Origin of the sequence: Methylomonas albis (genome assembly GCF_014850955.1) — a bacterium.
Taxonomy (GTDB): domain Bacteria; phylum Pseudomonadota; class Gammaproteobacteria; order Methylococcales; family Methylomonadaceae; genus Methylomonas; species Methylomonas albis.
In genome coordinates this window covers 806,285-921,627 of the sequence record NZ_JACXSS010000001.1, presented here as the reverse complement: position 1 = coordinate 921,627, position 115,343 = coordinate 806,285, and the positions used below count along the sequence as shown (strand labels likewise).

At 49.9% G+C, this 115,343-nt stretch carries 108 protein-coding genes, 1 tRNA gene and 1 pseudogene (2 of these 110 running past the window's edge); 21 read left to right on the top strand and 89 right to left on the bottom strand.

Translation table 11 applies throughout. The annotated features are described in order from the left end of the window. A tRNA-Gly gene (locus tag EBA_RS04420) sits at positions 1-42 on the top strand (it extends 34 nt beyond the left edge of the window). A 122-nt stretch (positions 43-164) separates the two neighbouring features. Here EBA_RS04420 and EBA_RS04415 read toward each other — a convergent pair. Both EBA_RS04415 and EBA_RS04410 read right to left on the bottom strand, forming a co-directional pair. Beyond that, complete coding sequence (locus EBA_RS04415; RefSeq protein WP_192373536.1) at positions 165-4,076, bottom strand: FAD/FMN-binding oxidoreductase; 3,912 nt, start codon at positions 4,074-4,076, stop codon at positions 165-167. Positions 4,077-4,189: 113 nt separating this feature from the next. Beyond that, positions 4,190-5,857: a serine/threonine-protein kinase gene (locus tag EBA_RS04410; protein ID WP_192373535.1), complete on the bottom strand. Its 1,668-nt coding sequence runs from the start codon at positions 5,855-5,857 to the stop codon at positions 4,190-4,192. Between the two features lie 307 nt (positions 5,858-6,164). On the opposite strand from EBA_RS04410, the gene EBA_RS04405 reads away from it, so the two are divergent. From EBA_RS04405 to EBA_RS04390, 5 genes are all read left to right on the top strand, one after another. Beyond that, positions 6,165-7,913 carry a DVUA0089 family protein gene (locus EBA_RS04405; RefSeq protein WP_192373534.1) on the top strand — a complete coding sequence of 583 codons (1,749 nt, stop codon included), beginning with the start codon at positions 6,165-6,167 and terminating at the stop codon, positions 7,911-7,913. 278 nt (positions 7,914-8,191) lie between these two features. Further along, positions 8,192-9,004 carry an alpha/beta fold hydrolase gene (locus tag EBA_RS04400; protein WP_192373533.1) on the top strand — a complete coding sequence of 271 codons (813 nt, stop codon included), beginning with the start codon at positions 8,192-8,194 and terminating at the stop codon, positions 9,002-9,004. 67 nt (positions 9,005-9,071) lie between these two features. Next, on the top strand, positions 9,072-11,333 hold the full coding sequence (locus EBA_RS04395) for a caspase family protein (protein ID WP_192373532.1): 2,262 nt from the start codon (positions 9,072-9,074) through the stop codon (positions 11,331-11,333). A gap of 18 nt (positions 11,334-11,351) precedes the next feature. Next, complete coding sequence (locus EBA_RS24525; protein ID WP_267873565.1) at positions 11,352-11,483, top strand: hypothetical protein; 132 nt, start codon at positions 11,352-11,354, stop codon at positions 11,481-11,483. 161 nt (positions 11,484-11,644) lie between these two features. Further along, positions 11,645-12,688: a GIY-YIG nuclease family protein gene (locus tag EBA_RS04390; protein ID WP_192373531.1), complete on the top strand. Its 1,044-nt coding sequence runs from the start codon at positions 11,645-11,647 to the stop codon at positions 12,686-12,688. Between the two features lie 393 nt (positions 12,689-13,081). Here the strand turns inward: EBA_RS04390 and EBA_RS04385 are convergent, their stop codons facing one another. The 18 genes from EBA_RS04385 to EBA_RS04300 form a co-directional block, all read right to left on the bottom strand. Beyond that, positions 13,082-14,467 carry a hypothetical protein gene (locus EBA_RS04385; RefSeq protein ID WP_192373530.1) on the bottom strand — a complete coding sequence of 462 codons (1,386 nt, stop codon included), beginning with the start codon at positions 14,465-14,467 and terminating at the stop codon, positions 13,082-13,084. A gap of 385 nt (positions 14,468-14,852) precedes the next feature. Next, the gene (locus tag EBA_RS04380; RefSeq protein WP_192373529.1) at positions 14,853-15,608 is read right to left on the bottom strand and encodes a PEP-CTERM/exosortase system-associated acyltransferase; all 756 of its coding nucleotides are present in this window, start codon (positions 15,606-15,608) and stop codon (positions 14,853-14,855) included. A gap of 146 nt (positions 15,609-15,754) precedes the next feature. Further along, on the bottom strand, positions 15,755-16,033 hold the full coding sequence (locus EBA_RS04375; protein ID WP_192373528.1) for a hypothetical protein: 279 nt from the start codon (positions 16,031-16,033) through the stop codon (positions 15,755-15,757). Positions 16,034-16,112: 79 nt separating this feature from the next. Next, positions 16,113-17,063, bottom strand: a complete 951-nt coding sequence (locus EBA_RS04370; RefSeq protein WP_192373527.1) for a glycosyltransferase family 2 protein — start codon at positions 17,061-17,063, stop codon at positions 16,113-16,115. Further along, positions 17,056-18,258, bottom strand: a complete 1,203-nt coding sequence (locus tag EBA_RS04365; protein ID WP_192373526.1) for a glycosyltransferase family 4 protein — start codon at positions 18,256-18,258, stop codon at positions 17,056-17,058. The genes EBA_RS04370 and EBA_RS04365 overlap by 8 nt, the downstream gene beginning before the upstream one ends. A gap of 22 nt (positions 18,259-18,280) precedes the next feature. Beyond that, positions 18,281-19,150 carry a glycosyltransferase family A protein gene (locus EBA_RS04360; protein WP_192373525.1) on the bottom strand — a complete coding sequence of 290 codons (870 nt, stop codon included), beginning with the start codon at positions 19,148-19,150 and terminating at the stop codon, positions 18,281-18,283. After that, on the bottom strand, positions 19,147-19,938 hold the full coding sequence (locus tag EBA_RS04355) for a glycosyltransferase family 2 protein (RefSeq protein ID WP_192373524.1): 792 nt from the start codon (positions 19,936-19,938) through the stop codon (positions 19,147-19,149). The genes EBA_RS04360 and EBA_RS04355 overlap by 4 nt, the downstream gene beginning before the upstream one ends. A 3-nt stretch (positions 19,939-19,941) precedes the next feature. Continuing rightward, positions 19,942-20,886, bottom strand: coding sequence for a class I SAM-dependent methyltransferase (locus EBA_RS04350; protein WP_192373523.1), 945 nt, complete (start codon positions 20,884-20,886; stop codon positions 19,942-19,944). A 19-nt stretch (positions 20,887-20,905) separates the two neighbouring features. After that, positions 20,906-22,216, bottom strand: coding sequence for a lipopolysaccharide biosynthesis protein (locus tag EBA_RS04345; protein WP_229427869.1), 1,311 nt, complete (start codon positions 22,214-22,216; stop codon positions 20,906-20,908). Between the two features lie 26 nt (positions 22,217-22,242). After that, positions 22,243-23,496: an O-antigen ligase family protein gene (locus EBA_RS04340; RefSeq protein WP_192373521.1), complete on the bottom strand. Its 1,254-nt coding sequence runs from the start codon at positions 23,494-23,496 to the stop codon at positions 22,243-22,245. Between the two features lie 8 nt (positions 23,497-23,504). Continuing rightward, entirely contained in the window at positions 23,505-25,859 is a 2,355-nt protein-coding gene (locus EBA_RS04335; protein ID WP_192373520.1) for a polysaccharide biosynthesis tyrosine autokinase, read from the bottom strand. Between the two features lie 3 nt (positions 25,860-25,862). Beyond that, entirely contained in the window at positions 25,863-26,963 is a 1,101-nt protein-coding gene (locus tag EBA_RS04330; RefSeq protein WP_192373519.1) for a polysaccharide biosynthesis/export family protein, read from the bottom strand. A gap of 12 nt (positions 26,964-26,975) precedes the next feature. After that, positions 26,976-28,397 carry an undecaprenyl-phosphate glucose phosphotransferase gene (locus tag EBA_RS04325; protein WP_192373518.1) on the bottom strand — a complete coding sequence of 474 codons (1,422 nt, stop codon included), beginning with the start codon at positions 28,395-28,397 and terminating at the stop codon, positions 26,976-26,978. 554 nt (positions 28,398-28,951) lie between these two features. Further along, positions 28,952-29,140 (bottom strand): hypothetical protein, encoded by a 189-nt coding sequence (locus tag EBA_RS04320; protein WP_192373517.1) that lies wholly within the window; start codon positions 29,138-29,140, stop codon positions 28,952-28,954. Beyond that, positions 29,127-29,723, bottom strand: coding sequence for an AAA family ATPase (locus EBA_RS04315; protein ID WP_229427824.1), 597 nt, complete (start codon positions 29,721-29,723; stop codon positions 29,127-29,129). Before EBA_RS04315 ends, EBA_RS04320 begins: the two co-directional genes overlap by 14 nt. Before the next feature lie 6 nt (positions 29,724-29,729). Further along, positions 29,730-30,404: a hypothetical protein gene (locus EBA_RS04310; RefSeq protein ID WP_192373516.1), complete on the bottom strand. Its 675-nt coding sequence runs from the start codon at positions 30,402-30,404 to the stop codon at positions 29,730-29,732. A gap of 85 nt (positions 30,405-30,489) precedes the next feature. Next, positions 30,490-31,239, bottom strand: coding sequence for an IS5 family transposase (locus EBA_RS04305; protein ID WP_192372303.1), 750 nt, complete (start codon positions 31,237-31,239; stop codon positions 30,490-30,492). 44 nt (positions 31,240-31,283) lie between these two features. Continuing rightward, complete coding sequence (locus EBA_RS04300; protein WP_192373515.1) at positions 31,284-34,487, bottom strand: NACHT domain-containing protein; 3,204 nt, start codon at positions 34,485-34,487, stop codon at positions 31,284-31,286. Between the two features lie 139 nt (positions 34,488-34,626). Between EBA_RS04300 and EBA_RS04295 the strand changes: the two genes are divergently transcribed. Beyond that, positions 34,627-34,992 (top strand): hypothetical protein, encoded by a 366-nt coding sequence (locus EBA_RS04295; protein ID WP_192373514.1) that lies wholly within the window; start codon positions 34,627-34,629, stop codon positions 34,990-34,992. Positions 34,993-35,949: 957 nt separating this feature from the next. On the opposite strand, the gene EBA_RS04290 is transcribed toward EBA_RS04295, so the two are convergent. The 13 genes from EBA_RS04290 to EBA_RS04230 all read right to left on the bottom strand — a co-directional run bounded on the left by EBA_RS04290 (position 35,950) and on the right by EBA_RS04230 (position 44,875). Further along, positions 35,950-37,224, bottom strand: coding sequence for a (Fe-S)-binding protein (locus EBA_RS04290; protein WP_192373513.1), 1,275 nt, complete (start codon positions 37,222-37,224; stop codon positions 35,950-35,952). 1 nt (position 37,225) lies between these two features. After that, positions 37,226-37,678 (bottom strand): hypothetical protein, encoded by a 453-nt coding sequence (locus EBA_RS04285; protein ID WP_192373512.1) that lies wholly within the window; start codon positions 37,676-37,678, stop codon positions 37,226-37,228. Positions 37,679-37,681: 3 nt separating this feature from the next. After that, complete coding sequence (locus tag EBA_RS04280) at positions 37,682-38,644, bottom strand: DUF364 domain-containing protein (RefSeq protein ID WP_192373511.1); 963 nt, start codon at positions 38,642-38,644, stop codon at positions 37,682-37,684. Positions 38,645-38,653: 9 nt separating this feature from the next. Then, complete coding sequence (locus EBA_RS04275; protein WP_192373510.1) at positions 38,654-39,034, bottom strand: hypothetical protein; 381 nt, start codon at positions 39,032-39,034, stop codon at positions 38,654-38,656. Next, on the bottom strand, positions 39,031-39,537 hold the full coding sequence (locus EBA_RS04270; protein WP_192373509.1) for a hypothetical protein: 507 nt from the start codon (positions 39,535-39,537) through the stop codon (positions 39,031-39,033). The genes EBA_RS04275 and EBA_RS04270 overlap by 4 nt, the downstream gene beginning before the upstream one ends. Positions 39,538-39,540: 3 nt before the next feature. Further along, positions 39,541-39,864: a (2Fe-2S) ferredoxin domain-containing protein gene (locus tag EBA_RS04265; RefSeq protein WP_192373508.1), complete on the bottom strand. Its 324-nt coding sequence runs from the start codon at positions 39,862-39,864 to the stop codon at positions 39,541-39,543. 218 nt (positions 39,865-40,082) lie between these two features. After that, on the bottom strand, positions 40,083-40,394 hold the full coding sequence (fdxB, locus tag EBA_RS04260) for a ferredoxin III, nif-specific (RefSeq protein ID WP_192373507.1): 312 nt from the start codon (positions 40,392-40,394) through the stop codon (positions 40,083-40,085). Positions 40,395-40,403: 9 nt separating this feature from the next. Beyond that, positions 40,404-40,619, bottom strand: coding sequence for a CCE_0567 family metalloprotein (locus tag EBA_RS04255; RefSeq protein ID WP_192373506.1), 216 nt, complete (start codon positions 40,617-40,619; stop codon positions 40,404-40,406). Between the two features lie 8 nt (positions 40,620-40,627). After that, complete coding sequence (locus EBA_RS04250; RefSeq protein WP_192373505.1) at positions 40,628-41,101, bottom strand: NifX-associated nitrogen fixation protein; 474 nt, start codon at positions 41,099-41,101, stop codon at positions 40,628-40,630. Positions 41,102-41,205: 104 nt separating this feature from the next. Next, the gene (gene nifX / locus EBA_RS04245; RefSeq protein WP_223146641.1) at positions 41,206-41,637 is read right to left on the bottom strand and encodes a nitrogen fixation protein NifX; all 432 of its coding nucleotides are present in this window, start codon (positions 41,635-41,637) and stop codon (positions 41,206-41,208) included. Between the two features lie 44 nt (positions 41,638-41,681). Next, the gene (nifN, locus tag EBA_RS04240; protein WP_192373503.1) at positions 41,682-43,079 is read right to left on the bottom strand and encodes a nitrogenase iron-molybdenum cofactor biosynthesis protein NifN; all 1,398 of its coding nucleotides are present in this window, start codon (positions 43,077-43,079) and stop codon (positions 41,682-41,684) included. A 1-nt stretch (position 43,080) separates the two neighbouring features. Then, complete coding sequence (gene nifE, locus EBA_RS04235; protein ID WP_192373502.1) at positions 43,081-44,535, bottom strand: nitrogenase iron-molybdenum cofactor biosynthesis protein NifE; 1,455 nt, start codon at positions 44,533-44,535, stop codon at positions 43,081-43,083. Positions 44,536-44,620: 85 nt separating this feature from the next. Continuing rightward, on the bottom strand, positions 44,621-44,875 hold the full coding sequence (locus EBA_RS04230; RefSeq protein WP_192373501.1) for a hypothetical protein: 255 nt from the start codon (positions 44,873-44,875) through the stop codon (positions 44,621-44,623). A 576-nt stretch (positions 44,876-45,451) separates the two neighbouring features. Between EBA_RS04230 and EBA_RS04225 the strand changes: the two genes are divergently transcribed. Beyond that, positions 45,452-47,119, top strand: a complete 1,668-nt coding sequence (locus EBA_RS04225; RefSeq protein WP_192373500.1) for a methyl-accepting chemotaxis protein — start codon at positions 45,452-45,454, stop codon at positions 47,117-47,119. An 81-nt stretch (positions 47,120-47,200) separates the two neighbouring features. Here the strand turns inward: EBA_RS04225 and EBA_RS04220 are convergent. Beyond that, a pseudogene (locus tag EBA_RS04220) lies at positions 47,201-47,401 on the bottom strand (YgaP family membrane protein). Between the two features lie 9 nt (positions 47,402-47,410). Further along, positions 47,411-48,688, bottom strand: coding sequence for an NAD(P)/FAD-dependent oxidoreductase (locus tag EBA_RS04215; protein ID WP_192373499.1), 1,278 nt, complete (start codon positions 48,686-48,688; stop codon positions 47,411-47,413). A gap of 205 nt (positions 48,689-48,893) precedes the next feature. On the opposite strand from EBA_RS04215, the gene msrB reads away from it, so the two are divergent. Genes msrB through EBA_RS04190 form a run of 5 tightly spaced genes read left to right on the top strand, consistent with a single transcriptional unit; the run spans position 48,894 to position 55,737 of the window. After that, positions 48,894-49,289 (top strand): peptide-methionine (R)-S-oxide reductase MsrB, encoded by a 396-nt coding sequence (gene msrB / locus EBA_RS04210; protein WP_192373498.1) that lies wholly within the window; start codon positions 48,894-48,896, stop codon positions 49,287-49,289. Further along, complete coding sequence (locus EBA_RS04205; RefSeq protein ID WP_192373497.1) at positions 49,286-50,590, top strand: M18 family aminopeptidase; 1,305 nt, start codon at positions 49,286-49,288, stop codon at positions 50,588-50,590. Before msrB ends, EBA_RS04205 begins: the two co-directional genes overlap by 4 nt. Positions 50,591-50,637: 47 nt before the next feature. Continuing rightward, a complete protein-coding gene (locus tag EBA_RS04200) occupies positions 50,638-51,219 on the top strand; it encodes a YfiR family protein (RefSeq protein WP_192373496.1) in 582 nt (193 codons plus the stop codon). Further along, on the top strand, positions 51,212-53,572 hold the full coding sequence (locus tag EBA_RS04195) for an EAL domain-containing protein (RefSeq protein ID WP_192373495.1): 2,361 nt from the start codon (positions 51,212-51,214) through the stop codon (positions 53,570-53,572). Before EBA_RS04200 ends, EBA_RS04195 begins: the two co-directional genes overlap by 8 nt. 8 nt (positions 53,573-53,580) lie before the next feature. Further along, positions 53,581-55,737, top strand: coding sequence for a TonB-dependent receptor plug domain-containing protein (locus EBA_RS04190; protein ID WP_192373494.1), 2,157 nt, complete (start codon positions 53,581-53,583; stop codon positions 55,735-55,737). Here the strand turns inward: EBA_RS04190 and EBA_RS04185 are convergent. The 9 genes from EBA_RS04185 to ffh form a co-directional block, all read right to left on the bottom strand. After that, positions 55,734-56,156 (bottom strand): response regulator transcription factor, encoded by a 423-nt coding sequence (locus EBA_RS04185; protein ID WP_192373493.1) that lies wholly within the window; start codon positions 56,154-56,156, stop codon positions 55,734-55,736. The genes EBA_RS04190 and EBA_RS04185 overlap by 4 nt on opposite strands. 97 nt (positions 56,157-56,253) lie before the next feature. Beyond that, positions 56,254-57,027, bottom strand: a complete 774-nt coding sequence (gene lpxA / locus EBA_RS04180) for an acyl-ACP--UDP-N-acetylglucosamine O-acyltransferase (protein WP_192373492.1) — start codon at positions 57,025-57,027, stop codon at positions 56,254-56,256. Between the two features lie 2 nt (positions 57,028-57,029). Next, positions 57,030-57,914, bottom strand: coding sequence for a site-specific tyrosine recombinase XerD (gene xerD, locus EBA_RS04175; RefSeq protein ID WP_192373491.1), 885 nt, complete (start codon positions 57,912-57,914; stop codon positions 57,030-57,032). Next, the gene (locus EBA_RS04170) at positions 57,911-58,417 is read right to left on the bottom strand and encodes a methylated-DNA--[protein]-cysteine S-methyltransferase (protein WP_192373490.1); all 507 of its coding nucleotides are present in this window, start codon (positions 58,415-58,417) and stop codon (positions 57,911-57,913) included. Before EBA_RS04170 ends, xerD begins: the two co-directional genes overlap by 4 nt. Positions 58,418-58,512: 95 nt before the next feature. Continuing rightward, on the bottom strand, positions 58,513-58,860 hold the full coding sequence (gene rplS / locus EBA_RS04165) for a 50S ribosomal protein L19 (protein WP_192373489.1): 348 nt from the start codon (positions 58,858-58,860) through the stop codon (positions 58,513-58,515). Between the two features lie 14 nt (positions 58,861-58,874). Continuing rightward, positions 58,875-59,615: a tRNA (guanosine(37)-N1)-methyltransferase TrmD gene (trmD, locus tag EBA_RS04160; RefSeq protein WP_192373488.1), complete on the bottom strand. Its 741-nt coding sequence runs from the start codon at positions 59,613-59,615 to the stop codon at positions 58,875-58,877. Between the two features lie 8 nt (positions 59,616-59,623). Next, entirely contained in the window at positions 59,624-60,115 is a 492-nt protein-coding gene (gene rimM / locus EBA_RS04155) for a ribosome maturation factor RimM (RefSeq protein ID WP_225615900.1), read from the bottom strand. Between the two features lie 25 nt (positions 60,116-60,140). Continuing rightward, complete coding sequence (gene rpsP / locus EBA_RS04150) at positions 60,141-60,392, bottom strand: 30S ribosomal protein S16 (protein ID WP_192373486.1); 252 nt, start codon at positions 60,390-60,392, stop codon at positions 60,141-60,143. 88 nt (positions 60,393-60,480) lie between these two features. Further along, a complete protein-coding gene (gene ffh / locus EBA_RS04145; RefSeq protein WP_192373485.1) occupies positions 60,481-61,836 on the bottom strand; it encodes a signal recognition particle protein in 1,356 nt (451 codons plus the stop codon). Between the two features lie 126 nt (positions 61,837-61,962). On the opposite strand from ffh, the gene EBA_RS04140 reads away from it, so the two are divergent. Then, positions 61,963-62,760, top strand: a complete 798-nt coding sequence (locus EBA_RS04140) for a cytochrome C assembly family protein (protein WP_192373484.1) — start codon at positions 61,963-61,965, stop codon at positions 62,758-62,760. A gap of 43 nt (positions 62,761-62,803) precedes the next feature. On the opposite strand, the gene EBA_RS04135 is transcribed toward EBA_RS04140, so the two are convergent. The 14 genes from EBA_RS04135 to EBA_RS04070 form a co-directional block, all read right to left on the bottom strand. Then, a complete protein-coding gene (locus tag EBA_RS04135) occupies positions 62,804-65,299 on the bottom strand; it encodes a motility associated factor glycosyltransferase family protein (RefSeq protein ID WP_192373483.1) in 2,496 nt (831 codons plus the stop codon). Between the two features lie 112 nt (positions 65,300-65,411). Continuing rightward, positions 65,412-66,269: a flagellin N-terminal helical domain-containing protein gene (locus EBA_RS04130; RefSeq protein ID WP_192373482.1), complete on the bottom strand. Its 858-nt coding sequence runs from the start codon at positions 66,267-66,269 to the stop codon at positions 65,412-65,414. Positions 66,270-66,817: 548 nt separating this feature from the next. After that, the gene (locus tag EBA_RS04125; protein WP_192373481.1) at positions 66,818-67,153 is read right to left on the bottom strand and encodes a hypothetical protein; all 336 of its coding nucleotides are present in this window, start codon (positions 67,151-67,153) and stop codon (positions 66,818-66,820) included. Next, positions 67,153-67,539: a flagellar export chaperone FliS gene (fliS, locus tag EBA_RS04120; RefSeq protein ID WP_192373480.1), complete on the bottom strand. Its 387-nt coding sequence runs from the start codon at positions 67,537-67,539 to the stop codon at positions 67,153-67,155. The genes EBA_RS04125 and fliS overlap by 1 nt, the downstream gene beginning before the upstream one ends. A gap of 15 nt (positions 67,540-67,554) precedes the next feature. Then, positions 67,555-68,952, bottom strand: coding sequence for a flagellar filament capping protein FliD (gene fliD / locus EBA_RS04115; RefSeq protein WP_192373479.1), 1,398 nt, complete (start codon positions 68,950-68,952; stop codon positions 67,555-67,557). 27 nt (positions 68,953-68,979) lie between these two features. Then, a complete protein-coding gene (locus EBA_RS04110) occupies positions 68,980-69,417 on the bottom strand; it encodes a flagellar protein FlaG (RefSeq protein WP_192373478.1) in 438 nt (145 codons plus the stop codon). Positions 69,418-69,480: 63 nt separating this feature from the next. Beyond that, positions 69,481-70,329 (bottom strand): flagellin domain-containing protein, encoded by an 849-nt coding sequence (locus EBA_RS04105; RefSeq protein WP_192373477.1) that lies wholly within the window; start codon positions 70,327-70,329, stop codon positions 69,481-69,483. Positions 70,330-70,457: 128 nt separating this feature from the next. Continuing rightward, the gene (locus tag EBA_RS04100) at positions 70,458-71,510 is read right to left on the bottom strand and encodes a nucleotidyltransferase family protein (RefSeq protein ID WP_192373476.1); all 1,053 of its coding nucleotides are present in this window, start codon (positions 71,508-71,510) and stop codon (positions 70,458-70,460) included. Between the two features lie 3 nt (positions 71,511-71,513). Then, positions 71,514-72,161, bottom strand: a complete 648-nt coding sequence (locus EBA_RS04095; protein ID WP_192373475.1) for an acetyltransferase — start codon at positions 72,159-72,161, stop codon at positions 71,514-71,516. Beyond that, positions 72,158-73,225 carry an N-acetylneuraminate synthase gene (gene neuB, locus EBA_RS04090; RefSeq protein ID WP_192373474.1) on the bottom strand — a complete coding sequence of 356 codons (1,068 nt, stop codon included), beginning with the start codon at positions 73,223-73,225 and terminating at the stop codon, positions 72,158-72,160. The genes EBA_RS04095 and neuB overlap by 4 nt, the downstream gene beginning before the upstream one ends. Next, the gene (neuC, locus tag EBA_RS04085; protein WP_225615897.1) at positions 73,222-74,403 is read right to left on the bottom strand and encodes a UDP-N-acetylglucosamine 2-epimerase; all 1,182 of its coding nucleotides are present in this window, start codon (positions 74,401-74,403) and stop codon (positions 73,222-73,224) included. The genes neuB and neuC overlap by 4 nt, the downstream gene beginning before the upstream one ends. Further along, positions 74,400-75,539 carry a LegC family aminotransferase gene (locus EBA_RS04080; protein ID WP_192373473.1) on the bottom strand — a complete coding sequence of 380 codons (1,140 nt, stop codon included), beginning with the start codon at positions 75,537-75,539 and terminating at the stop codon, positions 74,400-74,402. The genes neuC and EBA_RS04080 overlap by 4 nt, the downstream gene beginning before the upstream one ends. Continuing rightward, complete coding sequence (locus EBA_RS04075; RefSeq protein ID WP_192373472.1) at positions 75,532-76,512, bottom strand: NAD-dependent 4,6-dehydratase LegB; 981 nt, start codon at positions 76,510-76,512, stop codon at positions 75,532-75,534. Before EBA_RS04075 ends, EBA_RS04080 begins: the two co-directional genes overlap by 8 nt. After that, positions 76,509-77,210, bottom strand: a complete 702-nt coding sequence (locus EBA_RS04070; RefSeq protein ID WP_192373471.1) for an acylneuraminate cytidylyltransferase family protein — start codon at positions 77,208-77,210, stop codon at positions 76,509-76,511. The genes EBA_RS04075 and EBA_RS04070 overlap by 4 nt, the downstream gene beginning before the upstream one ends. A 116-nt stretch (positions 77,211-77,326) precedes the next feature. Between EBA_RS04070 and EBA_RS04065 the strand changes: the two genes are divergently transcribed. From EBA_RS04065 to EBA_RS04050, 4 genes are read left to right on the top strand one after another with little or no spacing between them, the layout of a single operon-like run. After that, positions 77,327-78,478, top strand: a complete 1,152-nt coding sequence (locus EBA_RS04065; RefSeq protein WP_192373470.1) for a glycosyltransferase family protein — start codon at positions 77,327-77,329, stop codon at positions 78,476-78,478. After that, a complete protein-coding gene (locus tag EBA_RS04060; protein WP_192373469.1) occupies positions 78,468-79,556 on the top strand; it encodes a class I SAM-dependent methyltransferase in 1,089 nt (362 codons plus the stop codon). The genes EBA_RS04065 and EBA_RS04060 overlap by 11 nt, the downstream gene beginning before the upstream one ends. Beyond that, positions 79,553-81,241: a carbamoyltransferase C-terminal domain-containing protein gene (locus EBA_RS04055; RefSeq protein ID WP_192373468.1), complete on the top strand. Its 1,689-nt coding sequence runs from the start codon at positions 79,553-79,555 to the stop codon at positions 81,239-81,241. Before EBA_RS04060 ends, EBA_RS04055 begins: the two co-directional genes overlap by 4 nt. An 8-nt stretch (positions 81,242-81,249) precedes the next feature. Next, on the top strand, positions 81,250-82,383 hold the full coding sequence (locus tag EBA_RS04050) for an SPASM domain-containing protein (protein WP_192373467.1): 1,134 nt from the start codon (positions 81,250-81,252) through the stop codon (positions 82,381-82,383). Between the two features lie 59 nt (positions 82,384-82,442). Here EBA_RS04050 and EBA_RS04045 read toward each other — a convergent pair whose 3' ends face one another. The 14 genes from EBA_RS04045 to EBA_RS03980 all read right to left on the bottom strand — a co-directional run bounded on the left by EBA_RS04045 (position 82,443) and on the right by EBA_RS03980 (position 102,591). Continuing rightward, a complete protein-coding gene (locus tag EBA_RS04045) occupies positions 82,443-83,360 on the bottom strand; it encodes an NAD-dependent epimerase/dehydratase family protein (RefSeq protein WP_192373466.1) in 918 nt (305 codons plus the stop codon). Next, entirely contained in the window at positions 83,350-84,471 is a 1,122-nt protein-coding gene (locus EBA_RS04040; protein WP_192373465.1) for a DegT/DnrJ/EryC1/StrS family aminotransferase, read from the bottom strand. Before EBA_RS04040 ends, EBA_RS04045 begins: the two co-directional genes overlap by 11 nt. A 39-nt stretch (positions 84,472-84,510) precedes the next feature. Next, the gene (locus EBA_RS04035) at positions 84,511-85,677 is read right to left on the bottom strand and encodes a hypothetical protein (RefSeq protein WP_192373464.1); all 1,167 of its coding nucleotides are present in this window, start codon (positions 85,675-85,677) and stop codon (positions 84,511-84,513) included. A gap of 135 nt (positions 85,678-85,812) precedes the next feature. Next, the gene (locus tag EBA_RS04030; protein ID WP_192373463.1) at positions 85,813-86,976 is read right to left on the bottom strand and encodes a CgeB family protein; all 1,164 of its coding nucleotides are present in this window, start codon (positions 86,974-86,976) and stop codon (positions 85,813-85,815) included. 62 nt (positions 86,977-87,038) lie between these two features. After that, on the bottom strand, positions 87,039-88,139 hold the full coding sequence (locus tag EBA_RS04025) for a radical SAM protein (protein ID WP_192373462.1): 1,101 nt from the start codon (positions 88,137-88,139) through the stop codon (positions 87,039-87,041). A gap of 15 nt (positions 88,140-88,154) precedes the next feature. Then, positions 88,155-92,033 carry a glycosyltransferase family protein gene (locus EBA_RS04020; RefSeq protein ID WP_229427823.1) on the bottom strand — a complete coding sequence of 1,293 codons (3,879 nt, stop codon included), beginning with the start codon at positions 92,031-92,033 and terminating at the stop codon, positions 88,155-88,157. Continuing rightward, positions 91,991-93,382 (bottom strand): radical SAM protein, encoded by a 1,392-nt coding sequence (locus EBA_RS04015; protein WP_192373461.1) that lies wholly within the window; start codon positions 93,380-93,382, stop codon positions 91,991-91,993. Before EBA_RS04015 ends, EBA_RS04020 begins: the two co-directional genes overlap by 43 nt. 23 nt (positions 93,383-93,405) lie before the next feature. Then, positions 93,406-94,479 carry an alpha-ketoacid dehydrogenase subunit beta gene (locus EBA_RS04010; RefSeq protein WP_192373460.1) on the bottom strand — a complete coding sequence of 358 codons (1,074 nt, stop codon included), beginning with the start codon at positions 94,477-94,479 and terminating at the stop codon, positions 93,406-93,408. Then, positions 94,472-95,491: a thiamine pyrophosphate-dependent dehydrogenase E1 component subunit alpha gene (locus EBA_RS04005; RefSeq protein WP_225615895.1), complete on the bottom strand. Its 1,020-nt coding sequence runs from the start codon at positions 95,489-95,491 to the stop codon at positions 94,472-94,474. The genes EBA_RS04010 and EBA_RS04005 overlap by 8 nt, the downstream gene beginning before the upstream one ends. Before the next feature lie 5 nt (positions 95,492-95,496). Beyond that, positions 95,497-97,017, bottom strand: coding sequence for a PfkB family carbohydrate kinase (locus EBA_RS04000; protein WP_192373458.1), 1,521 nt, complete (start codon positions 97,015-97,017; stop codon positions 95,497-95,499). Between the two features lie 4 nt (positions 97,018-97,021). Further along, on the bottom strand, positions 97,022-97,585 hold the full coding sequence (locus EBA_RS03995; RefSeq protein WP_192373457.1) for an SIS domain-containing protein: 564 nt from the start codon (positions 97,583-97,585) through the stop codon (positions 97,022-97,024). 10 nt (positions 97,586-97,595) lie between these two features. After that, entirely contained in the window at positions 97,596-98,582 is a 987-nt protein-coding gene (locus tag EBA_RS03990) for an SDR family oxidoreductase (RefSeq protein WP_192373456.1), read from the bottom strand. A gap of 9 nt (positions 98,583-98,591) precedes the next feature. Continuing rightward, positions 98,592-99,692, bottom strand: a complete 1,101-nt coding sequence (locus tag EBA_RS03985) for a radical SAM protein (RefSeq protein ID WP_192373455.1) — start codon at positions 99,690-99,692, stop codon at positions 98,592-98,594. 130 nt (positions 99,693-99,822) lie between these two features. Beyond that, a complete protein-coding gene (locus EBA_RS03980) occupies positions 99,823-102,591 on the bottom strand; it encodes an Hsp70 family protein (protein ID WP_192373454.1) in 2,769 nt (922 codons plus the stop codon). Positions 102,592-102,957: 366 nt separating this feature from the next. Between EBA_RS03980 and EBA_RS03975 the strand changes: the two genes are divergently transcribed. Further along, entirely contained in the window at positions 102,958-103,884 is a 927-nt protein-coding gene (locus EBA_RS03975; RefSeq protein ID WP_192373453.1) for a matrixin family metalloprotease, read from the top strand. 69 nt (positions 103,885-103,953) lie between these two features. On the opposite strand, the gene EBA_RS03970 is transcribed toward EBA_RS03975, so the two are convergent. Together EBA_RS03970 and surE are read right to left on the bottom strand one after the other, a co-directional pair. Next, on the bottom strand, positions 103,954-104,616 hold the full coding sequence (locus EBA_RS03970; RefSeq protein ID WP_192373452.1) for a protein-L-isoaspartate(D-aspartate) O-methyltransferase: 663 nt from the start codon (positions 104,614-104,616) through the stop codon (positions 103,954-103,956). Beyond that, a complete protein-coding gene (gene surE / locus EBA_RS03965; RefSeq protein WP_192373451.1) occupies positions 104,613-105,368 on the bottom strand; it encodes a 5'/3'-nucleotidase SurE in 756 nt (251 codons plus the stop codon). The genes EBA_RS03970 and surE overlap by 4 nt, the downstream gene beginning before the upstream one ends. Positions 105,369-105,432: 64 nt before the next feature. On the opposite strand from surE, the gene EBA_RS03960 reads away from it, so the two are divergent. Both EBA_RS03960 and EBA_RS03955 read left to right on the top strand, forming a co-directional pair. Further along, positions 105,433-105,999, top strand: coding sequence for a Smr/MutS family protein (locus EBA_RS03960; RefSeq protein ID WP_192373450.1), 567 nt, complete (start codon positions 105,433-105,435; stop codon positions 105,997-105,999). 272 nt (positions 106,000-106,271) lie between these two features. Further along, positions 106,272-107,318, top strand: coding sequence for a type I glyceraldehyde-3-phosphate dehydrogenase (locus tag EBA_RS03955; protein WP_192373449.1), 1,047 nt, complete (start codon positions 106,272-106,274; stop codon positions 107,316-107,318). A 618-nt stretch (positions 107,319-107,936) separates the two neighbouring features. Here EBA_RS03955 and rplQ read toward each other — a convergent pair. The 15 genes from rplQ to rplE all read right to left on the bottom strand — a co-directional run. Next, positions 107,937-108,317, bottom strand: coding sequence for a 50S ribosomal protein L17 (rplQ, locus tag EBA_RS03950; protein WP_192373448.1), 381 nt, complete (start codon positions 108,315-108,317; stop codon positions 107,937-107,939). A gap of 18 nt (positions 108,318-108,335) precedes the next feature. Next, complete coding sequence (locus EBA_RS03945) at positions 108,336-109,346, bottom strand: DNA-directed RNA polymerase subunit alpha (RefSeq protein WP_192373447.1); 1,011 nt, start codon at positions 109,344-109,346, stop codon at positions 108,336-108,338. A gap of 23 nt (positions 109,347-109,369) precedes the next feature. Further along, the gene (rpsD, locus tag EBA_RS03940; protein ID WP_192373446.1) at positions 109,370-109,990 is read right to left on the bottom strand and encodes a 30S ribosomal protein S4; all 621 of its coding nucleotides are present in this window, start codon (positions 109,988-109,990) and stop codon (positions 109,370-109,372) included. Positions 109,991-110,008: 18 nt separating this feature from the next. Further along, positions 110,009-110,395, bottom strand: coding sequence for a 30S ribosomal protein S11 (gene rpsK, locus EBA_RS03935; protein ID WP_192373445.1), 387 nt, complete (start codon positions 110,393-110,395; stop codon positions 110,009-110,011). Between the two features lie 23 nt (positions 110,396-110,418). Beyond that, the gene (gene rpsM, locus EBA_RS03930) at positions 110,419-110,775 is read right to left on the bottom strand and encodes a 30S ribosomal protein S13 (protein ID WP_192373444.1); all 357 of its coding nucleotides are present in this window, start codon (positions 110,773-110,775) and stop codon (positions 110,419-110,421) included. A 76-nt stretch (positions 110,776-110,851) separates the two neighbouring features. Then, positions 110,852-110,965: a 50S ribosomal protein L36 gene (gene rpmJ / locus EBA_RS03925; protein WP_082885534.1), complete on the bottom strand. Its 114-nt coding sequence runs from the start codon at positions 110,963-110,965 to the stop codon at positions 110,852-110,854. A gap of 18 nt (positions 110,966-110,983) precedes the next feature. Beyond that, on the bottom strand, positions 110,984-112,309 hold the full coding sequence (gene secY, locus EBA_RS03920; protein ID WP_192373443.1) for a preprotein translocase subunit SecY: 1,326 nt from the start codon (positions 112,307-112,309) through the stop codon (positions 110,984-110,986). After that, entirely contained in the window at positions 112,310-112,744 is a 435-nt protein-coding gene (rplO, locus tag EBA_RS03915) for a 50S ribosomal protein L15 (RefSeq protein ID WP_192373442.1), read from the bottom strand. After that, a complete protein-coding gene (rpmD, locus tag EBA_RS03910) occupies positions 112,744-112,929 on the bottom strand; it encodes a 50S ribosomal protein L30 (protein WP_192373441.1) in 186 nt (61 codons plus the stop codon). The genes rplO and rpmD overlap by 1 nt, the downstream gene beginning before the upstream one ends. A gap of 6 nt (positions 112,930-112,935) precedes the next feature. Further along, complete coding sequence (rpsE, locus tag EBA_RS03905) at positions 112,936-113,442, bottom strand: 30S ribosomal protein S5 (protein ID WP_192373440.1); 507 nt, start codon at positions 113,440-113,442, stop codon at positions 112,936-112,938. A gap of 9 nt (positions 113,443-113,451) precedes the next feature. Then, positions 113,452-113,805, bottom strand: a complete 354-nt coding sequence (rplR, locus tag EBA_RS03900) for a 50S ribosomal protein L18 (protein ID WP_192373439.1) — start codon at positions 113,803-113,805, stop codon at positions 113,452-113,454. An 8-nt stretch (positions 113,806-113,813) separates the two neighbouring features. Further along, positions 113,814-114,347 carry a 50S ribosomal protein L6 gene (gene rplF, locus EBA_RS03895; protein ID WP_192373438.1) on the bottom strand — a complete coding sequence of 178 codons (534 nt, stop codon included), beginning with the start codon at positions 114,345-114,347 and terminating at the stop codon, positions 113,814-113,816. A 15-nt stretch (positions 114,348-114,362) separates the two neighbouring features. Then, the gene (gene rpsH, locus EBA_RS03890) at positions 114,363-114,758 is read right to left on the bottom strand and encodes a 30S ribosomal protein S8 (protein WP_192373437.1); all 396 of its coding nucleotides are present in this window, start codon (positions 114,756-114,758) and stop codon (positions 114,363-114,365) included. A gap of 27 nt (positions 114,759-114,785) precedes the next feature. Next, positions 114,786-115,091: a 30S ribosomal protein S14 gene (gene rpsN, locus EBA_RS03885; RefSeq protein WP_082769249.1), complete on the bottom strand. Its 306-nt coding sequence runs from the start codon at positions 115,089-115,091 to the stop codon at positions 114,786-114,788. A gap of 11 nt (positions 115,092-115,102) precedes the next feature. Continuing rightward, on the bottom strand, positions 115,103-115,343 hold the end of the coding sequence (gene rplE, locus EBA_RS03880) for a 50S ribosomal protein L5 (RefSeq protein ID WP_192373435.1). Its footprint extends 299 nt past the window's final position; only the last 241 of its 540 coding nucleotides appear in the window; the start codon falls outside the window, past its right edge; it ends in the stop codon at positions 115,103-115,105.

Sequence of the window (115,343 nt, the reverse complement as noted above, 5' to 3'; positions counted from 1 at the left end):
CCAAGGTCGGGGTCGCGAGTTCGAGTCTCGTTTCCCGCTCCAAATTTAAAAAGCCGCGATTTATCGCGGCTTTTTTATTGCCCAAAGATAAGTAAATTCCGCCATCATCACCAAAGGGCAAAGCCGACTGAAAAATCGCCGGCCCGCCCATAGACAACCTTAGCTCATACCAAAACCCGCTCAATACCGCCTTTGTTGACCCGATCCAGATAGCCGGTCATCCAGTTATCGCCCAACACATGCTTGGCAATTTCCACAACGATGTAATCGACTTCCATTTGCTCGACTTCGTCCTCAAACCGTTGCAAACCTTGCATGCACGACGGACAGGAAGTCAACATTTTTACCGCGCCGTCGTAACCGTCCGCTCGCAATTTAGCGGCATCTTTCTGTAATTCCTCAGCCTTGCGAAAACGAATCTGCGTGGAAATGTCCGGCCTCGCCACCGCCAAAGTACCCGACTCGCCGCAACAACGCTCGGATTTCGCGACCGGCGCGCCAATCAACTGATTGACCACTTTCATCGGATCTTGCTGCTTGAACGGGCTGTGGCACGGATCATGGTAAAGATAACGAGCGCCATCCACACCTTCCAGCCGTACGCCTTTTTCCAGCAGATATTCGTGAATATCGATCAAGCGGCAGCCCGGAAAAATTTTCTCGAATTCGTAATCCTGCAATTGATCCTGACAGGTGCCGCAACTGACCACCACGGTTTTAATATCCAGATAATTCAGCGTATTAGCCACTCGATGAAATAGAACCCGGTTGTCAGTGGTAATTTTCTGCGCTTTATCGAACTGTCCGCCCGCACGCTGTGGATAGCCGCAGCACAAATAGCCGGGCGGCAGCACGGTTTGTACGCCTATCTCGTACAACATCGCTTGCGTCGCCAAACCGACTTGCGAGAACAAGCGCTCGGAACCGCAGCCGGGGAAATAAAACACCGCCTCGGAATCGGCCCGGGTTTTCGCATGATCGCGAATGATGGGCACGATTTGCCCGTCTTCGATGTCCAGCAGCGCCCGCGCTGTTTTCGTCGGTAAATTGCCGGGCATTTTTCGATTCATAAAATGAATCACCTGCTCGCGCACCGGCGGCTTGCCGACCGTAGCCGGCGGCTGCGTGATCTGGGCTTTGCTCCAAGGCTTAAGCAACGTATTGCCGATGCGTTGGACTTTATAAGTCCAATCTATCATCGCCGTGCGCATTGCCTTGACCGTGTTCGGACTGGAAGCGGTCAAAAATGCGATAGCCAGGGTTTTCGCCGGATTGAAACTTTGTTTACCCATCTTGCGCAGCAAATTGCGCATATTCATCGACACATCACCGAAATCGATATCCACCGGACAAGGATTGAAACATTTGTGGCAAACCGTGCAATGATCGGCGACGTCTTCGAATTCCTTCCAATGAGTAATCGAAATCCCGCGCCGGGTTTGCTCTTCGTACAAAAACGCTTCAATCAACAAGGAAGTCGCCAAAATTTTATTGCGCGGCGAATACAGCAAATTGGCCGGCGGCACATGCGTCGAGCAAACCGGCTTGCACTTTCCGCAGCGCAGGCAATCCTTCACCGAATCGGAAATCGCGCCAATATCGCTTTGCTGCATGATCAGCGATTCAAAGCCCATCAGACTGAACGAGGTGGTGTAAGCCGAACGCAAATCGGCACCGGGCATCAATTTACCGCGATTGAAACGGCCTTCCGGATCGATGCGGTTTTTATAGGCATGAAAGTCCGCTAATTCGTCTTCAGTCAAGAACTCGTACTTGGTGATACCGATGCCGTGCTCGCCGGAAATCGCTCCACCCAATGAACGCGCTAAGGCCATGATCCGCGCCACGGCGGCATTGGCTTCTTGCAACATTTCATAATGATCGGAATTGACCGGCAGATTGGTATGCACGTTGCCGTCGCCGGCATGCATATGTAAGGCCACGAATACTCGGCCGCGCAGGACTTCCTTGTGCACCGCCTCCACACGCTCGACGATAGGCTTAAAGTTATCGCCCTCAAAAATCTCCCGTAGTCGCGGTAACAACTCTTGCTTCCAGGACACCCGCAAGGAATAATCCTGCAAGCGATGAAACAAAATCGGCTCGGCGGCGCGATTGCTCAGTTCGCTTGCCTGGATACCTTGTGACTCGAAGACTTTTTCGGCCTCGGCCAACGGCAAATCGAGGTTGTCGTAAATCCATTGCCAACGCTCGCGTACCGCCGTCAGCGCATCCAACGCCAGCGCACGGCGCTCGTCCAGTAATTCGGACTTGTTTACGCCTTCTTCATAAGCCCGTAATGGCAAATTGCCGGCCAGTAATTCACTTAAGGCCTTGCACAAGCGCAATTTGTTGTTTAACGACAATTCGATATTGATACGCTCGATGCCGTCGCAATAATCGCCCATGCGCGGCAGCGGAATCACCACGTCTTCATTAATTTTAAAGGCATTGGTATGCCGGGCAATCGCCGCCGTGCGACCACGATCCAGCCAGAATTTTTTCCGAGTTTCCGGATTGACCGCGATAAAGCCTTCGGCGCCGCGCGCATTGCACAAGCGCACCACTTCCGAAGCTGCCATTGCCACCTGGTTTTCATCGTCGCCGACGATGTCGCCGATCAATACCATCTTCGGCCGGCCGTGGCGCTTGGCTTTGGTCGCATAACCGACCGCCTTCACATAGCGTTCGTCCAGATGTTCCAAACCCGCCAACATCACCCGATTGACGCCCTCTTTAGGCAAGTCGGCCAGAAAATCGCGAATCTCGACTATCGACGGCACGGCTTCCCGCACCTGCCCGAAAAACTCCAGGCAAAAAGTACGGCTAACCGGCGGCATTTCGTGCAGAATCCAGCGCGCAGAGGTGATGATGCCGTCGCAACCCTCTTTTTGAATCCCCGGCAAACCGCCAAGAAACTTGTCGGTAACATCCTTGCCCAGCCCGGTCTTGCGGAAAAAGCTGCCGGAAATTTCCAACGTTTCTTCACCCAGCAATTGCTTGCCACTGGCGTCGAAGCGTTTCAACAAAAACCCGGCTTTGTCTTGCTCGTGAATTTTGCCGAGATTATGATTCAGGCGCTCGACTTCCAGCCAGTTGCCGTCCGGCATCACCATCCGCCAGGAGGCCAGATTGTCCAACGCAGTTCCCCACAACACGGCTTTTTTTCCACCGGCGTTCATCGCGATATTGCCGCCGATGCAAGAGGCATCGGCGGAAGTCGGATCGCAGGCGAACACCAAACCGGCCTGTTCGGCGGTTTCCATCACCCGCCGGGTCACTACGCCCGCACCGGTGTGGATCGTCGCATAAGAGCTCTCCACTCCCGGCAATAGGGTATGTCGTTCCACCGCTCCCACTACCAACAGCTTTTCGGTGTTGATCACGGCGGAATAAGCATTGAGAGGCACTGCACCGCCGGTGTAACCTGTGCCGCCACCGCGCGGGATGATAGTCAGGCCAAGTTCGATACAACCGCGCACCAAATGTCCGACTTCGTCTTCAGAGGTTGGGTACAGCACCACAAACGGATACTCCACCCGCCAGTCGGTCGCGTCGGTCACATGACTAACCCGCGCGAAGCCGTCAAAGCTGATGTTATCTTTACGAGTGTATCGCGAAAGCAAGGTCAGGACACTCCGGCGCAATTGCGCGGTGCGTTCGAAATGCGCTTCGAATTCATTCACCGCCTGATGGGCGGCGGCTATCAATTGCGCTACTCGGTCCGCACGCTCGGCGTGTTGGCGTTCCAACTCGGTTTGCCGACCTTCCATCTGCCCTAAACGATGCCGTAAGGCTTGCAATAGGGCTCGGCGCCGTTTGGCGTTATCTAGCAAATCGTCTTCGAGGTAGGGATTGCGCTGCACGGCCCATATATCGCCCAGCACTTCGTACAACATCCGAGCGGAGCGTCCGGTAATGCGCTCGTCGCGTAACGAATCAAGCACCCACCACATATCTTCGCCCAACAGGCGAATCACGATCTCGCGGTCGGAAAACGAGGTGTAGTTGTAAGGAATTTCCCGCAGTCGCGCGGGGGTTGCATCATCGGATACTGGGAGTAATTGGGAAGCCACTGGGAATCGGCGAATAGGAAGTCATAATGCCCCGAATTCTAGCATGGCAACGGCCCGCGCATTATCGAAAAATCGACGCACAAACCGCGAAATATCTGAGGTTAATCGATTCGCTAGTTGAATCTAAGCTTATCACGCAAACTCTGTAAGCCCTTATGCGCAGGATTGACTTCTAAACCTTCCTGCACTTTTTTCAATGCCTCCGAGCGGTCGTTCTTTTCATAAAATTCCCAAGCCTGCTGCTCCAGCGTATCGGCAATTTTATTGATACCGTCTATAGCCCCTTTGTTGTAAGGATCGATTTTCAAAACCTCCTGATAAGCCCAGAACGCATTGCTGCCGGTCGGCGCCGTCAGATAGCCCACATCAAAATGAATATCCGCCAACTCCAGCAAGTCTTTGATTTTTTGATTTTGCTCAGGATTCAATTCCACGGCAACCGGCACAGCCTCGGTATTGGTCTGTTTTTCGCTTAAGGTCCAATAGATGTTCAATCCAATCAAGCAAGCAAGCAAAACGCCTGTCGACCATAATCCATAATAGACGGACGAATGCGGTCCGATGGCCGCTAAAAATTCGTTGACATTGGCACTGCGATCTTCCTGCTTAAAGGCCAAACCCTTTTGCAAACCTTTCCACTGCCGGCGCTTAAGCTGAGCGATGGGCTTGGGCTGCAGATTGACCTCCATGGCTTTTTCCGCAGACAAACGACCGAACGGATGCTTGCCGCTCAATAATTCGTAAGTGATGCACGCCAAGGCATAAATATCGTCACGCGCATCGGGGTCGCTATTTTGCAGCTGTTCCAAACTAGCATAGGCCGGAGTCATGGCGCCTAGCGACCGGGCATTAAAAATGGTGGCATCGTGACCGTCTTTTTCGCTGCGACCAATCGCGCAGGCGATCCCAAAATCCAGCACCCTGATTTCACCGTCGTCGCCGACAAAGACGTTGCCGGGCTTAAAGTCGGAGTGAACGATATTTTTTTTATGCGCGTGCGCCAAGGCTTCAGCCATCGCGCTGATGATAGGCCAAGCTTTTTTGAAGGGTAATCCGCTGTCGACATGCTCGCGGATCAAATGACTAAGCGGCTTGCCCTGCAAGTACTCCATCGACATAAACACGTGCGAGCCGTCCCGATCAAAGTCATAGACTTTGATGATATTGGGATGAGACAGAGTTTGCGCACGCTTAGTCTCCCGCTGCAAGGCCACCAGCGCCATCGGATTGAACTGAAAATCCTGGTTCAGCACCTTTAAGGCGACGAAAGGCTCTTTATCCGATGCCTCCACTTTGCGCAAGTCGGTGGCTTTAAACACCATACCCATGCCACCTACCCCAAGCAACTCTTCAAGCACAAACCGGCTTTTCAAGGTGCTGCCCACTGTCAGCTCGGCGCGCGGCTGTGAGGGGTCCAAACCTTGCAACAAGGATTCGGTCGTCAGTGTGGGTGTTTGCGTAGCAGGTGTAGCCGGCAGTATCGTCGCCGCCACAGCCGGCGCGGAAACTATGCTAGTTGCATCGTCTGGAGCGGAGACCCGCGAGGGCGCCATTTGGGTTTGATCGCCGACAATCCGAGTTTCGTCTTGCATGGCCGATTGCAAACCGCGATAAACATCCGCGCTAATTTTTCCGTTCCGATATTCGTTTTCCAAGAATTGCCGGGCCGCATCTAAAACCTGTTCGGGTTCCGCGCTTAAAGCGCCCGTCAGGGCCAATAAATCTTCATAGGCTAGTTGAGCCTGCTGAAAGGCTGTCAATGCGAGCTCGAATCTGGACATGGCAAACTACAGTCAGGGAAAGTGTAAGGATTTTAGCCGAAGAGATTGTTCGTGTCGCTGCAAATGCCCTTTACAATCTAAAACCTCCAATCCCCAAAATCGGCCTGGATAAATCCCGACCAGGCCCGGCAAATCTGCTCCACCGGCGCATTTGCTGTTTCCCGAGCCTGACGATCACCAGAAATTTACCTTGAGGAATAACAAGCTCGTTTAGTCAATGCCGAATCTCCAAACAAAATTTAATTACTATTGAAAACATTGACATGCACCTATAATAAGTTGCAGAAACTATTTCGGATAAATGCTCATGAAATCACTGTTTTTTTTTGAACCACTCTGTTCTAAAACCGCTTTTGCAGGATTGAGCAAACGGCAATCCCTAACCGCAAGCTCCTTAATCACGTTGCTGCTGGCGTCGCCACTCGCGACAGGCGTGGAATTCGCGAGCGGCACATTCAATCTAACCGGCTCGGGGTCTGGGTCGGTCGGCTATCTGCCCTTTTCGCTGTCACAGACCACGCTAGTCGATATTGCCACCAGCGGCCCTACTACGGATCCCTATATTTACCTGCTGGACGGCACCGGCAATTTTACTAGTCTATCGGTTATCACACAGAACGACGACGGCTGTAACCAAATAGACTGCGGCGCGGCAGGCGTTTCACCAAATTACAATTCGCTGATTAACGACTACGCGCTAAGTTCGGGGAGTTACACTGTCGCGGTAGCGAACTATCCCTTCGGGTCAACGGACGCTATCGCGGGCTCCAATATAAACAGCAACACCGGCAATGTGTTATTAATAGTCGGCGACTCGGGGCTGATCATTCCCGGCACCGGCACCGGCTCGGGCAGCGCGAGATTGATTAGCTATGCCGGCAGCGGCGGCGCAGTCATTTCCCAATCGCAAATTATCGAATCTACTTCTAACGCCAGCGCCACATCCCTGGCAATCAACAGCTTATGCGCCTCACCTACCAGCTCCGCTGTCATTAGGGATTGCGCCAGAATCGCCGGTCTGGGCGCGGCCGCCAAAGCCGATGTTATCGATCAAATCACTCCGGAAGAGATCAACACGATTTCCGCCACCACGGTTGCCACCTCGCGCGCGAACTTCAGCAGCGTGATGGATCGCATCGCCACTTTACGCGCCGGCAATGCGGGCGGCATCAACCTGGGTGGCACCAAAATAGGTGGCGCCGGCGGTGACGAACTGCCGGAAATATTTCAACGTCTGGGCATATACGGCAATATCGACGGCAGTTTCGGTGACCGGAAGCGATCCGTGAACGAACAGGGTTATAGCTTTGACAGTCAAGGTGTCACGGTCGGTGCGGATTATGCGTTCACCGATAATTTTTTTGTAGGTCTGGCCTTTAATAACGCGCACAACAAGGCCGATTTCAGCAACCGCGCCGGTCAGCTCTATACCGCAGCCTATACCGGCTCGCTATACAGCACTTTGAATATTCAGGATTTCTATATCGATGCGCTGGCCAGCGTTGGCGGCATCGATTACGAATCAGAGCGGACAATGAGCTTTTTCAACACCTCGGCAAAAGGCAGCACCTCGGGCATGCAATATGCCTCCAGTCTGGGCGCCGGTTATAACTACCACATCGACAAGGTAGTGGTCGGGCCGTATATCGGTTTCGACTACGCCAAAACCGAAGTGGACGGCTATCGCGAATCCGGCGGAGCCAGTTTCGGCACCAGCTACGGCAAACAAAACATAGAATCCATGCTGACCAAAGCCGGCGCCAGGGCTTCTTATGCCTGGAGCTTGCCTTGGGGCGTCATCGTGCCGCAAGTCAATGCCGAATGGGTACACGAATCCAGCTATAACGCCCAAGTCAGTGTCGTACGCTTCGTGCAAAACAATACCGGCTTTAACATCCGCTCCGACAATCCGGACCGTGACTACATGCAACTCGGCTTTAATATGGCCGGCCAATTTGCCGATGGCATGTCCGCTTTCGTGGCCTACAACACTATCATCGACCGGGAAAACGTTTCAAACCACGCCTTTTCCAGCGGCTTGCGGCTGTCGTTTTAAACAGGCAGACCAACGGGTCTACCAGGTCGATGCCCCTCTCGATCAAACGTCCAAACCATGTTGCTTGCCGCGCAAGCAGCATGGACAATTTCAAAACGCATTAATTCTACTTTGTCAGATTACTCGAACTACATCTCTAAGTCCGTCGTTTCGGCAGGGATTGCCGAAATCCAGACGCCATGGACGGATCGTAAGCTTACCATCCCTGGCACTGGGTACCCGCTTCCCTGCGGGTATGACGAACCTTTTTTGTAGTCTGACAAAGTAGAATTAAGCTCGTGCCAGTCAAACGGCGACATTGCCCTATCAAACTAAGCTTGCTGTTTATGGTCGCAGCTTGCACTACCCCGGCGATCCGACTGCACGATCAAGCTATGGAATTCGGCTTTCAAGCCTTAGAGTCTGAAGCAGCCGGCTTCAAACTAACCTCTTTCACCCATTTGCCGCTATCAGCCGGTAAACGCCTGCATGTTTACCTGGAAGGTGACGGCCGACCCTGGGAACGCGGATTGTTTCCGGCAGCGGACCCGACTACCCGCACCTCCACCGTTATGGCACTAATGGCTTCCGACCCCGAGCCCACCCTGTACCTGGGACGGCCTTGCTACAACGGCCACGCCGACGATCCCGGCTGCACACAAAGCTTGTGGACCAGCGCCCGCTACGGGGAGCGCGTGGTAGCGGCTATGACCCAAGCATTAACAGAGTTCTGCACGCTAAACGGTTACAGCGAAGTGGTGTTGATCGGCCACAGCGGCGGCGGCACCTTGGCACTATTGATAGCCGAACGCTTGCCGCAAACCGTCGCGGTGGTGACGCTGGCGGGGAATTACGACATCGATATTTGGGCCGATCATCACGGCTACCAGCGTTTGCATGACTCTCTAAACCCGGCTAAGCGCGCCGCTAAGCCCAGCATTGCGGAATGGCATCTGCTGGGCCAGCGCGATAACAACATTCCGCCGGCATTATTCCAACAAGCCCTGCAGCAACGCCCCAACTGCAATGTGCAAATCGTCGATGCCGATCACGGCCATGGCTGGCAAGCCATTTGGCCACACATGCTAAAACGCCTGGACCATCTGCCCTAGCCATTTGCGGGCTAGCGGATTTCTGCTATGGTTGCCGGATAAAATCAATCATTCGAGGCGGCACACCATGGCGACACAAAGAGTATTGAACCGTACGTTGGCATTGGCAATTGGCGGTATTTTGATGTCCGCCTGCGCCCGCGATGTCAGCCAGGAAGAAATGGCCAAGGCCACCGAAGGCTATATCGTGGCCGACACCAGCAAACTGTTTGTCGTCGATTGCCTGCTGCCCGGACAGGTGCGTAAGCTAGGTTCGCAAATGACTTATCTCAGCGCCCGCCGCCCCATCCGCACGACCGCCGCCGATTGCGAAGTCCGCGGCGGAGAATATGTCGCATACGACCGCGCCAACTACGCCAGCGCCTTAAATATCTGGCTACCCAAAGCCCAGGAAGGCGACGCCGCCGCCCAACTGTATGTCGGCGAGATTTTCGAAAAAGGCCTGGGTACGCCAGCCGACTACAAAGCCGCCGCGCAGTGGTACGAAAAAGCCGCCAATCAAGGTAACTCGCAAGCACAATTGAACTTGGGCCATCTTTACGAAAAAGGTCTGGGCGTTACCGAAGACAAGGAAGCCGCGTTGCGTTGGTACCGCAAATCGGCCGGCCTGGAAGACGCCGGCATCCAGTTCGCGCCCGCCGTCAATGCCCAAGCCATCGCCAATAGCGAAGAATTGGCGACCTTACGCAGCGAAGTAGCCGAATCCCGCCGCGAAGCGGAACAGCTGCGCGAGCAATTGCAAAGCACCCGCCAGCAAACCCTGGATCAACAGGAAAATTTGCGCAAGGCCCAGGACGAGTTGGAAGCCTTGCGTAACAAACTGCAACAACAGAAGTCCGCTACGCCTAGCGGCTCCAGCGACATCGAATCGCTGGAAAAGCAATTGCACGAAAAAGAAAGCCAATTAAAAGACCAACAAGCCAAATTGGGCAGCTTGACGCAATCTCTCAGCCAGGAAAGGCAGCGTATGAAACGCGAACTGGAAGCCGCCCGCCAGCAAAGCCCCAGCACCAAAGCCGTCGAAAGCAAAACCAATGACATCGAAAACAAGCTCAACGAAAAAATCGAAACCTACCAAAAACAATCTGCGGAACTGACCGGCTGGCTGACCTCACAAGATAAACTGGACAGGAATCAAATAGATTTGCGCAAGCAAGCCTTGCAACAGCAAGCCAAGGAAATTGCCGCGCTGAAAGAAAAATTGCAGCAACAAGCATCCAACGTGGTGGCCTCGGGCAACGGTCCGAATATCGAATTGCTGGAACCCGCCGTCACCGTGACCCGGGGTATTCCCAGCATTCAATTTGGCTTGGGCGAAAGCAGCAAACGCATCGTCGGCAAAATCGACGCGGCGACCGGCCTAAGCCGCTTGCTGTTAAACGACAAAGCCATAAAAGTCGATGCCAACGGCCGTTTTGAAACCGACGTTAGCTTGAAAGGCGACGAAACCTTGGTGCGCATCGTTGCCACCGACAAACGCAATCAGAGCAGCAATTTGAGCCTGCGTTTGCTGGCGTCCGGCAATTCGGCAGAGGAGGTATTCCCAAGCAGCAATAGCAGTGAAATCAAGCGCTCGGGCGACATTCAGTTCGGCAAATTCTACGCCATCATCATCGGCAATAACGAATACGGCGCTTATCCGTCATTAAAAACCCCAATAGCCGACGCAAAAAGCCTGGAACTGCTGTTACGCGAGCGCTACGGGTTCAAAACCAAATTGCTGATCAATGCCAATCGCCACACGATCATGTCGGCATTCAACGAACTGAATCAAAAACTCACCGAACAGGATAATTTGCTGGTTTATTACGCCGGCCACGGCGAGATCGACAAGAAAAGTCAGACCGCCTATTGGCTGCCGGTCGATTCGGAAACCGGCAATAGCGCCAACTGGATTTCCAGCCAAAGCATCACCGAGTTTTTGAGCATCATGCCGGCTAAGCACATTATGGTGGTAGCCGACTCCTGCTATTCCGGCGCGCTGACCGGTTCGGCAGTCGCCAAACTGCCTGAAGGCATGGACGATGCCAAGCGCGAACGCTGGTTAAAAGCCATGAATAGCCGCAAAGCCCGCACCGTGCTGACTTCCGGCGGGGTGAAACCGGTGATGGATCAAGGCGGCGGCGATCACTCGGTGTTTGCCAATGCCTTTTTGAAAGTACTGCGCGGCAACAAACGTATCATCGAGGATTACGACATCTTCCGGGATGTCGCCAATCAAGTACGCGCGTCGGCAGCGCGCGGTGGCTTTGAACAAATGCCGCAATATGCGCCCTTGCAGCACGCCGGCCACGAAGGCAGCCCGTTCTTTTTTGTGCCGGAAGTTTAGGCGGATTGGCGATTCCGATTGAAATCCGCCACGTGTTCCGATGACGCGGCGGTTACCAATTTCGATAAGATTATGCCGGTAGTGATTTTGATTTTTTTGGAAGTCACTATCGGTCACAAGCTCGCGGTTGCAGTCTATCGCATGACATGATTTAACGGCGGCAATTGGATCTTTACCAACCATCACAAACTGACAGCGATGATATACAGAAGGAAAAATTCTCGACTAATCAATAAATTAGTATATCGAACAGGGTTTTTAGGTAGATATGCTGTTAACAGCTTAATAACTTGTTAGGTGAAGAAAACTGAATGGAAGAATTAGCAAACGATAATAATGGTTACGTTTATATCCTTGAGGTAAAGGATATTGACCTTCCAGTATGCAAAATCGGAATGACTAGGAGAACACCTTATGAAAGATGCGATGAAATTAACAATAGTTCTACTGGTGATTTCATTTGGTCGGTAGCACATTACATTGCCGTAGATGACTGTAAAAAACTAGAGTCTCTTGTTCATTCAAAATTAGCCCCTCTGCGTCAAAAGGGTCGTGAGTTTTTCAACATAAATGCTGACGATGCAAATACGGCATTACTTTCTATATTTGAAAAACAAACAGAAATAAAGAAAGAAAATGTTGAAGAAATTACACCTCCTACAACAAAATCGAAAAATAAAGCTAGAAAACGACAACGTGCATTCAGGCGCATTGATTCAGAATACGCTGAGCTACTTCAACTCTTCGCCTCATTACTAAATGTCAAAGGTAGACCTTTTGGACAGTTAAATAAACCCAGTTTTGGTATGAGCGATGGAAATGAGGGAGTGCAATGGAATCTGTCAGTCTCAACAGATACAGATATTGTTCGCCTCGGAGTGAACTTGGAAGGCATGAAGTATAGAAATTGGCCAATTTCGAAGTTTATTCTGTCAGAGATAGATAAACCAAAAATCTCCGAGATAACTGCCAAGATGGATTATCCTGACAATATCTTTATTCGTTTTTCACGAGATGCCTGGCAAGTTACATCGAGGCCAACCATTATCGAGAAATATCTTGGCGGAAAAGAATTTACATTAGCTGAGATGAATACTCATCAATGGTTAAATACGTTAAAAGAAGCGTTGGGATGCTTAAATGAAAAAGGTAATTATCTTAGCCGGGCTAAACAGACCGTTACGCTTGAAAATAAACCAAGGAATGGAGAGCAGGTGCGCGTTATGGAGGTCTCACCTCATTTGACAATATGGTCACCCTTGGGTTTGAACGGAAACATGCAAGAAAATCTCAAAAACAAAATTGCAGAGTTACAGCCTGTCTATAACTGGGTTAAAGAAGTCAGTGAGCAGTGAAATCATCACCTAACAATCGCATACACTCGGACAAAATAATGCTGCGCCGCTTCGCTATGCAGCTATGTAGCCATGTAGGGTACGCACCGCGTACCACAAGAGACATCGGCAACTGGAGAGCCTAACAAGGTACGCGATGCGTACCCTACAGCTGGATTATGAGACAAACCAAATCGTTGAACTGCGTGAAGCGCATAGTCAGCGATTGGTGCGGTTCGTAAACTCACCACACCCTACGCCTGCTTTTAGCGGGTTGCCGCACACAGTGGGTTTCGATTGGAGTACCTGCTGTTTAAAAACAGGAATCGGTGGCGGATTTATTGGAATGCTCAGACAAATTAAGCAGCCGGGCAAACAACGCCTGCCCGGCTGATGTTTAAACAGCGGAAACTATCATTTCCACTTTTTGAGCAAACCTTTTAGCCCGGCAGGCTTGGCGGGTTCGACTACGGCGGCTGCTGTTTCGGCAATCGGCTCGGGTTCCGCTGCTACCGGTTCAGGCGCAACGACATGCTCTGGCGCTTTTTTACCGAATAAACCTTTCAGCTTACCCCCGACGCCGGCCGCCGGCTCTTTGATCGCTTCGGCGGCAGTTTCCGCGATTTCCACCACATTCTCTTTAAGCTCGACAGCCGCGTCCATTATGGGTGCGGCGACTTCTGCCAGCTCTTCCTGGATGGCCTCGGCAGCGACTTCGGTCTGCGTGCCCAGCTTTTGATCCAACTTGGCCATTTGCTGCATGGTGTTGTTCAACATTTGCTTAAACTTGCCGAAACCGCCGCTTTTCGCGGCCAATTTATCAACGGACGACTGTTTCGCCGGTGCCGGCTCGGCAACCACAGCTTTGGGCTTATCAACAACCGGCGCAACTTCACGCTCGACTGGCTTTGGCGGCTCGACAGGCGCCTGCTGAGTTTTGTTCACAACTGGCTGTGCGGCAAAAGCCGCGGAAGGCTCAATAACTGCGGGCGACTCGTTAATGACAACTTTTGGCTCTGATTGAGATGCCGGCTGCGAGTAAGCAGGCGCAGGCGCGGCCGAATGTTTAGCCGAGTCGGCGTAACGCACCAGTTCGGCTTGATGTTTGGCTTGGGCCTCTGCCAGCAGTTTTTCCGCGTTGGCTTGTTCGCGCTCGCGCAGAATTTTTTGCTCTTCCACCGCCAATTCCAGCTTATTAAGCTGTTCGGTTTGCGATTCCAGACGTAATTGCAACGGCCCCAATAGCGCATCTTTTTCAGCGACTTTGGAGGTTTCCGCCCACAGCGCCAGTTGCAGCTCGGTTTTGCCTTGTTGTTCGGCTTTAAAGCGTTCGGTAATTTGCGCGGTAAGCGCGAAATATCGGGGCCACAATTCGGTCGATTGCAGATCGTTGGCAGCCGGTAAGGCCGGCTCGGTCAATTCAAAACTGGTAGCCAAGGTTTTGATGCTGTCGATCACCTGCCGATTTGCCTGTACCAGTTTTTCTTCCAGACCGGCCGCTCGTTGCGTTTCGTTATCAGCAACGGCTTTGGCAGCTTCCAGCTGCTCGGTATTGGCAGTCAATTGTTCTTGCAAGGCTTGCTGTTGCTGTTGCGCAGCATCGAAATCGGCTTGTAAGGCAAGGCGCGCTTTTAAATTGATGGCATTGGTTTTTTTTAAAAAATAAATCCTGATACTGTAAAACATCGCAGTCAGCAACCACACGGCAAGCGCTAAAGATCCGGCATATTCCTGGTTTTCCAGAGTGAATCGATACCAGTCCAACAATATGCTTTGAATCATGGGTAAATAAGCTTCCATAAATAATCCTGGCTAATATAGTTTTTATAATAATGACGTAGGCTTCCGATCAGCATCAGCAGCTAGCCAACCTGATGCAGACGAAAGCCAGTATATCAGTTTGACTCTGCAACTTTACCGTAAGCTGCTGGAATAGGACAGCAAACCACCAACGCTTCGTGCCTTTGTCGGTGGGAAGCTATTGCTTAGGTAACTACGAAAGCACCGAAAATGTCGATAAAATATTTAGGAAACGCTCCGATTCACCTGCGAAAGATCCGACCGGGCGCGGCCCTGTTTGAGCGGTATACGCATGCTGACAGGCGCTACTTGAATATCAAGCAGCGAACTGATTAATGAGGCTGAGGCACCGAGCTATAAAATAAATTGATTAAATTTCAACACACTAGGCCATGTACCGCTTAGCGGCGGATTGCGCGAGCAAATCGGAATATTTGCGGTAATCCGCTCTATAGTCCTTTTGCCACAAGGAATTGGCAAGAATATGCTCGACATCCAACACATAGGGAATACGCTGGCCACGATAATCGCAAGCCTTCCCGACTTGATGCATTTCAAAGCCCTCCTTTTTGACCGCGTGAGCCAACGATGGTGTTACTAATATATACCATCGTTTAATATCGTTCCGCGCCGAATAGATAACCGCCGCGCGGTACAACCCCCACATGATGCTGCGGGACTGATTCTTGATAGTATGCAGATACCTAACGTTGCCGTTGCCGTTTCCCTTTACTATTTGTTCAGCGCCCATGTCACATGGCTGGAATGCCCTCGGAGCAAATCGTCTAGCTTCTCGTAACACACATAGACGGGATATTTCTATGGATTGCTGGTATTGGCGAGCACTTATTCGATGCTCGGGAACGCATTTGGCTTCGAACGGGAAACTGGCTTGATTCTGATAAACCAATCGTAAAGCCCCCAGCCATTGCCCCGAGTATCTTTGCCGGACTATGAAATGGACGGCATGTGGATCCCATTCGTCGAACTCCATTTGTTCGGGGAAATTTTCTTTGTCTTCATAACCCAACTCGTCGCAATAGACTTGGTATCTTAGGTTATAGTGAATTCGCTTGCTTTCCGGAGTGTCAGCAAAAAAAACCTCAAAACAACTATCAAAGGAATGCTTTTCAGAAATCAAAATAAAACTCCGTAGCGTAATTAATCAAATTCCCCAAACATCCGGGCACTACTCTTCAAAATCAAAGAATCGACAACAAATGTAGCCAATTTCTGCCACTTTTTCCGTAAAAACAGCAGTTTCGAAACAATGGGAACATATCAGAATTAAGATTTGATGAGGATTGGATTAATTTCAAAACGATTTCGCGGCATCCAGCCGCTTGCCAAACCGATGGCGACACACTTTGCCTTACCACAATCGGTTCCACAAATCAGAGCGCTCGCTTCTGCTGCCAGAGCGTTTTTTTGGGCGTTACCTGCGGCGGAATGACCGCAATGTTCTTTACCAGTAAAACACTGCCGCAAAATTCGTCGCCCGCGAAACACCGAGAAGCTGCCGACACTAGTGGCCGCCTCAACACTTACGGCCGGTTGGTGCATCATTTGCTAGGTATGGCGATCAAACTCTCGACCGGCGACAACGGGATAAATTATTTTACCGGCTACGACTAGGACAATTGCGCTACGATCTGAGGTTACCGACGTTCTCGGGAACGGCTTTTAACCAATAGGCTTTATGCAAACTAAAACGTCTATTCAAACTGCACGGCAGTTTAGCATGCAGAGCGCAACCCAGTTTATAACCCAGCCATTTCAGGACTGTCCGCAAAAGCGCCGAAGGCATCAGCCAAGGCGCATTTTTTGATAGATACTTCAACTCTGATAAGACAAAACGTAAGCCTTCGCCGGAAGCTCCGCCAAAAGTCTGCTGCAACCAGGGCGTATGCGCATGGAAAACACCAATATCGAAATAGCGCTTAAATTCGTCGAAAAACCCGTAATCGTGAGAATGAAATACGGCGGCATCGCCGCAATAGGCCACTTTCCAGCCGTTTAGCAACATCTTGCCCACCGCAAAAGTGTCTTCGTTCATGATGGTATTGAGTGGAAACCCACCAACGTCCATTAATGCACTGCGCCGGTAAGCGGCAAACGAATTGGAAATAAACACGGTCTTGATACCAAATTGCGCCTTATCCTGCATGCTGCGCAACTGGCTTTTCGGCGGATAATTGAATAAACGGGCATGCGCGCCGATTGGCTCGGCGTTGCGATGCGGCAATTGCCGGCCGTAAGCCGCGCCGACGCTGTCGTCAGCAAACACTGCTAGTAACTTTTCTATGGCATCGGGGGCCGCCAACAAAGCATCCTGAGTCAGAAACACCAGAATATCGGCATCCACCAGCCGGTTCACGCCAAATTGTCGGGTGCCGCCGTGATTAAACTCGGGCTTGGCTATCACCTGCACCTCAAAACCCGCGTCAATTGCTAAAGCCACCGTCCTGTCAGTGGATGAGGAATCTATCAGCAGCAAATAATCCGGCTTCACCGTCTGCGCGGCAAAAGCCTGCAACCACGATTCCCAAAGTTCACCGGCATTTAGGGTCGGTACAATCAAGCCCACTTTATTCATAAGAAGAACCCTCTATCAAGGATTGCGCCGGACTGGGATGATTCGCCTTAGTCAACACCTTCCAGACTTTATCGCCTAATTTAACCGGATCCAACTGCTGCTCGACATATTGACGGCTACGCAGCGACATTTCTTGCCAAGTTGCTTGATTGACCACCTGCGTTTGCCGTAACACCGCGCAGACCGACGCCTCGTTGCGCTCGAACACTAAGCCGGCGCCATACGCCGCCAAGTGATCCCAGGCCAGGCCTTTCGCGACCAGCACCGGTCGACCGGCCGCCATCGCCTCGGCGACCACATTGCCAAAATTTTCGCGCATGCCGCCAGTCTGTTCCAAACCGGACGGCAAAACCAGGAAATGACTGTCGGCCAGCAATTGCTTCACTTCAGCGACCGGCAGATAACCTTTGTAGCTGATAGCGCCTTCAGCTTGTGTCAGCAAATTCTGAAACTCTTCAAAATAAGCGCCATCGACGCTGCGGCCAGCCACTACCAAGCGGTCACTAGGCCGGCGCGTTTGCAACCAGGCCCGGATAAACGCATTAATACCTTTTTCTTGCTGCACGTGCCCTAAAAAACACAGCTGCGTACCCTCGCCTTCCGGATAGTCTGCAAGCTGAAACTCGCGACTGTCGATGCCATTCGGCACCAATAAAACCTTGGCGTCCCGCCCCAACACGTCGGTGACGCCTGCCGCTTCGGTATCACTGGTGCAATGCACCGCGATGGCCCGGCGCAAAGTCGGAAACGTCAGCCATTTGTAGAACAACCATTTGTGCGGTTTTTGCCGCCGAATCAGCGCCACGTGCTCCGGCATCAAGCCGCCGTGTACCGCCACCATAAATGGTCGATGCAGCAACACGCAAAACACAGCCGCCAAGGTCGAAGGCCAGGTGGCAATTCCGTGGATATAAATCCGTGGAGCCTGCCAGCAGAGTTGGAAAATCTTAGGAATGGCTCCCAAACCAAAACCCCAGCGCCGAAAACCGTAGCAACGGTAAAGTCTGACATCGACTTGCTTGCCCAGCTTTACATCCTCGGCTTGCAAGCGACCGTCTATCGACTCGTCGGCGGCGACCAAGGCCATCTTATGGCCGCGTTCGGTCCACGCTTTGGTCAGAACCCCACAAGTGACCGATACCCCGCCATAGCCTTTCGCCGGCGGCACATGGGTCGTGACAATACCTACATCCATTTCATTTCTCCTGAATCAGTATTTAAATACATTTTTCTGATTTGCCGTATGCCAAAAACCCGCGCCAAATACCCACCAGGTTATAAAACGAATACGCCAGCTTTTGCGGATTGAAGGTGAGCAGCGCCAAGGCCATTTTCAACAGCGGCGCGACGAACATCTTGCGCACGATGTAATACCAAATGAACGCGTCATGCTGATTGGTAAACTTGCGGATATAAGCGCCGATGCCGGTGGAATACATCAACATCCTGGCAGTGCCGAGTTTGTAATGATCCTTGTTGGCGTGAAAAATCTTGATCTCCGGCGTGTAGAACGCATTACCGCCGGCGCGCAGCAAGCGGTACAGCAACTCAAAACCCTCCGCACCCGAATATTTGGAACCGATGCCAAAATCGTGATCGAGATGAAACTGCTGCCTATCGACCCGTTGCAGATCAAAAAACTGAGTAAACTCGACGCCCATCATCCGAAAGCGGTTGAAATAGCCGGCTTTGCGGCTATTCACGCCGATGCTGAAGCGAGTCGCGGAAAAATCGTAGGAACCAGCCACCAGAATGGCCAGGTCTGCGCGCCGCTTAAATTCCGCGACCACTTTTTCCAACACATCCTTGTCATAGGCGCAATCATCGTCGGGGAAGGCGACGATACGGCCTTTAGCCAAACTTATGCCGTAATCCCTGGCACGGGCATTACCGGTGAAATCCACCTTGATATGCTTGATGTCTATCAACGCTTGGTAAGGCTCCAGAATGAAATCGATCTTGCCGTCGCGATTTTGGTCAATAACGATAAGCTCGAAGTTTTTATAGGTCTGTAACAGCAGCGATTTCAAGAAATCCAATACTTCACAGTCTCTACCCAGCGTTGCCAACACCAGCGAAATTTTCATACCGCACTCCTCACCCGATTACCGGCTCTTGCTTGCAGATAAATCGTGGCCTCGTACCAAGTAAACATCAAAGCAAACTCCAGACCGGCCGCACCGTCCAAAAAACCGCCACGTAACACATAGTGATAGGCAAATCGAGCCAGAACCCGCAGCCAGGATCGACCCAGCAATACGCTTAAGCGGCCGCGCGTGGTCATCACCGCGCCGGCGGTCGGTTGCAGTTGCACTTCCTGGGCCGCCTTGCCGACGTGCTTGTGCATCCACTCGATAATTTCACCGTGGTAAAAATAATGTTCGTAGGGAATATCGGCATAGCCGATCCGACAAGTATCCAGCACCGCTTCGCCATGCCCGGTGTGATTACACACAAAACGGGTAGTCTCGCGGCGCACCAGTCTGGGGTGATAAATGGGATAGCCAGGCGCATGGTTCAAACGCTTGCCGCGCAGATACAGCACCGACGGCACCATCAACACATCGATGCCCTGCGTTTCGGATAATTTAGCTTCAAACCAGTCGTAAAAGGCCTGCGGATAGATTTCATCGGCATCGACAAACAACAGCCACGGCGTGTTTATGCCGCATTCCCGAATCGCAAAATTGCGTTGTTCGGCAAAACCGGGCCAGGGATTGCTATGCATCGTGCAGCCCCGCTCTTGAGCAATCGCCAAGGTATTATCGGTGCTGCCGGAATCAACAATTACGATGGGATAGCGCTTGGGGATGCCGGCTAAACAGCGCGGCAGATTGGCTTCCTCGTTTTGAGTCAGGATAACGACGGTCAACATGATTTATTGCTTCACCGCATAAACGTTCAGGTAAATGCCCCAGCCCAACACATCCATTAATGCTGCGAACGGTATCTGCGCATACTTCACCAAGGTGTCAGCCAGCCTTGCCAAGCCGCCACTCAGACCCAAACGCCTGGATAGCGCGTTATATTGAATTCGGGTGACTTGCTCGGTTTTAATCACCTTTAAGCCATTGCGTTCCAGCAAACTTTTCAGACCTTGCTCGGTAAAGTAATTGACGTGTTCCGGCACCCACAGACAGGCGTTCTCCTTGGTGCCCAGCAGTTTGACCAAAAACGACGCGTAGTTCGGTACCGCACACGCCAGCACACCGCAGCTTTCCAGCAAACCGGCGACCTTGGCAATAGTGCGATCCGGTTCCAGTATGTGTTCCAACACCTGCGACATGACCACCACCCCAAAGGCTTGCTCCGTCTGATACTGCTCAAACATGATGGGCAAAGGCTCGTCACCGTTTAAATCCTGGAACACCCGATTTTCATACTGACCGGGATTGATACTGACGGTGCTATAACCCAACAGGCGCAAAGCGCGGGTATAAAAGCCAAACCCGGAACCAATATCCAAAGCCTGCTGATTGCCGGATTTGTTCAACGTGTCGGCCTGCAGCGCCATGCGCTTAGCGTCCACGGTGCAGTTAGGAAATACCGCTTCTCTGTCCAATACTTCATCCAGGGTAATAGCCTGCGTCAGTGCCTGACCGGAGTATTGATAGATGGCTTGCAACCATTGCCGATGTGGCGGCTGATTCAAAAACCCGGTGCCGCAGCAATCGCAGCGATAAATCTGAAACGCCTTGCCGCTGGCACTGTCGGTGTATAGATAGTCTTTTTGCCGCCAAAAACCGATTTTTCCCCCGCCGCAAGCCACGCATTCGTGCAGCACGGCGCCGTAAGTCTCTGTTGTAATTGTTGCGTATGTCATCGTCTCCACCTTGTCACGCTTAAACATCAGCCGCGAGCGGCTCTTGTACCAATTTTTGAAAATTCCCAAGCCCGGCGCCATGAACCGACCGCCAAGGTTTTGCCAACAGCGCCAGCACCAAGGCTTCGATACCGAAATAAACCGGATTGGCCCAGGCCGCGCCAGGCAAACCGAATTGGCTGACCAGCGCCGGAATCGTAATCGCCGCCGTCACCGCCCCGCACAATCGCCCTTTCAACAAGGTTTTGGTGCGTTTATGCGCCAGCAGCGGTTGCGCCACCGCCGTACCCAAGGCATGCAAAGCACAGCCCAGCGCCATGGCCAGCATTAAATCGACTGCCGCATGATAGGATTTTGCCAACACCACTGACGCCACCCAATCCTTGGTCAGCAGCAACAGCAATAAACCAAGCGCACCCAAGGCCGCGACGCTGGCGATCCAGACCCATAAAATCGAAAAGGCCTTTTGCAATTGTTGTGCGGAAAAGGCTTGAAAATACGCGGGCTGAAACGTGCGCAACAACACCATCGCACTGCGGTTGAAGGCTTCGTTAACGATCATATAAGTCGCCGCATACAAGCCCACATCGGCGGCTGTGAGCATATAGCCGATCACATAGCGATCACCCAAACCGTTGATCCAAAAAATTATTTCCATTGGAATTAAAGGCAAGGCATAAACCCAGACTTCGTGGCGGAAAGAGCGGCTAACGGTCGCTTGAATCCGCATCGCGCTACGGCGTTTCACAAAGATCCACACCAAGTTGGACAGCAAGCTGGCCGCGATATAACCCAGCAACACCCATTCCGGATTACCGCCCAGCCACCAGACCAGCGCAATCGCCAATGCGGGCCTTAACACGCTGTCACTGGTTTGCCAAAGACTGGCCAAGCGCTGTTTGCGTTCGCCAATCGCCAACTGTATGCCCAGTTCGCGCTGCACCGTCATCGCCAACAATACCCCGGCCAACAAAAACAACATGCTGTTACCATCGGCAAAATAGCCGTAGGCAAAGCCACCCAGCATCAGTAAACCAACGGCCAACATAGTGGTTTGCAGCGTCAAACCGGCGACGGCGGCATGTAAAGCGCTGCGCTCGCCGACGGATTCGCATTCCGGGACGATACGCATACCGGCGCAGATAAATGGATAAGAAAACACCGCCACGCCCAATGCGACAAAACCGTTCAACAACGCCACTTGGCCGTATACAACCGGATTGACCAGTTCGGTCAATAAACGCGTACCCAGCAATAAGGCCAGCGCCGATGCCGCCTGGCCGAACAAGGCCCAAAAGGCCTCGCCAAATAATTTGGATCGTTTCAACACACTAAACATATACGGACTATTGATGGTCAACGCTGGGAGTAGCCGGTTTGCGCGGATAAGGGCGCTTGCACCATTTCGGCAGTCGCCCGACGCGTTTTGACCGCGCAACCGAGTACCATGCCCCACAGCAACATCAATAAGGCATTCTGCGGAAAATACTCCCACATATTAAAAGTCAGGCCGGCCGCAAAGATAAACATCGTCACCAAGCCTTTATTCGGGTGGATAGACATCCGTGTCGTCATCCATAGAAAACCCAGGTAGGCGAGTAAACCGATCACGCCATAACCGTTCAGTAAAAACAAATACAGGCTGTCGGAATCGAACTGTCCGGGAAAATATTCGGCACCGAACAGCAGATTAACGGTGTTAGAACTCAAACCCAAACCCCAGCCAAACAACACATCCATCGGCCCATGCACATGATCGGCAAACACCCGTTGCCACAAATCCAACCTGCCGTCTTGGGTGGGATCGGCATCGTCGCGACCGCTCAATAAGGGGCTGGAAGCCAAAATCAAGGCCCCCACCGCCAACATCGGTGCCGGCATCACCAATGCCCAACGGTCGCGCGGCCGCAACGCGGCATAAACTTGAAAAAATACCACCAGCAAGGAGCTGATAAACGCGGTACGGGAGCCGCTCAACAAGGCTAAAAATACGCTCAACGCTAACCAACGGCGCATGCCCGGCACGACGGCAAACACCAACGCACAAGTCGCCATCGTCGCCCCGAATAAGTTAGGACTGACGAAGGTGCCGAACGGCCGGCCACCGCCCAACATCGACACGCCGAACAAGGGCGGCGCCCACAAAGCCTGAGCTATCGCCAATATCGTCTGCAGCACCAAGTAGTAGCGCAGATAGCTGGCGAATTTGTACAGCACATAATCGCCAGCCCCCAATCGACTGGTGACGAAACCGATCAAAGCCACCGGCAGATATTCAAACACCCGCAAGCCGGTCATCGGCACTACCAAGGGCAAATCCAGATACAAGGCATACGCCACTTCAAACAACACATAGCTACAAATCACCCCCAGAAACGCCAGCACCGAACTGGTAAAAATACCGTTACGCAGCCGTGGCTCCAGCCAGATATACACGATCAGCACAGCCAATAAAGCCTCACGCAAAATCCGCAAACCGACTTCCTGTTCGCCGTAGACTTCCTTGATGCCCAGCCAGGCCGACTCCACTTGCGGCAGCGAAGCCACCGTTGATGCGCCGACCAGCGCAATCAACAACACGGGCAAGTCTTTTTCCAGTCGGAGTCTCATCGGCGTTTTTAAACTCGCTCGTCAGTTTCGCTGGGAACCGGCAACAACTCTCTATCCAGTTGCTTACCCAACCAGTCGCCGACTGCATGATACTTATCGCTCCAGGTGGATTCGTCCTTCGGTTCCTGGTCGGCGCGTTGGTAGGCGTAGCCGTAATACGGATAGTAAGACGAGCCTTCCTTCATGTCGTTGATGATGAAACCATTGGGCTTGATGCCCACTTGTTGGAAACGCCGGGCACTGACTTCCAGTTCCTGCGCGGTGTAACGACCTTCTTTCACGACCAAGAAGGTGGCGTCGGCATGCTTGCCCAGAATCGCCGCGTCGGTGGCGCCCAGAATCGGCGGCGAATCGATGACGATGTGGTTGTAAAAGCTTTTCAGCTGCTCCAGGGTTTCCGACAATTCGCCCAGCACCAGCAATTCCGCGGGATTCAGCACCATATTACCTCGCGGGATCAAATCGATACCCACATCCGGCAAGCTGACAATCACTTCGCCCAGCGTCGCCCGGCCGGACAATAAATCGGACAAACCCGGTTGCTTACCGATTGAAAAGGTATCGTGCAAACGGCCGTTGCGCATGTCGGCGTCTATCACCAGCACCCGCTTTTTAATGCTGGCCAGCAAGGCCGCCAAGTTAGAACTAACAAAAGACTTGCCCATGCCCGGCGCCGGACTGCTGACCATGATCACCTTGCTTTCGTGCTGAGCCAGAGTGGCTTCCAGCGTGGTGCGCAGGCCGCGCAGCGACTCGACGGAAATATCCAGCGGATCCTGAGAGACCAGAATACCGTTGTCTTTATCCTTACCCAACAAGCGTCCTAATTTATGCTGCTTTTTGCTGTGCGGAATCGCGGCAAACAAGGGCAAGCCCACTTGATATTCCAGCAAGGCCGGATAGTTGTCGTGGCGTTGCAAGGAATGTCTGAGAAAAATCAAGGCCGAGCCCAAGCTCAAACCCAGCAAGCTGGCTATGGCCAGCAACAAGCTGGGTTTGGGCCAGTAAGGTTTTTCCGGCGTCACCGCAAAATCGACGATACGCGAATTACCCAAGGAGCCGGCGGCAGCGATGCGTTGTTCCTGCGCGCTGTTCAGCAACGAGGTATACAGCTCAGTATTGACCTGCACATCACGCGACAAACTCACCATGTTTTGCTGGGTTTTCGGTAAATCCTTGATGCGTTTTTCCAAAGCCGCCAGCTTGTTATTCACGCGCTTAATCTGGGCATTGGTGGAAATCATGTCCGGATGCTCGGATTCCAAGCGCTGGCTTTGTTCGTCGTATTTTTGCTTGAGCTGAATGCCCAGCGTTTCCATGTCCGACGCCTGTTTCAACAGAATTTCGGCTTCGGCGGAAATATCCACCGCGCCGTGTTGCTGACGATAGGCGCTCAAACCCTGCTCGGCTTTTTCCAGGCGCTCCTTAACGATGGGCAACTGGCTTTCCAGAAAACCCAGTTTTTGCGAGGCTTCCGCCGATTCCCAATTCACCGTGGCGTTGACGTAAATCGCCGCAATATCGTTCACTGACTTAGCCAGTTGTTCCGGGTCGCTGCCTTTCAATTCCACGCTCAGAATATCGGTGTCTTTCGATACTTCCTTGACCGCGAAGGCCTTTTGCAATGTTTCAATGGCCGACAGCGCGGTGCGGCGGGTTAATTCAAAATGCGTACCCGGATGCGCTTCCAGCGTTTCAACTTTAATCGTCACCGGGGTTTTCTCGCCGATCTCGGCGCTCAACACTTCACCGACTTGGCCAGCCAGCAATTCGTCGCCGCGCGGGTCGAGCAGTTGAAAACGCCCGGCTTCCAACGCGATCAAGGTAAACTCTTTTTCCAGATAACGGTCGGGCACGCTGAACGCGGCAATTTTCAGTTTTTCGCCACCCCAAGCCCAGCGGCTGAATCCCCACCAGGCATCAGCTATGCCGTCATGCGCATCGTGTCGGCGCGCAAGCGTTTCGCCGACCAACGGAAAAAAGTAGGGTTCGGTTTCTATGGTCAAATTCAAGTTATCCACCACTTTGCCCAGCACCGAGCGCGAGCGCAAAATCTCCACTTCCCGTTGTGCGCGCGGGCTTTCCGCTTCAGCAGGCGCTCGATTGTTTTCACTGCGCAGGGTTGCAGACAACAGCGCCTTGTTTTTATCGATCCGCAACAAGGCATCGGCTTTGTAGGTGCGCGGCGCCAGTACCAGATACACGGTGGTGACCAGCAACACCGAACACAGCGCGATGAAAATGGTTTTGCGGCCTTCGATCAGCAAATCGACGTAGTCGCGAATACTGACGCTAGGCTCTGGCATCCGCGCCTGATTCAGCGGTTGTAAGACCGGCGTGGCTTCGTTTTGTGAGTAAATCATCTGTTACATCCCCATCATCGCGGCTTGCGACATGATTGCGGTAAACGAGCCAGGTAAAATCTGGTTCAGCACCCTAGACCATTGCGTGACGCCAGCCGTACCAATAAATAAGGTGTCATGCGCTTGCAGCGGAAATTGATCGGCCAGAATCATCGCGTCGGGCGATTCGGCATCCAGTTGGAAAATTTCCGGCTGCATATCGCCGGCGCGGATCACGTAGATGTCGCCGGGCCGCGAGGTATTGAAATCAACTCCGGACGCTTCGGCCAAGGCTTGCGACAAACTCATCCGGCCTTTGTTGATCTGGATGGCTTGCTGGCGGTTGGCCTCGCCCATCACAAATACCTTGCTGTCCTTTTGATCGCCCACATTCAACACATCACCGTCTTTCAACAGCAAATTCTGGGTGGTCAGGCCTTTTTCGTACATGGCCTGCACATCCAGTTTGTAGAGTTTGCCGTCGCGGGCCAGCGCCACATTGGCAAAATCGGAATCCTTGGTCGAGCCGCCGGCGCGGGTGATAGCTTCCGCTACGGTTAAAGGCGTTTCGTTCATGGTTTGCACACCGGGGCGCACGACTTCACCGACCACCGCTACTCGGTGCGCCTGGAAGGAGAGCACGCGAATGTCGAGTTTGACCTTTTTGAAATATTTGGACAGCTCGCGAGTCAGGTCGGCGCGTGCTTCCGTGACCGTTTTGCCGGCGACATGGATGCTTCCAACATAGGGGTAATACAGGTCGCCATTCTCATCCACCACTTTACCGGCCATTTCCGGTGCAATTTTTTCGCCGCCGGGATCGTTCAGTTCCGGATGTTCCCAGACGGTAATTTGCAATCTATCCTGCGGGCCGATGCGGTAGCTGGTTTTGTTGGGATCCACCGGCGGCAAATTGTTAATGGCCTGGCGACGGTTCGCCTCGCGCTCGATGATCAGATCGGCGGTAATCGGCACGATGCGGACTTTCTCCTTGACCAATTGCCCATCCTTTTTCATCGGCATCTCGATTTCGGTCAGACCGTTATCGGTATTCATATCCATGCCCGGCGCCAGGAAACAACCGGGCAAGGTTAAGATCAGCATGATGGGAATCAATCTAAACATGTAAGCGTGTCCTTAGTAGGCGTTTTTATTGATAAAACCGGTCAGCACGGTGCGGAAGGCGATCTCCAGATCAAACCACAGCGACCAATGCTGGATGTAATACAAATCGTGTTCGATGCGGCGGTTCAAATCGGTGTCGCCGCGCCAGCCGTTGACTTGCGCCCAACCGGTGATGCCGGCTTTGACCATGTGTTTTTTCATGTAGTTAGGCACTTGCTCTTTAAATACTTCGACAAAATCCGGACGCTCGGGGCGTGGACCAACCAGCGACATGTCGCCGCGTAACACATTGATCAATTGTGGTAGTTCGTCCAGACTGGTTTTGCGTAGGAAGGCACCGAAAGGAGTGGCCCGATTCTCACCAGGCTTGGCCCAGACCGCGCCGGTTTTGGCTTCGGCGTCCACCGGCATCGAACGGAATTTCAACATCGTGAATGAGCGATTATTCCAACCCACCCGCTCCTGGCGATAAAACACCGGGCCCCGCGAACTCAGCTTCACACCCACTGCCAAAATCAACATCAGCGGGCTAATCAGCAGCAACAAAATCAAAGCCAAAAGTCGATCTTCGATTTCCTTGATATAGCGATTGATGCCATGCAACGGCGATACTGAGAAATCCAGAGTCGGGATGCCGGCCACGGTGTTCAAACTGAGGAATTTGCTTTGTTTGAAGGCAAAACAGTCGATCACTAAACGGATGCTGACCGGCAGATGGCGCAGCTGATATTGAGCACGTTCGGTCAATGATTCGCCTTGATAGGCGACCCACACTTCATCAATGGCTTGAGCGGCGATGATGCCTGGCAGGTCTTCCAGTTTACCGAGACGCGGCAGTGCGAAATCGTTAATCGAGTTTCTATCATCGCCCCTATCGTCCACATAACCGACCACTTGCAGGCCGGCCCAGGACGAATGATTCAACTGCCGCGCCACCGCCACCGCCATTTGATTCAAACCCACCATGACGATACGACCCTGCGACCAACCACGGGCCCGCAAGAAACGCAGCACTTGCGACAACACGCCACGAGCCACCAACACAAAAGCCAAGCCCAGCACGCCCCAGGATGCAATCCAGCGGTAACTGGAACCGAACCAAAAATGCAATCTGATTAAGGCGACGATGGACACCACAGCCACTAACGCCGAAATCCAGGCTCTGACGATACGGGCAATTTCGCCGCGCATCGCATCGTTACGCCAAGGCCGGTACACCTGACCTATTTCAAAGAAGATGATGGCGCCGAGTATGCCCAGCGCAATGACGATCCGATAATCCTGATCCACAATATATTCGCGCAACCAGAAATAATGAGTCACCCAAGCGGCAGCAAACAACATGGCGACGTCGATGACGCGCAGCAACAGAATTACCGTGTGACCGTACTGTTTAAAAAGCCCGTTGAAAATATTTCCCAAACCGAGTGGCATGATGGCTTAACCCCTAAATCGTCTTTATCCAATGACTAAGGGTCACCGTCCCTGGAAACCCAACCTGATGCGAACGAGTTATTAATCCCTATTCGCTTGGGTAATAGATTACCGAGACAAGATGAGAGGAAGCCTGAGGGTTTAATTAAGAATATATTAGGAACGGCTTAACTTTGGATGAGGGGCAATCTGAGGAAGGTGTTATTGGTATCCAGGAATGGGCATTCCAGAAGGGATGCGGCGAGTTGGTCAGACGACAGCGGACTGCGTTCAGCCAAGAACTGCCTCATGCTGAAGCAATTTCAATGACCTCTAACTGTTTTCATTTGCCACCATATAATCATCCGCAGTCGTAGGAAGCATAAGCGATAGTGTCATGTATCGAGAGGCATCCCAAGGCGGCGGATGACGCTCCGCTTATCCGCCCTCCCTCCAAAATTAACCGAGAAGATGATCGCCCGCAAAGCGGATATGGCCCGGCGTTTGATGTAAGGATATCGAGTCGAGGTTGGGCGGTTAATTGAACAGCGCGATGGCTAAAGCCAGTAGAAAAACTACGAGCTCGAATCGTCAGCGGGCTTAGGCGCGTCATCGCCGACCAACACTGGTCCGCCATCCTGCCAAATCACCGCATAATGCCCCAAGCGCCGTTTGCGTTCCAAGGTTTGCGCGGCGGTTTGGCGCAGGCATTCCAATATGGCGAAGGCGTCCGGTATGGGCGTTAAATTTTCAGAGTTTTGCATGACTGGCCTGGGTTAGTAGGTGGCTATAGTATTCCAAGTGATGAATTCTTACAGGCTGATGCTTGTTTTGCTCAAACACCAACTCGGGAATGCCGCTGATATTCATATAACACGAGGTGGAGTCCACAATGGGCGCGAATTCGTAAAGCAAATTATAAAGACTGCGCGGAAAGCGGCGAACGATGTCTTCGGATGGAATGTTATGACCGCCGTGACGGACCCGCTCCGCAACGCGCAATCTGGACATTTCCGCGCTGGGCAAGGCCAGATAAATCAATTCGATTCGCCAGCCTTGCACCCGCAATCGGTGTATCAGTTTCAGATAACTCCGGCCCGCCAAAGTCGTTTCGAAAGCAAAGTTCTCGCGAGCGCTTACACCCCGCTCGATTTCCTGTAAAAACAAGCGGCTGGCTTCCAGCAAGTGCCGTTCCGGCGCCAGTGGCGACAGGCCGGCGGCAATCAAGTCTGCGTTGATGAAGCGCCGACATCCCGCCAGCGTTGGTAGAAAGTTCAGCGCGAAGGTGGTTTTTCCGGCGCCGTTCGGGCCGGCGATGATCCAGCAAGTAGGTATGGCGCTAAACACTATCGGTCAAACCGGAAGAACGGCAACATGCGCTTGCCGATGCCGCTGTTGTTCCAGCATTGCTTGCAGGACATCGTGGCGGAGTTCCCTTGTGTTGGCTGGCAAGCCTTCGAAAAGCCGATACAAAAACAGTTCAACCGCTCCACCGGTTAAATTTTGTGCTGCAATAACCTTTAACGCGGAATCGACTGCTTCGTCTTGATATTCGGCTAGTTTTATTATAGCTTCTGCTAATCGAATGGCTTCGTTTTTATCCCAATCAGCCTGTGACATTCGTAAAATCAAGGCAGAATATTGATATCTTTCATCAATAAAGTTGCCTGGAAAGGCTTTAATCTCAACACTAGCTTTATGTCCAACTAAGCAGGCGATGGATAATAATCTTGTCAAGCAGCCATTATTGGGGCTTGCAATCAGCAAAGGTTCCAGCTTGTCTACAAAGTTATTATCAGTTTTGTACTCGCGATAAAAAACGAACGAATCTTTTTCTAAAGCCTCTAAAACTGAATATAATCTCTCGAAAGACCAGGCTGTTTCTGGAAATGATCCAAGCACGTGCCAGGAAAAGTATTTACTGTTGTGATTGTTAATTAACTCAAAAATATCATTAATATTAATGTCTTTCATTACTTCATTTTTACCTCCCATTACAGATAACGCGAACAATACATTGCCAGCCATATTAGTTTTTGCCTTAGATGGTTCCAAAGACTTCCAAATATTATATAGCTGTTGCATCGTGAAAAAATTAGGGGCTGTTGCCGTTTTACATGGGCAACCAAATGAAAGCGCAGGCCAAAGCGACGACACTTTCAAAATTGCGTTTCAATTTGTCATATCGCGTCGCGATGGCTCTGAAATGTTTCAGTCGCGCAAATACATTTTCAACGAGGTGGCGATACTTGTAGAGGCACCAGTCCATTTCGTCATTCCCAATGGTTGAGTTCTGTTTTCTAGGAATGATAGGCACACTCCCTTTGTCTCGAATTTGAATACGTAAAGACTCACTGTCATAGCCTTTATCAGCAATCATGTGGGCAGCCAAAGGGAGTTTAGCCACCAATTCCGGCGCTTCTTTACAGTCGTGCACCTCGCCCCCCGTCACCGAGAAATGAATGGGCAGCCCGCAAGCATCAACGGCCATATGGATTTTGGTGGTGTTGCCCGCGACGGATTTTCCAATGGCTGTTTCCTGCTCATGGGCCGCGCCACTACTATGTTGATGAGCCTTCACAATACTGCCGTCGATAAATGCCCATTCCAAATCCGGTTCCACCACCAGTCCCCGAAAGATACCCATCAATTTTTCCTGAAGCGACCACGCGTTGAATCGTTTATACACGGCATTCCATTTGCCAAACGTTATAGGCAAGTCTCGCCAGGGGCAGCCTACTCGCAAGCGATAAAAAATCCCCTCTACCGTTTGTCGTAGCGAAGGCTTGTCATAAATCCCCAGGCTCAACATGATGGCTTTGAATTTATTCCAGTATTCATCCGTAAACAACTGTCGTGGCATCGCTTGAGTATAGGTTGATTGAAAAACTCAAGCATTTGGGCTATTCAGTTCGATTTCAAGGCTATCATCCCAAAACGGCAACAGCCTCTAGAGTCCTGATAAATTATAGTTGCTCCAGGCAAGTCGAAAGGATAGCCAATTTTGGCAATTTGGTTGTCGAAAGGAAGGTTTCTTTCGGGAATAAACTTCAGGTCATCTTTGGTTATCCCGGCATTCTCCCAACGAACTTGCGCAGACAGCCAATCTTCTTTGTCGCCTAAATTTCCTTTTTTTATAGCTGTAATCAATTGTGCTTTTTCCTCAGTTGCATGAACAGCTGAAATACAAGCCGAAATAGGCCATGCAAGCATGTTCTGCATTTTTCCAATTGACTTTTGCTCGTTTAAAGTCCAGCCAAAAAACTCTTGAAGTAACTCCGCTAAGTGTGATTTTGAGCAGCCCAAGCCCAATGAAAATCTCCACGCCTGTATTAGCCACTTCCATTGCTTATTGGCTTCTACTTTGTTTAATGATTTATCCAGGTCGCTGACTTTACTATCAACAATAGGGACAAAAGACATCTCGAAACGATCATCATCAACCCCTTCAATACAAATTTTTGTTTCGTCAATTTTTTCTAATTTCCCATAAAAATTCACCCAATCCTTTGAGTGAAGGATCAAGCCACTACAATCTCTTGCCCAACCTTTTTCATTTCCGTAGTGGGATTGTAACGGCGAAGTATTCAAAATAGCCATTGCATACTTATCCGCCAACCAGTTACCCTTGCTGACTCCCGATAAAGATTTAATAATTTGAATTGATTCTTCGGCATTGCTGGGCCAGTTGTTTCTCGCCAATTCATTGGCCCAAATTATATTTTGACAGTCCAAATGTAATAACACGCTCCACGCAGCTAAACGGCGCTCGATGTCGCTAGTTGCCATCCGTTCTTTTATCGCAGATTTAAAACATTCTTCTAACGAAGCAACATATTGGTTTGCCAAACGGACTTTAGCCTCACAAGGAGGCAATTCCAATAAACGCAACGCGAGTTTCGCAAATAGTTTTAGCTGGGCAGGTGCTTTTACTAAAGCACCGTCTTCAAGAATTTCTAAAGCCAATCTCGATCCAGCGAGGGTGGCTTTTTCCAATTCACCGCCATCAATTCCCTCGCCCTCGTTCAGCTCGCAACACAGGGTATACAAGGTATCGCGTAAATGTTGACGTTCGTGAAAACAACGCCCGGCGGCGAATAGAAACACGTTACGCCAATGCGCCGCCGGCGCGATGGCACGCAAGCGTTGGCTGACGTCTTGATCGCTGCCGTTCATCAAGCACTCTGCCGCCATAAATTCCTGTAGTGAGCGTATCTCAAAACCCACTTTATCCGCCTGCGGCGCCACCAAAAACACCAAGCGATCGATCGAGGCGTTGACGATGTCCGCTTGCAAGCGTTCGCAATCTGCCCCGGCGTGGCCTTCGCCCGCCAGCCGCTGTTTTATCAGCTCGGCGAACTCGGCTTGCGGCAATAGGGCAGCGGTTCCGCCGGACTGTTCGGATATGGTTTGCAAGCGCAATCCCACGCGCTGGTGAATTGCATCGATGTCGGCTTTATAGGAATTCAAAAGCTCGGCGGCGGGGATGTCGCGCTGTTGTTCGCGTTTGTAGATCACGTCATAGTAGTCGTTGAACAAGCGCCAGCGTTCGCGCGGCGGTTGGCCGACATTTTCCACCAGCATCGCCATGATGGTGACTTGTAAAGGGCTACGCATCAGGCGGGCGGTGGCTTCTTCGGCACCGGCGCGCTGCAAGCGTTGCGTTAAGGTGTCGATTTTGTCGCGGTCGCCGCCCCAGCGCTGTTCCAGCAAGCGGTCGGCGTAATGCAGCGCCCGAGGCACAGCCAACGGTAACAACTCGAAGTGCCGGTAATAAGCGGGAGAAAAATCGTTGTTGTACCCTTGGGGCCGGGTGGTGGCGACTAATAGCAAGTCGGCATTACAAGCTTGGGCATCGATCAGAAAATTTTGCACCGAGTCAATGACCTGCTCGCGATTCGACGATACCGGCACTTCGTCCAACCCGTCCAGGACGATGAGCCACGGATAAGCCTTCAGCCAACCGCGTAAATCGTCCGTTGTTAAAGTCCTTTCCGACAGATGCGCGATACGTCGCAACAGGTAATCGAATAGAGACGTGGCTTTGCCGATGGCCAAATCGGCGGCAAAGCTATTCAGTACGATCCGAACGGGAAATCTCGGCATGCTAGGCAATTCCAAACCTTCATGGGCAATTTGGTCGACGATTAACGCGGACGCCGTCCTAGCCTCCGGCGAAATCAGCTGCCGATCTTCCACGTCCAACAGCGCAACCCGGTGAAGTTGACACAGAAATTGGCTGAGGGTGGTCTTACCTTGACCGGGGCCGCCTATAAACACCACGCGACCAGGCAACGTCGCGCTGGAACTTAAATTTAGTAATGCTTCATGCGGCGTGGCTTTGGGGCTTAAATTCCACGATCCGATTTCCAAGAGACCGGCAATAACCCCATGAGGTTGAAGCTGATCCCCGGTCGGCAAATCGACAAAGACTTGCGCCAGTAGAATGCGATCTTTCTGCTGGTGCCCTGCTTGATTGAGATTGACATATTGATCGGCGCACAGCTCTTTTTGCAGGTAGCCCGTCATGACCTCACGAAAATTGTGGCGTTGCGGCTGCATCATCTTTATCAATTCCGCCAACACGTCGCCTGCTGTGATCCAGGCCGTATAAGTCGTACGCACATCGGCGCAGCCATCCAACATGACCCGCAATTGGTCGTAATCCCAAATGCGAAAGTCCTTAAGCCCTAACTTTACTTTTTGACTCTCCAAATGACGAGTTAACTTGTCCTTGCCGCCTACCTCGGCAACCGGCGTCAGCACCACGTTGGTGGCAAAAATGTAATATTCGGGTTTCTTAAGCTTGCTCTCAGCCGAGGTGAATTTTTTGAGTTCGTCTTTGAGTTCTTGTAACGCCCAATCGCCGTCCTTTCCGCTACCTTCCGGGCGCTGCTTGAATTTCGCCTGAACAATGCCGTAACCCTGCCAACGCTCGGCGTTATTGGGAAAGGCTATGTTTCCTTCGAAGGTGGCTTCGCGCCCGCCGTCCGGCCCGTCGCCGAAAATAACAATACCGGGGCCGACGACCGAATGCGCCAAGGATTGAATCAGTTGCTCGAAAGAGCGGGTAGAGAGGCGGGATAAATCGTAGTCCATGATTTTTGGCATTACTTGAATTACTTCCGACGACAACAGCCGCCAGACTTATGAAACGTAGCGCCACGCGTTTGAGTAGCGCTGCTCTTGTCTCCCGTGTTCGTTAAACTAACGAATGAATGTTGTCAGTTTGCGGTGTCAACATTACCGTATGAAACTGAATAACGGTGTTATTGAAGCACACCATTGTGCAATTGGTGTGTTTAAAATTCATCGTTCAATTATCCAAACCATACCGCTATTTATGTCATTGATAAAAGTCCCCGTCGGCCATCCTCATCACCGGCTTTCTCGGCAGTGGCAAGAGCAGATTTATGTCTCTGAGTCCTCTACACCCTTGGTGGTGCATAGCGCTGCCGGTCATTTGTCTCCACCAATTCAGTTGCCGAAGCGAACAAAGCAGAATAGGCGTAGCCGTTTGGTGCTGATCACGATTTCGAATCCCAAACGACTGGCCAATGAATCATTAATCCACTTCGGTGCAGAACGCAGTCAAAATCAGATACGGATGCATTGAGAACTAAATTGGCAATTGGAGAGGACTTGGTCGTCTGTTGCCGTTGGGCGAATTTATAATTTATTGGCGATAAAAAATACCCAAGCCGATAGCCCTAATTTTTGTCGTTTCAAAATTTGAATGGCGACTATACGAATCACGGCAGACATAGAAGGCTGACCAGCTTGAATGGCAGCAACGGGTCGGTTTTGCCGTTCGACCCTAGAGCAAGCTTAGCAATTAATTGTCGATTAACACCTAATTGTCGGCCCCCGGTTAAAACCCGATGTTAAACGTCGGTTGGGCAATTTTATCCACCATTCTGCGGGCCAAACAGGTGCACCTAGTCAGACTCGATCATTTAAGTGTCGAGCTCCAATGATTCAGCTCGGAGAGAGAACGATGGAGAAAATATCTCGGCCAATGTCGTTCTGAGCTTGATTGTTCAAGAAAATTTCTAAATTACTCGAGTTTCGAACTAGATGATTCCAGAAAATTACTTGATCGTTCGAGCTCTGAACTGAATCGTTCAAGAAATTATCTCGGTCGTCCGAGCTCAGGGCTGAATTATTCGAGAAATTATCTCGGTCATTCGAGCTCTGGACCGAATCGTTCAAGAAATTATCTCGGTCATTCGGCTTCCAAGCTAAATCATTCCGAAATTGTGCTCGATCTTGGCCGCTTAGCGATTCGGCGTCCATCAATACCGATCACGGGCGAGGGGTCGGTTGCTGAACGACAGTGAAGCTGGGCCCGCCGCTATGCGCCGGCTTCGAGCAAGCAATGTTAGGTTTGTAAATTAGAAAGCAATTGCTCTAAACACAAAAGGGCGGGACAGTTCGCGCCAATTAGCGATAGCGCAGCCGGAGGAATGTTGGCTTCGAAGGGTACGATTACCGCACCTTTTGTCATGACAGCTTATTTGGCAATAAGGGTTCTAACTTGGCCATTGCATGTAAAGTTTGACCAAGGACTAAATTACACCCTATCCGCCAACAAGCGTATCGGGTGCACCAGTTTCCGCGCAGTCTCGGCGCGCTCGGCATTGAGGTAAAACGCGCAGCTGAAATTGCTGCTGACCATCACATCCGCACCGGAGCCTTCAATGGCCTGGCGCTTGGCATTGCGCAGTTGCTGAGCATTGTCGGGGTGGCTGAGCATATAGCTGCCGCCGGCACCGCAGCAGAGTTGATTGTCCGGCAAGGCTTCGATGTTCAAACCGGGGATTTTCCGCAACAGCTCGTGAACGGCGCGACCGTTTTTCAACACATTGCGCTGGCTGCAAGGCTCGTGTACCGCGACGTTTAAATTGGAAGCCGCCGGTTCCAGCGTGTCCGGCCAATGCGCCAATAAAAATTCGTTGATGTCTTGCAAGCTGCGGCCGAACCAGCCGGCGGTTTCGCTATCGTCGCCTTGATATTCAGTAAGCATGGCACCGCAACCGCTGGCGACATAAATCACCGCTTCCACTTCCAGCTGGTAAAACGCTTCGATATTTTTATCTTTTAAGATTTGCGCGGAGCAGCCGTTGTGCTGATGAATCGCCCCGCAACAGCCCTGGCCTTCCGGCACCACGACTTCGTAGCCTATGGTATTGAGTAATTTGATAGCGGCGCGTTGGGTGGCGCGGTCGAAATGCTCGGCCAGACAACCGGTAAACAAGGCTACTCGTCCGCGCTGCCGCTGCCGCCTGCCGACCGGATAAATCCCGGCCAAACTGCCCAAGGCCGGTTCGTTAAGTAAACTTTCGGCAGTAGCTAATTTTAATTTGCGCAGCAAGCCGCTGGCTCTTAGCGGTTTTTGTAAACCGGAACGTAAATACAAAGACAACAAGGGCAACAACATGCGCCGCCGGCGTTTGTGCTCGATAAAATACAGAGCCAGTTTGGCTAACCAAGGCCGCGAACTCGATTGCTGTAATTTCGCTCTGGCTTGGTCAAACAAAGAGCCGTAACTCATCCTGCTGGGACAGGCAGTTTCGCAAGCCCGGCACTGTAGGCAGTTGTCCAGATGAGCGCGTTCTTCGGCGCTGATCGGCGCATCCTCGACCAATACTTTACTGATGGTGCGGATCCGTTGCCGGGGCGTTTCCGCATCGATTTCGAATAAACGGAAGGTTGGGCAGCTACTGACGCACATACCACAACGCATGCAGTCGCTGGCTTCCGGGATATACGGACCGCTAGGCACGGGCATATCTGGGCTGCTATCACCCGTGAACTCGCCACTGCCAAAATCCATAATATCGAACATGTTAGCCCTCCATCATTTTCGTGTAAGCGCGGCGCAGCAACTCCATCTCGGCCGGTGGCCGGCCGCGTAATTCCGGTAACGTGCGCATGTGACAGCCCAGGGGTTGCATCAAGCGATGCGGCGGATCCAATAGTTTGAAACGCGCCATGTAAACGGTGACGATCCCTCGTGGGGTATCGACGTATTCTTGGTAACCGGCTTCGACATACAGTAAATCGTTATCGAACCCTAGCATCCGATTGATTGCGCTAACCAGGGTTGCCGGATGTATGACCACTTTGCTTTCCTCAACCGTGGCATCTTCGTCCAAAGCGCTGGACAGCGGCGGCAAGGATTGCGGAAAGCACACGCTACCGGCGGCCTGTTGCGCAAACATGGTTAGGGCGCTGATATCGCCTTTGTACATCAACAACAATCTATGCCTTGCGAACACTTCCGGCACTGCAATATTCATGCACTACCCAGCGGCATAGTTGTCCCACAGCGATTTAAAACTGCTATCCAGGTGCGATAACCGGCTGTTGATCTGGTCCAGCAAGGGGTAATGCGGAAAGCGCGCCTTATTGCCATCGCGATACCATTGTTCCATCGCCTCGGTGAGCTGGGTCCGTTCGGTAAAACAATCGGCGATTTGCTGTTTCAACCAGCTGATACTGCTTTGCGGCGCCAGTTCCGCGACGCGATAGCGTAAGCCGTTGTTAAAAATGCGCACGCCACCGCCTTGGGCAGCGGTGTGATACAAGGCTTCCTGATCGACAATTTCCACGCCGGCCAGATAATCGATACCGAACTCGTGTAACTGCGGCAGCCAGGGCACCGTCGGCCCCATCAATACCGTTTTAGCGTGACTGGATAGCTCTGCCAAACGCGGAAAGGTTTTATTCGGAATACTGCTGGCAGTCAGAAACACCCAGTCGGCTTGCGGCAGCAAAAACTCGCATGCCGAATCCGGCAAATCGGCAGCGGACGGCTGCCGTTCCAAAATAGTTAAATGCATTTTGTCTTGATAGCGCTCGATACCCGGATACCGGCCGATCACCACCACATTTTTGCCTTGCAATTGCGGCAGAAAATAATCGAACACCGCCAGGTTGGCGTGTTCGTCGTGACTGTCCAGCACCACCGATTCCGGCAAGGGCCGGGCATTGATGCAGCTATTGATCGCCGCCATCGCCACTGTGGCCTTGTAGGGCTCCCATTCGGTGATCCAGGCGGCCAGATCGGTGACCGGCTTGCCGCCCAAAGTGCCGGACCACGGCAAGGTGCGCGTGCTTTGACCGGGACTCATCGCTAAGCCGGCGGTCGCTTTGCCCTTGCATTGGCACACGGTCCACACCAAGCCTATCATCAGGTTGTCCACCACGGCATCGCTACTGCAATAATCCAGCAGCAGTTCGTACAAACGTTTTGGGTTAGCCATTGCCCCCCCTTATTGCGGGATGTCCAGCAATTTTGCTTCGGTTTTGATGTTGTCTTGCTGCCCCCAGGCATTGATTGCTTCGACGAACCATTGCTTTTTGCTTGGGTGCGGCTGCACAACGTCGTATTCGGCATAAAAACTGCCGTCGCCATGAAATTTGATCTGGCCGATGCGCTGCTTACTACTGCTATACCAGTAACCGACCAGGTCCTGAGTTTGGGTAAACGGGTCGGTCACTAAACTGAACTCGGCGCTATCGAATTTCGGCAAACTAAGTTCTGTTTGCAACGGGAAACCCAGCTTGACGATATTCTCTGTAATGCGTTGACAAACGGTCTCGCCGAAAACCCGTTTGGCCTCGACATGTTCGCTGATGCTGCTAGCGGTCATGCGGCATCCTCCATCACCGCGGCGGCCAAATCCATGATCACCGACGCGCCGGAACGGTCTTCCGGATCGAGTGCCCGCATCAGTACCAGAATCGATTGCGCTTCCGCGTCCAGTTGCCGCCGCAGCTTGATAAACGCCAGAGCTTTTAAGCTATACAGATAAAACAAGGTGATGTCGCTGACATACATGTCCCACTGACCCAGCTCTCGTCCCAGCTGCCGATAGTCAGCCGGAAAACCGCCCTGACGCGCGGCCTCGGCCAGCGCAGCCATCACCTCGCACTCGGCTTCCAGCAGACGGCCTTGGTAAAAATAGAATTTGTACAGAGCAAAATAGGTTTGCAGACAAGTGCTATCCAAAGCTTGCGCCTGTTTAAAATACTTTTCCGCCAAGGGCCTGTCGGCATGGCTGGCGGCCACTGCCATCTGTAGCAGTTTATTCACTTCTTCCGGCACATCCGGACTGAATAAAACCCGCTCTTCAAAAAAGCCGAGCTGACTCATGGTTTACCAAACCTCGGCAGGCGCAACCAAAGCCTCGACCGGCGTACCGCCCAACAAATGTTGATCGATGATGGTCGCCACGTCGTCTTTGGTCACCTTACCGTACATAACGCCTTCCGGATAGACCAAAACGCTGGGTCCGAGCATGCAAGGCCCCATGCAACCGGTGTTAGTTAAACCAATTTTCTCGAACAGATTCCGAGCCTGGATTTGGTTCATAAACTCATTCATCACTTCGGCACAGCCGCTGGCGCTACAAGAGCCGCGCGGATGACCTTGCGGACGAGCTTGAGTACAAACGAATACGTGTTTATCGGGACGCGGCATGATAGCTTTCCTTTTTTGAAATGAAATGGGTGTCGCTATCGCGACAGGTATTTGAATGTGTGTTCTCGCACCGACAGGCAAGGTACATTTCTTTGCTTATCCGCAGAAACATATCGCGACAGCCGGTCTGTAAAATCCACCATCAGTTTAGATGTAGATATACCGCTGACCGCGTGGGCACACGTCGGTGCCCACCCTACCCAAACTACTAAAGCTGTTTAAGCAGCTTCTTTATGCTGATGCGTAAAACAGTCCTTAGGGCAAACCTTGGAGCACGCCTCGCAACCGATACAGTCAGACGCGTTTTTCAGGCTCATCACCATGGTGTTGTCGTCATCTTCAAAATCGCCGTAGTCGTCCTCAAATGCTTCGGCAAGCGATTCGTCTTTTTCCACCAAGTCGAATACGTCGCGTGGACAAACCTTGAAACAACGGCCGCAGCCGATACAGGTACGCTGGTTAATATCGGTAACGTACGAAGGCGTCCAAACTGTGCCGCCATAAGTAACACCGGTTACAAATTCGCTCATACTCGCCTCCTAAGCCGATTCGCTGCTGGCAGCCAAAAATTTCTTATTGGCTTCATCCCAGGCTTTGCAAGCATCATAAGTTGCCTGCGCGATGCCCATCAGTTCGCCATAGGCATCCGGCAGTTTGTCCTCGATCAAATCGTGGAGTACCGACGCTGCCTCATTGGCCATACGTTTATTTTTCTTTACTTCTTTTTCCAGTTTTTTGAGTTCTTCGTCGGTCATAACTCACCTCAAGCTTCAGCTACTTCTCTGTAGGTGGTGATCAAGCCCAGGGCTTTTTCGATCGTCGCATCGGTTTTGGATGCCAGATCTTCCAGACTGGGAAAACCGAAGCGATGCACATCGCGCAACACTTTATCCACCACAATCAATTTGCCAACCAATACCAAAGCCCGGCCAAAACCTTCGTGGGTAATGTTGATCACCGGCACGGCCATCAAGCCGCCTTTTTTCTCGATCAGCGAGGCGATGGAGTTGTAATACGCTTTAACCCGCGCCAAAGTAATTTCATCAGGATCGCCGATAATCGGAACTTCGCGTTTGCGTTCTTTGGTCATGACCAAGGGATCGATGACTTTTTCGTCAGACCAGCCTTCATAGGTGTCGTACGTATCAAGCGCGCGTAGTTGTTTGACCATCTCGACAACGATATCCGAGGTCATGTATGGGTCGCCGGCTTCGACGACTAATGCGGGTAGGGCCATGGTGTTTCTCCTATTGGTTTTTGTTTAAGCAGCGCAAACAGTTTTGGCCGCCGAAAGGTATTCGTGTTTAGTGCCGCTATCGCGACGGCTTCTTCGCAGGTGAGCTATTCATCCCAACCTTCCTCTTCCATCGCGTTAAAGCGCTCCGGATTCGGCCCCTTGTGTAGGTTAATAGCTTTGGATAGCCAGCTGGAAGGACCGGCTTTCATTTCGGCCTGTAAATCCGAGATCAGATCCTTGATCGCGCTACCTTCCTGGACTTTCATAGGCTGAATGCCTTGCGCGAGGATTTGATTAACCGCCGAGGCACCGATGGCCAGGCAGTAAACGGCCGCGCAACCTTCGAGCAATTGAATCTTCACCGACAATTTGTCCTCGTTGCCGTCCTGCGCCAGCTCGCCGAACTGAGCAGCTTCCATTAATTCCGACTGTTCCGGATCGACCGCGTAAACCGCAAACGATTTAGCGGAACCGAAATGCTGATTCACATAAACCATGTCGGTGGTGGCAAAAGCGACTTTAATGGCAGTTTCCATGGACATCCTTTGATCGTTGGTATGCAAAACGTGTATGCGACGAGTTAGTGACATGACGACGAGCCGGCTTGACGTTCTGATTCGGGTTTTTGTGCATACGGCGAGTAATACGGCTCGATTTCTTCGTGAGCAAAATTGATCACCAGATTGGCCAGATCGAACAAGGTTTGCCGGGTGCCCCTATAGCCAATCCAGGTTTTTTGGTAGCCGCCGATGATGTCATACAGCGGAAAGCCGATACGCAGGACGGGTATCCCCAAGCGTTCGGCACTGGCCACGGCATGCGAGTTACCGATCAGCAATTGCGCCTTGCGCTCTTTCGCCATCACTTCCAAATCCTCCAAATCGCCGATTTTGATGCTATCCACCGGCGCTGTGGCCAGCACCGGGGTGTTGCCGGCGCAGATCGCGGTTACCACTTCCGCGCCCATGCCTTGCACCAAATGGATCAATGCGTTGAGTTGATCCGGGTCGGCGGCGATAGCAATCCGCAACTGGCCGAGCATGAAATGGGTATCCAGCATGGCGTCTTGCAGCTGCGCGCGCTGCCGTTCGATTTTTTGCGGTACCGGCATTTCGCTGATGTCCGCCAAGGCGGCGATCAAGGCATCGTTGGCTTGCAAACCGTACAGATGATCGAAATAGTGGCTAGGTACACCGGTTTTTTCCTGCAACAGTTCACCGGATTTACGCAACGAGGCCCCTATGATCAGCGAGGCCCGTGCTTCGCCCAGCGTGGCCAATTCCGACACCGGCGTACCGCCGATAGTCACCGGCGAAAAGTCGTCGTCGGTGAGGCTGCCGTCCAGTGAGTCGGATAAATCCGGCACCAGCACTGGGCGTAAATTGAATTGTTCGATTAGATCACGCAAGGCTTCCAAATCGCCCGGTGTCAGCATCGGACTGACCAAACAATTCACTTGCCGTTGGCGATTGCCCGGCTTAGTGCCGGCGCTGGCCGCATCGGGTACCAAAGCCTTGACGATTTCGTAAATAGTGGCCGCGTAGCCTGTTTCCACACAACCGGTAAAATCCGGGGTGTTAACGGCCACCACCGCGACATGATCGTATTCCGGGTAACGTTCGCGAAACTCGCGGACGTTACGGTGTACGTCGCAACCTTGGGTTTCCGCCAAACCAGTAGTCAAGACTGCAATCAAAGCCGGGTTGGATTTTTCGGCGATGGATCTGATGCCTTCGATGACGTTTTCATCGGCACCCAAAACCGAGCTGGCCTGATCCATGGCGGTGGTTTGCAAGGGAATCGGCTCGCGAAAATGCCGTACGAAGAACACTTTGGCAAACGCGGTGCAACCTTGCGAGCCGTGCAGCATCGGGATAGCCCGATCAAAGCCCAAGCACGCCAGAGAACCGCCGGTGGGCTGGCTGGCCTTTAAGGGGTTGACCGACAGGGCTTTGTTGCGTTTGACAATTTCAGCCATGTTATGCCGCCTGAGCCGATAAAGGCTCTTGTTCAACTAGCGCTTCTGCAACCAGCGTTTCCGATTTTCTCAGACCGCCGGTGCGCCATGGCGGCGTCGCTCTAACTGCTTCCCAAACGGGGCTTTCCAGGGTCAAGGCCAATTGCCGGACAAGTTCCAGCATGCCTTGATACCCTTCGTAACCGAATTCGCGTTCTTGATTGATGTCCAGGAACGGGATACGCGCTTTCAATGCGGTGTACATATTCCGGCCACCTGCGATCAAAATGTCGGCTTTGTAATCGGCGACGACTTTTAACAAGGCTTTCGGGCTGCCGTCTTCGATCATCAAGGTCTCTTCGCCCATCAGTTCGCGAATCCGTGCTTTGTCTTCTTCGGTGGATTTTTTAGTGCCGGTGGCAACCACCACCATGCCCAAATCCTGCAGCGCCGAGATCACCGACCAGCTTTTCACGCCGCCGGTAAACAACAGCACCCGTTTGCCTTTTAGGCGTTCTCGCCAAGGCGTAAGCGCTTCGCGGATGCGGTTTTCTTCGCGGGCGATGATGGCTTCGGTGCGTTCGATTAAATCCGGATCTTTGATCACTCTGGCGAAATCGCGCAAAGCCTGGCTAGTATCGGTAATACCGTAGAAACTGCCTTCAAACCAAGGTGTGCCGTAACTGTCTTGTAACTTGCGAGCCACGTTGACCATGGCTTTGGAGCAGACCATCATGTTGACTTCGGCCTTATGCATGGTTTGCACTTCACGGAAACGCGCGTCGCCGGATAGCGTACAAAGCACCCGCAAGCCCATCTCGTCCAGCAAGGGCAGTACGTGCCAGAATTCGCCGGCGATGTTGTATTCGCCGACCAGATTGACGTCGTGAACTTTAATCCCTGGCCGCTCCGTACCCAGCGGTAGCGGATCGGGATCACGGGTACCGATCACGTGCTTGACCATCGCATCGCCGGCGATTCGGTTACCCAGATTTTTAGTACCGTAGAAACCGGCGCAATCGATAGGCACGACCGGCACACCCCAACGTTCGACGGCGGACTTGCAGGTAGCGTTGATGTCGTCGCCGACCAAGGCCGGTACGCAAGTGTTGTAAATAAACACTGCCGGCGGGTTGTAGGTTTCGATAGCTTGTTTAATGGCGTGGAACAGGCGTTTTTCGCTGCGCCCCATCACCACGTCTTGTTCGGTCAGATCCGTGGTCATCCCGATACGGTAGAGTTGCGATCCGGAAGACCGGGTGCCGCGGTTATCCCAAGAGCTACCGGCACAGGCGATAGGGCCGTGCACAATGTGCGCGACATCGGCGATCGGTAATAGCGCAATCTGTGCACCATCAAAAGCGCAACCGCCCGCGGCCGAGCCGGGCTTAGGTTTAGCGCAGCCGGACTTTTCCTTCTTGTTATGCTCGCAAGCTGGTTCATCCAGCAGTTCCGCAATGTCTTTGGTCGATTTCATGGCATCACACCTCGCTTTTTGATAGTGACAAAGCAACCGGTGTGCCATTTGATAAGACACTGATTTTTATCTGGTTTTATTGAATTTAAATTGTAGCAAACACGACAAAAGCCGCTTGACGGGGAATGATGACTACAATTACCAGCAATTCTGAGCGAAGTACAAACACCCAAGTAACGATCATGTTTCCAATAGCGGAATATGATCGCCCCCAAACCCCAGCGACAATCGTATTTTCAGCAAGCTTTGAACTATCGGCCCGGCCTAAGTTTTTGCAGCAAATCCTGTTCGGCGGGAAAGTTTTGCCGGTAATTCGGCTTAGCGCAGAGAAGCCGGTCATGGGAGGCAGCGTCCCGGCTTTATCATTATCTCCACCGCTGAAAATCTTGGAAACGGAGCGATAGCGAAGTGACGATTTTTAGTCCCCGATAGCCGTAGCGCCAGGCGGGTTTTCGCAGCGAAGCGGAGAAAACCTGCAAGGCATCGCGACACGGCGTCAAGTCATGCGAGAGCCGATGTTTCGACCCCCTGTTGGGTCGAAACGAGGTGACGCGGACGAATCGGGGCCGCCGAAGGCATAAACTGCCAGCAAATTTTTCGCGCTGAAATCGGATGGGACCCATTTCAGCTTTACCGAAAAATGCTGGCGCTCTTGTTCGGTGTATTTGCTTACCACTGCTGGCCGACAACGGCATCCTTGCGACAGCGTCCGGCACCTTGCGTTTTCGTAAATTCCCGGCCTATTCCGTTTGCAGATTTTTATGTAGAAAATCATTCAAGCCAGCGCAAAGATCGATTCCAAAAGAAAAATAGATTCACCTTAACTTGTAGATACGCTGATTTGCATCAATACTTCTGGCACTTGGACGCCGAATAGTTGCCGCATTCTACCCACCTGGTCCGAATAGGAATTTATATGAATTGGATAGCAGATCTCTCATTACGCTGGAAATTGACCGGCCCTCTCATGGTGTTGTCAGCCGTAATATTAAGTATTGCCGGCACCTCGTTACTCAGCCAAGCCCAAATCCGGCAAACCACCGAAGACATGGGCACAACCTACCTGCCGGGTATCGAGAATCTATTGGAAGCAGACCGAGACCTCTATCAGGTTCAGGTGGCCGAACGAACCTTATTGCTCAGTAACAACGATTCATCACCACAGTTCGCGAGCAAACAAATCGCTCAGATCGAAGAAAATCTGCAACAGTCGGCTGAACGTATTCAAAAGTTTATCGACATCGCCAAACGCAATGACGTAATGGCGGCGAATATCGGCGGGCAAGTAAGCAAATATCGCGATTCGCGCTCGCGCTGGGAAGCCCTCAGTCGTGAAATCGTGTCACGGCAAGCCTCCGGCAACCAGGAAGATAAAGCCCAGGCTCTTGCTCTCAGTTTCGGCGCGGCGGAGGGCCAATTCGCCGAAATGCGCGGTGTGATTAACGAACTCACCGAATTCACCGAAAAGCAAGCGCATCTTGCCGAAGAAACCGCTTCCAAGCTTAGCCGGCAAAGTCAATTCGCGAATGCAGGCATTGCTTTGGCAGGCTTGTTTATCGCCTTAGTCGTCATTTTGTCAGCCCCGCGAAGCGTTATCACACCGATTAACGCACTTATCAAACATCTGGAGGATATCGCCAAAGGTGGCGGCGATTTGTCCTTGCGTTTGCCAGTGGCCGGCAAAGACGAAATTGGCCGGATGGCCACCGCTTTCAACCGTTTCGTTGCCGAACTACAGGATTTGGTAAAAAGCATCGTAGAGACCAGCGTTTCTCTGGCCAGCGCCGCGGAACGCCAGCGTCAAGCGGCGGAAGGCGGCCGCTCGTGCATTATCGAGCAACGTCAGGAAATCGAACATGTAGCCACGGCGATGAACGAAATGACGGCGACGGTACACGAAGTGGCGCGCAGTGCGGTCAACGCCGCCGATAGTGCCCGCAACGCCGACAGCGATGCCGCTGTCGGAAAAACCGCGGTTAACGAAACGGTCGCATCCATCAGCGACTTGGCGAAGGCCGTGCAAAACGCTGCGGCCGTGGTGCACGACCTGGAAAAAGAAAGCGCCAACGTGGGTTCGGTTCTCGAGGTGATCAAAGCCGTTGCCGATCAAACCAATCTACTAGCACTGAATGCGGCAATCGAGGCGGCGCGTGCCGGCGAACAAGGCCGCGGCTTTGCCGTGGTTGCCGACGAGGTACGGACGCTGGCTTCCCGTACCCAGGGCTCCGCGCAGGAAATTCAATCGATGATAGAAGCGCTGCAAAGTCAAGCCAACCGGGCTGTACACGTCATGAACGAAGGGCGCAACAAAGCCGAGAGCAGCGTGACGCGGGCAATGTCCGCCGGCGATACTCTGAATAAAATTACGCAAGCGGTAGGTTTGATTAACGCTATGAATGCGCAAATCGCCACCGCCGCCGAGGAACAAAGCTGCGTCAGCGACGAGATCAACCGCAAGACCGTAAAAATCAACGACTTGGCGGGAGTAACCGCCGCCAGAGGCGATGAAGTTGCCGCATTGGCCGGCCAAATTGATCAGCTTGCGCATACCCTGGCAAGCCGTGTCGGACGTTTTAAGATCTGATTGAGATTATCGGCATCGGTCGCGAAAACGCGGGCTGAAACGTGAACGGCTCAGCCCGAGCAAGCGCTTGATAAATGGCGCCTAAAACGCGCAGCCCGATTTGACGCCGAGCTTTTTCAAAATAATCGCCAGCGGACAAAAACCGCTGAACGACGCCTGCAACAGATTGGCGCCCACAAAGGCGGAGAACTATAACCAGTTCGGCGAATGCCAATGTGCCAACGCCAGACTGATCAGGATGAACGAGCCGGCAAACGCCATCACCATGCGATCAATAGACATACCAATCTCCTATTTCAAACGAACTACACCCATCAGCTTCAACATCATCCGTTCGTAGAACGGTTCGCTGATACCTTTTCTGACCTTGCGCATAAAGTATTTCTCAAAACCGATTTTAGCCAAATGCACCCATTTGCCGTGGTTGGACCAAGTGGTGTTTCTAGGCGGAATTTGCGGTACGGCCAAAAACGCTACGCCGGTATCGCCCAAATCGGCCAAGCACAAGGCGCTTAAACTGGGCACATCGGACGGCTGTTTACCGGCCAATTCGTCACGTATGTTGTGGGCCGTAGCGGTAACCATGGATTCAATCATGTAACCGGTTTTCGGCGTACCGGTCGGTACCGGGGTTTTTTCCACCGGCGGTAGCGCCACGCAGACGCCCACCGAATAAATGTTTTTGTAAGTCGGATTACGCTGATGCTGATCGACTATCACAAACCCGCGCGGATTGGTCAAACCTTCTGCACCGGAATGCCGCACCGCGTCGATACCGGTAAAGGCCGGTAGCATCATCGAGTGTTTGAACGGTACTTCGTGCTTTTTCTTATCGTTGCCGTCGTCATCGACTTCAGTCACATACATCATGCCCGGTTCGATTTTATCGACCTTGGCATTGGTGATCCATTTGATGGTTTTGTCGCGCAATGCGCTTTCCAGCAAACCTTTGGTATCGCCGACGCCGCCCAAGCCCAGATGGCCGATATAAGGTTCCGAGGTGACAAAGGTCATTGGCACTTTGTCGCGAATTTTACGCTTACGCAATTCGGTTTCCAAAATCATCAAATATTCATAAGCAGGCCCAAAGCAAGACGCACCTTGCACCGCACCAACCACGATCGGACCGGGATCTGCCATGAACTTCTCCCAATCCTGCGCGGCAATCGCTGCATGATCAACATGACAAACTGACGAGGTGTAGCCGCCATGCGGTCCCATACCCGGTACTTCGTCAAAAGCCAAACGTGGGCCGGTAGCGATGACCAGATAGTCGTATTCAACCGATGAACCATCGGCCAGATCAATTTTGTTATTAAGCGGATCAACTTTAGTAGCCGCCTTTTGAATAAAGTTGATGCCTTTTTTCGCCATCACCGGCGCCAACTCAATTTTTAAATCTTCCGGTTTACGCCATTTCGGCGGCACCCAGGGGTTGGACGGCACAAAGTGGAAAGTCGGCGAATCCGAAATCACCACTACTTCATGCGCCTTGCCGACAATCTCTTTCAACTCGTACGCCATCGGCACGCCACCGATGCCCGCGCCTAACACTACAATTCTAGCCATGACCTTCCCCTCTCTGCTGTTTAGATGAACACGATCGAAGTATTTATTATTTTTATACCGTCGTTATAAGCTTCGAAACCTTGCGACTCAAGAATATTAGAGCTCACTGATATAATCAACTGAAATATTCCTGGCTTTTGATTGCTTTTGATGCCGAGGCAGACTGTACAATGCCGGTTATTCCTAGCCACTACGGAACATCACGATGACCGATCAACACGATACCGAACAAGCCTGGCGCGAGAAGCTAACTCCCGAGCAATTTCATGTCTGCCGGGAAAAAGGCACCGAGCCACCCTTTACCGGCAAATATACCGATTGCGACGAAGCCGGCGTCTACCGTTGCGTTTGCTGCGGTCACGCCCTGTTTACCTCCGAACAGAAATTCCATTCCGGGTGCGGCTGGCCCAGCTTTTGGAACCCTTTGAATCCGGAAAGCCTGGATCAGCATCCCGACAACAGCCATGGCATGCGCAGGGTTGAAGTGACCTGCCAATCTTGCGGCGCCCATCTAGGCCATGTATTCGAAGACGGACCGCAACCGACCGGCCTGCGTTACTGCATTAATTCCGTGGCGCTGACGCTGGACAAACAATCATGACAGCGCAAAAACACGTGCAAGATTTGCTGGATTTTATCGACGCCAGCCCCAGCCCCTGGCATGCGGTGGCGACGATAGAGCAAGGTTTGCAGGCATACCAGTTCCAACGCATTTTGGAAAGCGACTCGTGGTCGTTAGCGGCCGGCGGCCGCTATTATGTGATCCGCGACGATTCTTCAATCGCCGCATTTGTGATCGGCAAACAGGCGTTGGCGGAAACCGGCTTCAAAATACTCGGCGCACACACCGATTCGCCGGGTCTGCGTGTAAAACCGCAACCGCTGATCGACTCGGACAAACTGCTGCGTCTGGCTGTGGAAGTATACGGCGGCCCAATTCTCGCCACGTTTGCCGACCGCGACCTGAGCCTGGCCGGCCGAATTGCCTACCTGGATAGCGACGGCAATATCGCCAGCCAACTGCTACGCTTCGCCGAACCACTACTGCGTCTGCCGAATCTGGCCATCCATATGAATCGGGGTGTCAACGAAGACGGCCTGAAACTTAAAAAGCAAAGCGAGTTACCGCTGATATTCTCGGCCAGTGTCGAACAGCAATTACCCACCGACCGGTTTCGCCAATTGCTGGAACAAGCCACGAGCATTGCTGCCGACCGAATTTTAAGCTGGGAACTCAATGCTTACGACACCCAGAAAGGTACGTTTTGGGGCGACGAGCAACAGTTTTATGCCGATAGCCAACTGGACAATCTGGCATCCTGCCATGCCGGACTCACAGCATTGCTGGATGCCTCGACCCTGGATGCCGACAGCACCTTGGTCTGCGCGTTTTTCGATCATGAGGAGATCGGCAGTGAAAGCTGTAAAGGCGCCGCCGGCAGTTTTCTGCCCGATGTGCTTGAGCGCATCTCTAATGCAATGGGCAATAAGCTTGACGACTACAGGCGCTCGCTAGCCAACAGTTTTATGGTCAGCGCCGATATGGCGCATGCCTATCAACCCAACTTTCCCGGTGCCTACGAACCCGGCCACAAAATCATCGTCAACCATGGGCCGGTCATCAAGGTAAACGTTAACCACCGTTATGCCTCCGAATGCATTTCCGAAGCCACGTTTGTGCAGATATGCCAGCAGGCCGAGGTGCCTTATCAAAAATATGCGCATCATGGCGACCTGCCCTGCGGCAGCACCATAGGCCCGATAGCCTCGGCTAAATTGGGTATCCGCAGTGTCGATGTCGGTTCGCCGATGTGGGCCATGCACAGCATTCGCGAAAGCGCTGGCGTACTCGACCATGCCTATATGATTCGGGCCTTGCGGGGATTTTTCAGCAACCGATAATTTTTCAACTATCCTTGCCTGATGATTTTATCCGGTAGGGAATAACCTTGGTTTCCGTCTTTTCCACTGATGACGCATTGTTGTTGCGGCGTGCCGTCGAGCTTGTAAAGTGGGTAATCCTATGCTGCTGCGTCAGCCAGTCATCACAGGCTGACGAACTGAACCTGGAATACAAAGTCAAGGCAGCTTATTTATATAACTTCACCAAATTCATCACTTGGCCGGAAAAAACCAGCCCGACCTTTAATATCTGCATCATCGGCCGCGACCCCTTCGGTAGTTTACTGAGTCCGCTGGAGAGTAAAACCGTTCAGGACAAGCCAATCCGTTTGTTCAAGTTCGACGCCCCTAAGCAGGTTAAGGATTGCGATATCGTCTATTTTGACAACCCCGAGCAGCGCGCGGATCTTGCCTTACCGGGTGTGTTACTGGTCGGTTCCTTGAAAAAATCATTGACCGTCAGCAGTGAGCCGTTTTTTGCCGAATCCGGCGGGATGATCGGGTTTGCGCTGGACGATGGCAAAGTCAAACTGCACATTAACCTCAAGGCTTTGAAGCAAAGCGGTTTTAATGTCAGCGCCAAACTCATCGAAGTTGCCACACTGGTGGAGGGGGCCGAGCATGAGTAGACTCTTCTCCCGGCTATCGATCAAAGGTAAATTATTTACCATCGCTATTACCTCCAGCCTGTTTTCCATGCTGCTGGCTTTGGTGATTTTAGTGACGGTTAATGTCACCGAAGTGAAGCACAAAGCTCAGAGCGACTTAATGGCTGTGGCCAGTTTGATCGCCAATCGAAGTGTCGCCGCAGTGATGTTCGACGACACCAATTTGGCCAAGGAAAACCTGGTCTCCTTGAATAACCTGCCCGATTTGCGCAGTGCTTGCGTCTACACCAAAAAGGGTCAGCTATTTACCTCACTGGACAAGCAATCCGCCCCTTGTCCGGCTGCCTCACATGGCCTGCACAACCATTTCGATAAGCTCAGTCTCTACGTTTATCAACCCATGCGCCTGGACGATGAAATTGTCGGCGCCATTTTTCTGTCCTCCGATCTGAGTGCCGCTTTCTGGCGCGAATTACAGTTTGTCGGCGTCGTACTAATTGTGTTGTTTGTGGCTTTGTTTATTACTTTTTTACTAACCGCACCCTTATTAAATCGGGTTGCCAAACCCATCGCCCAACTGGCTAAAACCGCGCAAAAAGTCAGTCAAGAACACGATTATTCCTTACGTGCAGCCAAGCACAGCAATGATGAAATGGGCATTTTGGTCGATGCCTTCAACGATATGCTGGATACCGTCGAGATTCAAAACAAGGCCTTGGTTAGCGTTAAAAATAATTTCCAGGCCTTGTACGACAACAACCCAACCATGGTCTTTAACCTGGATTTGCAAGGGCAAATCATCTCGGTAAATCGCTTTGGCGCCAGACAATTGGGTTTAGGTGTTGAGGAACTGCAAGGCTGCTCTATATTCAATTTTGCCCATCCCGAAGACATCAGTAACTGCAATCAGTTCTTCCAAATCTGCCGCAATCATCCCGAGCAAGTCCATAAGCTGGAAAGCCGCATCATTTGCCGTAACGGCAATATCATCTGGGCTAGGGAAACCGCGCGCCTGGTCAAGGACGAAAACAATCGCCCTCACCTTTTATTAGTTTGCGAGGACATTACCGAAACACGGCGCCTGTCGGAAAAAATCGCCTACCAGGCCAGCCACGATGAATTGACCGGTCTGGTCAACCGCCGCCAGTTCGATATTCATATTCAAAATTTGGTACTGGAAGCACAAGCCAACGATAGCTACCACGTATTGTGCTATTTGGATTTGGATCAATTCAAAATCGTGAACGATACCTGCGGCCATCTGGCGGGCGATGAGTTGCTAAGGCAACTCGGCGAGGTGCTCCGCCAGCAAGTGCGTAGAATGGACATATTGGCTAGACTGGGCGGTGACGAATTTGGCATCCTAATGTCCTATTGTTCGCTGGAACAAGCCATTATCACCGGCGAAAAGCTGCGCAATGCGGTATGCGATTTCCAATTTGCCTGGGAAAACCGTAGTTTCAATATCGGGGTTAGCATTGGTATCGCCCCGATCAATCGCGCCTGCGGCAATGCTGTAGATGTATTGAAGGAAGCTGATGCCGCCTGTTACGCTGCCAAGGAAAAAGGCCGCAATCGGGTACATATATTTAGTCCTGACGACGAAGAGCTCACGTTGCGCCAAGGCGAAATGCAATGGGTCGAGAAAATCCGTATTGGAATCGAAAAAGACCGCTTCCAGCTATTCGGCCAATTGATTGTGCCTATTGCTGCTGATCGCGGCGGCCTGCATTTTGAAACTTTGATCCGTTACCGAGACGACCAAGGCAAAGTGATTCCACCCGGCGCCTTTCTACCCGCCGCGGAACGCTACAACATGGCTTCACCTTTAGACCGCTGGGTAATCTCACGCTTGTTCGAGTATTTGGCGACTACGCCCGGCTTCCTGGATCGTTTGGAAATGTGCTCGGTAAATCTGTCCGGCTTATCGTTGTCGGACCAAGCCATGCTGGGGTTTATCGATGAACAATTCCGCAAATGGCAGATACCGACTCATAAAATTTGTTTCGAAATTACCGAAACTGCCGCCATTAGCAATCTTTCTTATGCCCGGCAATTTATCGATTCGCTACGTCAAAAAGGCTGCTCTTTTTCCCTGGACGATTTCGGCAGCGGCCTGTCGTCATTTGCTTATCTGAAGAATCTACCAGTCGATTATTTAAAAATAGACGGGCTGTTTGTAAAGGACATACTGGACGATCGTGTGGATTTGACTATGGTTAAAGCGATTAACGAGGTCGCCCATGTGATGGGCAAAAAGACCATCGCCGAATTTGTGGAGACGCAAAAGATTTTCGATCTACTACAAACCTTGGGTGTGAATTACGCGCAAGGCTACGGCATTGCTAAACCGGTACCCCTGCGGGAATTATGAGAATTACTATGTTGAAAACAGTAAAGAAACGGCTTTTCAAACACTCTCTAGTCCTCAGCCTACTTGGCCAGCAGGCATATGCCGAACAAACCGTAAACGACTTTTTGGATCTATCGCCAGCGGAATTAGCCGATATTTCGGTCAGTATTGCCTCAGGCACGGCCAAGCCGGTATCGCAATCGGCGGCAGTGACCAGCGTCATCACCGCCGATCAAATTGCCACGATGGGCGCTACCGATCTGCACGAAGTGCTGGAAACCGTACCCGGCATGCACGTCACCATCCAACCGGTCACTAATGATTATAGTTACACCATGCGCGGCATTCGTAACGAAACCAATGCAGAAGTATTACTCATGCTCAATGGCACGCGTTTTTCGGTGCCTTATCAGGGCACCCACATGGCGGGAATGATCATCCCTGTCGAAAACATTCAACGCGTCGAGGTGATCCGCGGACCGGGCTCGGCGCTTTACGGCGCCGACGCTTTCGCCGGTGTGATTAATATCGTCACCAAAAAGGCTGCAGATATTGATGGCACCACGGTTGGCGCGCGTGGCGGCAACGCCGACACTAAAAGCGCTTGGGGCCAGTATGGCGGCAAATGGCAAGGCTGGGATGTGGCTAGTAGCCTGCAATACAGCCACAATGGTATCGATCCTGACCGAATCATCGCCGCTGACGCGCAAACCAAAGTCGATCAAGTGCTGGGCACGAATATTTCACTCGCACCCGGCCCCATGCAAACCCAAAACGAACGCTGGAACGGCCATCTCAATTTGCAGCGCAAACACTGGGATTTGGGCTTTTGGGCCTTCAACGAATCCAATTACGGGTTTCGTTCCGGCGCTTACGGCGCGCTGGATAACAACGGCAAGGGTAATGGCTCCAACTATCTGGCGGATGTGCGTTATTCGACCGAAGATGATCTGGAGAACTGGGAATTGCAAGCCCATGCCAGCTTCTTACATACTGACGTCTCCGCCAACATTTACGGTTTCCCGGCCGGTACGATATTACCAATCGGCGCGGACGGCAACGTCACCGATCAACTGGCGGCGACCAGAGGCTTAGTGATGTTTCCGGAGGGATTGCGGTTCATAGGCGGCTTCAAAAACACCGTCCCCAACTTTGAGTTAACCAGTATTTACAAGGGCTTTTCTGATCATCTAATTCGCGTGATCACGGGATTCCGATACGAAGAATTAAATACTCAGGAAGTGCGTAATTATGGTGCCGGCGTGATTGATAGCGCCAACCTCTCAGCAAATGGCATAAATCTAGCGGGCGGCCTGCAAGACGTTACCGGTACGCCATTAACACTGATAGGAGATCACCATAGAGACATATGGTCAACGGCAATCCAAGACGAATGGCAGCTTGCCCAAGACTGGCATTTAACCACCGGCCTACGTTTCGACCATTACTCCGACTTTGGCAGCACCTGGAACCCGCGCGCCGCGCTGGTTTGGGACATTAATCCACAGCTAACCGGAAAATTGCTGTATGGCCAAGCATACCGAGCCCCAAGCTTTCTGGAGCAATATCAGCAAAATAGCCCACTGTTTCTCGGCAATCCTACCTTGCGCCCGGAAACCATCTCGACCACCGAACTGGCATTCGACTATCGTCCCACGAAAGTTCTGAGAACAGCGCTGAATTTATATCATTATGAGGTCAAGGATTTGATTAGCGGCCCGATTTCGGGCGCCGGCACGCTGACCGAAAGAAATACGTCAGGTCAGGACGGCTATGGCAGCGAGTTTGAATGGGATTGGAAATTTCACGCCGATTGGAATCTGCGTGGTAACTATGCGTGGCAGTTTGCCCGAAACGAATCGACTCACACCAGGGTTAGCAACGTCCCTGAACATCATGTTTACACCGCACTCGCCTGGAACTTTATGCCGAAATGGCAGATTCAAACCCAAATCAACTGGATAGGTCACCGCCTTAGCAGCCCGGAAGATACGCGAGTTTTAAAAGATTATGAAACAATCGATTTGACTTTAAACGCTAAAAAACTGATGGGCTATCTGGATTTGACCGCATCGGCTCGTAACCTGCTAGATAACCATGGTAAGGAACCGGCTACATCCAGCTATCCATATAATCTACCCATCGCCGGACAAACTTTCTATTTCGAAGCAGGGTTACACTTTTAGTCAATTGGTTGCAGCGAATAATTCTGATGAAGGGCATCCAGAACATAGGTAACGATTTTACGGCTCAACCAAGCTTCGCCGGCAGAGACTGCGTGGATCATTCTATTGATATAAGCCGCCAGCGACAGACTATTTTGATAGCCCTTGGCACCAGCCAACACGCATTGCAGAATTTGCTCCTCATGTAAGTCATCGCCGATGATAACGATATTGCTCATCGGACTAGCCGCTAATAACAAATTGGTATAATCCGCAGTCTGACTCCCACGCAATGCAAAATTCAGCAAAATCATATTGGGTTGAAGCTGTTCAGCAGCATTAAGGGCCTGGATCTCATCAGAATAAAAAGCAATATCTGCTTGTGCCATCTGCATCATTGGCTGGATTTGACCGATGTTGTCGATTACTTGAATTTTCATGATAAATCTTGCTGTCTGTTAGCTGTCTGGCTTGCAACTTTCGTCTTCAGAACTCATTTACTACATTCCTAAACGGCATTGCCCCTTACTGTTAAATTCAGTTGGTAACATCGATAAATCCATGCAATCCACGTTTAGAATCGACTGCTAGCCAACTCCTTAAGTATTGCAGCTCTTCCGTAGATTGCAATTCTTCAAGGCTTTTTTTATTTTTTAACAATCTGAACGCGGCTGAGAGCACTTTGTAACTTTCGCCTACTATACCAGCTCGTCTTAATCCGACGATGTTAAGTCGATAGTGTTTCGCGGGACGCCCCCCGATCAGCATAAATGGAATCACGTCCATATTTATCCCGGTTGTGCCTTGAACGATAGCATAAGACCCAATCCGGCAAAATTGATGAACGACTACCGCTCCGCCCATAAAAACATTATTGCCAACCTCTACATGCCCACCAATCGCCACATTATTGGCAAAAATGGTTTTGTCGCCGACTGAGCAATCATGGGCAACATGACTGTTATTCATGAAGTAGCAACCGGAACCGATCTTTGTAGAACTACCAACCACAGTGGCTCTATGCGCGGTAAAACCTTCGCGAAATACATTGTTGTCGCCAATCTCCAGCCACGACTCGGTTTGCGCATCAAAACCCAAGTCTTGCGGCAATCCGCCCAGTACCGAGTGCGGATGTAAAACATTACCGTCGCCCATTTTGACATGCGCATGCACTACAGCATGCGCGCCTATTTGACTGTTCGCGCCTATCACTGCCCCCGCCTCTATCACTGCAAACGGCCCAACGCTGACATTTTCTCCCAGCATGGCGTCGATTTCGATAAAAGCGGTGGGGTGAATCAGTGCAGTCATGGTTAGCCTCTTGGATGATGTTCAGTATGTAATGCTTTCAAGCGCTGTTGGGCAATATGCGTATAAATCTGGGTGGTCGATAAATCAGAATGACCGAGCAGTAGCTGTACAACCCGAAGATCGGCGCCGTGATTCAGCAAATGCGTGGCGAACGCGTGCCGCAAGGTATGCGGCGACAAATGCTTATCGATACCTGCCAGTGCGGCGTAGCGCTTGATAATATGCCAAAAAGCTTGCCTGGTCATACACGTACCCCGTGCGGTAACAAACAGATAATCGCTTTGCCGATTGCCCAAGATTCCTTTTCTGGCAGTATTCAGATAGCGTTCGGCCCAATCCATGGCTTCTTCTCCCACCGGCACCAGCCGCTCTTTATCGCCTTTGCCGATGATACGCACACAACCCTGTCGGAAATTGATTTCTCCGAATTTAAGTTCGACTAACTCCGACACCCGCAACCCGGTAGCGTAAAGCATTTCGAGCATCGTCCTATCCCTGAAGCCTAACTTATCGGTAATTTCCGGCGCGTTCAGCAGCAATTCGACGTCGGTTTCTGACAATGAATCCGGCAAAGTGCGGCCAAGCTGTGGTGCATCTATCAACTGGGTAGGATCAACGTTGATTTTACCCTCGCGCAGCAGATAACCGTAAAAACGCCGTAAACAGGAGACTATTCTGGCCGACGAGCGGCTTGTTATGCCTTGCTGCTGACGGTTAGCCAAAAAGCCCTTGATCGTAGTTTCGTCAACAGCCGCTATATCCTTATCCTTCAACCACTTTGCAAACAATTTGAGGTCGCTACCGTAAGCCGATAGCGTATTGTCGCTTAAGCCGAATTCCAGCCACAACGCGTTTAAGAAAGACTCTATGATCTGCGCCGAATTCATTCGACGGTCAATTCCAGACCACGTTCGTGCTCAAGCAAACGGCGTTTAAGCGCGACAAACTCACCATCAGCCTGCCCCATAAAACCGCCGATGCCGTTCTTTGCCACTACGCGATGGCACGGGATAATCCCCGCATAGGGGTTGTTGCGGCAAGCCCGAGCTATTGCCCTAGGTCCGGAACCCAACTTCTCTGCCAATCCCGAGTATGTTTCTACTCGACCGATGGGAATCGCCAATAGCGCGCTCCAGACAGCGTTAGCATAAGCACTACCGTGGCTTAGCAAGGTGACATGCAGCTCAGTTCGCAAGGGGTTTAGCAGATAGCTTTGCACTCGGGCGGCTTGAGGCGACAAGACATTAGTTAATTGGCAACCAACATGCCAGGAAGCATCCGTAATGATTTCACCGACCATGGTCAATTTCAATTCTGCACCTAGCAATGGTACAGAGAGTATTGACTCTTCCCCATCCGTAACAGCTTGCCAAACGATATGTAAAGGCATGGCTCCTCACTTACTGTCGGCAAAAAAAAAGGCAGCTAAGCAGGCCACCTTTTTTTGTTTACTGATTCGATATGAACGAATCAAATTGCCGCGTATTAAGAAAGTTTCTCTTTGATACGTGCAGCTTTACCAGCCAAATCGCGCAGGTAGTAAAGTTTAGCGCGACGAACGTCACCGCGACGTTTTACTTCGATACTGCCAACCGATGGGCTATGGGTTTGGAAAACACGCTCAACACCAACGCCATGTGAAATTTTTCTGACGGTAAATGCAGAATTCAGTCCGCGATTACGTTTGGCAATCACGACACCTTCAAAAGCCTGCAATCTTTCGCGAGTCCCCTCGGTAACTCTTACTTGCACCACAACGGTATCGCCCGGTCCGAATTCCGGCACATCTTTTTTCAGCTGTTCAGCTTCCAATTCTTCAATAATTTTACTCATAACCACACCCTAAATTAAACAACTTCAGTTCTAAATTCTTTCAACAAAGCATCCTGCTCTGCGCTTAATGTTACTTTTTCAAGCATATCCGGCCGCCTCAACCAAGTCCGCCCCAACGATTGTTTCATACGCCATCGCTTGATGTCTGCATGATTGCCACCGAGTAAAACATCCGGAACATCACCAAATTCGCTGCGTTCGGGCCGGGTATAGTGCGGACAATCCAACAAGCCATCAACATGCGAATCTTGTTTAGCGGATTCCTCATCACCAAGCACTCCAGGAATTAACCTAGTAACCGCATCGATTACTATCAAGGCTGCGAGTTCGCCACCGCTGATTACATAATCTCCCAGCGACCACTCTTCATCACAGGCACCCTGGATAAAACGTTCATCTATGCCTTCATAACGGCCGGTCACGAGAACTAATTGGTCATAGCGACTGGCTTCTTGCAACAAATCCTGGCTAATCAATCGCCCCTGAGGACTCAAACAAACAACTTTACTATTTGGCAGACCCGTATGCTGCTTGGCCGCGCTTACAGCATCAAGCAAAGGCTGACATTTCATCACCATACCAGGGCCACCGCCATAAGGCCTGTCATCCACAGTCCGATGCTTATCGTGCGCGTAATCCCTCGGATTCCAAACCGACAATCCAACCAAGCCCCGCTCAATTGCTCTCCCAGTTACCCCGTAACTAGCAGCATCGGATACCATCTCCGGAAAGAGGCTGATCACATCGAAACGCATACCTTCAATTAAAAATCAGGATCCCAATCAACGACAATAATCCCATCGTCAAGATCGATTTTTAAGATTGTACTCTGCTGCAGGAACGGGATTAGGCGCTCTAACTCGCCGTCGACTACCACCAACACATCATTAGCGCCAGTCTCCAGCAGAGAATCGACCTTGCCTAATTTGCAACCTTCTTGATTAATTACTTCAAGACCAATAAGATCGGCCCAGTAATATTCACCGTCACTCGCTTTAGGTAGTTGCTGCTTGCTGATCAGGATTTCCGCCCCCATCAATTCAGCTGCATGGTCTCTGTCTCTAACGCCTTGTAACTCTGCAACCACCAAACTGCCTTGACGACGACCAGCAAGCAATTTGACTTCCCGAAGCAGGCCGTTTTTTCGCAAAAACCAAGGAGAATATTGCAATATATTTTCGCGAGGATCGGTATATGAGTAGACTTTTACCCATCCTTTTACACCGAAAACGCCGGACACTTGACCGACGTCCAAAAAATCCCCTGCTGGCAAAACTAAACTAAGCGGCTGCTTTATCAGCGTCTTTAATTAATTTGGCAACGCGATCAGTCGGTTGAGCACCATTGGTTTTCCAATACTGGACGCGTTCGCTGTCCAAAACTAATCTCTGCTCACCACCGCGAGCTAGAGGATTGAAGAAACCTACGCGCTCAATGTAGCGACCATCGCGACTGCTTCTGCTGTCTGTAACAACAACATGATAGAAAGGACGATTCTTAGCGCCGCCTCTGGACAAACGAATGCTTACCATTTGGATACCTTAAAAAACATTGAATCAAAAAACTTAATCAAACTATTCTACGCGATTTTCACAATAAGTGAAGGACAAATTACGACAATCACATTCTCATGCCGCGCATATTGCTTTTCAGACCGCGCATCATGTTCGCAATATTGCCCTTACTGAACTTTTTCATCATTTTTTCCATCATTTGATGCTGCTTCAAAACACGATTTACAGCCTGCAAATCCAGGCCGCAACCATCGGCGATCCGCTGTTTGCGACCCCCTTTGATTAGATCCGGAAAACGCCTTTCCTGCTTGGTCATCGAATTGATCACGGCAATTTGATGCGCCAGATCCTTATCGTTGACCTTATCTTTAATATCTTTGGGCACCCCCCCCATACCCGGCAACTTATCCATCATTGCGCCGAGCCCACCCATATTCTGCATTTGTTCCAACTGTTCCTTCAGGTCGTTCAAATCAAAGCTTTTGCCTTTTTGCAGCTTCTTGGCTAGTTGCTCGGCCTTTTTCTTGTCGACATTTTGTTCGATATCCTCGATTAACGACAGCATATCGCCCATACCCAGAATACGCGAGGCCAGACGATCAGGGTAGAAAGGTTCCAAGGCATCGGTTTTTTCGCCGACACCGATAAACTTGATCGGCTTGCCGGTAATATGCCTGATGGACAGCGCCGCGCCGCCACGCGCATCGCCATCGGCCTTGGTCAGAATCACGCCGGTCAACGGCAAGGCATCGTGAAAAGCCTTGGCGGTATTCGCAGCATCTTGGCCGGTCATACTATCGACCACAAACAAAGTCTCGATCGGGTTGATCGCTGCGTGCAAAGCCTTGATCTCCGCCATCATCTCGTCGTCGACATGCAAACGACCGGCGGTGTCGACGATAACCACATCCAGAAACTGACGCTTTGCCGCATCTATTGCTCTGTTAACTATGTCAACCGGATTTTCGCTGGCATCGCTTTCGAAAAACTTCAAGCCAACATCAGCGGCCAATGTCTCTAACTGCTTAATCGCTGCAGGGCGATAAACGTCAACACTAACCACCCCGACCTTCTTCTTTTTCTTTTCTTTCAGGTGGCGACCTAATTTTGCCACTGTGGTGGTTTTACCGGCACCTTGCAGGCCTGCCATCAGTACGATTGCAGGCGGATTGGTACGCAAATTGAGCTCTTCGTTAGCAGAACCCATCACCTTGACCAATTCCGACTGCACCACCTTGATCAGTGCTTGCCCGGGAGTCAAACTGGTCTGCACCTCCTGACCCAACGCGCGCCGTGTCACCTGATCAACAAAATCGGTAACCACTGGCAAAGCGACATCGGCTTCCAGCAAAGCCATTCGCACTTCGCGCATGGTGTCCTGGATGTTGCTCTCGGTCAGACGACCTTGGCCTTTAATTTTTTTTAGCGTGCCACTCAGGCGATCGGATAAATTATCAAACATATCTGCGTCTTTATTTTTTTATGGTTCCGGCGAATGTCTGCCAACACAAACGGATTACAACAATTGGTCGGCTTAGTTTAACATAACAGTATCGCAACACCTTTTGATTATTCCCCTACCATCGCCATGTACACCACATCTGTCGGTCTATTTACGATATTGAGCTACGTGATCGCCACGCTATTGATCGTCAAAGAAATTTTTGGCGCCAAGCAGCATCGTATATCTATGCAACTGGCTTGGCTGGGCGCCGCCCTGCATAGCGCCTACACCATCTTGAACGTGCAAAACCACGAGGGATTTAACTTCAGCTTTTTCAGCACTGCATCGCTGGCAGGGCTGGTTATATGCGTTTTACTACTAGTTGCCACATTGGACAAACCAGTAGCGAAATTAGGCGTATTGATTTTCCCAGTCGCTGCAGCGACGCTGATTTTGGATATGAGTTACCCGGCAACACCACACCTGCTGATCAATCACAACTGGCAAATGAGCATTCATATCTTGACATCGATTTTGGCATTCAGCCTGCTCAATATCGCCGCCTTACAAGCCATTTTATTGGCGGTTCAGGATCAACAGTTACGCCATCACCACCCCAAGCGCTTTATGCTAGCTTTACCGCCTTTGCAGGCCATGGAATCGCTGTTGTTTCAAATGATTGCAACGGGATTGCTGTTTTTGACTGCGTCCTTGGTCACCGGCTTCTTTTTCGTTGAGGATTTGTTTGCACAGCACTTGGTTCATAAAACCGTACTGTCAATCCTGGCCTGGATAATTTTTTCTGCGCTACTGGTTGGCAGGATTCGCTATGGATGGCGCGGCCAAAGCGCGATTCAGTGGACACTAATCGGTTTTACTTCGCTACTACTGGCCTATTTTGGCAGCAAAATGGTGTTAGAGCTGATATTGAAAAAAGTTTGACCTATTAAAGCAGCCTCAAGTTCGGCAATACAATTATCCGAAGCTAAAAGCCGGCCGAAACTATCGCCGCCTTCATAGTGACCGCAGCTTCAAGGCCGGGTTTTTGGGCCAATATATAATCCAACATCATCCCTGCCGCGTCGTAAACTCCTTGCTCCGCGTACAAGTTAGCCAACTTGATTTGCACCAAAGTATCTTGAGGGAATTGACCTATGTAGTTATTGTAGGCATCAATCGCTACCAGCACATCGCCATGCAACCGCTGCATTTCCGCATACAAGGGCAAATATAAGGGATTCAACTGCGACAAGCACTCTAACGCTAGATTCGCCGTATGAATATCATCGCTATCAACACCAATATCCGCGATTCTTATCAAAGCCTGCTCGACCAACACACCACCACCGTCAACAATTTGTCGATACGCCTCCAGGGCCTGAGCTGATTTGTGTTGCAACTCAGCCGCGTAACCGGCAATCAATTGCCGATACGGCTCAACCGCCTGCTGATCCTGGTGCTTGTCCAAACTCGCCAGCAAATCACTCAATTCTTCGGCTTTTTTATGCTTGAACAGCAAGCCCGCCCTTTGCTTAAGACTTGAAAGATTTCCATGACTTTTGGCCTTGGCAAAATGCCGCGTATTTTTATCATGAACAATCTCTACGAAGCGTTTTTCAAACTCGGCGAACTCAGTCTGGATATCTGCTGGTATCTTAGTAGCAACAGCCTTCCACAATCTCACACGCCCGAAACTTCTATCCTTTCGATATTGCTCAACTACCAAACCAAAATTTGGTGTATCCGCATACTCCTGCTGTCTGGCTTCGACTCTTTCGACTGCATCGCCCAACAAGCGCATCAACTTTGTTGTGCCCTCATGATAGGCGTCGTAGAAAACGTTGCCAAGCTGCTTAGCTTCCTCCGCACTCCATTCTTCGTCGTTAAATGGCTTGGTCAAATTAATAAAACTTCTGATACCAAAACTCTTTACGAGCTTGCTGTAATGCCTATGTTCGCGCTTAAACTTCTTCTCGATCTGATCGAGTTTTTTTTTATCTTTATAGTTTTCAATGACCCCATCAGCGCTATACATCTCATCGTTTATACGGCGGGCGTTTTCCGCCAGACGGGCAATTCCTGTTATCTGAAATTGAGCACGCCTCAACTCGTCAAGAATTTTTTTATGATATTTATCGTTTTCAGCAGGCTCGCTGACCCGCTCGGCTATAATTTTCGCCACATTAACGGCGCCATCTCGAAACTCTATTTCTGATATAGGCAAATACTCTATATTGCTGACTTTGGCGGAGCTGCCGGAAATGTTGAAAATCCGACACCCCATGTCGGTCAAGTGTTTTGCCTGAAAACTTAGCGAGAGGATGGCTTGAGCAAAATCGCAACTAGTGGGTGCCATAAAACCGGCATTTGTCTCTACTTGCAGCGATGTCAAATTAAAGCGCGGTCCGGCCAATTGTTCGTCGCTACCGGAGGCATGAGTAAAGCCCTCCCTGGTAAAGCACAAGTCCACACCAGCGAGCACGATTCTTTTGAACCCGAAATGATACGCCACACTTAAAGCAGTATTAGTTACGGTCGGCCCCGCACTTCCAATATTCGCAACGTTAAGCGGAGACGGCCAAGGTAGTCGCTGACCAAGATAAAGTCTAAGACCCTGCCATTGATTCACTAAAGTCGGGACAGTGTGATAGGAATAAACAAAAATGGGTTTATTGCTGAACTCCAGCATTTCCTTGCTAATATCAAAGCTCAACTCAGTCGGATCCACCGAAAACACAAAATCAGGCTCAATATTGGCTTGTAATAATTGTCTTGAAATCCTGGAAACTGCAAAAACTACAACCTCCTCGCGATGCAACTTAAGCCATGGCAAAACTTCGTCCAGCGACGGGCCACCGGCCAGCAGTAACACGGTCTTATCGGTAAAGGCTTTTTCCAGTAATTTTGCCGGCCTTCCATTATCGGCCAAATTAATAATCTGCTTGGCAATGAACGCCTCGCTGCCCAGCTCAACACTAATTTGCCAATGCAGTTGCGATAGCACTTCCGTGATATACCAACTCAACTCCGCATACTCATTTATATGATCATCTTGCGCACAAATCGCGTTGTAGGATCGTACTGCATTGATATAAAGATAATCGTTTATTTTGAAGCTTTTAATAGCCTCCGGCCATTGCTCTAAACTGATACAAAGAATCTTCTCATCCAAGCCATCAAGCAATTGGCTGTTTTTTAAAGCCTGCAGCACAGCTTCCGGCTCAATGAAGATATAGCGCGTACCTTTAGGCAACGGTTTGCTTTGCAAATAAGCTGGCAATAGACCAGAGTCCGTGCCGATAATCACATTAAGCGCATCTTCACTAAACAGATCCTTACCGTACTTCGCATCAAACAGCGCATCGGCACTAACTTTATCGAAACTGTTTCTATTTAGATTGAAAAAGTATTTTTCGCCAAAGTTATTTACGCTTATAGGCCCTAAATCGTAATGTGCCACTCGACCAAGTTCGTCAACCATTTGCCGTGCCTTATTTAAATTTTACGGATCACCATTTCAAATGACAGCTTAGCAATCCCACCGACTGACATCGTCATATCAAAGCAATAAGCAACGATAAAGCGCTCGACACCTATTGTAATAATTTCAAAACACCTTGGGTTGCTTGATTAGCTTGAGCTAACATCGCCGTACCCGCTTGCTGCAAAATCTGACTGCGACTTAAGTTTGCTGTTTCGGAAGCGAAATCGGCATCCATAATTCGCGAACGTGCTGAGCTTTGGTTTTCGATTGAGGACTGCAAGTTAGAGATAGTGGTTATAAATCGATTTTGTATCGCACCTAAATTCGAGCGGAACGTATCTATTCGTTTTATAGCGGTATCGATGGCAGATATTGCTGAACGGACTTTTGTAGAAGCCGCTCCCGACCCAATAGAATAACCTGCTGTGCCAAAAAGCGCACTTAGGCTGGTGACTTTGATCAAGTCTGAAACCGTAACAGAAACTTGGTTATCTGCAGCCGTATTCGCGCCCACTTGAAAATTTGCACCTATTAACGAGCCATTTAAGATTTTTTTACCGTTAAACTCGGTATTTTGAATAATCCTTTTAACTTCAGCTCCCAATTGTTTGAATTCAGCCTGCAGCTTATCTCTGTCGCTGCCGCTTACCGCTGCTCTGTTAGCTGCTTGTACGGCCAGGTCGCGCATTCTCTGCAAAGTTTCAGTGATAGTCCCCATCCCTGCTTCAGCAGTTTGCGCCATTGAGATACCGTCATTGGCATTGCGCATGGCAACGGTCATACCGCGAATTTGCGACGTCATCCGATCAGCAATCGCTAGACCGGCAGCGTCATCCTTAGCACTATTGACTCTCAAGCCTGACGATAAACGCTCCATCGACATTTGCAGACTATCATTAGTCCGCGCCAGAAACTTCTGGCTATTCAATGAAGCAATATTTGTATTGATGACCATTGATGATGGCATGATCGTTCTCCCGGTTGATACTAAATGGAATAGGCATTATTGCCGCCACTAAACATCAATCACTTTTCATGCCAATACATAAAAATCCCTTTTAAATTCAATAATTAATAAATTTAAACCCTCTTAATGTCATCATTTACGACTGAAACACACCTGATCAATACCCGTTTTGCTGTTTAACTAGACTTGGAACAATTAGAACGACATTTTTTTGACTATTACGTTTGAAAACCAGTGTCTAGCCACCACGTCAAATATCACACAGCTAAAAACAAAAATATATACCATTAAAATCAATGATATAACCAAACCTCACGTAATTTGAAAGTAGCTATTTTAGTGCATAAAAGGGTTACGACAATACCGAGAACAACCGTGCGCTAAATCGCCGACAAGTGGTTGCCTGCTATGTACATAAAAGAGGAATGAAGGCGGCATTTCATTGCCGCTATAGCAGCAATCAGTAAACTTTGAGGGCAATAAATCGCTGAAGAGCGAATTGTAAAGTGATGACTTGAAAAATACGGGGAAAACCTTAACTGGCTGACTTATGAATAACTGTTATAAGCCTGCACTGCCTTGCGACCACGATCCAATACCGATTGCTGGGTAGCCGAGCACATTTTTTGTTCTTCTATATAAGAAATAAAAACAGCGTCTTGCTCAAGCATCGACTGAGCTAATTGCTTGATAAGCAGTTTTTTATGCTCGGATAAGGACGCGGCGCTCGCAAAAAACCGTTCTAAATAAACTTGTCTCTCATCCAAAATATCAGCCAAACGCTCCCATTCGGCTTTTAACAGACAACCTTGGATATTGTCAGCAAAACATTGCAACTGCTGCTGACATTTCACCAAATCCGGATCATGGAGATCAACAGACATCAGGCAATCGCATCCCAAGCTTCTTTAACGTCTTTCATCAACACGGTTACTTCATTCAATATGTCTTCGCTGTTTTCACTACTTGCCTGTAACAATCGAAAATTGATGTAATCGTAAAGTTGACGAAGATTGACGGCAATTTCTCCTCCCTGCTCTATGTCCAGCACTTCATTTAACCCCCCCACTATGCCAATTGCCTTGGAGATATAGATACTTTTCGCTTCCATATCGCCATGCGTAATTGCACCTTTAGCAGAATTGATTCGCGCCAAAAATCCTTCCATCAACATTTGTATCAAGCGATGAGGAGATTCCTCGCCAAAATTGCTGGAGGTATGAACCTCAGCATATTGTCTAGCGCCTTTTCTATGAGCATCAACGTACATGGGAAAACCTCTTTATTACAGTTTGCTGATCCAGTTACTTAAGAAAGAACCGGTTGATTTAAATTTGCCGACTGAAACGTCCATTGCCGTAAATTGCTTTTGCAATGTCTTTTGCAGATTATCTAATCTAACCTGCACGTCGGCCCTGCGATCTCCTAAGGTAGTCAATTGTTTTTTCAGCGATGTTTGCTGACTATCCAAAGGTCCACCGGATTGCAAAAAATTATCCAATTTTGAGTAAAGCCGAGTCGCCACACCATCGGTCGACGAAAATACGTCGCTTACAGACTGCAAACTGGCGCTCAGTGCGGTGTTAAGTTGCGTGCTATCCAATGACATCACGCCGTCTTTATCTATTTTCACGCCTATCATGGCTAATGAATTGTAGCTTCCGGTTGCCGAAGAAACCGGATTTGCGGAGTCCTGCCTGACTTGAGAAGCCACATAGCGCAGGGTGGCATCGCCAATTAGCGCACCATTTCCTGAGCTGCTACCACCGGTACCACCACCGTATTTACCTAAGTCTTTGGCGGTTGTATGCAGTTTATTGTAAGCAGTTACAAAACTCGTCAAAGTTTTATTGACAGCCTCGTTATCCAAACTAACATCGACATTCACCTTTGTACCAACTTGAGCAGATTTCAAATCTAAGGTCAGACCTTGTACAACGTCGGTTATAGAATTGGTGCTGCGCGTCGCTGTTTGGCCATCAACTTTGATAATAGCGTCGGCAGCCGCTGCCTGAGCACTCAAATTAGTGGAAAAAATCTGTGATAATCCGGCCGTGTCGGCGGTGTTTCCATCGTCGTCGCTACCCGTAACGGTAAATGCGTTTGCTAACCCGGAGTTTTTGGCTGTGAGGACCAACTTGGAAACTGTACCGGTACCGGTAGAGTTATCGACATTGACGATACTTGCACTAACGGTGGTGTTACCCGACGCATTGTTGATAGCATCACGTATGCCGGTTAACGTGTTATTGCTAGAGGTGACAGCTACATCAAATGAAGTCCCCGCCGTCGTCGCAATAGTCAAAGACCCCGTACCCACCGTGGCTGTCGAACTTGCAAACTCCCCGGAAATAGATTTTTGTGCCTTCGCTAATTGCGTAACTTCCAGAGCATAAGAACCCGCAACTGAGCCTGTGCCGGCAGTAACCTTTAAAATGGATTCGTCGGTAGATGTGGCTTTATGCGTTTTGAACAGATTCCCATCTTTGAGTTTATTTACAACAGTCTGAAAATCCGACAACGCACTTTTCAAGCTGCCGATCCCGCTCAATCGAGTATTTGCGGCATCTTCTTGTCGTTGAATAGCATTAAATGCCGGCTGACCTTCAGCCGACACTAATTGCGTAACTAGGGTGCCAATATCAATACCGCTACCGATACCTGTTGACGAAACTATGCTCATGACACACTCCTCACCCGACTAACTTTACTACGCACGATCCTGAATCATCGAGCCTTGTTGGCCATCCAACTCCTGCATTCTTCTGATAAACGCCAGCATTTCTTCCGAGGGAATTTGCCGCACAACATCGCCAGTTTCACTATCGACAACTTTCACCACTAATTCCTTGGTTGAATCGTCTACTTTGAATTGGAGATTGCGGTTAACTGATTGAAGCAGCGAATTTCCTTTATCCGCAGCTTTTTTCACCGAATCGAAAGAAGGCTTGGCTTCATTCTGTTTGTCCTGCTCTTGGTTCGAAACTGAAGAGGACACAGTCGCAGCACTTTGCAAAGCGGAAATACCGAGGCTACGCTTTTCAGCGTCGGCTTTGGCACCCGCAAATGATTTTTCATCCGTTTGCTTATCGGCTTTAGCAACAGTCACGGGAGATAGCTTTAACACATTTGAAATCTCACTGTTCATGACATTCACCTTATGCTTTTCGTATTAAATGGGAGGTTACGGTCCGCAACCTCCCTATCAAAACTACCTTAGCAAACTCAACACGGACTGACCGGACTGATTAGCCTGCGCCAACATTGCTGTACCAGCTTGTTGCAAAATTTGCGTTTTACTCAAATTGGAAGTCTCAGTTGCAAAATCGGTATCCAAGATACGTGATCTAGCAGCACTTTGATTTTCTATCGAAGACTGCAAGTTAGCAACCGAAGTAGTAAACCGGTTTTGAATCGCACCCAAAGTAGATCTGAAAGTATCGATCTTTTTAATCGCACTATCAATAGCCGATATCGCCGATCTAACTTTGGCGGAACCCGCAGCGGACCCTATCGAATAACCTGTACCAAATAGCGCGCTAAGACTGTTAACCTTTACCAAGTCTGAAACAGTAACAGAAACTTGGTTGTCGGTCGTAGTATTGGCACCTACTTGAAAATTAGCACCAGCCAGCGAACCGTTCAGAATTTTTTTACCGTTAAACTCAGTGTTCTGAATAATCCTTTTTATCTCCAGCCCCAGCTGTTTAAACTCGGTTTGCAGTTTGTCTCTGTCTGTACCACTCACTGCGGCCCTGTTGGCAGCTTGAACACCAAGATCACGCATCCGTTGCAGCGTGTCGGTTATCGCCCCCATACCAGACTCTGCCGTCTGCGCCATCGAGATACCGTCGTTAGCGTTCCTAACCGCCACGGTCATGCCACGGATTTGCGATGTCATTTTGTCACTGATCGCCAAACCTGCCGCGTCGTCCTTCGCTGAGTTAATTCTCAAACCGGAAGACAACCGCTCCATTGAGGTAGACAGCGAGTCGTTAGTTTTATTCAGAAAACGTTGACTATTCAACGATCCGACGTTTGTGTTGATTACCATTGCCATGATGTTACCCTCCAAATTTCGAAAACATTCAACGCTTCGAAAATTTTGTGTTGTGTTGAATTAAAAAAGATTTGTTTCAAACTCGAATAATTTATCGGCCCGGGTTTGCAGAACTTTAACCCTCTCATTCAGAAATATTGGGCGAATTCGCCCTGCGCCCTTAAAAAATCGGCTTCACGGCCAATGTCCAGCCAGTAGTCGTTGACAGGAAACATAGATACCATCTCGCCTCGAGCCACTTGCTGGTTCAATAAAGTCGGCATATCCAGCTTTTTCTGAGCCGCGATGCAGTCGATCAAACTGTGATCCAGTACATAAATTCCCGCGTTGGCCAAACAGCTTTGCAGCGGCTTTTCTTCTATACCAATGACGCGTTGCTGTTCCAGAGTCACCACGCCGTAAGGAATTTGGTACTCGTACTGGCGTACGCATAAGGTGGCGATAGCTTGTTGTTCGTTGTGATACGCCAGCAGCCTGGAAAAGTCGATCTGGGTCAGAATATCGCCATTCATCACAATTAACGGCACGTCCGGCAAATTGTCCGGCATTAAACCGATAGCCCCAGCCGTCCCCATAGGCTCGGTCTCATCGATATAGTCGATCTTAATTCCCCAACGCCCGCCATCACCAAAGTAGTCTTTGATTTGCTGCGCTCGGTAATGCACGGCTATATAAAACTGTCGAAATCCTGATTTAACGAAATTCTCAATGATGGTTTCCAGAATCGGCTTGCCGCCGATTTCTAACAGCGGCTTGGGGCATTCGTCCGTATAAGGCCGCAACCGCGTACCGAATCCACCTGCCATCAAAAACACCGGATTGGGGAATGCCGGCTGTTTATACAGCGCCTGCAGCGACTCCAGCCGCACCACCCTGCCTTGTTCATCGACAACCGGCAATTGGTAGAGGTGATGACCCTCCATCATGGCAATCAATTGGGTCTTGCTGTCATTTAATGCGGCAACTTTCGGCCGCTTATTCATCACCTCAAAAACCGGACGATCCAAAGACAACCCACGGATCAAAGCCCGGCGAATATCGCCATCCGTCACCACACCCAGCAATTTTTCTTGGTCGTCCACGACCAAAGCAATCTGCAATGCAGCACGGTCTATCACCTCGATAGTCGCTCGCAACGTCGCTTCCGGACGAATCAATACCTGCTGCCAATGTTGTTTCATTTATCAATCCTGTTGCAAATCCTGTATGTGCGAACGCGGCGGATAGACAATCTGCTTGCAACCGACATCGCGCGTCACCACGCTGCCCGCGCCCACCACACTGCCGGAACCGATACGTATGCCTTGAATGATGGTGGCGCCGGTGCCGATGTGCACCTTGTCGCCCAATTCCACCCCGCCACTCAACACCGCACCGGGCGCGATGTGTACATCGCGGCCAACGCAACAATCGTGCTCGACAATCGCCCCGCTATTGACTATGCAGTTTTCAGCAATTTTTGTGCCTGCCTGAATAATGACACCCGCCATAACCTGTACGCCCTCAGCCAGTTGCACATCGCCCGCAGCAAACGCGCGGGGATCGACTACCGTTTGAAACCGATAACCTTGCGCCACACATCGTTGATACAAGGTTGCCCGTAAGTCGGCGTCGCCTGGCAGAGAGCCTATGCCGTTGACTAACGCGATACCATCCGTTGCATAAGCTCGTATTGCCGAGTCATCGCCCAATATCCTGACCCCGAAATGCTCGCTTCCGGGCAATCGGTGAGGATCGGCGATGCCCAATATCTCAATCTCCAACCGCCGTAACATGTCGAGCAGTACCCGCGCATGTCCGCCACTTCCCAGCAAAATGACCGGCTTACTCATTCGATCAAGTCATCCACGTCGTAACCACGGCGACTGGTTTGACCAAGCAATCGCCAATATTCCATCGGACTCAGGCCGGTTCCAGGCCGCTTGGTCGTCAAATTTTCGGCGCTAAAAGCTTCACCGGCTGCTATCGAACTATTCGCCACCAAACTTTTGCGGGCGACCGTGCGATTTTCTAATTCCACGGCTTGTGGCATCTTGCCGGGACGGCCAAGCGCCTGTTCGACAGCGCGAATATCCCGCACCATTTGCTTTAATTCAGCGGGTTCCAGTGACACTTGGTGATCCGGACCTTGTTGACTGCGATCCAAGGTAAAATGTTTTTCGATCAATACTGCGCCCCGCGCCACAGCGGCAATCGGCACGACCAGCCCTTCGGTGTGATCCGAATAACCGACCGGCAGGCAAAAAGCCTGCTGCAACACATCCATTGCCCGCAAATTCACATCCTTCAGCGGCGTCGGGTACTCGCTGGTGCAATGCAGCAAGGTGATTTTTTCATGTAAAACCGCTTGCCCCGTTTCCGAACTATATGCTTGCTGAAATGCCGCCGGATACGGTTGCCCCCCACCCAACAAGCCAAACGCCAAAACCCCCAGCGCGGCCTCCACCTCACCTAGCGTGGCCATGCCGGTGGAGACAATGATGTCCTTGCCGGTTTGGGCATGGGCCAGTAAAAAAGGCCCGTTGGTAATCTCGCCCGACGGAATTTTCAGTTTGCATAGACCGAGTTCGTCCACCAAAAACGCCAGACTATCGAAATCAAATGCGGTCGAAAGAAACTCGATACCTAGGCTTTGGCAATAGTCACGTAACTGAAAATGAAACTCGTATTTCAGCTCCAGCTTGCGCAACATGTCCAATTGGCTTTCGGCGGCGCCTGTCGTGTGTTTTTGATAGTCGGCCTTACTCGCGGACTGGGTGACCAGTTTTTCGGCTTTGAAGGTCTGGAACTTCACGGCATCAGCACCCGCCGCGACTGCGGCATCTACCAATTGCATGGCGGATTGCAAACTGCCGTTATGGTTGACACCCGCCTCGGCAATAATGAACACACTCATTCAAGCACCTCTAAATCGAAAAAACGCTTCTTCAGCAGCCCATTTATCGGCGTCTGTTTCAGTAACTCTTTGATCTTCAACGATGCACCGCCTCGTCCGTAGGGATTTTCAACCTGCGCCAAGGTGTCGGAAAATTCCTCAGAAAATACCGTGAGCAAGGCAGCGCGGATCGCATCGGCCTGCGGCTCACAATGCAATACGCTATCCGCGCAAATTCTTCCACGCTGGCGGTCGCCAATATTCACGGTGGCGACATGAAAAGCCGGCGCTTCTATGATGCCGCTGGACGAATTGCCGACGACCGCATCAACCTGCTGCAAGGTTGACAAATAGCGCAAAGAACCCAGGGACACATAGCTGCTTACTCGGCTGGGATGGCGTTGCCGATACTCATCTATCATGCTGGCGATAACCCTGCCGTCGGCATCGGCGTTGGCATGGGTGAATATGATATGAACATCGTCGAACTCATCCAAAGCCCGCAGCAGCTGGGCAAACTGCTCAGCCGCCGTCGCCGCTTCCAAAGTCACCGGATGAAAGGTGACCAACAGGTTACGTGTCCCAAACTTGAAATCCAGCGCTTGTTCCAGCTCAGTTTTATCCAGCAATGGCAACTTATAAACGCTGTCCAGTCCCGGCGCACCGACATTGAACACGCGATCAGGCTGCTCACCGAGCTGAATCACCCGCTGCCGATACACCTCGGTTGAGGTGAAATGTAGATGAGCCATTTTGGTAATAGCGTGGCGAATGGCATCGTCGACCGCGCCTTCGGTAAGTTCGCCGCCGTGGATATGTGCGATGGGGAGGCGCAAGTTCATTGCTGCCTGCGCCGCCGCGAATATTTCGAAGCGATCACCCAGCACAACGACGATGTCCGGTTGTAAATCGTCTAAGGCATCGGCGAAACCGATCAAGCCCAAACCCATTGCCTTACTGATGCCCACCGGCGTATCCGACGATAGCAGCATTTCCACCTTGCGGTTGATCGTGAAGCCGTCAGCAGCGATTTGCTGCCAGGTCAAACCGAACTCTGGCGACAAGTGCATGCCGGTCACTATCAGCTGCAATTCCAAATCCGGATCGGTTTGAATTTCCTTCAACAGCCAGTACAACAAACCGTACTCGGCTCTGGAGCCAGTGACGACACAGATTTTGCGTGGTGTGGCGACCATCATAAAACCACGCTGCTGGGCACGTTGACCAGCCGATCCGCGAGATAGCGCGATTGAGCCAAGCTATCACGTTGGCAATGTTGGTACATCGGCAAATCCGGCATCAGTTCCCATAGCGGTCGAGTCATCACCCCCTGGGCATTGCTGTATTCCAGGAAGGCGTCACGCTGCTGCATGTCGTCCAGCAATAAGGCATTCAGCCAATAATTGGATTGAGCACTGGTCGGTTCCGCGAAAATGTGCGCACCGTTGGCTTGCGCCCAGTCCCGATAGCGCTCGGCCAATGCGCGTTTGCATTCGACAAAACTCGGCAATTGTTCCAGTTGGGCCAGACCCAATGCGGCGTTCAGGTTCGGCATGCGGTAGTTGTAGCCGATTTGATCGTGTGCGAATTTCCAGGCATGCGGCATTTTGGCAGTGGTCGTCAGATGCTTGGCTCGGCGCGCCAGATCCTCGTCGTCGGTCAAAATCATACCGCCGCCGCCGGTGGTGATGATTTTGTTACCATTAAAACTTAGCACACCCAGCTTGCCGAAAGTGCCGCAATGCTGACCGTTGAGTCGACTGCCCAAGGCCTCAGCCGCGTCTTCGACCAACGGTATGCCATGGCCATCACATACCTTTAACAACCCGGTCAACTCACACGGATGGCCGAAGGTATGCATCGGTAGACAAGCCGCGATGCGCTTACCGCTGCTTTTGTTATATATACCGCCATCACGGCGTTCGCCGTAGCATTCCAGAAAATTGCTTAGGGCGGTCGGCGACAAACCCAGCGTCGCCGCATCAATATCCACAAACACCGGCTCCGCGCCGCAGTAATGAATCGCATTGCAGGTAGCAACGAAAGTCACGGCTTGAGTAATCACTTCGTCGCCCGGCTCAACACCAGCGAGCAACAGGGCGATGTGCAAGGCGGCCGTGCCATTGACAGTCGCCACCGCGTGCTTGGCACCGGTATATTCGCCAATCTTAGTTTCGAACTCGCTGACATAGGGGCCGACGCTGGAGACGAAGGTGCTATCAATTACATCCAGCAGATACTGTTTTTCATTGCCGGCGAAGCGTGGTTCATGCAAGGGGATGAAGGTGTCGGTCTGGTAAATCTCCCGTACAAAGTCGACGAAACGATCAAACATTGTAAATATCCGCTTTATATCGTTTCAGATTGTCCGCATTGCCGAACCAGGCCACGGTGCGACGCAAACCTTCCTCCAAAGTCACTTGCGGGGCAAAACCGGTCAATTGCTTGATCTTGCTGTTGTCGCACCACAAGCGGTTCACTTCGGACTTTTCCGGACGTAGCCTTTGTTCATCCACCAAAAACTCCACATCGCTGGCCATGATGTTTTTAATCAGGTTTAGCGTGTCGCCGACAGAAATTTCAAAGTTGGAACCGATATTCACCGTTTCGCCGATGGCTTGCGCCGCTTCGGCCAGGGCGATAAAACCCCGGCAGGTATCTTCCACATAATTGAAATCACGCGTCGGCGAAACGTCGCCCAGTTGAATCTGTTTTTTACCGGCGGCAATCTGGGTGATGATGGTGGGAATCACGGCGCGCGCCGACTGTCGGGGACCATAAGTATTGAAAGGCCGTGCGATAGTGACAGGCAAATTGAACGCATTGAAAAAACTCATCGCCATCGCATCGGCGGCAATTTTCGAAGCACTGTAGGGCGATTGCGGTTGCAACGGATGCTTTTCATCGATAGGCACGTATTGCGCGGTGCCGTATACCTCGCTGGTTGAAGTATGAATCAGGCGTTTAACGCCATTGTCCCGAGCCGCCTGGCAGATATTTAATGTACCGCGAATGTTGGTATCGACATAGCTATCCGGCGCTTGATAGGAATACGGAATCGCGATCAGCGCCGCCAGATGAAACACCGTATCAATATCGCGGCAGGCAAGCCGGCAAAACTGCGGATCGCGCACATCGCCGCTGACCACTTCAATATCGTCTTTGCAGGTGGCATCCTCCAGCCAACCCCAGGAATTAAACGAATTATATTGCGCCAGCGCCCGCACCTGAAAACCGCGCGCCGCGAGCATTTCCACCAGATGCGAGCCGATAAAACCGTCGGCGCCGGTGACTAAAACCTTATTCATACCAGTCCTTGTTTAATGTACGCCTCAGCAATGGCCCAATCTTCTTCGGTATCTATGTCCAGACTTTGGATCGCATTCGTCACCAGCGGCACCGTTTTTGGCGGATAAAACGATTTGTGTTCCAGCAAGTAATCGGTCTTGCATAAGTACATAGCGCCGTTTGGTGTCAGCAATGGCTGGCTCTGCTGACGCGATGTCTGGGTTGGTTTATCGCTATCCAAAGGTTGCATAAAGCCGCTCTCAACTCGAAACAGCGTAGTCAAATCGCGGTGAATTTCCTTGCAACCCACCACGGCTTCCGCTTGTCCTGACTTTAGAATCGACCAAGCCTGACGAATTATAGTCGGGGAACGAAATGGCGAAGTGGGTTGCAACCACATCAGCCAATCGGGAAGGTAACCGTAGGTGTGTAGAAACCAGTCGAGAGCGTGCTCTGCCACTTGAATAGCGGAAGCAGTATCCGTGGAAAAATCTGCCGGTCGCAAGAACGGCGCCGACAAACCTATTCGCTCGGCTACGTCTGCATAATTTGCGGAATCGGTCGATAGAATGGCTAGGCAATCGGATAAATTCGCTTCCGATACGGCCGTGGCAGTCCAAGATAGTAGTGGCTTATCGCCAAGCAACTTGATATTTTTGTCGGCCACCCCCTTTGAACCACTACGCGCAGGAATAACGATGAGTGTGTTAATTTGCATTGTCGTGTTTTAATTTGTCCAGGAAAACTAAAATTCCATACAAGGATAGACTTATCTGCTTTAGCCTGCGGCGCCACATCCGGCTCCATCAAAATTGGATTTGATACACCACAGTTATGACTTCGCGACCCTTACGCGCGGCGATATTCATGCCCCGCGCCAATTCATTCTACATATCTTTACTATTCGGTTTAAAAAGAGGTTTAGAGCGGCTCGGTGTTGAGGTCTTTGCCTCTGTCAGCCATTACGAAGAATCTTGCTTACTGGAATTTTGTCATCAGTTCAAACCCGACCTGATCTTCGAGATGAATCGAGCTCGCAGTGCGCTGCCCAATCTACCGACACCTATCAAGCATATTGCTTGGATTGTCGACACTTTGGGCCACACAGTCGATTACTACCATGGCAGTGACATAACCTATTTCTTCGGTGGAAATTGGAAGCGCGCTTTCACTGCGTCGGGAGGGCTGGTCGACTGGTTACCGCCGGGCACCTGCGAAATGAGTTATCACTTTCAGCCCACTCAACCGCTCTCGGATTTTTCGTTCGTTGGCCACATTCCCAAACCCTGGACCGAGGAAGAGCTGTCTCGAGAAATTTGCATACATCAGCAAGAGCGCATCAACTTTGGTAAATTGCACGACGAGTTAATCGCGCATTGGCAAACCATCAGTTTCGAAAACTTCGAAAACGTAACCTATCTTAATTCCGCCTACCAACTGATGGAAGAACGCTATGGCTACACGGGGGAGATCGCCGATCAGCGGCTACGTTATGATCTGGGCTGTCGAATGATTAGATTGCGAAATCGGCACCAACTGATGTCCCTGGTCATGGAAAACTCGTCGTCAGTACGAATCTACGGCTCGGAAAACTGGGCAGACTGGCCGCAATACCGCCCGCACTACCATCACTTTGTTGATCATAGTCATGAACTAAAGCAGATTTATCAGTCCACCAAATTGAATCTGCACGAGGGTGTTGGCCCGCATTTTCGGGTATTTGATGCGATGTCGGCCGGTGGTTTGATGTTCGTTAAACGAACGCCTGACGATAAAGCCGAAGGCGGCATCCTGGAAATCTTTGAACCCTTCGAACACTACGTACCGTTTTTGGAACACGATTTTACCGAGCACGCTAACAAATACCTGCATGACGCCCCAGCGCGGCAAAGAATCGTCAATAATGCTGCCAAACAAATCCAGGCACATCACACTTGGACGCACCGAGCCCGTAAGATCATTAAGGATTATTACCGTGTACTCTAATTCCGAACTAACCGGGCAATGGGGCATGGCCGAGTTTTACGCCGAACATGTGCACAGTCATATACACGCTGATCCGCAGCTGACTTTGCAAAAGTATCGAAGCAGGATTCACTCCGAACTTGCAAAATTCGGCATGTCTATCGAACAACTCCGCGACAAAACCGTCCTTGATATCGGTTCGGGCTGGCAGGCCATCGTATTCCAAGAGCAGGGCTGCCGGCAGATTTACCACCTGGACATCAATGCCAAACATGTCGAATTTTTAAATAGTTACTTAGCCAGGCACGGCATAAGGAATGTTATCAGTGAACACACCGACATCAGCCGTTCGCTCGGTTCCGCACAAAACATTGATTTGGCCTTCGTGGCAGGGGTGTACCACCACCTGACGGACCGCGAAGGGTTTCTGCGCCACCTTCTCCCCAAGATGGCAAAAAACAGCGACATTTTATTTCGAGTTTATCGAGCCGGAACCTGGAGCCGCTGGCTGGTGGCAATTTTAAGAACGGCCAGTGTCGGCCGTTTAGCGCCTGAAGATTTGCTGAGTGCATACGGGCTCTTGCACCCTTTCGAACGCGATAATCAGTTTGTTGGAGACTTGATCGATGATCTCCTTACCCCGGAATGGCTGGCATTCCGCCCGCAGCAGTTTAACGCCGATGCCCAAAACCTAGCGATAAAATGCCAGTGTTTCGGGCCTGAGTTCGACTTCGATTTTTCGGAACAGGACGAAAACTTTCGGGTGAAGTGGCATATCGAGAATCCTGCGACCAGCAGACTTGGCAACAGGATGATCGAAACAGGCCACGCCCATGCAGAAGCGGCTGTTACTAGCGTATCCAAAATCGCAGATTTGGCAGACAAATTGGCCAGTCTTATGGACAGTCTCAGTAACTACGCCAAGCGCGATGCTGCGACTGTACTCGTAGCCTTGTATTTTTTGGTTAGAAATCACAATAGTACCGATGCATTTCGCGGCGAAATCGCCACCGCCACCAGCAACCTTAACCTGGAGGATTGGCGTATCGCGCAACTACATGCGTCCATCACCCACTTCCGAGACTGGCTAAACCGATGAACATACTGGGTATTACTTCCGGCAGCGAAAGCGGTGCTTGCCTGTTTCAAAACGGCCGCATGGTGCTAGCGGTGAGTGAAGAACGCTTGACTCGTAAGAAATTTGACGATCACTTTCCCGCCCTATCAATTACCTGGATACTTCAGGAGAGTGACTTATCGCATACCGACATTGACTTGATCTGTTACGGCTTTAGCCTGACATTTGCTGATGCTCAGGCCGAGCAAACCTACATCGACAACTTATTATCGGCGGAAACACTTGGGGACGAGACCAGCCGCGCCATCATCGAACAACGCATCAACACCGAGCGGCAAATCGATAAAACCAAACGCCAGGCATTTTTCACCGAGATTCGTGACCTGTTTCCAGATACACCGATTTACAACTGTAGCCATCATCAATCACACCAAGCAGCGGCTTTTGCCCCCTCTCCGTTTGCTGACGCCCTTGTGGTTACTGCCGATGGCCGCGGCGACTTCAAATCACTGACGATTAGCCGCGCCAATCGCCATAACGGCATCCAAGAATTTTATGCTAGTCCCAGTTGGCGTAGCCTCGGCTACTTTTATGGCAGGATCACCCATCTATGCGGTTTTACGGCCAACCGCCACGAAGGTAAAGTGACGGGGCTTGCCGCTCTGGGCAACCCAAAAGTTGCACAAGACTTTATTGAACAAATCATTCGTCTGGAACAAGGAGACATTTGCCCGGCATTCGGCGAACTCTACACCCCGTTTTTCAGCAATTACTCGGCGGCGTTGACCGAACACGCCGCACGCTTCAGTCGTGAGGATCTGGCTGCCGCGGCACAACAGCAACTGGAGCATATCGTCTGCCGCTTGGTCGAGACCCATGCAAAATCCACCGGTATACGTCAAATCTGTTTGGCCGGCGGCGTATTCGCCAACGTCAAATTGAATCAGAAAATCCGCCAACTTGACTGCGTTGACGAAGTCTTCATCTATCCAGCCATGAGCGATAGCGGCATCTGTGCCGGAAGTGTTTACCACTATCTCTTGGAGAACGGACAGAGTATCCCGGAAATACAGCAGGTATTTTTAGGGCCAGACTGCAACTTGGCGCACTATGACGCGGATCTTTATCGGCGCGGCATCAAGGCAACGACGGACATCAAACCTATAGACCGCCTGATCGGATTACTGGAACGACAAGCAGTCGTGGGATTGATTGAGGGACGCAGCGAATTTGGTCCGCGCGCTTTGGGCCACAGAAGCATTATCGCCTCGGCATTCGATAAAACCATGACGGAACGCATCAATCACAAATTACAGCGGGATGATTTTATGCCGTTCGCGCCCAGCATCGCTGTCGATTTTGCTGAACGTTGCCTGGAAAACTACCACCCGTCCTGTTTATCGGCTAATTTTATGACGCTTAGTTTTCCGGTAAAGGCGGAGTTCGCTGAAAATTCACCGGCAGCAATCCACGTGGACAATACTGTAAGGCCGCAAATCGTCACACCCGACACTAACCCGTTTTTTTACGCGTTACTAGTGGCTTGGCAGCGCAAGACTGGCGGACTATGCTTACTCAATACTTCATTCAATATCCACGAAGAACCCATCGTCAACAGTGTGGACGATGTTATCCGAGCACTAGAGCATGACGCTGTCGATCTCGTATTCACGCCACCCAATTTATTTTTAACTCGATCACCATAGGTTTACTGATGACTCAGCCGCAAAAATTCTCTGACTTGCTTGATCGCCATTGCGTCCATCCGTGGGCGGACGTCTGGATTAATACAGCTGGCGACGTCACGTGCTGCACTCAAAATCGAACTCGCTTCGGCAATATCCATGAACAGCCTATCGAAGAAATGTGGAATTCTGACGCGGCTCAGTCAGTACGAAAACTAATTGGGGAAAATAAATACATGGCGGCTGGCTGCGCTCCGGAGTGCCCCTTCCTGCGTGGGGCAAAAACCGAAGGTCAAATGCCACCGCCGCCTAAAGAGCAGATTAATTTGGATTTCGATGTTCCCGAACCCGGCACCGCCCTGGCCAAAAACGTCGCAACGGTCGTTGACGACTATCAACTCAAACGTTTGCGCGTTTCAGGCTTACCGATTTATGTGGATACTCAACCAATACTGCGCTGCAATTCCGACTGTTTCATGTGTAATCAGGAACATCTCAGCACCATGGAACATGCCGACCCAATATTGGAGAAAATCGAAACGCTAAAGGACACCGCTAAAGTGTTCAGATGGCAGGGGGGCGAAGTGTTCAGTAGTAAACGTTTCTTCAATTATCTGGAAAACTTCGACTCATACTGTAACCCAGATTTGATCAAGTATGTGATTACCAACGGGAGTTTACTGACTAAGGAACGCCTAATCGCTCTGACGAATGTTGAAAATCCGGTGTATTTTTTAGTTTCGATCGACGGCGTCACAAAACAGACTTACGAGAAAATTCGGGTTGGACTGAGTTATGAACGGGTCATCGAATGCTTATTTAATTTAGCGGAAATCCAAGCCAAGTCTCCTAGCAATCGAATCCTGGTATGCTGGAACTATGTCGTGATGAACAGTACGCTCGATGAAATGCGTGAAGCGATCGATTTAGCGGCCCACCTCAATATCGATTTAAATTTCGCCGCACTGCAAGGTGAATTTCCGGACGAAAATATTTTCCGCTACTCGCTTTATACCCCTGAACTATTGATTCATCGATTCGCTGAATTGCAAGAGTACAGCAAAACAAAAAGTATCGCCGTCAGCGGCTTTGACGGCATGATATACCGTATTAAACAACGTCAAGACTATCTGGCAGCCAACCAAATGCAAAGCTGCAATTAAAATTGCCCTAAATTGCCAAGCTATCTACTCTAAATAGCTTGGCGTTCGACTTTGTTTATCTAACTATCGGATAAACGATATAACTCTTCGCAAAGTCTGATCCTGGGAGTAAATTGCCATTCGCTATACGAGAAGCCTATGGCTTTAGTCCTTTCGCCGCCCGCTGCCGGTAACGCAAAATCTATTTTCGAATCGGACTTAAACGTCGATACGACTAAAGAAGCTAACTCTTCAGCGGTATAAGATTCTTCGGACCATATTTCGAAACATTTTTGCGAATTCCCCGGTTTCTGTAATATTTCAGCAATTTCTAAAATCGAGTCGATAACGTCTCGAATATGCGTAAAGTGAAACCGCGTTTCGTTATCAAACACCCTGACTAGTTCATTTTGTCTAGCTCTTTTAACGAAAGTCGGCAATAATTTATTGACGTGATCTCTCTTGCCACCATAGACATCCGATAAACGGCAAATTGCCGAAGAAATATTAAAGCTATTTGAAAAAGCCAGAATCAATTGTTCTGCAGCACGCTTCGAAATCGCGTAAATATGATCGACATTCACGTCGACATCATCCAGTCTGTCGTAAAAAGATACTTCCCGAGTACTCAGATATATAAATAACGGCTTATTTTTGCCTAACTCAGATTGAGCAGCAACCAACTCAACTAAATTGGTGGTCGCCAACACTGTCGAACTCACGCACTCCATGGGCTTAGCCCTAGCTTCGCTCACCCTTGAAACACCCGCCGCGTGGATAACCACATCGATATCCTTTAAGAGCGGCGCTAGCGCCTGCCTTTCCAATAAATCCAGATGAGTATATTCAATACCGAGATTCAGGAAGTCGCCAATCGTATCCTCATCCGGAATAGCTCTATCTACCCCGGACACTTTATAACCTAACGAGGCCAAAGCCACTGCCAACTCGCTACCGACAAACCCCGATATACCGGTAATGAAATATTTAGTAGCCATCAAAAAACTCCCGAACGGCTGTTATTACGTAATCGCACTGGTCGTTATCAAGAAAGGGGTGAATTGGTAAAGACAAAACCTCTCTCGACACACGCTCAGTCATGGGCAACTCTATATTTCCTAAATTTAGATATTGATTATGGTGTAACGGGGTTTCCCAATGTATAAAACATTCAACGCCTTTTGCCTGCAGATATTTCAATAATAAATCCCGATCCTCAGATAGGATAGGAAAGCTACTAAAGGTATCAAAATAACCGGAGTCCTCAGGTGGCTGCGGTAATTTAATTCCACTAACACTACCCAAACCTTGGTGATAACGACCCGCTAATTCTCGGCGACGCTTTACATCATCGGCAAAGTATTTGAAATTGACATTTAACAAGGCGGCCTGCAAATTGTCCAACCTCGAGTTAAAACCAAAAGATATTAGCGCTTTAGTTGCATTTTGACCGTGATTCCGCAAAACCTTTAATTGCTCAGCTAATGAGGCACTGTTAGTCGTGATTACTCCCCCATCGCCATAACAATGCAGATTTTTCATTGGATGCAAACTAAAAGCATTCGCTACGCCGAAACTGCCTGCATGGCGCCCGTCAATATGTGCCCCCAATGACTGAGCAGCGTCTTCAATGACATGTAAACCGTATTTCTCAGCGACGGCCAATATCGCCGACATATTGCAGCACCTACCATTCATGTGCACGGGGATAATCACTTTAGTCGCACCGGAAAGCACTTGTTCCAGTTTATCGGCAGCCATGTTGAAATCATCAGCGATATCGATCAGTATGGGCTTCGCCCCACAATGGACGACGGCTGCCAGGGTCGCCACAAAGGTGTGCGCAACGGTTATAACCTCGTCGCCAGGCCCGATATTCAACGCTTTTAATGCCAAAAACAAAGCATCGGTTCCGCTATTGACCCCTATGGCATAACCAACACCCAGCATATCGGCTATAGAAGTTTCAAACTGAGAAACCTCGTCACGTAAAACGTAGCCTGCGCTACTTCCTATGGCCTCAAAAGCCCTTGTTAATTCGTTTTTACGCTGCTCAAACTCCGCTTTTAATCCAACATAAGGTACTAAAAATGCGTTGCTAGTATCCAATTACCCACTCCAAAACACTCCTGATAATCACTGTGAACATCACCCCAGAAAGGCCGCCGCAATTAGCGATGCGGTATTCGCCTGACGAGCAACATCTGTCCGAAAAGCGTCGATTCTACGGCGTATTGCCTCGCTATCGACGCGGGCAAGATAATCGGCAAGATTTAAAAAATCGTCGTCTTCCATGACCAAACCTATGCCGTAATACTCCAAAAACTCGGCTACATAAGCTGATCGCCGGTTGACCAACGGAATGATGCCTGCCTCCAAATAAAGAGAAAGTTTGCCAGGCAACCCATTTTTATCCAGCCAATCCAATTCGGATCCGGCCGCAGGCAGAGCTTCGTTTGCCAAATAGGGTGCCAACAGACCAAACTCGAACTCCGCCAAAGTCTCCAAGAGATCAAACTCCGGCTGTCTGGCCCGAACTTCAATGTCACCATTCTCATACTGCAAAGATCGACTTACCGCAGACTTTGCATCGTATAACACGACGGTCATCCCTCGCTCGGCGGCCTTTCTGGCCAGATCAAGTACCGCAAACTCGGGCGTCCCAGGCGTCATTGAGCCGGCATAGACCAATGAGTATGGCTTTCTGCGCAAGCCACTGAACGTATTGAAAATACAAGTCGGCTCGATCCAGGTCATATTGCAAAAACGGGATTCAGGCCGATGCCATGAGTAAGAGGCACTACTGTTAGCCAACGCAAAACGATGGAGGCGAAACCATTCCGAATTAATAATGGGATCGGGCGGATCAACTTCGTAGGCAAAAGGTACGGAGCGAATTTGCTTTATGGCGCTCAGCAAGGGCAATGCAAGACGATAAAAAAGCGGCTGCGAAGGAAACGTGGTGGTTACCGCAATCGGTTTTAACGCTAAAACCGCCTCGAACAACGACCGTCCGCTGTCGCTGACCGAAATTGCCGTAGGAAACGCTTTGGCGTAATGCCGAGCGATGGCATCATTGATCGAATGTACCAATACCGGATACAAATCGGTGTACTCGGATAACAATTTGGCATGCCGAACATGTTCGAAACTGACTCCGAAAAAAACCACAATTTTCCCGGAAAACTGCTCGGAAATTCGATTGATTTCGGCCGCTTCGGGCAAGTCAAACTCAGACTTTGAAAACAAATCCCTGTTAGCAATCTCGGCGAACAAACCCAGAAACGCATCCAAATTTCGCTCTATAACGGCCATTAATAGTATGATTTTTATTTAGTTTAAATTCGTCGACATCAACCCAAAAGCCATTTATTCCGTGAAATAACTTATATGCGCCATCAAAAGTCATGAAGCGATAAACAGGTTAATATTGGGACGATTCCGTACAAATTATAACATGGCAACATCGGCTATAATCTGCTTAACTCGGCTGTCCCATGTATGGTGTGCTGAAATAATTTCCAAGACTTCTTTCTGCGCCTTACTGCCCTGGTAATTAACCGCTCTTGCCATCTGATAAACCTCTTCGAAATTCAGCCACTTAAATTCGTAATAGTGCGTTTGTGCCTGAAAAAAATCTGAAAGTCCGCGAGTATAAACTATTTCACCGGGCTGATAGTCATCGTAATCCCCCTCTATATACCACATTAACAATCCACCTGATGCCATACAATCAATGGCGCGAAAATGAAATCCTACACCATCGTGCAAATTAATTTTGGCGGCCTGATGAATCCGATTTATTTCGCTAGGATCCTCCACATAATGCTTATAATACCGCCGATATTCCGGCCAAAGCCTCCAGTTTTCGCTACCATATATTACTAGGGACTGCGTATGGCGCAATGCATAATTGATCAAGCCAGTTCTGTTATTCATGCGCTTAATTCTAACTAGAAGATCATAATAGACTTCCTGACTTAAGCGACAGGTAGTTCCCAATAGCTGCTTAACAATGCCGTTGATCACTTCCGCACAGGAATCATGGGTTTGCTCCTGATAGGTATTTACCCGCATGTATTCAGCATAACGGCGCAAGACAACTTCGAAACTGACCGAATTATCCTGATCCCCTAGAGGTCTGGATAACTCCTCAGGTGACCAGGGTTTGGGAATATGTCCGATAAAACTGAACTCGAACGGAATAGCGTAATTATGTCGGCAAGGAAAAAAAGTATCGCGACAAGTTCCGGGCGGCAACCACTTTAACAAGCTCCCCGTATTAAACGTATCAACCCATCCCGGATCAAAGGTATAAGTAATATCACTGCCTTTGATTTGATTTTCGCCCCTCCCCAACATATCCACTACCCAGGAAACGTGCAAAACATCAAACTGATATAACACCGGTATTTCATCCTTAACCCGATTCATCTCGAAAATAGCACACGGCTTGTTTTCTTTTATCCAGCCAACTATTTCCGGCTCCGTCAATAACCGGCAACCACCGCTAACCAACAAGCCTTGCTTTTTAAAGGCTCTTGACAAACATTGAAACAGCCTCCTGTGAAATGCACTTTCACTTGGCATAAATATCGAGATATGCTTAATCATTAACTATGCAGCGAAACTTCCATAAAGGCCAAAACCCTAGAATAACAACACCACCTTTTACTTCAGTTCAAAGCTTGGTTCTGCCAAAATTTTCGAATGTCAGATCCGGATTTTGCATATTCTAAGGAATCTTCGATCAGCGGCATTCCATAATATTCAATTGCCCGTCTACCAAAATGATCAGTAATTTTATCAAGAGACATAATTTTACAAAACGAACACTGTGCACAGGTAGTATTGCCTGGTTGGGTAACTACTTGCACATAATCTGCATATTCGGTCGAATTCAGAACGGCATCCAAACCATCGTCAAATATATTCCCTAGCCGCTGTTTGCCATAACAGGTCCAAATATCTCCTGAATAATTCGCATATAACCTATCTTTATATCCGGTACAATTCTCTCGACGTGCAAATCCAACCCCGGATTTAAAAATATCGCCATCAAAATGCATAGGGCTTGGGTGGCTAACAATTAAATTTTTAACCTGTTCTAGCATTGCTTCTGCAAGTGGCATATCGTATATCAACAATTCTCCGGCCAATTGCTTATTCGGTTGGCGCAACTCCAAAAAACCAATCCGGAAAGAACTAAAATTATGCTCCAATAAATAACGGGTAAGTATCGGCAATTCGGTGAGATTGCAACGCATTGCCACGGCATTGCAGGCTAAATAAGGTCTTACGGAACCCAGCCGATACTTTGCTTCGTTAATTAACTCAATAGCTTGGGCTATCTCCGAGAAACCTAAACCTCCCCGTATTTTTTTAACAGTCTCATCGGTAGCGCCGTCCACGGAAATAGACAGCAACATCAAACCTGATTTGACGATAGCCTCAGCATCAGCGTAGCTGCGTATGCGTTTGGCATTGGTCTGTACAGAAACATTTGTTCCCAATCCATATAGATACTTGACTATATTCAATATATCCGGATTTATAAAAGGTTCACTACCATCACCAATATGGACCTGACTAAAGTTCTCGAAACCCGATTTAATTTTTTTCAGCTTTTCTAACGGCATTATTTGGAATTTTTTTAATCCATCATGAAAAGTACACATTGCACAACTGATATTGCATCCCAGAGAAACTTCCAAATGTAAATTGGGCAATGGTTTACTTTCAACCAGATTACCAAGCCACTCGCCATTCATTAACATACAAGCATCCGTATTCTATTTTTGTAGGCATCCATCGAGTCTAGACACCAATGAGTTTAAGACGCGACCAGCAATAGCCTCATAAGAAAATAACTCAAGCGTTTTAAGATAGGCCTTTTCAGCCTTGCTTACCCGAATGTGCTCATGATTGAGGTAAAATCTAACTTTTTCGACAAGATCTGTTTCATCTTCATAATAAACCACCTCATCTTCCGAGTAATATTCCGATAATGGCGCCGCATCGTTATATATGCGTTTAGATAGCATGAAGGCTCCCGAGGCCATAATTTCTAATGCCCTCATATGTAGCGTAGTGCCCGGGCTACCGTTAAAACAAATTTTTGAGCGACTCATCAGCTGGTTAATCCGCTCGCCGTTGTCAGCGACACCCTTGGCGTAGCTGGAAAACGTTGGATATTTCTCCCAGTTCCTGCCATAAATTGCCAGTCGTAATTCCAAATCGGACTGAACTAACGCCTGAATTGGCCGAGTCTTCATACCCATCAGATAATCGGCATGAAAACGAGTGGATGCTCCGGCCATTAATTTGTTAATCAACATTTTATCGATATCTAATCCATGATCTTTCAATAACTGCCACATCAAATAAAAATTTCCGCCCTGGTTATCAATACAAAACTCATGAAATTGGTTAACTGCCAAAGAATCAATATAGTTCACCAATATTTTATAAATTTCATATATTTGCTGTGCCGTTAGATATCCATTCTGCAACAGTAGCCGCTCATTATCATCGTATTGCCAGCCAAATTCTTCGGATAATCTGAAGGGTTGAAAAGTTTTTCCAGGCTCAATGAGGTGACTAATCACCAAGAAGTCATAGTCATAATCGTTTCGAGACAGTGGATAATAATATTTATCGTTAAAACCCACGGGCAAATGTTCGAATGGGACATCCTGATATAGCTCATTTTCATTCATTGCCATCCAATGTTTTGAAAAAACAAAGGTAAAATCTCGCGAGGTTAAAACTGTCTGATTGCCCGTAATATTCGGGAGCATATCTTGTATCCAATTTACGAACGGCACTTCTTTTGGCATGCATTCATATTCGTGACGAAAATGATCTATTGTCAAAATAATATCCGGTCTAAATTGGTTAATTTCTGCTATCAGATGCTCTACGTTGGTTAAATAATAATTTTCTGATTCACTTAATAGATTAATCGACGCGCCCAGTCGCTCAAAACCATCCAGCCAATCCCGCATACAATATTTCAGAAAACTGGAAAATCGCGAGATAAAGCCCATGACGCGCAACGGTTCTACACACTCCTGACTAAACTTATGCCGCCACTGCTCCGGTGTAATCCCTTCATAGTAGTCCGCCACCGCCTTTAAATTTGCGAGATGCCTTTGCGAGCGGCTTTCCTTGGCATCTAAAGTCAATTGGTACAGACTGGCAGCGTTCACGGAGGGTTGCGGATTCAGCTCAAACAACACATCCGGCAGGGCAGCTTCGAACCTAGCAAACTCGCGGGCCAACTCGCGTTCACTATCGCCGCCGTGGAAAATCTGTAGACGGCGCGCGCCTATCAATCCACTTAAATCGTGGAGTAGCAAATTCAACAACCAAACTTCCGGCATTGACTCGATCAGATAAATGGGCACTTCAAATTCTGCCATTTCGGTGATCGGCAGCGTAGTAGCATTAAAAACTGCGAATAACTCATAGCCGGAGCCCAATCCCACTAAGGCGTAGCAGCAGGTATTTTCACGCGTCATCTGGGTGGCATTGTTCTCGATCAGGCGTTTATGCTCAAGCAGGGCGACATTATCAAGCCTATAAATTTCGGCGCCGTCAAGCTCCACAGCGACCTGCCAACATTCCTCGCCTATCATCCGATCAAGGATCACAGTAAGCTGTTGCTGTTTCCACGCAGCCAGCAGGCCGTCTTTCAACTCAGGCCGATAGCGCGCCAAACATGCCAAATTGGTTTGGATATTGGCTGCACAACGCTGGCGCAATGCGAGGTCGCCGGTCATTAAACGCAGTTTAGCGCCGCATAGTTCTTGCAATACGGGGATAGACGCGGATATGTGTGCGTCGGGGTCGATACTCAACGTACTTAAGTCCGTCAAAGTAATCACGCGCTGCGCCGCCGCGCGATAGGTGAATCGATCTGCCAAGCCTTCCGGTGCCTTGGCCGGTTGCAGTCTGTGCGCCAGGATATGTCGTAGCTCCTGCACCGTTTTAAAGAATAAACAATACTCGTCCCAATGCGGCGGTTCAGCAACGTCTCGACAATCGTACACCACGGGAATGCATCCGCAGGCCGCCACTTCCGCCAAACGCTGGGAATTGATTTCAAAGGGATGGCAGACCAATGCATACCGAGCACCGCGATAGACATCGGCAACGGCCTGCCCATGGGTGAGCTCGCCAAGGTAATACGGCGCTACCGCGCTATCCTGATCCCAATACCGCCCATACACTTCAACCGGCAAATCGGGCGTGTCGCAGAGCCATTGCACCGCATGATCACGAATCACATAATGCAACAGTTTCCAAAATACAAATTCGTAACTTAGCCCAGCCGCTTCGGCAACATGGTTGACTGTTGCCTCATCGAAACAGTCACCACTTGCCATCAACGCCGCCAATTCGCTCACTGCTTGCTGATGCTGTTGATTCTCCCGATTCACGACTGGCAGGTAAGAACTGCCGATGAAGACGATTTTGTCAGTCCGAATACCGACATTGGTGAGGTTGAACACTTCGTCATCAATCACAAAATGCAGGCGCTCGACCCTAGTGGCATTTACCTGCGCCAGGTAACGGTCAAATAGCGGTGAAATCGAAAAATTGAAATCCCTAGTCCGCCAATTTAAGGTTTGCCCGGCCTTCAGCTGCGGCATCAAATCCTGCCACCAAATCACGTTGACGATGTCGTCATGCATGAAGCTGTTCTGCAAACTGTTGACATAAAAACAAGCCTGGGGATCGAAATTAATATATTTTTCCAACATAGAGACCATATTTCCGCATTCCATATCATTCGACTGCAGGTAGAACATGACCTCCCACCCCAGCGCGGCAAAGGCCTTGGCGATGCCTTGGGAGCTATATTGCATGACCGTAGTCAAGCGGCTGGTCGGGATAAAAATTCTCGGTGCTTGATTTTGGTATAGCCTGGGCTTTTGCAGTTTGGCTTTATGCAACAAGCGCTGCACCAGCCACAAGCGCCGGCGTTTAATCGATTCAGTGGCGGCGGCAATATCCTGTCTGACTGCCGCTTTAACCTCTGCGTCCAAATCCTCCGGAATCTCGATGTTTTCTGGCATGCGCAACAACGAACGAATGAAAAACTCTTCGTAATCGGGCAACTCCAGATGAACCAGATTCTCGAGACTGTGTTCCGGCAATTCGCCGCGGTAATAACAAATCTGTAAACCATCGATGGTGGGATGACCGCAATTGATTCGATTGCCTTGTTTTGCCACATTCAACGCCAGCAGCGGATCAACAAAGTAAGTATCGAAATGCACATATTCAGGGACACGATACTGGTGGCGATACGCCAATACCTCGTCAATGACATCGGCAGGCATGTCATTGAGACGCACCTCGTCATCTTGAGAAATCCCAATCAAACGCGGAATCGGGAGATGGTTGTGGGAGAAAAATTCGACAAACTTGTCCGCGGGTACTTGAATAAAGTTCGGCAGCGCAATGTCGGTCAGCAGGCCGTCGTAATAGCAATATTGCAGCCGTTCAACGCCATTGGCATCGCGCAGCCATTGTTGTTTAGCCGCCTCGGCGTAAGCATCCTGGATATCCAGAAAAAAAATATCTGCCAGCACCAAAGTCACCAACGCGTCAGGATCGATCAAATAAAATTGATGTGTTCCGGCGGATTTTTCAAATCCCACAGAAATTTGTTCACGTAATCCTGCCGGCAGCCGATGGCGCAGTCTTTATGCACATCCACCGACTCGGCCACGTCTTTATGTACCTGCCAATAGCGTTCGCTGGTGGCTACCAAATCGTAAAAAGAGTCGGTATGCAAATCGCCTATGTAAAAGCGCTCTTTATTGAAGAACGGCCCGCAGGGATAGATTTTGCCGTTGCCGGAAATCTGCAATAAAAACGGCGTGCCGAAACATTGGTCGTATTTGCGGTAGCCGTCCTTATACAGATTGGTTTCGCCGGCAGCATTGATCTTGTTCCACTTGGCCTGGACCACATAGTTTTCATTGCTCAGCGCCTCGGCCTGCTTCAGAACGTCGCCTATTTTCAGATAGGCATCGTAATCGATACCAATTTCCTTGTACTCGGAATCCGAGCAATGTTTGATCACGAAATAATCCACACCCAGTTCGGCGCCCAGTTTGGCTTCGGCCAGCACTTCGTCAAAGCATTCCGGTATCAACACCATCTGCAAACCCAGCGTGCATTTGTAGTTGTTTTCTTTTTTAATTTTCACCAGCTCGCGAATTTTCTCGATCAATAGATGAAAATTGGCTTCCTTGGACTGATGCACCCGGCGAAAACCTTCCGGCGTGCCGGCGGATAGATTGAAGCGGATGTAGCTCATGTTTTTCAGCAAGTCATGCGCGCGATCCATATCCAGCAAAAGGCCGTTAGTGGCCATCGCAGTATCTATACCCAATTCGCCGGCCAACACGGTGGCATCGTAGAGTGTCGGGTTCAAGGTCGGTTCGCCGTCACCGATAAAACCTAACGAGCGCACCCCCAATTTACCGCAGTCACGCACAAAATTCAGCAAAGCTTCCCGGCCGATCATGGTGCCCTTGGTCATGTTCTGCACCACCGCATAACAATACAAACAGGCAGTATTGCAAAACTTGGTCAGGCCCATATCGATATGCACCGGCGCAAAGCGCTGACCGTTTTGCCAGGCCTGCACTCTATCCAAATGGTGCATCATTTTGTGGCCGTCAAAACGAAAGCGTTCTTTCTGAGTGCGAAAACTCGGGCCGGTAAACTGGTTGGGCACATGTTGCTCGTGCTCGTTGCCTGCTTCCAGGCGGATGATGCCTTCTTGGTCATCATGAGCAATGGTTTTCAACTTTTGACCCGGCAATTTGTCCAACTGACTGGTGTCGATAACCTGATAGTCGTTCGACAAGGCGCTACGATCGACAATATTATTGGAGGTGCGCAATTTATGGCCGGGCTGACTGAACATCGGCACATTGTCGGGTATATCAGTCACTGCGCTGTTGCCGAAGCGATTGGTTTGTTCAATTTTGGACATGGTCTGATGCTCTATTTTATTCGTTAAAACGGGCCGACAAAACTGCGGTCGGGCTGATCTTTCGGCAAATCGGACTGCATATCACTGATTACCGACTCTATAAACTCCGATTTAGCCAACATGTCCAATACGGCACAGGCGATTTGCTCGGCTCCCGGATAATAGTGGTTGGCGGCAAAATGCGAGGTTGGCACCGGATGGTTGGGATAAGCGATCAAACGCGGCACGTGCTTCAATCTACCTCCATGCGCCAGCACCAGCTTGGACAGCAGTTGATGGCCGATAGATGCCATTTCCGGCGCACAATCCGCTATTAACAGTTTGCCGCCGGTTTTAGCCAACGACACGGCAACGCTGTCCACATCCAAGCCATTCACACAGCGCATATCCAAGACTTCGGCATCGACACCATATTTCGCCAGTACCGTGGCGGCTTTCAAGGCTTCGATACTCATGTGCGAGAAGCCGGCCAAGGTAATATCGGCACCTTGCCGTAACACGGCCGCGCCGGTCAGCGCTGCAGCAGGGCGCTCTTTATCCACCTCACCTTGAATATGGTGCAACCAGCGGTGCTCGATGAACAGCACAGGATTATTGTCGGCAATCGCCGCCAGCATAAAATGATAGGCATCGCCGGCGGTGGTCGGCATCACCACTTTCAAACCCGGCACTTGCGCGAACATAGCTTGCAGGCTTTGCGAATGTTGTGGCCCTTGCCCCCAACCGCGACCGATGATCACCCGAATCACCAGCGGAACCTGTTGCTGACCAGCAAACATGTAATGCCATTTCGCCGCGTTATTGACCAATTGATCGACCGACAGCAAGGCAAAATCGATACGCTGATGTACCAGCACCGGCCGCATGCCGGCCAGCGCCGCGCCGATGCAAATGCCGGTCATGCCGTTTTCCGCCAATGGCATGTCCAGCACTCGCTCCGCGCCGTATTTTTCACGTAAACCCTGGGTGGTGCCGAATATGGTTTTCGGGTCTGGCACACCTTCGCCGATCAATAACATTTCCGGAAATTTGGCCAACGCATCGTCCAACGCTTCCCGAATCGCCGCACCGTAGGTCATCACTTTTACATCATGCATACAGATGCTGCCTCATGCTTTCTATGGTGGGACGCGTACCTTGCAAAGCCCAAGCAAATGCCTGCTCTATTTCTAACCTGAGCGCGGCTTCCATAGCCGCCAGTTCCTCGTCATTGCAGACTTGCTGCGCCAGTAAGCTCTGCTGGGTATGCAATAGCGGACAACGCAATTTCCACGCCGCCAATTCGCCGGGGCTGCGATAGCCCAAGTCATCGTCTTCGTTGGGTCCGCAGTGTTCCGGCCAGCGGTGGGTATGCAATTCCAAAAACTGTGGACCTAAGCCGTTGCGGGCATTGGCAACAGCTACTTGCGCCAGTTCATATACCTCATCGACCCGATTGCCGTCGCCACTAACGGCCGTTAAACCGTGAGCAGCGGCAATTTTATAAATATCGCGCTTGGGTTGACGCTCCGCTAAGGACGTCATCACCGAGTATTGATTGTTCTCACAGACAAACAACAACGGTAGCTGCTTTAGCACTGCGAAATTGAGAGTTTCGTGCATCACACCTTCTTCAAAGCAACCATCGCCAAAGAAAATCACCACGACGTTGGTCGCTTCCGGCATCCTGCCTCCCGCGACACTGGCACATCCCTGTGCGGCGCCGGATTTTTTCATCTGCTCGGCCCAGGCATAACCTGCGGCTAATGGCACGGTGCCGCCGACGATAGGCGTGGACGCAACAAACCCGGCTTCCAAGTCAGTTAGATGCATTGACCCACCCCGGCCGCCGCAACAGCCTTCGGCAAAACCGTACAACTCCGCCAATAAGCGTAGCAGATCGCCGCCTTTAGCCAAATAGTGGCCGTGGCCGCGATGATTGCTGAACACCTTGTCTTGAACGGTCAAATGCGCGCAAACCCCGACTGCAATCGCTTCTTCGCCAATACAAAGATGGGTCGGACAACGCATTTGTTGCTCGGCATAGCGCCGGGCAATCGCCTCTTCAGCACGGCGGATACGTAGCATTTGGAAATACAGGTGCTTCAAATCGGCAGATGCTGGACTCATACGGCTCATTTCAACAAGGTGGTAATGTATTTGAACAAGGCCACTGCCCGCACCGGCTCACGATTACAGACAATCTGCACATCCAAGGCGGCAGCGGCACTACCGGCAAACAAGGCTTGCTCCGGTGACAAACCGGCACCCAGACACAAGCCGGCTACAGACAAAAAGGCATCTCCGGCACCAATTCGGTCCACCACTTTGGAGGACAAGGCGGGAATCTTGTATGCGGTTTTAGCTTGATCCAGCATCAATGCACCTTTAGTACCGCGGGTAATGGCGACATGCTTGGCGCTTAACTTGTCGGCCAACTGTCCAGCCAATTCCTCGATGGCACCGCCTCTATCGTGGCTCGCCAGTCGTAATTCCGGTTCGTTCAACGACAAAAAATCCGCGTTCGGATAACGCGTGATCAAGTGGTAACCGCGATTGCCGCTATTGACCTGCGCATTCACCGCCAAATATTTAGCGCCTTTGGATAAGGCCGCGACCATTTGATTGGAGATAAAACCGTTACCAAAATCCGGCACGATTACCACATCGTAATCACGCAAATGCTTGTCCAGCCAAACCACGATCTTGCGATTGGTTTCCTCAGGCAGGGGCGCATCGTTATAAAAATACACTTCAAATAACTTGGCGATGTCGGCATCGACATAACGTCGCTTGACAATCGTCGGCCGATCCTGACTAAAGAAAAACACCGGATCGATGGCCGGATTAAGGTTGGTGCGAATGAAATCTTCGTGGCTTTTAGTCGCCCCCAAGCCGGACAGCAAGGTGACATTGTGAGCAAATTCCGCCACATGATTGGCCACCGCAATGGCACCGCCGGCAAAGCGTTCGTAATCGTTGTATTTGACTGAAAACACATTACCTTTGCCGGTCTGGCCCAAGGGCGAGGTGTAATGATATTCGTCGACTATCGCTTCGCCCACCACCAACACATTCAAGCCGCTCAAGCCCTTGAGTTTGTCGATAATCTCGTTGGCACCGACACTGTCTTTGAACTGATCCAGATACGCAGAAATTTCCGGGGAAAACACCTCAAAATATTCGTTCAGTAAGCGCGTCGAACTGGAGGTCAGTTCATCGGTAAAGTAAATCTTGCCGCCGTGTCGTTCGACTGCGTCTTTTTCGTGCTGAATATTGCCGGTCAGATCGTCGCTGGTGCTTTTGTAATCACTACCCTTCACATATAAATCGGGCTTGACCTGATCCAACACTTCCACGGCGGTAATCGCATGATTGATAGCCACACTATCGACGCAAGCCAACGCCGCAATATTTTCGGCACGCAAGTATTGATTAAACACCGGCCGGCCCGGACCTTTATTGACGTACTCGTCGGCGGTGACGCTCACCAACAAGGCATCGGCCTGCCGAGCGCCGCTTTGCAGATGGCGAATATGGCCGATATGCAGCAAATCGAAGGTGCCGTGGCATAAGGCTACGGTTTTACCTTGGGCTTTCAGCTCTACGGCGCGTTGCGCCAGTTGTTCGATGGAAACGATTTTTTCCGTGGACATACGTTTATTTCCTGAGCAGATGATCGGTAATATGGTGCAGCACGAACAGATGCCCCAACTCGACCATGCCGTAATGACTGCTATCCAACCAGCAATTCCAGCGCCCCAACTTACGTAGCGGGTTGTCGGCCTTAAAGCCACTTAGCGTCATGATCGGCAGACCTTTGGCATTGGCGGCCTGTACCGCGTTAACGATATTCAAGGATTGCCCGGAACTGCTGATCGCAATTAACAAATCATCAGGATTGGCAAACGCCGAAATTTGTTTGGCAAAGGCCTGCTCGTAACCGAAATCGTTGGTAAAGCACGTCAAGGGTGCAGCTTCGTGCAAAGTTAAGGCGCACAAACCGCCGACATTACGCAAATCGGTAATCACATGACTAGCAATCGCCGCACTACCGCCGTTACCCAACACCATGATTTTGGCCTGCTGGTCGCGCACTCTGGCAAACTCGGTCAGCAATTCTTGGATTACCGTTTCGCCGTCCAAGGCCTGACCTTGCGCATCAGAGAATATGCTGTGGCTCAATAATGTCGCAAAATCTGCTGCCGCTTGTCCGATAGCCATCAGCCTCTCCTTATTTATCTAGGTATTTAAACCAATCAGCAGTAGCGTCGGCTATCGAAGCCGAAGTCCACAACGGCGCGTTTCGCCAGTAATCGATGTGTGCCAACATATTGGCCACACCTTGCTCGAAACTCACCTGCGGCTGCCAACCGAGTTTCGCCTGGATTCTGCCGGTATCGGCAAAGGTGCAATCGGGCTCGCCGGGACGCTTGGGGATGTATTCGATAGGGCCGCCCAACAATCCCACCAGTTGGTTGACGCTGTAGGTGCCGCCGCTACCGACATTCATGATCTCTCCGCAAAGCGCCGATTCGGCGGCTGCAATAAAGGCGTTGGCAACATCCGTCACATAGGTAAAGTCGCGAGTCTGCGTGCCGTCGCCGACCACCGTAAACGGTTTGCCGTTAATCTTTTGCGCCAGAAACACCCCGAACACCGCGCCATAAGCGCCGGTAGTCCGGGCATGCGGGCCGTAGACGTTAAATAAGCGCAGAGAAACCGCCGGCAAGTCGTAGAGTTGCGCCCAGTGCATCACCAGCTCCTCACCCAAGTATTTGGTCAACGCGTAAGGATACTGTGGCTGAATCTCGGCGGCTTCAGGCGTCGGAAATTGATCTGGGATGCCATAACAGGACGACGAAGCCGCATAGACAAATCGCTTGATACCGGCGGCGCGCGCGGCTTCCAATACGTTAAACGTACCGCTGACATTGGTCTCGTAATACGCGCGTGGCTGCTCGATGGACGGCACGATGTCGGCTAGACCGGCTAAGTGGAATACCCAGTCGATCCCTGCGAACAAAGGTGCGATGGTTCCGGCGTCGCGAATATCGGCTTGATGAAACTCAAAACGCTCCTGGCCGAGCAAATCAGCGATGGTTTCTTTACGGCCGCCAACCAGACTGTCGATCACGCTGACCTGATGGCCTTGTTGCCATAACTCGCGACTCAAATGACTGCCGATGAATCCCGCACCGCCGGTAACCAATACTTTCATGCGTTCGTCCTAGATAAAGTTGATATGGGCCGGCTGGTTGGCCGTGAGTTTGTCCAAATATTGATTCACCGATTCCATCCGGCAATTTTTCCGGCATTGGCTAATATCCAGTTCTTGGGTGATGTACTGCCAGTTCTGCCGGCGCTTTTCGCCTTCCCAGATCGCTTGGAAAGACTGCTGATGGATGTTGCCGTAGGCAAAACGTTGATCGGTGAGATAGGCACTGCAGCCGTAGACTTCGCCGTCAGCCATGATATAGCCCCAAAAATAAGGAGTGGCGTGGCAGGTTTTGTAACGCTCGGTTTCCGATTGGCTGTAGTTCTTCATGGTCTGTTCGCGAAATACCACGTTAAAACCGTCGCCATTGAACTTAGCCAATTCCTCGGCCATGCCCAGCAGATTGTCGTAACGCAGGCTTTCGTAGCGGCGCGTTTCGCTGAATAAATGCTGGGAATATGGCTTCACGACCAGATAATCCAAACCCACATCGCGGCAGATTTTTGCCAGGGTAGTCACTTCATGCTGATTTTCCGGCAACAATAAAATTTGTGCGCCCAAAACGCAGGACAATTGATGGGATTTTTTATATTCGACCGCACGACGCAGATTGTTCAGTACTAAATCGAAGTCAGAGGCTTTGGTTTGATGAATGGCCGCGTAATTTTCAGCACTACCGGCATTCAGCGATACCTTGATCCAGGATACCAAGGCTAAGGATTGCTCCACAAAGCGCTGATTCATCAAGGTGCCGTTGGTGGTGAAAGACACATCGATACCGGCGTCAAACGTCCATTTCACAATTTCGTTAATTTCCTTATGCAGCATCGGCTCGCCTTCACCGGCGTACATGATGCTTCTCACGCCGAGCTTGCCCATCTCGGTCAAACGTTCCGCCAAAATTTTGACGTCTAACCGCTGCGCCTTATAACCGATGTAATCCACCGCGCAAAACGTGCAGCGATGATTGCAGGCACCCACCGGCGACACTTCCATGTAGATGGGATACACGGCTTTCGCTTGCTGCCAATCATGCTTACCATCCAACCACTGCGCCACCCGCTGCGGGTGATATACCAGTTTATGGCTGTCTATACCGTATTCGTCTGCCATGTTTTTGTCGTTTAATATGCTTTTAGAGTTAAAAACCACTACAAAGTCGGGTAAAGCGATTTCTATGCCAACATCCGGCTGAGGTAATGTGCCACTATTGATTGTTATATCGGCATCACAAAGCTTAGCATTAAACGATTAGTTTCAAGCCCGGCGGCAACGCTTCACCGAAGACTTGTTTTTCCTGCTGTTCATCCAGTGGTTTGAATTCGGCGACCATGTCTATCCACGAAGCTGGGGATTTAGCCAGCTTAAGTTTGTCGATCACCGTCACTCTTAGATGATCATCGACATCCCTGGCCCGGTCGTCACAACGCCTAGCCAACAAGGTGGCGGCAAAGCCCGCCTGGATTTGCTTTTTCCAGTCAGCTTTCAGTAGCTGTTGTAACCAGATCTCGGCCGTGGCTGGCGGTATTACCTGATGATTATTGCCGTGAAACAGAATTCGCCCGCCGATACGTCCGACCGCCCACCAACTTTGCTCGGGTTCGCCGGCTTTTTCCAGACGCTTTAGCAGCCATTCGCCCAATTGGATTTTATCGGCAATCGTTAACCGCTCCAGTGCCGCCGCCAGCCGCACCATATCTTCGTAACCTCGTGTCGCGAGCTGCTTGGCAACACCGGCTTGGCGCGCCGATGCTGGGTTGATGAATTTGGCGATGTCATTGAAGATACGTTGCTGGGCATCCGCACCCAGACCACCGGCAACGCGCCGCCATAAAGTCCACCACTCGGCCCAGTTCTGCTTTTCGTTAACGAATTGCAACCCCTCCGCGTATAGCTTCCAGAGCTGATCTACCCGCCAATCGTCGAGGGGATAACCAAAGCCGGGCCGCAAACAAAACCCGACCAAGCTTAACCAGAGGCGTTCGTGCTGTTCGCTCCGCCGCCGATACTTACTGCCCTCCAATAACGCGGAAAACAACTCGCGCAGCACCGGAGTTTGCCAGTCGCCACGCGGCGCCGCGAGAACTTTTTCCAGCTCGGCACGCAAGGTTTTTACCGCCTGCGGATCGACTTGTTTGGATTTGGCGCCGAATACGGTTTGGATTTTTTCCAGCGCTTGCGGTAACTGACCAGGCAGTTCGGCGTTAACGATAATTTGGGCTTTTTTACGAATCTGAAACTCTACGTCCCATCGCTGGCTAGCATCATCCACCGCCACACACTGGATTTGCAAGGTACCGACTTCCGTATAAGTTGCCAGTAATTGCACTACTACTTCGGTTTTTTGCTGGCCTTCGAATGCCACAGCCAGCGGCGGCAAGCTGTGAAAACGTTCGTCATCGAGTTCGACTATGTCGCCGGGTTGGTAAGCGCTGTCACCGCTACTGGACAACAAATGAAAACGTACCGGTTGCCCGACCCTAAGAGCGAATTGCCGATCGCTCAACAAAATTTCATGACCTTCCTCACTACCTTTCGGCAGGATACAAACGCCATGCCCTCCTGACTTATCGTCGCCACTTTTGGCCACGGCATCAATCAGCAGAAAATAACTACGGGCCGCACCACCGCCGATTTTCAACTTTTTGTCGCGGCGAGCAACAGCATAACTGACTGCGCCGTAAGCCACCGCCAATTCTGGATGGCTATTGTCCAGCAGCAACGGCGGCTGCCCACCGCGCCAACCGGCCAACAGATCGATTAAGCGCTTTACCATGGCCCGACTGCGAAATACACCGCCATTGAGCAACAATGCGTCGGGGACTATGTGCTGCTCTGCACCCGCGTCGCCCAACGCGGCTTGCGCCGCTTGCGCATGCAATTGCAAAAAGGCGGCGATATGCTTGCTGATAGCCGGCTCCGCCGCATAGGGCAAACCAAATTCCACCACGCCGCTACGCTTCCTATCCGGCAAATCTTGCAGATCGGATAGCGGCAAAAAGCCATCCAATGCAATTTGCTTAACCTCTGCACTGCTCAGGGCGGTGCTCTTACTGCCGCCAATCAAGCTGGAGCCACCGCCCAATAAGGTGACGGCTACGTGTTCGGGCGCGTTGTCAGCCAATAATCGCTCTTTGGCAGTGCGACATTGCTCCAGCAATTGCGATAAATCGGCGGTTGAGAGTTTTTTATCGCCAATTCGCAAACGGCTTTCCGCCAAGTGCTCCAGAGCCAAATCAATATTATCGCCACCCAACATCAGGTGGTCGCCGACGCCTATTCGCGTCAGTTGCGGTTCCTCAAGGCCCTGCTCAATCTTAATCAGCGTCAAATCGGTGGTACCACCGCCGACATCGCAAACCAATAACAGCCGGCTGTTTGCCAAACTGGCTTTGATGCTACCGGCGTGTCGACGTAGCCAGTCGTAACAGACCGCTTGCGGTTCTTCCAGTAACCTGACACCAGTCAAGCCGGCCATCTTTGCCGCTTCAAGCGTCAAGGAGCGCGCCGACTCGTCGAAGGAGGCCGGCACCGTCACAACAACCTCCTGGAGAGCAAGCGGTGCAGCGGGGAAGCGTTGCTCCCAAACCGCACAGACATGTCGCAAATAACTAGCACTGGCTTCAAGCGGAGAGACTTTAAATACCGAGTCGTCACTGCCCCACGGCAAAATAGCCGCACTATGATCGACAGCGGTGTGCGACAGCCAGCTTTTAGCGCTGGTCACCAATCGACCTTGGGACTTGGCACCGAGCAGGCGCGCCGCTTCACCAAGCACAGCGCCATTTTCCTGGCTCAAAAATCCAGCCTCAGCAGACATTTCTCCCGGAGCGGGGTGGTAACGCACCGAAGGTAATAGTGGCTTGGCACTCACTTCCCCTGGCGCGACCAGTTGCGGAATATCGAACAGGTGGATAGCTTTCGCCGGGTCGTTGGCATCGGAATAAGCGACAACAGTATGAGTGGTGCCCAGATCGATTCCGACCAAATAAGTAGCAGCGTTGTTTTTCAAAGGTACTTTATTTTTATTCTAATTATGTTGTGCTGTCTGTCCACATACCGAGACAAACTTGCGAAGTGGTTATTTTAATCGGCTTTTTGTTCGGACACTCTCGTTTTTCGTAATAGTGTTTTATTCAAACCATTGTCACCGATTGAAATTAAATTTCAGCAATGAACAACCATTCACTGGGTTTGGAATAAAATGCTTGCGCGGTGAATCTGCACAATGTTATTTTCCACCTACGGCGATTGTCAGTTTACAACGTCGACTGTATATGCAGGACAAGAACCAGAAGCAGCGTTGCATACAGCTCGAATCTAGATCGCGAGCAACCAAACCACAGCGATTATTAAACCAATTAAGCGAGTTAAATTCATGTTTATCAAACCATCCACATTAGCGGGCGTTGTATTGCTGGCCGCCAGCCAATCAGCCAACGCGGTCGTCATCAACTTTGACTATACCTACGACGGCGGCTTTTTCTCCGGAAGCAATGCTAGTAGACGTGGCATCCTGGATGCCGCCGGCGGCTTCTTGGAAAGCATCTTGACTGACAGTCTGACAGCAATTACCTCCGGAGGAAGTAACAATTTCAGTGCTATATTTCAGCGTCCGGACACCGGCGCCAGTACCACTATAAATAATTTCAGCGTAGCAGCCGATGCACTTACCGTGTTTGTTGGCGGACAAAGCATGAGCCCCGGCAGCTTGGGCTACGGCGGCTATGGCGGTTACAGCATCAGCGGCACTCAGGATTTTTTAAGCAATGCAGAGCGGCGCGGTCAATCGAGCCCTACTATTGGCTCTTCGGCGACTGATTTTGCACCGTGGGGTGGTCAAGTGACCTTTAGTAGCTCAGCAGACTGGTATTTCGACAACGACTTATCTACTACCGAGGCTTTTAGCGGCAACGACTTTTATTCGGTGGCGTTACACGAGTTAGGTCATCTGTTAGGTTTAGGAAGTTCGGATTCGTGGAAAAACAATACATCCGGAACCAGCTTTGTCGGCACTAACGCGCAGGCCGTTTATGGCGGCAATGTTCCGCTGGAAGGTGATACGGTACATTGGTTGGACGGCACCAAAAGTACGGTAAACGGCGTTGAGCAAGAAACTCTGATGGACCCAACTATCCATGTCGGCACTCGCAAAGTTTATACAGAACTCGATCTTGCCGCGTTGAAAGACGTGGGTTGGCAAGTCTCGGTAACTGCTGTACCGGTTCCTTCCGCAGTCTGGTTATTTGGCTCGGCTCTGTTAGGTTTTATTGCCAGTAAACGCAAACACCATTCGAGCATCTAAAAAACAGGTCGCTATCGCGCCGGACAAGCCAAACAGCTTAAAACCCCGGCGCGATAAAACCATTAAAATCTATTGACTGACACCGGATAAAAACGGCACAAAACTGACACGCTCTATCGCTTCGTCTTCAAAGCCATGTTCGGTACGGGTTATCCGATGCAATTCTTGCACACCCTCCAGACCAACCGGAATGACCATCACCGCCCCCACGGCCATTTGCTCAAGCAATGCTTCTGGAATCTCCGCCGGGGCCGCAGCCGCCAAAATACCATCAAATGGCGCATGTTCAGGCCAACCCCAGCCGCCGTCGGTATGTTTAAACCCCACGGTTTTGATATTCAACTCCCACAATGTATCTCTGGCTTTTTTCATCAACGGCGCGATCCGTTCCACCGAATATAGCTGCTCTACCAGCTTGGCTAGTATTGCGGTTTGATACCCACAGCCTGTACCGATTTCCAGCACTTTGTTCAAAGGACCTCTTTCCAGTAGCAATTCCGTCATTTTGGCGACAATGTACGGCTGGGATATAGTTTGATTGTGGCCGATAGGCAATGCAGTATCCTCGTAAGCCCGGCTTTCCAGCGCTTCATCAACAAAAATATGTCTCGGCGTGTCTGCCATTGCCGCCAAGACCTTGCTGTTGTAAATACCTTGTTCACGCAGCCGAGAAATCATCCGCTCTCTAGTCCGCCGCGAAGTCATGCCTATACCTTGGATACGTCGACTCATAATGGCACCTCCAGTGCTAGCCAGTCCCTCAATCCTTCCAATCGCTCATAGCGGGTTAAATCCAATTGTAACGGCGTTACCGACACGTACCCGTTTCGTATCGCATCGAAATCGGTACCAGGGCCGGCATCTTGTTCGCTACCGGGCGGGCCCACCCAATAAATAACGTGGCCGCGCGGATCCTGAGAGCGTATCACTGCTTCCGCTTTGTGCCGTTGCCCGAGGCGAGTAGATTGATAACCTTTCAATTCGGCAATCGGTAAATCCGGCACGTTCACGTTTAATAAGGTATCTTCCGGTAACGGATGATTCAGTATTTTTTGCATTAATATCACGGCTACATGAGCTGCCGTATCGAAATGCTTGGGATCGCTGGAAGCCAAAGATATGGCCACCGCAGGTAATCCCAGAAAACGCCCCTCGGTTGCCGCCGCGACCGTGCCCGAATAAAGCACATCATCGCCAAGATTAGCCCCATGGTTGATACCGGCAAAAACCATATCAGGTTCGTGCGCCAATAATCCGGTAATCGCCAGATGCACGCAATCCGTAGGCGTACCGTCCACCCTAACAAAGCCGTTCTCGCATTGAGTGGCCCGCAAGGGCATATCCAAGGTCAAAGAATTGCTTGCGGCACTACGATTTTTATCCGGCGCCACCACCGACACATCGGCGTATTGGCTTAGAGCCTCCGCCAGCGTATTGATGCCTTGCGCTAAATAACCGTCGTCGTTGCTGATTAGTATGTGCATACTGCTGTGAAACGCATTAAAATTCCCGCATAGTAGCAAAAAAACCGCAAAACCAGCAGCTTACGTGACAAAAAAAACCACTTCCACAGACGACGCGCTCTTGTTTCGAAACATGGTGGGCAAAGTAAAACCCATAGACACCAACACGGTGATTCTTAAGCCTGATAAAAAACCACGGCCGATACCCTTATTTAAACCGCTGGAACAGGTTGATCCTTTACAAAAGGATGTTGAAGGCAACTTGGAAACCTTGTTTCAAGAAGACAAAATAGCCTTCTTGGTGCCGGGCATGCAAAAAAACGTACTCAGAAAGCTGCGTAAAGGATATTACGGCTTGGATGCCGATATAGATCTACATGGCTTAAGCAGTCGCGACGCACAACAGCAACTATTGCGTTTTTTACACTATTGCGTTGAGGACGGTTATCGTTGCGTACTGATTATTCATGGCAAGGGCTACAATTCACCCGACAATCAACCGATCTTGAAAAATGATATAAATCTCTGGCTACGCCAACATAAAGATGTACTGGCGTTTTGCTCGGCACCACCCAAAGCTGGTGGCGCAGGGGCCTTGTTCGTGCTATTACGCTTATCAGAAAAATTTGTTACATCCGAAGAAGAGGCTTAAATAGGTCAACGCAAACCCATTCTGCTAAGCAGGTTGCTTTAGTTTTACTATTCCCAGCGTCAAGATGGAAACGCCCTTATTCCGCTAATATTTCGTTTTACCTTGACTTGCACAGTTAGTTGCTCTAGTTTTTCAAGTATTGCTTGACCCTCTCTTGAGAAGAAAAACAAAAATGAGCGCCATGACGACAATTCAACTTCAGCGTATTTCCCAAATCCCAATAAGCAATAATCATTACAAACCCAAACAAAGCCTGAAGGAGATATACGGCAATGAGCCTTAACATCGGGATCGTCGGCTTAGGCAGAATCGGCCGAGGCGTGTTAAGGGGGAATTTTGCGCAAACCAAAGGCGGCAGATTTGACATACGCGTGGTATGCGACGTCATGACTATAGACCACGTTGCTTATCTATTGGCCAACGATAGCACCTATGGCCGCCCTCCGTTTAATGTGGATTGCGACGGTGATGATCTGATCATAGACGGCAAAAGGGTTCGCTATCAAAGGGTCGACCGGCGGCGAAGTACTCCCGATGATGACAGCTTTGCCGCACTGCGCCAATGTAATCTTGATGTCTTATTTGACGCCACCGGCACCGCCAGCATCAGCGACTTTCGTAGCTTGATAAATCAGGATGTCGCGAAAAAAGTGCTCTGCACTTGGAATGTAAGTGGATGCGATATTAGCGTGGTATTCGGTGTCAATCACTCGGCGTACGACCCGGCACACCACGATGTAATCTCGGCCAGCACATGCACGGGCAATGCACTGGCACCTGTCTGTCATGTGCTTGATAAACATATTGGTATCGATTACGCCCGAGCCATCACTATCCATCCGCAACTTTCGGATCAACGCGTTTTAGATGGCTACCACGCATCATCCCAACTTGGCAGGGGGTGTGCGTCTTCAATTATCCCAACCAGCACGAATGTCGGCAAATCCACAACATTGGTTCTACCGAGACTACAGGGCAAATTGGAAGCAATGTCTTACAGAGTGCCAACCGCAATTGTCTCCGTTATTGATTTGACTGCCACTCTTTCCCGAAAAACTTCTTTGGAAGAATGCATAGAACTGTTTAAAGATTACGCCAACAATCAATTAGCCGGCATCATTCATTGTGACTATGGCGCATGGGGACACCAGAAAGCCAGCATCGATTATATGGAAACCGAATATTCTTCAATCCTTTTAATGCATCATCTCTCTGTCAGCCAAGGACGCCAACTTGGTTTATCTTTGATGCATGACAATGAGCACGCCTATTGCTGCCGCGTACTGGATGTATTAGGCGTTATACAAACAACGCGTTAGCAACTCGCGCCATTCCATGCGCAACCCGGTCGTATTGACTGGGAAATATCAAGCTTCCCGGCGGAGGCGTTACCGGATGCAAAAATATTAGCATTAAACATGCCGGCATAGCTCTTTGGAATGTAGTTAAATCTTGCCATCGAAACAATAGTAGCCTGGATACTGACAGAGACAAAAAGGCCGTTATCGCAAATGATTTTGCTGGTTTTTTCTTAACCCATCCAAACATTACACATCTGTTTTTTAATGGATTAACCCCGAAAAAACAGTCTAAAACATGCTCAACCGGATATTCTCGCCCCTGGGATAGTATACCGTCGACAGCCATCTACAAGTCCTGCGCACGCCTCAACGTCTTTCCAACAAAAACTGGAAAGCTATTGTATATTGATATTTTCAATAGAGCCCGGTCAATTATAATTCATAAGGCTCCGACATACAGTCAATACCTTACAAGCAGAACCATACCAATAGAGTTTTATTAGCGCCAGTGAGTGAATTACCGTAGCAAAAATTAAGTAGGTAACTACAAGCCAAGAGGGGAAAAAGAAAACGGCAGAGTAGTCGATTAACTAAACTCTGCCGCGTATCAATGATAGATTTAATATCTAATGAAGCTTATTCTTCCGATTCTGCTGGTTCCGGCCTATCAACCAGCTCGACATATGCCATAGGCGCGTCATCACCGGACCTGAATCCACACTTAATAATCCTCAAGTACCCACCGCTTCTGGATTGGTATCTTGGACCAAGTTCGTTAAATAATTTAGTTACAACATCTCTATCACGCAACTTAGAAAAGGCCTGACGACGTTTTGCAACCGAATCAATTTTAGACAGGGTAATCAAAGGCTCCGCAATTACACGCAATTCCTTTGCTTTTGGCAAAGTAGTTTTGATTAACTCATGTCTAAATAGCGAGCACGCCATGTTACTAAATAGCGCTTTTCGGTGGCTGCTATTCTTATTTAACTGTCTTCCAGATTTACGGTGTCTCATATTTAAAATGCCTTATATTCAAATTCCAGCTTGCGATTGATCAGCCAGATTTTCAGGTGGCCAGTTTTCCAACCGCATACCCAATGACAGACCTTTAATTGCAAGAATATCTTTAATTTCTGTTAATGACTTCTTACCAAGATTCGGTGTTCTCAACAGCTCTACTTCAGTGCGTTGAATCAAATCCCCAATATAGAAAATATTTTCCGCTTTCAGGCAGTTAGCAGAACGTACTGTTAACTCCAAATCATCTACAGGACGCAACAATACAGGATCGAACGACTCCTCTTCGACAGCAACTTCTTCCTGTATTTGTTCGTTTACCTTTTCGAAATCGACAAAAACAGATAGCTGATCATGTAAAATAGACGCAGCTAATTTAATCGCTTGTTCAGGGTCAACTGTGCCATTTGTCTCTAATTCAATAACAAGTCTATCCAGGTTTGTACGTTGTTCTACACGAGTACTTTCTACATGATAAGCGACTTTCACTATAGGACTGAAAGCGGCATCGACCATGAGCACACCAACAGGCGCATCGTCGTACATCTCTTTCCTAAGACTGGAAGGAACGTATCCTCTGCCTCTTTCAACTTTAATCTTGATGTTTAGCGAGCAATCCTGATTATTGATGTTAGCAATGATCAAATCTGGGTTGATTAACTCGACGTTATGAGGCAAATCGATATCTCGAGCAGTAACTACACCTACCCCATTTTTCGACAGGGTCAGGGTTACTTCATCTTTAGAATGAACAACAACAGCCAACTTTTTAAGATTCAATATTATGTCAATGACATCTTCCTGAACGCCCTCTATAGTGGTGTATTCGTGCAATACGCTTTCGATAGAGATTTCTGTAACTGCGCAACCCGGAATTGAGGAAAGCATAACCCTCCTCAAAGCATTACCTAAAGAATGACCGAAGCCACGTTCCAGAGGTTCGATAACGATTCTCGAGTGGTTGGCCGATTCGTTTATCACCTCGACAAGTCTAGGCTTCAGTAGGCCAACAATAGAACTCTGCATAATTTAAATCCTGGACTTATTTATTACTTAGAATAAAGCTCAACAACCAGCTGTTCATTGATGTCAGAACCCAAATCTACACGATCAGGCACCGACTTGAATGTTCCACTCATCTCTTTCGAATTTACTTCAACCCAAACTGGAAAACCGTATTGTTCTGTCACAACCAGTGAATCCTTGATCCGTTGTTGACTTTTAGCCTTTTCCCTGATCTTGATTGTATCGCCTGCAGCAACTTGGAAAGACGGAATATTAATTAACCTATCGTTCACCAAAATAGCTTTATGAGACACTAATTGCCTAGCTTCCGCGCGAGTCGCCGCGTAACCCATACGATAAACAACGTTATCTAACCGCGACTCCAAGAAATCTAGAAGATTTTGACCAGTCGCGCCCTTTTGTAAGTCGGCGGCTTTGTAATAGTTCCGGAATTGCTTTTCCAACACTCCGTATATGCGACGCAAGCGCTGTTTAGCGCGGAGCTGCATAGCATAATCAGAATTCCTTGTACGCTTAGCGCCATGTTGACCAGGTCTTTGTTCCAATTTACATTTGCTTTCCAGAGACTTCCCTCTGCTTTTCAAAAATAAATCAGTACCTTCCCTACGACTCAGCTTGCAAGCAGGACCAAGATATCTTGCCATTAAATTTACTCCACTATCCTAAACACGACGTTTTTTGGGTGGGCGGCAACCATTATGAGGTATAGGAGTCACGTCCACGATATTTGAAATTTTGAATCCCATACTGTTCAAGGAACGAACAGCAGATTCCCTACCAGGCCCAGGGCCTTTGATCATAACATCAAGATTCTTCATGCCGTATTCCTGGGCTACAGACCCAGCTTTCTCGGCAGCTACCTGAGCAGCGAAAGGTGTACTTTTGCGCGAACCTCGAAAACCGGATCCGCCAGAGGTTGCCCAAGATAACGCGTTACCTTTTCTGTCTGTAATAGTAACGATTGTATTATTAAAGGAAGCATGCACGTGAACTATACCGTCCGCGACCTCTCTCTTAATACGCTTTTTAACTCTATTCTGGGTTGCCATCAAAAATGCCTATCTAGATGTTTTTATTTAGTAACTGACTTACGCGGACCTTTACGAGTCCGTGCGTTGGTTCTGGTTCTTTGTCCTCTCAATGGCAAACCACGACGGTGCCTGATACCACGATAACAACCAAGATCCATTAATCTTTTAATATTCATTGAAACCTCTCTGCGAAGATCGCCTTCAACAGTCATCGCAGAAATAACCTTACGTATTGCTTCGACTTGCTCCTCAGAAAGGTCCCGAATCTTGACGGTTGGCTGAACCCCAACTTCACCGCAGATATTTCTAGCAGTTTGCCTGCCAACTCCATAGATAGCAGTCAACGCTATCTCCGCATGCTTATGGTCCGCCACGTTTATACCGGCAATACGAGCCATTCAAATACTCCAAAAACAGTACTATAAGGTTAAACGGAGCATTATATCACTCCGCAAAAAAAATCACAAAAACAAGTTAGCCTTGACGCTGTTTATGCCTGCCATCTTTGCAGATAACTCGGACGACACCGTTTCTTTTAATTACTTTACAACTTTTGCATATGGTTTTAATTGAAGCTCGTACTTTCACGGCAAACTCCTGGAAATGTTAAGATTTTTTCAGATTGGCTTTTTTCATCAAGCCTTCGTATTGTTGAGACATCAAATGTGTCTGCATTTGCGAGATAAAGTCCATGACAACAACAACAATAATCAACAGAGAGGTGCCACCAAACGAGAACGGCACGTTCCAATAAACAATTAGAAACTCAGGCAACAAACAGATTAGCGTGATGTAAACCGCACCGATCAACGTTAACCTAGTCATGACCTTATCTATGTAGCTAGTCGTATGAGCACCCGGCCTGATGCCAGGCAGATACGCGCCAGATTTTTTTAAGTTCTCAGCCGTTTCTTTTGAATTGAAGACCAAAGCCGTATAAAAGAAACAGAAGAAAACTATCGCTAATGCGTAACACAAAACATAGACAGGCTGGCCTGGAGAGAGGACAGAAGAGATATCCTGGAGCCAGGAAAAACCATCAACGTTACCAAACCAGCCAGCTATGGTCGCAGGAAAGAGTATGATGCTTGAAGCGAAAATAGGTGGTATCACTCCAGCCATATTCAACTTAAGCGGCAAAAACGAACTCTGCCCGGAATAAACTTTATTGCCTTGCTGCCGTTTCGGGTAATTAATGGTTATACGTCTTTGTCCTCTTTCAACAAAAACAACAATACCTGTAACAACTATAGACAGCGCGAACAGAACAACAATAAAGGCTCCGTTCATCTCTCCGGTACGAGCCAATTCTAACGTCCCGCCAATGGCTGAGGGCAATCCCGATACGATACCAGCGAAAATAATTAACGAAATACCGTTACCTATACCCCTCTCAGTAACCTGCTCACCAAGCCACATTAAGAATATGGTCCCGGTAACTAGCGTTATGGTGGTAATGAGTATAAAACTCATACCGGGCTGTATAACTACCGCCAATCCGCCAGCGGTTTGATTTTGTAGCGCTACCGATATACCTATTGATTGAAACATCGCCAAGACCACAGTGCCATAGCGAGTATACTGGGAAATTTTTCGGCGCCCAGACTCCCCTTCCTTTTTCAATTGCTCCATAGCAGGAATGACAATAGTCATAAGCTGCATGATGATAGATGCTGAGATGTAAGGCATTATGCCTAAAGCAAAAAGACTCAAACGCATAAGCGCTCCACCTGAAAACATGTTAAACATGTTTAAGATGGAACCGGACTGCTGTTCAAACATTATTGACAACGCTTTAGGATCAATTCCCGGCACAGGAATATGAGCACCTATTCTGTATACGATAAACGCACCTAGAACGAAAAGTAGCCTAGACTTAAGCTCACCAAACCGAAATGTGCCGGCAGAAACATCAAACCCTTTCGCACTCACTTAAGCCTCGACTTTGCCACCAGCAGCTTCAATAGTTAATTTCGCACCAACTGTTACACCGAGTCCTTTTAAAGTAAGGGATCGAGAAACAATCCCAGTGTTAATTACTTTAACTTTTTTCGAAAATGCGGGAATAACGTTTTCGTTAATCAATAATTGAATATCGACAACATCGGCTTGCAGGGCATCAATTTCTGCTAAACGAACTTCGGCAGTAAATTTTTTAATCCTAGAGGTAAAGCCAACTTTCGGCAGTCTACGCTGCAACGGCATCTGACCGCCCTCAAACCCAACTTTATGGAATCCACCAGAGCGAGCTTTTTGTCCTTTATGCCCTCTACCGCAAGTTTTGCCATCTGTAGATCCTATGCCACGCCCAACGCGTTTCGCTTTTTTTCTTGCGCCACACGCCGCTTGTATTGTATTGAGATACATTAAACTTCCTCGACTTTTAGCATATATGCGATTTTATTGATCATTCCGCGATTCTCAGGCGTGTCAATAACTTCGACAACTTGCCTAATTCTGCTCAGACCCAATCCTTTCAAACATTGCTGATGACTCTTTAAGCGACCATTTTTACTCTTAGTCATCATTACGCTTAATTTTTTGCCATTCATATCGTTTTACCCTGTTAGTTTTTCAACAGTTAAACCGCGCTTCGCTGCGATTTTCTTAGCATCATGCATTGCAGTCAAACCGTTAATTGTGGCGCGCACAACGTTAATCGGGTTATTTGTTCCGATACATTTAGCTAACACATTATGTACGCCGACTACTTCAAACACCGCACGCATGGCACCGCCGGCGATGATTCCCGTACCTTCCGAAGCGGGCTGCATGTAAACTTTAGCAGCGCCTGTGCTCGACATGATTGAATATTGCAAAGTACCTTCTTTCAATGACACTTTGCGCATATTCTTTCTAGCCTGTTCAAGCGATTTTTGAATTGCAACGGGCACTTCTCTAGCTTTGGATACACCATAACCGACACGACCGTCACCGTCGCCGACAACCGTTAGCGCAGCAAAACCAAAAACCCTACCGCCTTTAACAACCTTTGCAACACGTCTTACTGAAACTAATTTTTCCTGCAATCCGTCTGTACTACCTTGAGATGGTGCTGTTGCCATTCTATTCCCCTAAAACTTCAAGCCAGCTTCACGCGCAGCGTCTGCTAACGCCTTTACGCGGCCATGATATTTAAAACCAGAGCGATCAAATGCAACTTGAGTTACACCAGCCGCAATCGCTCGCTCAGCAACAATACGACCCACTTCGGTAGCAGCCTTAATATTACTTGTATTACTTAGCCCACCTTTAACGTCAGCCTGTAACGTCGAAGCAGCTGCGAGAGTCACCTTGCCGTCGACACTAAGAACCTGAGCATAAATGTGCTGAGAAGTTCTATGTATAGTAAGTCTGTGTACATTTAACTTTTTGATTTTGCAGCGCAGCCTTAACGCTCTTTTTAATCTTGAAGACTTCTTATCCATCACTTCACCTATTTCTTTTTGGCTTCTTTTCTAGCCACGTATTCGTCGGCTATTCTCACACCTTTACCTTTGTACGGCTCGGGCGGACGAAAAGCTCTGATCTCAGATGCGACCTGGCCGACTTTCTGTTTATCATTACTTTTCACATGCAATTCTGTTTGCGTTGGAGCGTCAACAGTTACGCCTTCAGGGATTAAATATTCAACAGGATTAGAGTACCCCAAGGACAGTGTTAAAAGATTGTCTTTAACTTGAGCTCTATATCCAACCCCAACCAACAACATCTTTTTGACGAAGCCCTCAGAAACCCCTTTAACCATATTGTTAATTGAAGCCCTGGCTGTACCAGCATGAGCCTTAGCGCCTTTTACGCTATCATCCCATTTAACCCTGATTACATTAGACTCAATTTCAAGATCAACGGCATCACAAAGATCAAACACGAGTTGACCCAATTTGCCGTTAACGATCATTTGCTTGCCGTCAACCTTCACATCAACTCCTGATGGCAAAGTTATAGGCGCGTTAGCTACTCTAGACATGATATACCTCTTAAATTAGCAGACAGTGCATATGACTTCGCCGCCATGCCCAATAGCACGAGCAGCGCGATCCGTCATAACACCATTCGAGGTTGAAACTATAGCGATACCTAAACCACCTAACACTTTGGGCAACTCGTCTTTAGACTTATAAATTCTAAGACCAGGACGGCTAACTCGCTTAACGCTCTCGATAACAGGAACTCCGTTGTAGTATTTCAACTCTACGGTCATTTCTGTATGGCAACCAGTCACTTCAGTTTTAAAATCGGCGATATAACCCTCATCTTTCAAAACCCTCGCGATAGCGAGCTTTAACTTGGATGAAGGGATTTTTACACTTTTCTTTCCAGCAGATTGACCATTTCTAATTCTGGTTAGCATATCTGCTATTGGATCTGTCATACTCATTTTCTATTCTCCAAAACTTAAACAGAACTACCAGCTAGCCTTTGATAAACCAGGAACGTCGCCACGCATGGTAGCCTCCCGTAACTTATTTCTGCTAAGACCAAATTTTCTGTAATATCCATGCGGACGACCAGTCAGCTTACATCTATTACGTAATCTGGACTGACTAGAGTCTCTGGGCAATTTTTGAAGTTGAATTTGAGCATTCTCTTTTTCTTCAAAAGAGGTATTTGGAGATCTAATTACTTCCTTCAATTGGTTTCTTTTTGCCTGATATTTTTTAATCAGACCTTCACGCTTCACTTCGCGCGCAATCATTGATTTTTTTGCCATGTCGATACGCCTTAGTTTTTAAATGGAAAATTGAATAATTTCAACAACGCCAAGCCTTCTTCGTCAGTCTTAGCAGTTGTTGTAATACAAATATCCATACCACGGAGCGCATCAATTTTATCGTAATCTATTTCAGGGAAAATAATTTGTTCTTTTATTCCCATTGAATAGTTACCACGACCATCAAAGCTTTTAGAGCTCATGCCTCTGAAATCCCGAATTCGAGGTATTGAAATCGTAATCAATCTATCT

Excerpts from the sequence above, each read along its gene's own strand:
- EBA_RS04410 (WP_192373535.1), bottom strand. The coding sequence starts at position 5,857 with ATGTCCAGATTCGAGCTCGCATTGACAGCCTTTCAGCAGGCTCAACTA.
- EBA_RS04405 (WP_192373534.1), top strand. The coding sequence starts at position 6,165 with ATGAAATCACTGTTTTTTTTTGAACCACTCTGTTCTAAAACCGCTTTT.
- EBA_RS04395 (WP_192373532.1), top strand. The coding sequence starts at position 9,072 with ATGGCGACACAAAGAGTATTGAACCGTACGTTGGCATTGGCAATTGGC.
- EBA_RS04390 (WP_192373531.1), top strand. The coding sequence starts at position 11,645 with ATGGAAGAATTAGCAAACGATAATAATGGTTACGTTTATATCCTTGAG.
- EBA_RS04385 (WP_192373530.1), bottom strand. The coding sequence starts at position 14,467 with ATGGAAGCTTATTTACCCATGATTCAAAGCATATTGTTGGACTGGTAT.
- EBA_RS04375 (WP_192373528.1), bottom strand. The coding sequence starts at position 16,033 with ATGATGCACCAACCGGCCGTAAGTGTTGAGGCGGCCACTAGTGTCGGC.
- EBA_RS04370 (WP_192373527.1), bottom strand. The coding sequence starts at position 17,063 with ATGAATAAAGTGGGCTTGATTGTACCGACCCTAAATGCCGGTGAACTT.
- EBA_RS04365 (WP_192373526.1), bottom strand. The coding sequence starts at position 18,258 with ATGGATGTAGGTATTGTCACGACCCATGTGCCGCCGGCGAAAGGCTAT.
- EBA_RS04360 (WP_192373525.1), bottom strand. The coding sequence starts at position 19,150 with ATGAAAATTTCGCTGGTGTTGGCAACGCTGGGTAGAGACTGTGAAGTA.
- EBA_RS04355 (WP_192373524.1), bottom strand. The coding sequence starts at position 19,938 with ATGTTGACCGTCGTTATCCTGACTCAAAACGAGGAAGCCAATCTGCCG.
- EBA_RS04350 (WP_192373523.1), bottom strand. The coding sequence starts at position 20,886 with ATGACATACGCAACAATTACAACAGAGACTTACGGCGCCGTGCTGCAC.
- EBA_RS04340 (WP_192373521.1), bottom strand. The coding sequence starts at position 23,496 with ATGAGACTCCGACTGGAAAAAGACTTGCCCGTGTTGTTGATTGCGCTG.
- EBA_RS04335 (WP_192373520.1), bottom strand. The coding sequence starts at position 25,859 with ATGATTTACTCACAAAACGAAGCCACGCCGGTCTTACAACCGCTGAAT.
- EBA_RS04330 (WP_192373519.1), bottom strand. The coding sequence starts at position 26,963 with ATGTTTAGATTGATTCCCATCATGCTGATCTTAACCTTGCCCGGTTGT.
- EBA_RS04325 (WP_192373518.1), bottom strand. The coding sequence starts at position 28,397 with ATGCCACTCGGTTTGGGAAATATTTTCAACGGGCTTTTTAAACAGTAC.
- EBA_RS04320 (WP_192373517.1), bottom strand. The coding sequence starts at position 29,140 with ATGCAAAACTCTGAAAATTTAACGCCCATACCGGACGCCTTCGCCATA.
- EBA_RS04310 (WP_192373516.1), bottom strand. The coding sequence starts at position 30,404 with ATGGCTGGCAATGTATTGTTCGCGTTATCTGTAATGGGAGGTAAAAAT.
- EBA_RS04305 (WP_192372303.1), bottom strand. The coding sequence starts at position 31,239 with ATGCCACGACAGTTGTTTACGGATGAATACTGGAATAAATTCAAAGCC.
- EBA_RS04300 (WP_192373515.1), bottom strand. The coding sequence starts at position 34,487 with ATGCCAAAAATCATGGACTACGATTTATCCCGCCTCTCTACCCGCTCT.
- EBA_RS04295 (WP_192373514.1), top strand. The coding sequence starts at position 34,627 with ATGAAACTGAATAACGGTGTTATTGAAGCACACCATTGTGCAATTGGT.
- EBA_RS04290 (WP_192373513.1), bottom strand. The coding sequence starts at position 37,224 with ATGTTCGATATTATGGATTTTGGCAGTGGCGAGTTCACGGGTGATAGC.
- EBA_RS04285 (WP_192373512.1), bottom strand. The coding sequence starts at position 37,678 with ATGAATATTGCAGTGCCGGAAGTGTTCGCAAGGCATAGATTGTTGTTG.
- EBA_RS04280 (WP_192373511.1), bottom strand. The coding sequence starts at position 38,644 with ATGGCTAACCCAAAACGTTTGTACGAACTGCTGCTGGATTATTGCAGT.
- EBA_RS04275 (WP_192373510.1), bottom strand. The coding sequence starts at position 39,034 with ATGACCGCTAGCAGCATCAGCGAACATGTCGAGGCCAAACGGGTTTTC.
- EBA_RS04270 (WP_192373509.1), bottom strand. The coding sequence starts at position 39,537 with ATGAGTCAGCTCGGCTTTTTTGAAGAGCGGGTTTTATTCAGTCCGGAT.
- EBA_RS04265 (WP_192373508.1), bottom strand. The coding sequence starts at position 39,864 with ATGCCGCGTCCCGATAAACACGTATTCGTTTGTACTCAAGCTCGTCCG.
- fdxB (WP_192373507.1), bottom strand. The coding sequence starts at position 40,394 with ATGAGCGAATTTGTAACCGGTGTTACTTATGGCGGCACAGTTTGGACG.
- EBA_RS04255 (WP_192373506.1), bottom strand. The coding sequence starts at position 40,619 with ATGACCGACGAAGAACTCAAAAAACTGGAAAAAGAAGTAAAGAAAAAT.
- EBA_RS04250 (WP_192373505.1), bottom strand. The coding sequence starts at position 41,101 with ATGGCCCTACCCGCATTAGTCGTCGAAGCCGGCGACCCATACATGACC.
- nifX (WP_223146641.1), bottom strand. The coding sequence starts at position 41,637 with ATGGAAACTGCCATTAAAGTCGCTTTTGCCACCACCGACATGGTTTAT.
- nifN (WP_192373503.1), bottom strand. The coding sequence starts at position 43,079 with ATGGCTGAAATTGTCAAACGCAACAAAGCCCTGTCGGTCAACCCCTTA.
- nifE (WP_192373502.1), bottom strand. The coding sequence starts at position 44,535 with ATGAAATCGACCAAAGACATTGCGGAACTGCTGGATGAACCAGCTTGC.
- EBA_RS04230 (WP_192373501.1), bottom strand. The coding sequence starts at position 44,875 with ATGACCGGCTTCTCTGCGCTAAGCCGAATTACCGGCAAAACTTTCCCG.
- EBA_RS04225 (WP_192373500.1), top strand. The coding sequence starts at position 45,452 with ATGAATTGGATAGCAGATCTCTCATTACGCTGGAAATTGACCGGCCCT.
- EBA_RS04215 (WP_192373499.1), bottom strand. The coding sequence starts at position 48,688 with ATGGCTAGAATTGTAGTGTTAGGCGCGGGCATCGGTGGCGTGCCGATG.
- msrB (WP_192373498.1), top strand. The coding sequence starts at position 48,894 with ATGACCGATCAACACGATACCGAACAAGCCTGGCGCGAGAAGCTAACT.
- EBA_RS04205 (WP_192373497.1), top strand. The coding sequence starts at position 49,286 with ATGACAGCGCAAAAACACGTGCAAGATTTGCTGGATTTTATCGACGCC.
- EBA_RS04195 (WP_192373495.1), top strand. The coding sequence starts at position 51,212 with ATGAGTAGACTCTTCTCCCGGCTATCGATCAAAGGTAAATTATTTACC.
- EBA_RS04190 (WP_192373494.1), top strand. The coding sequence starts at position 53,581 with ATGTTGAAAACAGTAAAGAAACGGCTTTTCAAACACTCTCTAGTCCTC.
- EBA_RS04185 (WP_192373493.1), bottom strand. The coding sequence starts at position 56,156 with ATGAAAATTCAAGTAATCGACAACATCGGTCAAATCCAGCCAATGATG.
- lpxA (WP_192373492.1), bottom strand. The coding sequence starts at position 57,027 with ATGACTGCACTGATTCACCCCACCGCTTTTATCGAAATCGACGCCATG.
- xerD (WP_192373491.1), bottom strand. The coding sequence starts at position 57,914 with ATGAATTCGGCGCAGATCATAGAGTCTTTCTTAAACGCGTTGTGGCTG.
- EBA_RS04170 (WP_192373490.1), bottom strand. The coding sequence starts at position 58,417 with ATGCCTTTACATATCGTTTGGCAAGCTGTTACGGATGGGGAAGAGTCA.
- rplS (WP_192373489.1), bottom strand. The coding sequence starts at position 58,860 with ATGAGTAAAATTATTGAAGAATTGGAAGCTGAACAGCTGAAAAAAGAT.
- trmD (WP_192373488.1), bottom strand. The coding sequence starts at position 59,615 with ATGCGTTTCGATGTGATCAGCCTCTTTCCGGAGATGGTATCCGATGCT.
- rpsP (WP_192373486.1), bottom strand. The coding sequence starts at position 60,392 with ATGGTAAGCATTCGTTTGTCCAGAGGCGGCGCTAAGAATCGTCCTTTC.
- ffh (WP_192373485.1), bottom strand. The coding sequence starts at position 61,836 with ATGTTTGATAATTTATCCGATCGCCTGAGTGGCACGCTAAAAAAAATT.
- EBA_RS04140 (WP_192373484.1), top strand. The coding sequence starts at position 61,963 with ATGTACACCACATCTGTCGGTCTATTTACGATATTGAGCTACGTGATC.
- EBA_RS04135 (WP_192373483.1), bottom strand. The coding sequence starts at position 65,299 with ATGGTTGACGAACTTGGTCGAGTGGCACATTACGATTTAGGGCCTATA.
- EBA_RS04130 (WP_192373482.1), bottom strand. The coding sequence starts at position 66,269 with ATGCCATCATCAATGGTCATCAATACAAATATTGCTTCATTGAATAGC.
- EBA_RS04125 (WP_192373481.1), bottom strand. The coding sequence starts at position 67,153 with ATGTCTGTTGATCTCCATGATCCGGATTTGGTGAAATGTCAGCAGCAG.
- fliS (WP_192373480.1), bottom strand. The coding sequence starts at position 67,539 with ATGTACGTTGATGCTCATAGAAAAGGCGCTAGACAATATGCTGAGGTT.
- fliD (WP_192373479.1), bottom strand. The coding sequence starts at position 68,952 with ATGAGCATAGTTTCGTCAACAGGTATCGGTAGCGGTATTGATATTGGC.
- EBA_RS04110 (WP_192373478.1), bottom strand. The coding sequence starts at position 69,417 with ATGAACAGTGAGATTTCAAATGTGTTAAAGCTATCTCCCGTGACTGTT.
- EBA_RS04105 (WP_192373477.1), bottom strand. The coding sequence starts at position 70,329 with ATGGCAATGGTAATCAACACAAACGTCGGATCGTTGAATAGTCAACGT.
- EBA_RS04100 (WP_192373476.1), bottom strand. The coding sequence starts at position 71,510 with ATGAAACAACATTGGCAGCAGGTATTGATTCGTCCGGAAGCGACGTTG.
- EBA_RS04095 (WP_192373475.1), bottom strand. The coding sequence starts at position 72,161 with ATGAGTAAGCCGGTCATTTTGCTGGGAAGTGGCGGACATGCGCGGGTA.
- neuB (WP_192373474.1), bottom strand. The coding sequence starts at position 73,225 with ATGAGTGTGTTCATTATTGCCGAGGCGGGTGTCAACCATAACGGCAGT.
- neuC (WP_225615897.1), bottom strand. The coding sequence starts at position 74,403 with ATGATGGTCGCCACACCACGCAAAATCTGTGTCGTCACTGGCTCCAGA.
- EBA_RS04080 (WP_192373473.1), bottom strand. The coding sequence starts at position 75,539 with ATGTTTGATCGTTTCGTCGACTTTGTACGGGAGATTTACCAGACCGAC.
- EBA_RS04075 (WP_192373472.1), bottom strand. The coding sequence starts at position 76,512 with ATGAATAAGGTTTTAGTCACCGGCGCCGACGGTTTTATCGGCTCGCAT.
- EBA_RS04070 (WP_192373471.1), bottom strand. The coding sequence starts at position 77,210 with ATGCAAATTAACACACTCATCGTTATTCCTGCGCGTAGTGGTTCAAAG.
- EBA_RS04065 (WP_192373470.1), top strand. The coding sequence starts at position 77,327 with ATGACTTCGCGACCCTTACGCGCGGCGATATTCATGCCCCGCGCCAAT.
- EBA_RS04055 (WP_192373468.1), top strand. The coding sequence starts at position 79,553 with ATGAACATACTGGGTATTACTTCCGGCAGCGAAAGCGGTGCTTGCCTG.
- EBA_RS04050 (WP_192373467.1), top strand. The coding sequence starts at position 81,250 with ATGACTCAGCCGCAAAAATTCTCTGACTTGCTTGATCGCCATTGCGTC.
- EBA_RS04045 (WP_192373466.1), bottom strand. The coding sequence starts at position 83,360 with ATGGCTACTAAATATTTCATTACCGGTATATCGGGGTTTGTCGGTAGC.
- EBA_RS04035 (WP_192373464.1), bottom strand. The coding sequence starts at position 85,677 with ATGGCCGTTATAGAGCGAAATTTGGATGCGTTTCTGGGTTTGTTCGCC.
- EBA_RS04030 (WP_192373463.1), bottom strand. The coding sequence starts at position 86,976 with ATGATTAAGCATATCTCGATATTTATGCCAAGTGAAAGTGCATTTCAC.
- EBA_RS04025 (WP_192373462.1), bottom strand. The coding sequence starts at position 88,139 with ATGTTAATGAATGGCGAGTGGCTTGGTAATCTGGTTGAAAGTAAACCA.
- EBA_RS04015 (WP_192373461.1), bottom strand. The coding sequence starts at position 93,382 with ATGTCCAAAATTGAACAAACCAATCGCTTCGGCAACAGCGCAGTGACT.
- EBA_RS04010 (WP_192373460.1), bottom strand. The coding sequence starts at position 94,479 with ATGCATGATGTAAAAGTGATGACCTACGGTGCGGCGATTCGGGAAGCG.
- EBA_RS04005 (WP_225615895.1), bottom strand. The coding sequence starts at position 95,491 with ATGAGTCCAGCATCTGCCGATTTGAAGCACCTGTATTTCCAAATGCTA.
- EBA_RS04000 (WP_192373458.1), bottom strand. The coding sequence starts at position 97,017 with ATGTCCACGGAAAAAATCGTTTCCATCGAACAACTGGCGCAACGCGCC.
- EBA_RS03995 (WP_192373457.1), bottom strand. The coding sequence starts at position 97,585 with ATGGCTATCGGACAAGCGGCAGCAGATTTTGCGACATTATTGAGCCAC.
- EBA_RS03990 (WP_192373456.1), bottom strand. The coding sequence starts at position 98,582 with ATGAAAGTATTGGTTACCGGCGGTGCGGGATTCATCGGCAGTCATTTG.
- EBA_RS03985 (WP_192373455.1), bottom strand. The coding sequence starts at position 99,692 with ATGGCAGACGAATACGGTATAGACAGCCATAAACTGGTATATCACCCG.
- EBA_RS03975 (WP_192373453.1), top strand. The coding sequence starts at position 102,958 with ATGTTTATCAAACCATCCACATTAGCGGGCGTTGTATTGCTGGCCGCC.
- EBA_RS03970 (WP_192373452.1), bottom strand. The coding sequence starts at position 104,616 with ATGAGTCGACGTATCCAAGGTATAGGCATGACTTCGCGGCGGACTAGA.
- surE (WP_192373451.1), bottom strand. The coding sequence starts at position 105,368 with ATGCACATACTAATCAGCAACGACGACGGTTATTTAGCGCAAGGCATC.
- EBA_RS03955 (WP_192373449.1), top strand. The coding sequence starts at position 106,272 with ATGAGCCTTAACATCGGGATCGTCGGCTTAGGCAGAATCGGCCGAGGC.
- rplQ (WP_192373448.1), bottom strand. The coding sequence starts at position 108,317 with ATGAGACACCGTAAATCTGGAAGACAGTTAAATAAGAATAGCAGCCAC.
- EBA_RS03945 (WP_192373447.1), bottom strand. The coding sequence starts at position 109,346 with ATGCAGAGTTCTATTGTTGGCCTACTGAAGCCTAGACTTGTCGAGGTG.
- rpsD (WP_192373446.1), bottom strand. The coding sequence starts at position 109,990 with ATGGCAAGATATCTTGGTCCTGCTTGCAAGCTGAGTCGTAGGGAAGGT.
- rpsK (WP_192373445.1), bottom strand. The coding sequence starts at position 110,395 with ATGGCAACCCAGAATAGAGTTAAAAAGCGTATTAAGAGAGAGGTCGCG.
- rpsM (WP_192373444.1), bottom strand. The coding sequence starts at position 110,775 with ATGGCTCGTATTGCCGGTATAAACGTGGCGGACCATAAGCATGCGGAG.
- rplO (WP_192373442.1), bottom strand. The coding sequence starts at position 112,744 with ATGTATCTCAATACAATACAAGCGGCGTGTGGCGCAAGAAAAAAAGCG.
- rpmD (WP_192373441.1), bottom strand. The coding sequence starts at position 112,929 with ATGAATGGCAAAAAATTAAGCGTAATGATGACTAAGAGTAAAAATGGT.
- rpsE (WP_192373440.1), bottom strand. The coding sequence starts at position 113,442 with ATGGCAACAGCACCATCTCAAGGTAGTACAGACGGATTGCAGGAAAAA.
- rplR (WP_192373439.1), bottom strand. The coding sequence starts at position 113,805 with ATGGATAAGAAGTCTTCAAGATTAAAAAGAGCGTTAAGGCTGCGCTGC.
- rplF (WP_192373438.1), bottom strand. The coding sequence starts at position 114,347 with ATGTCTAGAGTAGCTAACGCGCCTATAACTTTGCCATCAGGAGTTGAT.
- rpsH (WP_192373437.1), bottom strand. The coding sequence starts at position 114,758 with ATGAGTATGACAGATCCAATAGCAGATATGCTAACCAGAATTAGAAAT.
- rpsN (WP_082769249.1), bottom strand. The coding sequence starts at position 115,091 with ATGGCAAAAAAATCAATGATTGCGCGCGAAGTGAAGCGTGAAGGTCTG.